The organism is Micromonospora sp. NPDC003241 (assembly GCF_053589795.1).
On record NZ_JBSFSO010000001.1, the window covers coordinates 226,862 to 340,103 of the forward strand.

Genomic DNA, 113,242 nt, shown 5'->3' on the forward strand with positions numbered 1-113,242 from the left:
CGTACAGCGGACAGCGGACAGCGGACAGCGGACAGCGGACAGCGGACAGCGGACAGCGGACAGCGGACAGCGGACAGCGGACAGCGGACAGCGGACAGCGGACAGCGGCATGCTGCCGCACGTTGACCGGTGGTTGGTGCCCCTGAGTGTCGGCGCTCGCTCGGGATCTCGATTCCCGCACCGGGGACCGGACGGAATCAGAAGATTGTCTGGTGCGCCGGTTCCTTCGTCACCCCGTACGGCTGGTGCCGGTCGGATTCCTGGTGACGATCCTGCTCAGCACCGGTCTGCTGATGCTGGAGCCGATGACCATCCAGCACCAGCATCCTCCGTTTCCGGTCGCCCTGTTCACCGCCACCTCGGCGGTCTCGGTCACCGGGCTGGCCATCACCGACACGCCGAACTACTGGTCCGAGACCGGGCTGGTGGTGATCACGGTGCTGACCCAGATCGGCGGCATCGGCATCCTGACGCTGGCCGCACTGGTCATCCTGACCGTGTCCCGGCGGCTCGGTCTGCACAACCGGATGCTGGTGCAGGCCGAGACCCTGGAGTACGGGCTCGGTGACGTACGCCGGCTGTTGATGCACATCGCCGCCACGGTGCTGGCGTGCGAGGCGGTGATGACGGTGCTGGTCGCCGCCCGGCTCTGGCTCGGTTACGAGTACCCCCTAGGGCGGGCGCTCTGGTCGGCGTCCTTCCACTCCATCCAGGCGTTCAACAACTCCGGCTTCTCGCTCTACTCCGACGGGCTGCTGGCCTTCGCCCGGGACCCCTGGGTGACCCTGCCACTGGCCCTCGGCTCGATCGTCGGCGGGATGGGCTTCCCGGCGTTGTTCGAGGCGGTCCGCGAGTGGCGGCGGCCGGTGCGCTGGGCGGTGGCCACCAAGTTGACCATCTGGGGCAGCGTCGTGCTGGTGACCCTCGGCTTCGTGATGTTGCTGGCCAGCGAGTGGTCCAACCCGTGGACCATCGGGCAGTACGACATGCCGGGCAAGGTGAACGCCGCGTTCACCCAGATCACCCTCTCCCGGACCGGCGGCTTCGAGGTGATGCCGATCGACCGGTTGCGGGAGGAGAGCTACCCGCTGCTGACCGCGTTGATGTTCATCGGCGGCGGCAGCGCCAGCACCGCCGGTGGCATCAAGGTGTCCACGTTCTTCCTGCTCGCCTTCATCATGTGGGCGGAGATCCGGGGCGAGCCGGACGTCACGGTCGGGCACCGGCGGATCGCCACGTCGAGCCAGCGGCAGGCGTTGACCGTCACCCTGCTCAGCGTCGCGATGGTGGCCGCCGGCACCTTCGTGTTGATCCTGCTCACCGACGGGGTGCCGCTCACCAACGCGCTGTTCGAGATCACCTCGGCGTTCAGCACCACCGGGCTCACGGTCGGGTTGGCGTCGTCGCTGCACGACGGGGGCGTGTTCCTGCTGACCGTCCTGATGTACATCGGCCGGGTGGGTCCGCTCACCCTCGGCTCGGCCATCGCCCTGAACACCCGCCGCCGGCTCTACCGCTATCCAGAGGAGCAACCCATTGTCGGCTAAGAGATCCGACGACGAGACCATCGCCGTGATCGGGCTGGGCCGTTTCGGCTGTCACCTGGCCGAGTCGCTCAGCGCCCTCGGGCACGACGTGCTGGCCATCGACCGCAACGCCCAGCAGGTGCAGAAGTGGTCGGCCCAGCTCGACGAGGTGGCCCAGGCCGACTCCACCGACGAGGACGCGCTGCGCCAGCTCGGTGTCGCCGACCTGCAACGCGTGGTGGTGGCCATCGGCGCATCGGTGCAGGCCAGCGTGTTGACCGTGCTGGCCCTGGTCGAGCTCGGCGTACCGCAGATCTGGGCGCGGGCCACCTCCGCGCAGCACGCGAAGATCCTGTCCTCGGTCGGCGCGCAGCACGTGATCTTCCCCGAGGCGGAGACCGGCGAGCGGCTGGCCCACCTGATCGTCAGCCGGATGCTCGACTTCCTGGAGCTCGACGACGCGTTCGCCATCGCCAAGCTGCGCGTACCCGAGTCGCTGGTGGGGCAGGCGCTCAGCGAGGTACGGCTGCTGGACCGCTACGGCGTACGGGTGATCGGGATCAGGCCGCCCGGCGAGAGCCGCTTCCGCTACGTCAACGACGGGCTGGACCTGGTCCGGGGCAGCACGCTCATCGTCGAGGGGACCATCGAGCACGTACAGCGGTTCTCCCTGGTCACCTGAGGTCAGTTCTTGCCCTTGCCGGGCTTGCCCTTCTTCGGCTTGTCCTTGCCGGGCTGCTGGTCCTTGCCGGACTTGCCCTTGCCCGGCTTGTCCTTGTCGGACTTGTCCTTGCCGGGCTTGGTCTTCGTCCCGGCCGGCTTCTTGTCCTGACCGCTCTTGGCCTTGGTGCCACCGGAGCCGCCCGAACCCTTCGACGTCGTGGTGGCCTTCACCGGCTTACCGGTGGCCGGTGTGCTGCCGGCGACCCCGGAGACCTGCACCCCGCACCGCGCGTCGCCGACCCGGAACTCCAGCGGCAGCGGGTTCGGCCCGGTGTACCGGCCGGTCAGAGTCATCTTCTCGGTGGCGCCCGGTGCCAGCGCCGGCTTCTCCGGCGCCGGCTGCACGGCGACCGACCGCCCCTGCTGACGCGCCTGCGCCGGGCTCGCCTTGGTCACCGTCTGCTTCCCGGGGAAGGTGAAGCTCATCGTCCAGTCGCGCAGCTCCCGCTCACCGGAGTTGGTCAGGCTCAGCTCGGCGGTGAACTCGGTGCCCGAGTCCGTCCGCAACGCATAGCTGACCTGGCAGGGGATCGTCTGCTCGGTGCCCATCCGGGCCTGGGTGGGCTGGTCGATGCCGCCGCTGGCCGGGCTGCGCGCGGTCAGCGTCCAGACCATCGCCGTCACGCCGATCAACGCGGTGGCGGCCACCGCCGCCTCGATCCGGCGGCGGCGGGTCGCGGCACGGCGGGTACGCAGGCCGGCGAAGGGCAGCGCGCCGGTCGCCGCCGACCAGGGCAGGATCGTGGTGCCGACGCTGGCCAGCAGCATCGGCGCGGCGGGCCGCTCGTCACCGGCCCGCGCGGTCACCTTGCCGACCGCCTCGGCGAGGCACCGGGCCAGCTCGGCGGTGCGCGGCCGGTCCTCCGGGGGCTTCGCCAGGCAGCGGTGCACGAGTTCGGCGACACCGTCGGGCAGCTCCGGCACGTCCGGCATCGGCGCGGGATCGCGGTACAGGTGCGCCCGCAGCATCTGCGTGGTGGTGTTCGCCTCCCAGGGCAGCCGCCCGGTGAGCATCCGGTAGAGCAGCAGCCCGACCGCGTACACGTCGGTGGCGGGGCTGACCTGGCCGTTGTCGAGCCGTTCCGGGGCGAGGTAGGCGGGCGTGCCGAGCAGGGTGCCGTCCGGTCCCTTCTCGCTCTCGCCGACCAGCGCCGAGATGCCGAAGTCGACGACCTTGACGCCGGTCGGGGTCAGCATCACGTTGCCGGGCGTGACGTCGCGGTGCACCACGCCCCGGGCGTGCGCGGTGGCCAGCGCGGAGGCCACCTCCGCCGCCACCGTCACCGCCTCCCGCCAGGGCAGCCGGGCGTCCCGGCGCAGCCGCGCGGTCAGCGGAGCGCCGTCGATGAGCTCCATCACCACGTACGGCACGGTCAGCCCGACCTGCTCGGACTCCCCGTAGTCGTACACGTTGGTGATGTTGGGGTGGCAGAGCCGGGCGGCGGCCTGCGCCTCGATCCGGATCCGATGCCGGAAGGCCCGGTCGCTGGCCAGCCGGGACGCGAGGACCTTGACCGCCACCTGGCGGCCCAGCACCTCGTCGTAGCCGCGCCAGACCACCGACATACCGCCCGTGCCGACCTGCTCGATCAGCCGGTACCGCTCACCGAGCAGTTGCGTGCCCCTGCGTTGGCCACCACCCATGGTCGGCGTTGTTGCCCGACGCGAACCCGCCTACACCTTTCTGGTCGGATTCGGTCACGATCTCACCCGATCAGGCGGTCGCGAGCAATTGGTCCACCGGCGCGTAGTCATCGGTCAACACCAGTGCGTCGCCGACGAAGTCGGTCAGGTCGCCGCCGGAGAGCAGGCTGACCGCCTCGTTGCGGTCGTCCAGGCGGGCCCGCACGGCGGCCAACGGCAGCGGCGCGTCCGAGGCGACGATGAGGAAGTTCGCGCCCCGCTCCCCCGCCAGCGCCTCCGGAGGGGCGATCAGCGCCACGTGCCGGAACTCGGCGGCGACGGTGGCGACCTCGCTCCGGATGAAGCGCAGCGGCGGATAGTCGATCACGTTCTGCACGTACACCCCGCCGGGCCGGGTGACCCGCCGCACCTCGGCGGCCATCTCCCGGGTCGCCAGGTGCCACGGCACCACCAGATGCCCGAACGCGTCGCCGACCACGAAGTCCCGCGTGTCGGTGCCCTGCGCGGCCACCAGCATCCGGGCGTCGCCCACCTCGGCCCGCAGGTCCGGTCCCTGGCGTACGCCGAGGTGGCGCTCCCCCAGCTCGACCAGCCCGCCGTCGATCTCGAAGACCAGGTTGTCGGTGCCGGGCCGGGTGGCGGTCAGGTAGCGCGGCACGGTGAACCCGCCACCGCCGAGGTGCAACGCGTCGAGCCGCTGCCCCTCCGGCGCCAGCACGTCCGCCACCGCCCCGATCCACCGGGTGTACGCGTACTCCAGGTGGGTCGGGTCGGCGAGGTCGACGTACGAGTGCTGGGCCGAGTTCAGCAGCAGCGTCCGCCCGGTGGACCGGCCGGGATCGGCCTCCACCCGGGCGCAGTGGTACGCCGTCTCCACGTCGCACGGATCCGGTGCCACCACGGTCAGCCCCACGCCGACCAGACCCAGCACCGCCAACGCGGCCTTGGTCCGGGCCGGACCGGGCAGGCTCGCCCGGTCCTGCCGGTGCAGGTACACCCCGAGCGCGATGCCGGTGATGCCGAGCGAGGCGGCCAGCCCGAACAGGATGACCGTGCTGGGCAGCGCGGCGACCAGCACGAAGCCGGTGACCAGGGTGGCCGTCACGGCGCCCAGCGTGCCGATGCCGGAGAGCCGACCGACCACCTGCCCGGTCCGGCGCAGGTCGGCGAGCTGAAGCTTGATCACCAGCGGGCTGACCGAGGAGAGCAACATCGCGGGCGCGAACACGGCGACCACCACGAGCAGCAGGATCGCGCTCTCCGCGCCGCCCCGCAGCACCTCACCGGCGTACCGCACCGCCGGCAGGGTGATCGCGGTGGCGATGCCGGAGAGCACCAGCGCGGGCGCCAGCAGCGTACGCGGGTTGCGCCGGTCGGCCAGCCAGCCGCCCGCCCACGCCCCGTACGCGATCGCGGCCAGCGCGATGCCGATGACCGAGCTGGTGACCTGGAGGGTGACCCCCACGTACGGCCCGACCAGGCGCAGCGCGGCGGTCTCCAGGACCAGGACGGCTCCGCTGGAGTAGAAGACCAGGAACGCGGCGAGCCCGTTGGGCAGTGCCCGGGGTGCCTCCGGTTCGGAGGGCACGGCGGGCACCGCCACCTCAGGCGATGGAGAGTTCATCGTGGCGATGGTACGCAGCAGGAGACGGGCAAGGGGTCAGTACATCGAGGTGTGAACATGGTTCGTGTGGTCCGCCGCCGGACTGCCGCTGCCGCCGTACGCCCGCCAGCCGGTCCCCGGGTGCCAGATCTGTCGATACCAGATCACGTAGAGGATGCCGAGCCGGTCCGCGTTGCGGACGTGCCAGGCGGCCAGGCTGTCCCCGTACGACTTGTCGCCGCCGGTGGCCGTGCGGTCCTCGAAGCCGTTCGTGGCGGCCGAGAAGTCGCAGGCCCGGCCCTTCGGGTGCTCGCCCGAGCCGCCGCTGCGGTAGCAGGAGACGTGCCGCTTGTAACCGGCGGCCTTGGTCTGGTTGAGCATGTGCAGCGTGCGTGCGGTGATGCAGCCGGAGGTGGTCGGGTCGTTCACCGAGCACGACTCACCGGGCCAGGAGCCGTCGGAGTTGCGCGGCGCCGGTCGCGCCGAGCTGGAGTTGCCGCCGCTGAACCCGCCGCTGCCGCCGGAGCTGACCGCGGCCAGGGCCGTCTCGGCCTCTTTCTTCTTCTTCGCCATCACGGCGAGCTGCTTGCGCTGCTCGCGCACCTCGGCGTTGATCGCGAGCTTGGCCTGCCGGGCCTCCTCGCGGGCCTCGGTCAGCTCGCGCACCCGACGACCGTCCCGCTGGGCCATCATGTCGAGGCTGGCGGCCCGCTGCACGAAGGCCTCCGGGGTGCCGCTGTCCAGCAGCGCGGCCGCCGCGCTCAGCCGACCGACCCGGTAGGACTGCGCGGCCACCTCGCCGACCAGGTCGGTCAGCTCGCCCAACCGGCCCTCCACGTCGGCCAACTGCGTGGCCATCTGCTTCTGCCGCTTCTCCGAGCCCTCAAGCTTCCGCTTGGCCTCGATGTGTGCCTTGGCGGTCGACTCCAGGGCGTCCCGCAGCTTCTTGCTGCCCCCCTCGTTGGGCTCGGCGTACGCCGGCACGGCACCGAGGCCGAACAGCAGCGCCACTGCGGCGAGCAGGGCGATCAGGGGCCGGAGAACCCGCCGCCCGATGGGCATGGACCTGCGCACGAAAGCATCCTTTCGTCGGCCGCCGGCCTCCGGGGAGGCGCTGCGCGGCGGCGGCCGCCGCCGGCGCCGGTCGGCGGCCTGCTGGCGAAGACCGCCGGTCAGGATACCGGACCGGACCCGCAGAACCACGCCCCCGAACCCCACACGGCCCGCACCGTCGACACACCGACACCACGACCTCACGCAGCGCATTCGCATTCACGTCGGTCATGCCGTACGCGGGACGGTGGATCTGGCGGTCAGGGCGCCAAAAGCGTGTTGTGCACCTCGGTCCAGACCTTGTCGCTGGCGGCCACCAGCAGACCCGGCTCGGTGTCGGCCGGGTGGTAGTCGGTGCCGTCGAGGCGACGGGCCACCCCACCGGCGGCCCGCACCAGCAGCGTGCCGGGGCCGTGGTCCCAGGGCAGGGTGCGCCAGAACAGCACGAACTGCTGCCGCCCGGTGAGCACGTCGAGATACTCGCGCCCGGCGCAGTGCTGGCCCGGCAGCAACTCGCCGATCCGGGAGCCACCGGCCACGACCGTACGCTGGGACGACGCCGGCAGGAACTTGGTCATCGCGGCCCCCCGCAGCTCGCCGACCGGTGGCGCGTCGGCGGGCAGACGCACCACCGCGCCGTCCAGGTACGCGCCCGCGCCCTCCCGGGCCGTGGCCAGCGTCCCGGCGATCGGGTCGAGGATCCACGCCGCCCTCGGTTGGCCTTCGCTGAGCAGGGAGACCATCAACGCGAACGGGGACTTGCCGGCCGCGAAGTTGGCGGTGCCGTCGATCGGGTCGACCAGCCACACCTCACCCGCGGAACTCAGGTGGCGCAGCAGGCCCGGGTCGTCGGCCACCGCCTCCTCGCCGACCACCACCGACCCGGGGCGCAGCCGACGCAGCCCGGCGCTGATCATCTCCTCGGAGCGGCGGTCGGCGACGGTGACCAGCTCACCGGGGGCCTTCTCGGTCACGTCGGCGTCGTCGAGGTGCCGGAACAGCGGCAGCACCACCCGGTCCGCGGTCTCCCGCAGCAACCCGGCGACGTCGTCGACCAACGTGTCAGCCACGCGGCGGCAGCTTCACCACGCTGACGAAGAACTCGTCGATCTGCCGGACCACCGCGATGAACCGTTCGAAGTCCACCGGCTTGGTCACGTACGCGTTGGCGTGCAGTTGGTAGCTGCGCAGTATGTCCTCGTCGGCCTGCGAGGTGGTGAGCACCACGACCGGGATCCGGCAGAGCTGCTCGTCCTTCTTGATCTCCTCCAGCACGTCCCGGCCGTCCCGACGCGGCAGGTTCAGGTCGAGCAGGATCAGGTCCGGCATCGGCGCGTCCGCGTACTCGCCCTCGCGGCGCAGGTAGGCCAGCGCCTCGGCACCGTCGGAGACCACGCTCAGCCGATTGCGCAGCTTGTGCTCCTCGAACGCCTCCCGGGTCATCAGCACGTCACCCGGGTCGTCCTCGACCAGCAGCACCTCGATCGGGCTGTTGCCGTCAGCCGGCGCGGTCATCTCACCGCCTCCTTCATGCCACCAGTTCCGTTGCCCGATGCCCCACCTGGGGCCTGCGGTCCGTCGTCGTCGGTCGACCCGCCGGTGCGCTGAGCGACACCGGACGAGGGCCGCCCCGCACCCACCTCTTCGCCGACCGTACCGCCGTCACCTGGGGTTTCCGAACCCGATCCGGCTGCGGCACCGCGCGACGACGCCGCGTCGGCGGCCGATTCGTCCGCGCCGGCGGCGTGCCTGGCGCGCTCGATGTCAGCGGGCAGCGCCGGCAGGGTGAAGCGGATCGCGGTGCCCTCGGGCACGTCGGTGTCCACCCAGACCCGGCCACCGTGGTACTCGACGATCTTCTTGACGATCGCCAGTCCGATGCCGGTGCCCGGGTACGCGTCCTTGGCGTGCAGCCGCTGGAAGATCACGAAGATCTTCTCGGCGAACTCCGGCTCGATCCCGATGCCGTTGTCCTGGCAGGTGATCTCCCACTCGTCGTCGACCAGCCGGGCCGAGACGTGCACCTTCGGTGTGACGTCCGGGCGGCGGAACTTCACCGAGTTGCTGACCAGGTTCACCAGCAGGTTGGTGAGCAGCGGCTCCTCGCCCCGGATCACCGGCAGGTCGCCCCAGGTCAACTCCGCGTCGGCGTACTGGCGGGCCGGTTCGGTCTGCGCGGACACCTCGCCCATCAGGCGGTTCAGGTCCACCTCGGTGAACCCGGCGGTGATCCGCCCGATCCGGGAGAACGCCAGCAGGTCGTTGATCAGTCGCTGCATCCGCTGCGCGCCGTCCACCGCGAAGGCGATGTACTGGTCGGCCCGCTCGTCGAGCCGGCCGGCGTACCGCCGCTGGAGCAGTTGGCAGAAGCTGGCCACCTTGCGCAGCGGCTCCTGCAGGTCGTGCGAGGCGACGTAGGCGAACTGCTCCAGGTCACGGTTGGACCGGGTCAGCTCCTCCGCCTGCTTCTGCAACTGGGTGTTGACCCACTCGATCCGCTCCCGCGCCTCGCGTACCTCGGTCAGGTCCGCGGCGATCTTCTGGCGCATCGCGTCCACGTCCTCGCCGAGACGCTGGAACTCCGGCGGGCCGGCACCGGAGATCCGGTGCGAGTAGTCGCCGGTCGCCACCTGGCGGACCTGCCCGGCCAACGCGGTCAGCGGGCGCAGCACCATCCGGTCCAGCGAGAGCAGCAGCGCGATACCGGCCAGCGCGACCACCAGCGCGGCGACGATGAGCAGGACGACGAGCATGTTGCCGGTCCGCTCGACGTCCCGGACGGTCGCCTCCCGGGCGGTGAAGATCTCGTCCTGCAACGCGGCGACCGAGGTGCGTAGCTGGTCGAACCGCTGGCGGCTCTCGTCGGTCAACAGGGCCTGCCCGGCCGCCGTGCCGCTGCTGTTCGTCGTGTCGATCACCGGCTGGGCGACCGTGCGCCGCCACTCCTGCGCCTGCTGCTCGACCACCGTGAGGTCCGCGACGATCTCCGGGTACTTGCCGGACAGCTCCCGGATCTCCTGCGCCGTCGCCCGTTCCCGGGCCAACCCCTGCTCGTACGGGGCCAGGTCCTCCAGGTCTCCGGTCACCGCGTACCCGCGTACCCCGGTCTCCTGGTCGAGCAGCGCGTTGAGCATCTCCTGGCCCTGCACACGCAGCGGCCCGACCTGCAACAGCAGCACGTCGGTGTACTCGCGGTTCTTGGTGGCCACGACGGCCTCCGCCCCCGCCACGCTGAGCAGGATCGCGCCGACCACACCGAGCATCACCAGCACCCGGCGACGCAGCGTCCACGTACTCGCCGCCAGGTTCACCGGCCACCGCCCCGGGAGACCAGCAGCATCGCCACGTCGTCGGCGAACGGGCCACCGTTGAGCTGCTCGGCCCGGCCCACCAGCCAGGCCGGCACGTCGGACAGCGGCAGTCGGCGGCTGTCCGGCTCGGCGAGCAGGCGGGTGAGGCCGGGCACGTCGAGGCGTTCGTCACCATCGCCCACCCGGCCCTCGATCAGACCGTCGGTGTACATCAACAGGGACCAGTCATCGGTGTCGAACTCCAGGTCGAAGGCGACCGGCCGGCGCGGCCGTACGCCGAGCAACAGACCACCCGGTGCCGGCACGGGAACCACCCGCCCGCCGGTGAGCAACACCGGCGGCGGATGACCGGCCAGGCGTACCGTCGCCCGGTTGGCCGCCAGGTCGAGGCGGACCGCCGCGACCGTGGCGAAGATCTCCTGGAGACGGCGCTCGCTCATCAGCACCTGCTCCAGCGCGGGCAGCACCTCGTCGTCGGGCACGCCGGCGAGGACCAACGCGCGCCAGGCCACCCGCAGTTCGACGCCGAGCGCCGCCTCGTCCACCCCGTGTCCGCAGACGTCCCCGACGATCAGGTCGACCCGGTCCGGGCGGGTCTGCACCACGTCGTAGAAGTCTCCGCCGATCAGTGCGGCGTGCCGGCCGGGGCGGTAGAACGTGTGCACCGCGATCTGGTCGGTCGACATCAGCGGCTGGGGCAACAGGCCACGCTCCAGACGCGCCGACTCGGCCTGACGCAGCTCCACCTCGCGCAGCCGGCGGGCGTTCTCGTCGGCCCGCTTGCGCTCCACCGCGTACCGCAGCGCCCGGGTCAGCAGCACCCCGTCCACCTGGCCCTTGACCAGGTAGTCCTGTGCTCCCTCGGCGACCGCCACGATGCCCAGGTGCTCGTCCGAGCGGCCGGTGAGTACGCACACCGCCGCGCTGCCGGACATCTCCAGCACCTGCCGCAGCCCGTCCAGCCCCTGCGCGTCGGGCAGCCCGAGGTCGAGCAGGACGCAGTCGACCCCGGCGACGCGGTTGCGGGCCTCGCGCAGGCTCGTCGCGACCAGCAGGTCGATTCCCGAGTTCGTCTCGGCGAGCAGCTCGCCCACGAGGAACGCGTCGGCCTCGTCGTCCTCGACCAGCAGCACCCGGAGTCGCTCGCCGGGCGGCAGGTTGGGATTGCCCCCGAGACCGCCCTGCGGATACGGCCACGACACGACGGAGGGACCGGTCATACCGGTCCCCCGGTGCGGCCGGGTCACCGCCGCCACGGGCGGGAGGTCGTTGGCGATGTCGGGCTCCTTCCGAGTGCCCTGCTGATCCTGTATTAGACAACGTTCGCACACAACACGAGGGGGCGGCCCGGCCCGGCATGGAGGATGATGTCCACCCCAGGACCCCCCCTTCGAGGAGCCACCCCGTGGGCGCACCCCCCAGCCCCGCCGCCGACCGTGCCCTCTCCCGACCGGCCCGGCGGCCCCTCGCCGCGCTCGCGGCACTCGTCGCGCTGGTCGCCGTCGGCACCACCGCGCTGCTCGACATCCGGCCCCCGGCACCCCGTCCGACGGACGCGGCGACGGACACGTTCAGCGCCGGACGGGCGTACGCGCACGTGCAGCAGGTGGCGAGTCGGCCGCACGTGGCGGGCAGCCCGGCCAACGACGAGGTCCGCGCCCACCTGGAGACGGTGCTGCGCGGTCTCGGTCTGCAGACCGAGGTGCAGGACACGGTCGCCGAGGAGGCCGGTCAGCTCAGCGGAGCGGCGGGCGGGGCCACCCTGGCCCGGGTCCGCAACGTGGTGGCCCGGCTGCCCGGCACCGCCTCCACCGGCACGGTGTTCCTGGTCGCCCACTACGACGCGGTGCAGACCGGCCCGGGCGGCAACGACGACGGCGCCGGTGTCGGCACCATCCTGGAGGTGGCCCGCGCCCTGACCGACGGTCCCGCCCCACGCAACGACATCGTGTTCGTGCTCACCGACGCCGAGGAGGCGTGCCTCTGCGGGGCGTCGGCCTTCGCCACCGAGCACCCGCTCGCGGCGGGCAAGGGCGTGGTGCTCAACCTGGAGGCGCGCGGACGCACCGGGCCAGTGATCATGTTCGAGACGTCGCCCCGGAACGCCGCGCTGGTCGACGTCTTCGGTCGGGCCGCACCGCATCCGGTGGGCACCTCGTTCGCCGTGGAGGTCTATCGGGCGCTGCCCAACGACACCGACTTCACCGCCTTCCTCGACGCCGATTTCGTCGGGCTGAACTCGGCGTACCTCGACGGCGGGGCGATCTATCACACCCCGCTGGACACCCCGGAGTCGATGGACCGGGCCAGCCTCCAGCACCACGGCGACAACACGCTGGGCCTCGCCCGCGAGTTCGGCACTATCGACCTCGGTGACCTGCGCGCCGGTCACGACGCCACCTACTTCCCGGTGCCGGGCGGGCTGGTCCGCTACCCCGGCACGCTGGTGCTGCCGCTGGCCCTGCTGGCGCTGGTGGCCGTCGTCGCCCTCGGCTGGCTGGCCCGCCGCCGGGGCCGGGTCACCACCGGTCGGCTGGCCGCCGGCTTCGCGCTGGGGCTGGTACCGATCGTGGTCGCGCCGGTCGGCGCACAACTGCTCTGGGTGGCGATCACCGCCCTGCGGCCCGGGTACGCCGAACTGCTCGACCCGTACCGGCCGACCCTCTATCGACTCGCCGTGCTGGCGCTCGCCGCCGCCGTCCTGTTCACCTGGTACGCGCTCACCCGTCGCCGGGTCGGCCCCGCCGCGCTGGCCGTCGGCGGCCTCGGCTGGCTGGCGCTGCTCGGCGTACTCCTCGCCGTGCTGGTGCCCGGCGGGGCGTACCTGGCGACGCTGCCCGCGCTGGCCGGTGCGCTCGCCGGCCTGGTCGCGGTCGCCACCCGGCGGGACGGTCCGGTGCCGGTGGTCGCGGTCACCCTCGGCGCGGCGGTGGCGGTGATCGTGCTGCTGCCGACCGTGGTGCTGCTCTTCCCGGCGCTCGGCATGGGCATGGGCGGCGTGGCCGCTCTCTTCGCCGTGCTGCTCGGCCTGGCCGCGCTGCCGGTCGTGGACCTGCTGCATCCGGAGGCCGGCGGACAGCGCGGCATGGTGGCGCTGCGGGCCCGCCGGCTCGGCGCCCTGCCGGCCGGTGCCGCCGCGCTGGCCACCGTGGTCCTCGCCGGCACCGCTTTCGCCGTCGACCGGTTCGACGCCGCGCACCCGGTGCCCACCCACCTGATGTACGCCCTGGACGCCGACACCGCGACGGCCCGCTGGCTCAGTCACGAGTCGACCCCGCAACCCTGGACCGGCGAGTACGTGGACGGGCCGGTCGGGATCGCCGACGAGTTCCCCGGCATCGGCGCCGAGGAACTGCTCGCCGGCCCGGCGGAGGCGGCGGCCCTGCCCGCGCCCCGGCTGGAGGTGCTCGCCGACACCGGCACCGCCGACGAGCGCACCCTGCGGCTACGACTCACCCCGCAACGCCCGGTACGCCTGACCACCCTGCACGTGGACACGTCCACCGCGACGGTCCGCAGCGCTGCGGTGGCGGGGCGGCCGGTGCCGGTCGAGGTGCGCGACGGCCGGTGGGGATTCGGGGTGGTCTTCCACGCCCCACCGCCGGAGGGCATCGAGATCACGCTGACCGTCGCGCCGAAGGCCCCGCAGGTCGCGTTCCGCGCGATGGACGCCAGCGACGGTCTCGACGCGGTACCCGGCTTCCGGCCCCGCCCGCCGGACGTCGGCGTCGCCGGCTCGCACAGCTCCGAGATGCTCGCCGTGGCCCGCACCTACCCGCTGTGAGCCGCGCCGGGCCGGGCCGTCACTGGTCCGGCCCGGCGCGGGGTAGGCCGTCGCGGGGTCGGCCGCCCTACTTCCAGCGGAAGTGCACGAAGAGGCGGCCGAAGTTCTTGGAGTCCTTCTCGACCCGGTGGTAGAGCTGCTTGACGTCCTTCTGGTCGAGGAAGCGCAGCACCCGCTTCTTGAGCTGGCCGGAGCCCTTGCCCGGGATGATCTCGACCAGGGTGGCCTTCTTGGCCACCGCCTCGTCCATGATCCCGCGCAGCGCCCGGTCGATGTCGTGGCCCTTGTTGAAGATGTCGTGCAGGTCCAGCTTCAGCTTCATGCCCCGTCCACCGTCCGGTCGGCTCCCATACGGCCATCGTAGGCAGGTCCCCGGCAGGGCCCGGAGACGACGAGAGGGCGGCCCGTGGGCCGCCCTCTCGTCGTCGTGTCGGGTACGCCGCCTCAGCGACCGCCGCCGACCCGGGTCTCGACCCGCCGCAGCGCGGTCGTGTAGTCGTCGTTGGCGGAGTGCATGGCCGCCGCGATGCGCAGGTGCCGCAGCGCGTCGGTGTAGCGGTTCAGCCGCTCCAGCGTCCGACCCAGCACGTGGTGGGCGTAGTGGTCGCTGGGGTTGCGGTCGATCAACTCCTGCAACTGCTCCTCGGCCCGCCGGAGCTGGGCCGACTGGAAGTACGCCCGGGCCAGCAACTGGCGGACGGCGGAGTTGTCGGGCTCGGCCTCGACGATCGGTTCGAGCAGTCGGGCCGCTCCGCTCGGGTCGCCCGACTCGAAGAACAGGGTCGCCCGCCGGTACTCAGCCAGAAGATCCATCTCGGCCCACCCCCTAGTTCGCACCACTGCCCTGACGCTCGCACAACACCGGCGGCCGCGCGAGTGTTCCCGGGCGCTTGCGGGCGGGCGCCGGGTGTTCCCGGGCGCTTGCGGGCGGCGCCGGGTGTTAGCAGGGGACCCCTGCTATACCGCTGGCGTTAGCAGGGGACCCCTGCTTGCACTCACATCCGTGCAATCACACGGCAGCCAGGTCCCAGGCGCGGACGCCGCCGACGATGCCGGCGCTGTTGGGCACCACCACCACGTCGTCGCCCATCCGGGCGAGCTGCTCGGGACGGATCAACCGGGAGTTGCCGCCGCCCAGATAGAGCCGGTCCCAGCGGAACACCGGACGCAACCCCTCCACCACCTGCCGGATCCGTCGGGACCAGAACGCGTCGCCCAACCGGCGGCGTTCCGGCTCGCCCACGTACGTGTCGTAGGTGGTGCCCCAGCGCACCGGGGCGTGCGACAGCTCCAGGTGCGGGGCGAGCACGCCACCGTCGAAGAGGGCGCTGCCCAGCCCGGTACCGAGGGTCAGCACCAGCTCGCAGCCGGTGCCCGCGACCACCCCGGCACCGTGCACCTCGGCGTCGTTGAGCACCAGCGTGGGCAGCCCGAACGCCGCGGCGAGGGCGCTTCGGGCGTCGTACCCGGACCACTGTGCGTGCAGCGCCGGGTCGACCCGGCTACGCGGACCGGAGCGGGTCACGTAGTGCGGGGTGGCGACCACCACGCCGTGCCGGATCATGCCCGGCATGCCGACCGTCACCCGGTCGGCGGTCGGGAGCCGGTCGCCGAGTTCCCGCAGGGTCCGCACGAACAGCTCCGGCGGCAGCGGGTACGGGGTGGGCACCCGCATCGGTTGGGCCCGCATCGTGCCGGCGGCGTCGAGCACGGACGCCTTGATCCCGCCACCGCCGCAGTCGATCGCCAGAGTGGTCTGCACGACCGTGAGTCTGCCTCGTGTGTCGCTCCTCAGCATGGCGGGCCACGCCAACCACGCCGGCGGGTAGGCTCGGCTGCTTGTGAGCGCCACGCTGATCGCCAAGGACCTGGCCGCCGGGCACGGGGAACGGACGCTGTTCACCGGGCTGGACCTGGTGGTCGCTCCCGGGGACGTGATCGGCCTGGTCGGGCCGAACGGGGCCGGCAAGTCGACGTTGCTGCGTACCCTCGCCGGGCTGTTGCCGGTGGAGGCCGGCAGCGTCGCGGTGAGTCCGCCCGGCGCGAGCGTCGGGCACCTGCCGCAGGAGCCGGATCGGCGTCCCGGCGAGACGATCCGGGCGTTCCTGGCCCGGCGGACCGGGGTGGCCCGGGCACAGGCCGCCCTCGACGCGGCCACCGAGGCGCTGACCACCGGCGCGCCGGGCGCGGACGACGCGTACGCCACCGCGTTGGAGAGCTGGCTCGGCCTGGGCGGGGCAGACCTGGACGAGCGGGCCGAGGAGGTCGCCGCCGGGCTGGGGCTCGCCGTCGGTCTCGACCACGAAATGACCGGGCTCTCCGGTGGCCAGGCGGCCCGTGCCGGGCTCGCGTCGCTGCTGCTCAGCCGGTACGACGTCTTCCTGCTCGACGAGCCCACCAACGACCTGGACCTGGCCGGGTTGGAGCGGCTGGAGCAGTTCGTCACCGGGCTGCGGGCCGGCACGGTGCTGGTCAGCCACGACCGGGAGTTCCTGGCCCGGACGGTGACCCGGGTGCTGGAGTTGGACCTGCACCAGCAGCAGGTCAACCACTTCGGGGGCGGCTACGCGGCGTACCTGGAGGAGCGGGAGGTGGCCCGCCGCCAGGCACGCGCCGAGTTCGAGGAGTACGCCGACAACAGGGCGGCGCTGGAGGCGCGGGCGCGCACGCAGCGAGCCTGGATGGAGAAGGGTGTCCGCAACGCCCGACGCAAGGCCACCGACAACGACAAGATCGGCCGCAAGTTCCGCTCCGAGGCGAGCGAGAAGCAGGCGGCGAAGGCCCGGCAGACCGAGCGGCTGATCGAGCGGCTGGACGTGGTCGAGGAGCCGCGCAAGGAGTGGGAGCTGCGGATGGAGATCGCCGCCGCGCCCCGCGCCGGCGCCGTCGTGGCCACCCTCCGCGACGCCGTGGTACGCCGTGGCGACTTCACCCTGGGCCCGGTGAACCTTCAGATCGACTGGACCGACCGGGTGGCGATCACCGGAGCGAACGGGTCCGGCAAGTCGACGCTGCTGGCCGCCCTGTTGGGCCGGTTGCCGCTGGACGCCGGTCAGGCCGCGTTGGGCCCGGGCGTGGTGGTCGGCGAGGTGGACCAGGCACGCGGGTCGTTCCTCGGGGACGCGCCACTGCTGGACGCCTTCCGGGTCGCCGTACCGGACCTGTCGCCGGCCGACGCGCGGACGCTGCTGGCCAAGTTCGGCCTACGCCCCCAGCACGTGCTGCGCCCGGCCGCGACGCTCTCCCCGGGCGAGCGGACCCGGGCCGCGCTGGCGCTGTTGCAGGGGCGCGGGGTCAACCTGCTGGTGCTCGACGAGCCGACCAACCACCTGGACCTCCCGGCGATCGAGCAGTTGGAGTCGGCGCTGGCCGGCTACCCGGGCACGTTGCTGCTTGTGACGCACGACCGGCGGATGTTGGACGCGGTACGCGTGGACCGCCGCCTGCGGGTCGACGCCGGACGGATCGCCGAGTCCTGATCCCGGCCTGCGGCCCCCGCCGGAGTGACAATCACTGCATGCTCAGGTGGGAGTACGCACTGTTGGTGCGGCGCCGCCAGGCGGCGAGCACCGACGCCGGCTGGGAGATCGTCTTCATCTGGTACGGCCCCGACGGTTCCATGATCGACGTCACGCCGTACGGCGACACCGCGCTGGCCCATCTCAACCGGGCCGGCGACCAGGGCTGGGAACTGGTCTCGATGAGCGAGGACCCGTCCCTGGCCGGCCACGCCGAGTTGCACCGCTACCACCTCAAGCGCCCCAAGGTGCCCGCACCCCGACAGCGGATCAGCGCTGCCGGCCGCCCCCGACGTACCGCCCCCGGCTGACCGACCTCCCTGCGGCAGTCCGGCCGACGGCCCACCCGAGCGCCACCCTCTGGGATAAGTTGCGCATAACGGGCAGCGATCGGGGTATCGCGCCGGCCGGAGGTGGGCGAATGGTCGCGTTGGCACACACCCCGCCCTCGGCCGAACGGCTGCGGGCGGTCGACGGGTTCCTCGCGGAGGCATGGGCGGACCAGGCCCGTCACGACGAGAGGCTGCGGTCGCTGGCCGTCGAGGTCCGCTTCGACCGGGGCGTCGCCCACCTGACCGGCGAGGTCGACGAATCGGCCCACCTCCGCCTGGTACGCGAGCAGGTCGGCCGGCTCGCCGGGGTCTTCGGCGTCTGGTGCCGGGTACGCGTCGGCGGACGCGACCCGGTGGTGGTGGACCTCGGCTGCGGCGGCACCAAGCAGTGGCCGGGCAACCTCGGGCTGGACATCTATCCGGCCCCCGGGGTGGACGCGGTGGCCGACCTCTCCGGCTCGCTGCCGCTGGCCGACGACTCGGTGGACGTCCTGTTCGCGGTGCACATCCTGGAGCACCTGATCGACTTCCTGCCCCTGCTCGACGAGTGCCACCGGGTACTGCGCCCCGGCGGCGTCCTGCACGTGATGAGCCCCTGGTGGGGGCATGTGAACGCGGTCGCCGACCCGACCCACGTCCGGCTGCTCGACGTGCAGACCATCAAGGGGGTCTGCGCGATGCGTCCACCGGGCACCCCACGCTGGCACCCACTGCACGCCGGCACGGACGGCGCGTCGATCTTCGCCGACCTCACCCCGCTGGGCGTCGACGACGACGGCCCCCACCCCACCCACATGGCCCGCTTCTTCGACTGACCACCCGCCGGACCACCCGGCACTGAGCTGCGCATCAGGCCGACCGGCCCGCGAACCGCCCCGGACGTCACGGACGTCCGGGGTATTCGTCTGTTTCAGCACCGGTCACCAATATTTCTCAATGGTTACACCCGAACGCCACGACCTTGATCGAGACTGGTCGAACTCCGGGTACTCGCCGGTAACCATCGCCCCCACCGCACACCCCCGCGGAGGTATCCCCCGTGCTCAGACGTCTCACCACCGTCCTCGCCTCCGGCGCGGTCGCGCTGGCCGCCACGCTCGCCGTGGCGTCCCCGGCGACCGCAGCCGTCACGCCCGCCCAGAAGCTGTCCGTGCTGTCGAGCTGGACCCAGACCAGCGCCAGCAGCTACAACGCCTGGAACTCGGCCCGGCAGAACCGCACACCGTGGGCCGGCTACAACTTCGACTGGTCCACCGACTTCTGCTCGTCCAGCCCGGACAACCCGCTCGGGTTCCGCTTCTCCCTCTCCTGCCACCGCCACGACTTCGGCTACCGCAACTACAAGGCGGTCGGCCAGTTCAGCGCCAACAAGTCCCGCCTGGACAGCGCCTTCTACGAGGATCTCAAGCGGGTCTGTGCCACGTACAACGCAGTCGTCCGTCCGGCCTGCCTCAGCCTGGCCTGGACCTACTACCAGGCGGTGAGTGTCTTCGGCTCGGCCGCCGCCGTCCAGCAGTCCGACATCGACCGGGCCGCCCGGATGAAGGCCGACGCGGAACGCCTCGCCCGCGCCTGATCTCCCGGCCGAGGGGTCCGCGTCCGACGCGGACCCCTCGGTCAGGCGTGTTCGGTGTGCCGGTCGGTGGCGGCGGTCGACTGCCGGGGCGTCGCCCGGCCCGCCCGCGCCGCGAACCGGGCCGAGTCGGCGGCCAGGTCAGGATGCTCGACGCCGAGCGCCAACGCCACGGCCTCGTCCAGGCCCAGCTCCGCGCCTTGCCCGTACGCCTCGTCGAAGGCGGCGTCGCCCAACGTCCGACGCAGCGCCACCTGCCGCTCGTTCCAGTAGCCGTCGTAGATGCCGGTGGTCGACCGCAGCCCCGCCCGGGTCGCCTGCGCCGCACCGAACAAGCGGGCTGCGGTCAGCGGCGTGTCCCCGGCGAGACAGCGCACGGCGATCGCGTTGAGCGTGTCGCAGGCCCGGCCGTGGAAACCGTGGTTCATCCGGGACCGCAACGCCGCCAGCAGGTGCTCGTGCGCGGCCACCAGATCACCCCGGGCCAACGCCACCATGCCGAGCAGCATGTCCACCGAACGCCGCCCCCGGTCGACCGGGCGGGCCGCCTCCACCGGTCGTGCCGCCGCGAGCAGGTCGGCCGCCTCGTCCAGAGCGCCCCGCCGCCAGAGCAGCTCGGCCAGCCGGAACACCGCGAACAGCGCCTCGGACTCCACCCCCTGCTCACGCGCCCAGTCGATGACCTCCCGGCAGATCCGTTCGGCCTCGGCGAACTGTCCCATGTCCACCAGCGGCGCCGCCCGGCCGGCGAGCACCCGGGCCAGCAGCCCGGCGTCCCCGGCCTGCCGGGCCGCCGCCTCGGCCCGCTGCGAGTAGCGCAGCTCCTCGGCGTACTCGCCGTCGCCACCGGCGTGCAGCGAATGCATGTGGTACGCCGCCGCCAGCTCGGCCTCGGGGATCGCCTCCCCGGTCTCGGCGATCCGGCCGTAGAGCCGGAACAGCCACAGCCGCCCCTCCCGGGCCAGCCCGCGTTCCCGCCACCACTGGTCGAGGCCACTGGCCAGCCGCAGGCCCGCCCGGGCACTGCCGCCGGTGGCGCACCAGCGCAGGGCGGCGCGCAGCTCACCGGCGAGCGGATCGAGCGCGTACAGCGACAGCGTCACCGGCTGGCCGTCCGGGCCCAGATGTGCCCGTTCCAGCGCGTGCGCCGACCATTTCACGTGCCGGTTGCGCGCGTCCTGCTCCTCACCGGCCTCGGCCAGTCGACGGGCCGCGTACGCCCTTATCGGGTCGAGCATCCGGTACGTGCAGCCGCCGGCCTGCGGCTCGGCCAGCACCATGGACTTGTCCACGAGCACCGAGAGCGGGTCGAGCGGGTCGTCGTCGAGCAGCCACTCCACGGTCGGCAGGTCGACCGGGCCGGCGAACACCGCCAGCCAGCGCAGCAGCCGCGCCGCCCTGGGCCCGAGCGTGCGGTACGACCAGGTGACCGTCGCCTGCATGGTCAGGTGACGTTCGATCGCCGACCGCGCCACCGCCCGCGTCGCCGGGGACTGGGGACTGGCCCCGGTCGCCGCCGCCACCAGGTCCACGGTGTCCCGCTGGTTGCCCGTGTTGCCGTGGTCGGTCGGTGGAGGCTCCGGATCGTCCCGACCGGCGTCCAGCGTGCCCAGCACGTCGTCGAGGCGTTCGGCGAGCTGCCCGACGGAGAGCACCCGCAGCCGCGCCGCGGCCAGCTCGATCGCCAACGGCAGCCCGTCCAGTCGGCGTACCACCCGGCGCAGGTCCGCCGACTCGACCGCGTCCGGACGTCGCCCGCCCCGGGCGGCGGCCGTCCGGTCCAGCAGCAACGCGACCGCGTCGCTCTCGGTGCCGTCCGGTGACGGGTCGACCGAGAGCGGCGGGATGCGCCACACCACCTCGCCCGGCAACGCCAGCGGCTCCCGGGTGGTCGCCAGCACCTTCACCCCGCTGCCGCCGGAGAGCAGCCGGGACACCGCCTCGGCGCAGGCGGTCGGCTGCACGTCGCAGGTGTCGAGGACGATCAGCATCCGGCGACCGGCCGCGTACTCGACCAGGGTGTCCACCATGGGACGGCCCGGTTCGGGACGCAGCCCGAGCACCGCGGCGATCGCGAACGCCACCAGACCCGGATCGGTCACCGAGGCGATGTCGACGAACCAGACCCCGTCGGGGTACTCGTCGACCAGGTCGATGGAGAGTTCCACGGCCAACCGCGTCTTGCCGCCGCCACCGGCACCCAGCACGGTGACCAACCGGTGCCCGGCCACCAGCTCCCGCAACTCGATCCGTTCGGCCTGCCGACCGACGAACGAGGTGACCGGGATCGGCAGGTTGTGCGCCACCGCGTCGGCGGTACGCGGACGCGGGAACTGCCGCTCCAGGCCCGGTGCAACGAGCTGGAAGAGACGTTCCCGGTCGTCGAAACCCCGCAACCGGTGCAGCCCGAGGTCGATCAGGGACGCCCCGAACGGCAGCGGGTCGGCGTGCCGCGCGGTCGCGGCGGAGCAGAGCACCTGCCCGCCGTGCGCGGCGGCGGCGACCCGGGCGGCCCGGTGCACCTCCGGGCTCGCGTACTCGCCGTCACGTGGCTCGGCCCAGCCGGTGTGCAGGCCCATCCGCACCCGGGGCGCGGCCTCCGGGGTCGGCCACTCGTGCTCGCCGAGCGCGCGTTGCGCGGTCAGGCAGGCGGTCAGCGCGGCACCGGCGTCCCCGAAGACCAGGAAGAACGAGTCCCCCTCGGTCAGCAGCTCGGCGCCCTCGGTCGCGGCGATCGTCCGGCGCAGCAGACGGCGGTGTTCCCGCAGCACCGGGCGATACCCGGAGCCGAGCATCTGCGCCAGTCGCGTGGAGCCCTCGATGTCGGTGAAGACGAACGTCACCCAGCCACTCGGGAGGTGGATCCGTGGCGGCATGCGTGGAACCTCCCCCCTGGCCTCGGCTTCATACTTCCCGAAACCAGATCATCACGCATCGTGAGAACGGTCGGCCGAGGCTCCGCCCCAAGGTGCCATCGCACCCGGCGTCCGGGCAAGACCGACATCAACCGTCCCACCACGTACGACGGCCCTCCGGCCGGTCCGACCACGTCCGACCGGCCACCGTCGCCAGCGGCGTTCAACAGCCGCAACCGCCACCACAGCAGCCGCCCCCGGAGGGTGCGGGCGGACCACCGGAGGCACCGGCACCCCGTCCCGTGACCGCGACCGTCGACAACAACTTCACCGTGTCGGAGTGCCCCTTCGGGCAGGATGCGGGCTCGCCCGCCTGGGCCATCGGCCGGTTGACCTCGAAGGTGTCACCACAGGCGCGGCAGCGGAACTCGTACCGGGGCATGGCATCAGGGTACGACCGGACCTGACGCTCGCGGCGACATGGGTGATACTCGACGGGTGGCAGACGGCGAAGAGCGTTCGACCCTTCGACCCCTGCGACCGGCCACGCCGGGCGCCCAAACCGGCGCCACTACGGACAGACCGGTCAGCGCGATCCCCCGGCCGCGCCGACCCTGGTGGAGATCCGGCGAACCGGCCGGCGGGTCGCCCAGCACCGGGGCCGACACGGCTGCCAGTGCGCCGACGATCAGGGCGGCCACACCCGCGCCCGAGCTGCCGGCCACGCCTGCGCCCGACAAGCCCGCGCCCGACAAGCCCGCGCCCGACAAGCCTGCGCCCGAACTGTCGGCCGAGCCCGGCCCGAAGCCCGAGTCCACGGCCGACGTCACCACCAAGGCCGATGCGACCGTCGCGTCCGGCGTCAGCGCCAAGGCTGGAGCAGCCGCCATGGCCGACACCGAGCAGTCGGCCAAGCCCAGCGACCGGCCCACGGCCGACTCCGACGCGACCACGAAGACCGGCGACCAGCAGGCGAGCACGACCGCGACCGACGACGCCGCGGCGACCGCGACCGACGGCGAGCAGCTCGCCGAGACCGGTGGCAAGGCAGCCGACAAGGCCGACACCACCGCCAGGACCGACGGGGAGGTGGCGGGCGGGACGGGTGACCGGCCTCGGCGAGCCCGGCGACGCCGGGTGCGCTTCGCGCATGCCGTACGCGTGCCGGGTCCACGGGCCGCCGCCCGCGCGACCCGGGACTGGTCGCGGCGGCCCGGCGGGCGACTGACCCTGCCCGGGGTGTTCCTGCTCGCGCTGGTCATCGCGACCGCGACGGCCGGTGCGCTGCTGGTGCCGGCGACCGTCGGCGCGCCGCGTCCGGTCGCGGCCGACGCGACCGCCGGGCCGGAGGCGACCGACGGCACGCTGCCGCTGACCGAGGCTCCACCGATCGGCGCGGTGCCGCCGACCACCGAGACGCTGCCGCCGGGAGCGACGCCGTTCCCGGGCACGACGGGGGGGACCGCGCCGGTGGCGGGACGCCCCTCCGACGCCCTCGCCGGCTGGGCCCGCGAGGTCGGCGCCAAGACCGGCATCGACCCGATCGCTGTCCAGGCGTACGGCTACGCCGAACTGGTGCTCGCCGAGACCAACCGGGCCTGCGGCCTGAGCTGGACCACGCTGGCCGCGATCGGCTTCGTCGAATCTCGGCACGGGCAGGCCAACAACGCGCGGCTCGGGCCGGACGGCAGGGCCACTCCGGAGATCATCGGACTGCCGCTGGACGGGCAGGGCGGTCGGATGCGGATCGCCGACACCGACCGGGGCGAGCTGGACCGGGACACCACCTACGACCGGGCGGTCGGACCGATGCAGTTCATCCCGACGACCTGGCAGGAGAACGGCGCGGACGCGGACGGCGACGGGGTCAAGGACCCGCACAACATCCACGACGCCGCGCTGGCCGCCGGAATGTACCTCTGCAAGGGGGGCCGCAACCTCACCGTTCCGGGTGACTGGTGGAACGCCATTCTGTCGTACAACAACGTCGGTCGGTACGCCCAGGCCGTCTTCGAAACGGCCAACCGGTACGGACAGGCGAGTCGCACGTGAAGTGATCGTCCCCGCACATTGGAGGACTGGACACTTCCCCCCGGCAGCGGTTAACGGCAAGCTAGACGCGTGATGGTGCGCGAGTGGGACCCCAGGACCGCGTCGTCCGCCGAGATCGCGTCGCTGTTGGACACGCTGAACGCGGTCCTGGCGGTCGATCTTCCGCAGGATCCGCCATGGCGGGAGAGTTCCGTGCGGGAGTACCTCACCGAGGTGATGCCCGGCGAACGACGGATCGCCTGGGTGGCCCAGGCCGAGCCGGCCGCCGACGGGACGCCCGGCCCGATCCTGGGTCAGGTGCACGTGCTGCTGCTCGGCAGCATCGGTGTGCTGGAGGTGCTGGTGCACCCCGACCACCGGCGACGGGGCCTCGGCCGTGATCTCGTCCTGCGCGCCTCCCGCCGGGTCTACCAGGAGGGCTTCGAGTCGATCGGCGTCGAGGTGGTGGGTGACACCCCGGCGGTCGCCTTCTACGAGTCGCTGGGCTTCAGCCGGGAGTACGTCGAGACCCGCAGCGTGCTCGACCTCGCCGGGGTCGACTGGACCGAGCTGGCCGAGATGTCGACCGGTGTCGGCGCCGGCTACCACGTGCAGTTCCACCCGGGCGGCCCACCGGACGAGCTGATCGAGGCATACGCGCGGGCCAAGGCCGAGATCCGCGACGTCGAGGACGGCGAGCTACGGCCCAGCTCGTACGACCCGCAGCGGCTACGCGACAGTCTCGACTGCCTGCACCGGCGGGGGATGAAGCCGTACATCGTGCTCGCCCTGCACGAGAAGACCGGCGAGGTGGCCGGTCTGACCGAGGTGGTCGTGCCGGCGCAGCACCCGACCCGCGCGGACCAGTACGACACGATCGTGGTGCAGGAGCACCGCGGCTACGGGATCGACCGCGCCATCAAGGCCCGCATGCTGATGGAGTTGCGCTCGGCCGAGCCGCATCTGACCGAGGTCCAGACGTGGAACGCCCAGGCCAACGAGGCGATGCTCAAGGTCAACGCGGAGCTGGGCTACCGTCCCGACCGGGAGTGGTGCGAGTACAGCGTCGACGTGGCCGAGTTGGTGCACCGCCTCGACGCCGCTCGCTGAGGCCACGCCGATCTGCCGGCTGGCGGCAGGTCTGCTCGGCCGGCGGCAGGTCTCCTGACCGGCGGCAGGTCTGCTGGGCCGGCGTCGCGGTCAGTAGTACCAGGATCGAGGGTCCGGGGGCGGCGGATCGTTGCGGTACTTCGCCACCCGTACCTCCCATTGGCTGCGCCGCCGACGGGCCTCTCGCTCGACCCGGCACCGCTTGAACGTCTCCGGCGGGCGGGCGAGTCCGTAGATGTCCGCCCACCACTCGCCCGGCCGAGGGTCGAGAATCGTGTCGAGATGTGCCGGGTAGCGGCGCCCGGCCCCGTCCAGGGTGTCGTCCCACACCTCCATCGGCAGGATCACGTGCCCGTCCTGGTCGACCACGACGAGGTAGAGCCCGGCGGCGCCGATCAGGCGTTCCAGCACCACGAGACTCGGAGTCAAGGTGCCGGACTCGACCCGGGCGACGGTGGAGGGCGCCACCCTCGCGAACCGGGCCATCCGCGTCTGACTGAGCCCGACGATCCGCCGGACACGCCGCACCAGACCGGCAATGGGAAACGCGCCGAGGGTAGGGCCGCGGTCTGTGGGCTCGAAGATGGAAGACATACCGGCGACCCTCGCCGACCCCCGGAACCCGCCGCAACCCCTGTGGATAACCCTGTGGACAACTTACGGTAGCCCGGCCGGATCCGCACCTCCCGGACTACCTCATCGGCCTCTTTGCTCTGCTTCAACCCACGCAACGGATTCGGCGCGGAACTGATGCGTGGGTTGAAGCAGAGCAAAGGGCGCCAAGGGGTTACCCGGAGCCGACGGGAACACCGCTACATGCACGACATCCGCGACACAACTGGTCGATCTTGATGCCCGCGTCGATCATGATCGCGCAACCGACGACGCCGCCGGCCCCTGCCAGGCCACCAGGACCACCCGGACATCAGCGCGACCAAGACCGCCCGGACACCAGCGCGCCCAGGGCCGCCGGGGCACCAGGCGCCGAGCCGACCACACACCGGAGCGCGACGAGCTCTGCCCGGGACGGACCGGTCAGCAGTGCCGACCAGCGCGACCAGAGGCGCTCCGTACGGCCGGGCCGGGTGCGGGGGTGGGTCAGTAGCGGTCGCGGAGCAGGCCGGCGGCCTCCACGGCCCAGTAGGTGAGGATGATCTGCGCGCCGGCGCGGCGGATCGAGGTGAGCGTCTCCAGCATCACCTTCTCGCGGTCGATCCAGCCGTTGGCGGCGGCGGCCTCGACAGTCGCGTACTCGCCGGAGACCTGGTAGGCGGCGACCGGGACGTCGACCGCGGCCCGGACCGCGGCGACCACGTCGAGGTAGGGCAGGGCCGGCTTGACCATCACGATGTCGGCGCCCTCGGCCACGTCCAGCTCGACCTCGCGCAGGGACTCGCGCAGGTTCGCCGGGTCCTGCTGGTACGTCCGGCGGTCGCCGTCGAGCGCCGACTCGACCGCGTCGCGGAACGGACCGTAGAACGCCGAGGCGTACTTGGCGGTGTAGGCCAGCACGGCGACGTCGGCGTGACCGGCCGCGTCGAGCGCCCGGCGTACCACTCCGACCTGGCCGTCCATCATCCCGGACGGGCCGACCATGCCGACCCCGGCGTCGGCCTGGGCCACCGCCATCTCGGCGTACGCGGCCAGCGTGGCGTCGTTGTCCACCGAACCGTCGGGCCGGAGCAGGCCGCAGTGCCCGTGCGAGGTGAACTCGTCCAGGCAGAGGTCGCTCATCACGACGGTGGAGTCACCCACCTCGGAGACCACGTCCCGGATGGCGACGTTGAGGATCCCGTTCGGGTCGAGGCCACCGGAGCCGCGCTCGTCGCGCGACGCCGGCACCCCGAACAGCATGATCCCGCCGACACCGGCGCGGACCGCCTCGACGGCCGCCTTGCGCAGCGAGTCGCGGGAGTGCTGGAGCACACCGGGCAGCGAGCCGATGGCCCGGGGCTCGGTCAGCCCCTCCTTGACGAACATCGGCACGATCAGTTCGGCCGGGTCGAGACGGGTCTCGGAAACCAGCCGCCGCACGGCTGCGGTACGCCGCAGCCGGCGGGGACGGTTCTCGGGGTACGGCACGGTGCCCTCCCTGACGACTACCGGAACCTGAGCGCGGTCGGCCCCTGGACCTTCGAGCCACGGCGCTGCTTCGCCGGCATGGCGGCGAGCTTCTCCCGCAGCTCGACGGCGTAGCCGGCGAGCGCCTCCACCAGGTCCGGCACGGAGGCGTGCGGCGGCTGGACGTCGACCCGCAGGCCGAACTCCGTCGCGGTCTCCGCGGTCTTGGGCCCGATGACGGCTACCACGGTACGCGCGTGTGGCTTGCCGGCGATGCCGACCAGGTTCCGGACCGTGGACGACGAGGTGAACAGCACCGCGTCGAACCCGCCCGACTTGATCGCGTCGCGGATCTCGGCGGGCGGCGGGGCCGCGCGGACCGTCCGGTACGCGGTCACGTCGTCGACCTCCCAGCCGCGCTCGGTGAGCCCGGCGGCGAGCGTCTCGGTGGCGATGTCGGCGCGCGGCAGCAGCACCCGGCCCACCGGGTCGAGCACCTCGTCGTGCGGCGAGAACTCGGCCAGCAGCCCCTCGGACGACTGCTCCCCGGAGGGGATCAGCTCCGGCTGGATACCGAAGGCGCGGACCGCGTCGGCGGTGGCCTCGCCGATACAGGCGATCTTGACGCCACCGAAGTGCCGGGCGTCCAGGCCGTGCTCGGCGAACTTCTCCCAGACCGCGCGCACCGCGTTGACCGAGGTGAAGATCACCCAGGCGTACCGGCCGTCGACCAGGCCCTTGACCGCCCGCTCCATCTGGGCCGGGGTACGCGGCGGCTCCACCGCGATCGTCGGCACCTCGCACGGGATGGCCCCGTACGCGCGCAGCCGGGCACTCATCGCGCCGGCCTGCTCCTTGGTGCGGGGCACCAGCACCTTCCAGCCGTACAGCGGGCGGTTCTCCCACCAGCTCAGCTTGTCGCGCTGGCCCACGCCCTCGCCGACGGTCAGCACGACCCGGCCGGTGAAGCCGAGTGCCGCCGCGACGAAGGAGTCCACCGTCGACGTGGTGGTGTACTGCGTCTCGCCGGTGCCGTCACCGGTCACCCCGACGTCGGTGGTGCCGTCGACCCCGGCGGCGAGCAGCCCGTCGCGGATCGCGGCCAGGTCACCGGCGTCCACGGCGAGCGCCAGCGAGCCGCGCTGCACCGCTCCGGCCAGCGCCTCGAAGTCCAGCGTGCCGACGTCCTCGACGTCGGCGGCGGTGCGTACGCCGGGCAGCGGCACACCCGCGTACGCGGCGACGCCCTCGGCCTGGCCGACGCCGGGCACCACCTCGAAGTGCGCGGCGGTACGTGCCACCGCCTGCACCTCCTTGACCACCGAGTCGTGGCCGAACGGGTCGCCGGCCACCAGGTGCACCGCGTTCTGCCCGGAGCGGGCAGCCGAGATCAGTACCTTCGCCACGTCCCCCGGCGCGCCCTCGGCCGGGGTGAACTGGGCGTCTTCCCTGGCCTCGGCCCGGACGACGTCGAGCAACGACTCGGGGACTCCCCGGTCGTACACGACCTGGTCGGCGTCGACCAGGGCGTCGTGCGCCCGGCGGGTCAGCAGGCCCGGGTCGCCGGGACCGGCCCCGACGAATGCGATCCGGCCTACGGGCTTACGGGTGCGGGTCATTCTGTGCTCCCAAATTGCTGGGTCCCCGGGCCGTCGTGTCCTTGCGGGCCGAGGATCGAGTCGGCGCCGAGGTCGAGGAGTTCGGCGGCGAGTGCCTTGCCGATCTCCGCCGCATCGGCGGGCGTTCCGGTGCGGGACAGCCGGATGTCACGGGTGCCGTCCGGGCTGATCACCGCCCCGCGCAGGTAAATCTCGTCACCGGCGTCGCCTTCGGCGAGTTCGGCGTAGGCGGCGACCGGAGCGGAGCATCCGGCCTCCAGGGTGGCCAGCATCGCCCGCTCCGCGGTGACCGCAGCGCGCGACGGTGCGTCGTCAAGCGTGGCGAGCAGTTCGACCAGGTCCGGGTCGTCGGCCCGGCACTCCACCGCCAGCGCACCCTGGGCGGGCGCGGGCAGCATCAGCATCGGGTCGAGCGTCTCGGTGATGACGTCGGCCCGGCCGATGCGGGCCAACCCCGCCCGGGCCAGGACGACGGCGTCCAGGTCGGCCTCCGGGCCGAGCACCCGGGTGAGCCGGGTGTCGATGTTGCCCCGGATCGGAGTCACCGACAGTTGCAGGCCCAGCGCGTGCAGCTGGGCGATCCGGCGCAACGCGCCGGTGCCGATGTTCGCCCCGGGGGCGAGCTCGGCCAACGTCTTGCCGTCCCGGGCGACGAGCGCGTCACGCGGGTCCTGCCGTGGCGGCACCGCGGCGATGTGCAGCCCGGGTGCGGTGGCGGTGGGCAGGTCCTTGTACGAGTGGACGGCGAAGTCGATCGTGCCGGCGACCAGCGCGTCCCGCAGCGCGGAGACGAACACGCCGACGCCGAGTCGGTGCACCGGCGCGCTGGACCGGTCGCCGGCGGTGACCACCTCGACCAGTTCGACGGGGCGTCCGGTGCGGGCGGTCAGGGCGTCGGCGACGTGCCCGGACTGGGCCATCGCCAACCTGCTGCCCCGGGTGCCGAGGCGCAGTACATCGGCGCTCATTGCTCACCTCCGGGTGGGGTGATGTCGGGGACGGTGTCCACCGGCGAGGTCTGCGGGACCTGGAGGTCGAACAGCTCGCGCAGCAGGGCGGCGTACTGGTCGCCGCCGGGTTCGGCGGCGAGCTGCCGGACCCGTACCGTCGGCTGGTGCAGCAGTCGCTGGACCACCCGGTGCACGGTGCGGGCCACCTCGGCACGCTGGTCGTCGGTGAGGTCGGGGCGGCGCTGCGCGAGTCGGCGCAGCTCGGCGGTGACCACGTCGTCGGCCCGGCCGCGCAGGGCGGCCACGGTCGGTGCCACGTCGGCACCGCGCAGCCAGGTGAGGAAGGACTCGACCTCGGCGGCCACGATCCGTTCGACGGCGGCGGCGTCGGCGGCGACCGGCCCGTCGGCGAGCAACGCCGCCATCCGGTCGATGTCGATCACCTCGACGCCGGGCAGCTCGGCCACACCGGGCCCGACGTCGCGAGGTACGGCCAGGTCCAGCAGGACCAACGGGCCTCGCTCCGGCTCGCGGGCGGCCACCGCCTCGGCGACGACCGGACGGGTGAGGACCGGCTCGGTGGACGCGGTGGCGGCCACTACGATGTCCACCGTGGACAGCGTGTCGGCCAGCTCGGTCATCTCCCGCGCGGCGGCACCGTACGACTCGGCCAGCCGGACGGCCCGGTCGGTGCTGCGGTTGGTCACGGTCACCGGCCCGGCACCGAGCCGGGACAGCGTCGCCACGCCCAGCGAGCCCATCGCCCCCGCACCGACCACCAACGCGGGACGGCCGACGAGGTCGTTGCCGAGATGACCGGCGGCCAGCCCCAGCGCGGCGGTGACCACGCTCTGCCCGGCCCGGTCGATGCCGGTCTCGGAGTGGGCCCGCTTGCCCACCCGCAGCGCCTGCTGCATCAGCTCGTGCAGCAGCCGGCCGGCGGCGTCGGTCTCGCCGGCCCAGTGGTAGGCGTCCCGGAGCTGCCCGAGGATCTGCGCCTCGCCGATCACCATGGAGTCCAGCCCGGCGGCGACCCGGAAGACGTGCTCGACCGCGGCGGAGTCGAAGTGCACGTAGAGGTTGTTGGCCAGCGCGGTGGGCGGGCAGCCGGCCTGCTCGGCGAGGACGGCGCAGATGTCACCGAGGCCGCCGTGGAAGCCGGAGACGGCCGCGTACACCTCCACCCGGTTGCAGGTGGAGACGAGGACGACCTCGCTGACGTACGGCTGCGCCATCAGCCGGTCCAGGGTGGCGCCCAGATCGGCCGGCGGCACCGCGAGCCGTTCCAGGGTGGCGACCGGCGCGGTGCGGTAGGAGGCGCCGACGACGATGAGTTTCACGTGCCGATCGCCTCCTGGCTCTCGGCGACCGCGAACCCGCCCGGCAGGGCGGTGAGAGCGGACCCACCGGCGGCGGGGAGCGCGGTCAGTGCTGCCTTACGGTGCTCGTGGAACGACAGGATCTGCAGTTCGATGGCGAGGTCGACCTTGCGGACGTCGACCCCCTCCGGAACCGAGAGTACGCACGGCGCGAAGTTCAGGATGCTCGTCACGCCCACGGCGACCAACTGGTCGGCGACCCGCTGGGCGGCGGGGGCCGGGGTGGCGATGACGCCGATGGCGACGGCCTCGGCGGCGGCGACCTCGGGCAACTCGTCGATGTGCCGCACGACGAGCCCGTTGATCTCCTCGCCGATGCGGCGGGGGTCGGCGTCGAAGAGGGCGGCGATCCGGAACCCGCGACCGGCGAACCCGTCGTAACCGGCCAGCGCGTGACCGAGGTTACCGACGCCGACCAGGGCGACCGCCCGACGCTGGGTGAGCCCGAGGACGTACTCGATCTGCTCGACCAGCAGCGCCACGTCGTAGCCGACACCCCGGGTGCCGTACGAGCCGAGGTGGGACAGGTCCTTGCGGAGTTTCGCGGAGTTCACCCCGGCGGCGTTGGCCAGGCCCTCGCTGGAAATCGTCTCGTGGCCGGTTTCGGCGAGGTTGTGCAGGGCACGGAGGTACTCGGGGAGCCGGGCGACCGTCGCCTCGGGCAGGTCCGGGAGCGCCGGTACGGCACCGGCGCGGCCGGGCGCGCCTGGGTGACGATGCTGACTCATGAGACTCCGTGCGGTGCGATCCTCGACCAACTCCACCGGCCGGTCGTTTCGGGACTCCCGCTGGCGACCGAAATTGCCGGCTGTGCTAGCAGGGCGCGTCGGAATTACAGAGTAGGCGCTTGTGAAGACGTGCACAAATCGCGATCTTGTCGGCACGCGCCGCGCCCCCACCAGCCCCTCCGTCCCGCAAGATCGACCGGAGACCCCTTCACCACGACTACCGGCGCGATTATTGCTCAATCCCGACTTCTCTGACCAATCACACACGCCAATCATTGATCGAATGCGGAGATCGGGAGAGCGCGACCACGCACGGTGACACCCGTTTCGGCTCAGCTGGGCGATTCCACCGTCGGGACATCGGCCAGCGCGGTGGCGAGCGTCACGGCCTCCACCAGGGTGTCGGCGACCGGGTGGCCGGAGACCTCCAGCCGGGACCGGTCGGTGAAACCGCCGCTGTAGAGGACGGCCCGCCCACCGACGGCGTACGCCGCGTCGGCGTCGTCGATCGAGTCGCCGATCAGCACCACCGACCGGCCGTCCACGCCGATCTCGGTCAGGTGGCGGGCCAGTGACTCCGCCTTGCGGTCGCCGCCGACCCGGTCCCGCCATCCGTCGACCCGGACGAACCGGCCGTCCAGCCCATACGTCCGGACCGCCGGGACCAGCTCGTCGTGGAACCACATGGACAACAGCGACTGGCTGCCCGGCCAGGCGGCCATCGCGTCGACCGCGTCGTGGGCCAGCTCACAGCCGGTCAACCCCAGCCGGTACGCGTCGTGGAAGATCTTGTCGAGGCGGCCGAAGTCCTGCTCGTCCACGGCCCGGCCGAGTACGTCCGCGTAGTAGTCGGCGATCGGCCGGCGGAACCGCACCCGGTGCTCGGCCACCGTCACCGACGGCCCGCCCGCGCTGCTGAAGGCGGCGTTGGTGCAGGCCACCACCAGATCGAGATCGTTGAGCAGGGTGCCGTTCCAGTCCCACACCAGATGGGTGCGCGCAGGGGTCATCACCGCACCCTACCGGCGGCCTCAGAGCTGCGGAGTGGTCAGATCCTTCAGCAGCCGCTGCTCCTCGACGCGCCAGTAGCCGTGCTCCTTGCCGTCGAGCAGCACCACCGGCAGCCGGTCGCCGTACTCGCGTTCCATCTCGGCGTCGCCGCTCACGTCCTGCTCGATCCACCGGTCGCCGGTGACCGCGACGACCCGGTCGAGGGCCGCCTTGGCGTCCTCGCAGAGGTGGCAGCCGGGTCGGGTGATCAGGGTCAGGCGGGGCTCACGCATCGGTCTCCTCCGTCGTGCCGGTGGGTCGGAGCAGGGTCTTGCGTACCTTCCCGATCACCGAGCGCGGTAGCAGGTCGACGAACTCGACGTCGGTCGGGCACTTGAATCTGGCCAGATTACGCGCGCAGTGCGCGATCAGCTCGGCACCGGTCGCCCGATGCCCCGCCGCCGGCACCACGTACGCCCGGACAGTCTCCCCGGTCCGGGGGTGCGGCACCCCCACTACCGCCGACTCCGCCACCGCCGGATGGGCGCAGAGCACCGACTCGACCTCGTGCGGGTACACGTTGAAGCCGTTGACCAGGATCAGCTCGCCGAGCCGGTCGACCAGGAAGAGATCACCGTCGGCGTCCGCGTACGCGACGTCGCCGGTGGCCCACCAGCCGTCCGGGTCGGGCCCACCCGTGCCGTCCGGCCAGTACCCGGAGAAGAGGTTGGCCCCGCGCACCACGATCTGACCGGGATCGGTGCCGGCCACCGGGTCGGACAGGTCCCACTCCTCCGCGTCGTCGTCGGGGGCGGCCAGGCCGTCGCGCCACAGCTCGGTCCCGTCCGCCCCGACCAGCCGCAGCTCGACGCCGGGCAGCGGACGGCCGATCGAGCCCGGCTTCGGCTCCCCGCCGACCAGGGACGAGGTGAGCACCGGCGCGGTCTCGGTCAGGCCGTAGCCGATCTGCACCGGCCGACCGGTGGCCTCGGTGAAGCGGGCCGCGTCCGCCGGATCCAGCGGCGCCGCGCCGCAGACCACCACCCGCACCGCGGCCATCGCCCCGGCCAGCACGTCGGCGTCCGCCCGTGCCCAGGACCGCACCATCGACGGGACGCCGATCAACACGGTCGCCCGGTGTCGGGCGATCTCGGCCAGCGCCGCGTCGACACCCGGGTCGTCGACGAGTACGCCGGTCGCCCCGTGGTGCAGCACCGCACCCAGTCCGGCGTTCAGCCCGTACGCGTGGAACAGCGGCAACGCCAGCAGCACCACGTCGTCCGGTCCGACCACCGGTGGTGCGATCCGGCCGACCTGCTCGTGGTTGGCGGCCAGGGCACCGTGCGAGAGCATGGCGCCCTTCGGCTGCCCCTCGGTGCCCGAGGTATAGAGCAGTACCGCCAGGTCGTCGGCGGCCCGCACCGGGAAGGTCGGCGTACCGCTGTCGGCGACGGGCGGTGTGGTGTGCACGGCGCGCAGTGCGGGCAACCCGGCGTCGGCCACCAGGTCCCGGACGCGTTCGGTGCCGATCAGCACCGACGCGGCCGAGTCGGCCAACACCTGTCGCAGCTCGCGGGCCGTCAGCGCGGGGTTGACCGGCACCGCCGTCAGTCCGGCCCGCAGCGCACCGAGCAGACCGACCACGAAGTCCGGTGAGTTGGGCAGTGCCACGGCGACCCGCGCCGGTCGGCCGTCCGCGCCGGGGACGACCTGGGTCAGCGCCCGGGCCACTCCGGTCACCGTGTCGTCCAGTTCGGACCAGGTGATCGTCCGGTCGGAGAAGTACAGCGCCGGCTGGTCCGGACTGCTCCGGGCCGCCCGGGTCAGGTGGTCGGCCAGACTGGGCCCGGTGCCGTCGGCCGCCTGCGGGCGGCCGGCAGTGCCTGCGTCCTCGTCGGGGGCGGGGCGCGGCCCCGGCCCGACGGCTGCGTCTCGGTCCTGCACGGTCGCTGAGTCTGGCACAGCCGGAGCCGCCCGGCCATGGCCCTGCGGACGACGATCGACGCCGATCCGAGGGCACCGACCTGTCGGCCCCGCCGATCGATCCCGGTGCGGTCCCGGCCGGACCACGTCGCACCGACCACCGAGGACGCGCCCCGGTCCCGTGCACGGAACTCCGGCGGGGTCACCGTCGGTGTGCGACAGCCCCGACGCGTCCCCGCCGTCGCCGGCCGAGTCGGGTGCTGCCGGAGGCGCACAGGCCGCCGGACGCACCGTCCCACCACGACGCTGACCTGGGGATACACCCTGGAACAACCCGTCGGCGAGTTGTCAACAACCCCCGACGGACAACCGGTCCGCCAGGGGTGCGACCCGCCGAGAAATACTTTGGCCCTGTGTAACGGACTTGCCACGCGCGGGTGACGTTGGCCCTATCATCACTCGGGTCGGCTCACCCCATTTTGCCGTGAGTCGACACCCCTCAGCCCGAGGAGGCCCCCGTGCCCGTGAGCGCATTGGACCAGCACCTCAAGGGGAACTGCCGCCCGTCGGCACACCCCGGAGCCGCCCTGCCCGCCGGAGGCCCGATCGATCGACCGGGCACCGTCGGCGCGACGGCCGGTGCAACGGAGGCGGCCCGATGACCGCCTTCGGCTTCGCATCCCGCCCGGTCGGCCTGCCCGGCCCACTGGCACGTACGCCGGTCAACGAGCGCGGCAACGCTCACGGCCAGCAGGACACCACGGGCAACCTGCCCGCACGCGGCGAAGGCGTCGCCAACCGGGTGGGCAGCAGACCACATCAGAACGATCCGCCGCACCGACCACCGACGCCCGGCGGGAACGCGAAACCCTCCGGTGGTCGGGTCGCCTCACCGAGCCGACCGACCATGCCGGCCCAGGCCCGCCGCAGCGGGGACGCCCCGGTGACCGAGGTGTCCACCTCGGAGACGGCGGTGCTGCCGGCGGTCTCGTCGGCGGGCACCTCCACCGGGTTCCCGAGCCGCCCCGACCCCTCCGACCCGGCCACCGAGGTCTGGGCCCTGGTCGAGCGCGCCCAGGCCGGCGAGGCCGAGGCGTTCGGGCTGATCTACGACCGTTACGTCGACACCGTCTTCCGCTTCGTCTACTTCCGGGTCGGCAACCGGCAACTCGCCGAGGACCTCACCTCGGACACGTTCCTGCGGGCGCTCAAACGGATCGGCAGCTTCACCTGGCAGGGACGCGATCTCGGCGCCTGGCTGGTGACGATCGCCCGCAACCTGGTCGCCGACCACTTCAAGTCCGGCCGGTACCGGCTGGAGGTCACCACCGGCGACGTGCTCGACGCGGACCGGGAGGACCGTGGCCCGGAGGGCAGCCCGGAGGCGGCGGTGGTGGAGCACATCACGAACGTCGCCTTGTTGACAGCCGTCAAACGGCTCAACCCGGAGCAGCAGGAGTGCATCGTGCTGCGGTTCCTCCAGGGTTTCTCGGTGGCCGAGACCGCCCGGGCGATGGGCAAGAACGAGGGCGCGATCAAGGCGTTGCAGTACCGCGCGGTGCGGGCGCTGGCTCGACTTCTGCCCGACGGTTTCCAGCCGTAGCCGATCACTTTGCGTGATTTCGCCGCCGGCCGGCCCGTAACCCGGCCCCGGCACGGCGCGTTTCTCCGGGTGCGACCGATGACCGGCCGGAAACCTCCGAGGTGGACCGGCGGCGGTGCCGACGAGGGCTTCCGCACCCGGTGTCACGCGGTGGTCGGTCGCTGGTGGTGAACGCGGCCGACCGGCCGCGACCAGCGAGAGGAGGTGCCGCGGTGGACAACGCCCTCTTCTCCCGTCGGCGCACCGAGCGCTTCGCGCAGCTTCTCGACGAAGCCAACGGTGGCCTACGTCATCACGTCCGGTCCCGCGCCGACGATCAGCTCGCACCGCTCGTCGCGCTCGGCCGGCAACTCGGCGCCAACCCGCCGAACACCGAGGTCGACCCGGAGTTCCGGACCGGCCTGCGGGCGATGCTGCTGGCCACCGCCGACCGGGAGGGCATCGGGACCACCGTCGCCGCGCCGGTCGAGAAGGCCGCCACCGGTCGCGGATCGCTGTTCCCGGCCGTCACCGCCCGCCGGGCCCGCGCCCGGGGCGCGATCCTGGTCGGCATCGCGGCCGGCGCGATCGCCGTCTCCGGCATCTCCGCCGCCAGCGAGAACGCGGTACCCGGTGACGCGCTGTACGGCATGAAGCGCAGCACCGAGCGGGCCCAGTTGGCGCTCGCCAGCTCCGAGATCAGCCGTGGGCAGCTCTTCCTCGACTTCGCCCGGACCCGGCTGGCCGAGGCGTCCTCGCTCAGCGGCAACCGGGCCGGCTACCGCGCCGTGCTGGACGACATGGACGCGGACATCCGCCAGGGCGTACGCCAGCTCACCGGCGCCGCCGTCCGGCGCGCGGACCCGACCGCGTTGAACACGGTCGACGCCTTCCTCACCGGGCAGCGCCGCACACTCGACGCGCTGGCCGAACGGGGCTCCCGTGCCGACCAGGAGCGGACCGCCAAGTCACTGGAGCTGCTGGACCTGGTCGCCGAGCGCACCGAGGCGCTGCGTACCGCCATCGCCTGCGGCCAGTCGACCGGCACCGCCAGCGACGACCTCGGCCCTACCCCCGGCGCCTGCGCCTGACCCGGCGGGCGCACGTCGTCCCCGCGTCCGGCGGCGGAAACCGCTGCTCCGGATACCCTCGCTGCGGGCAGCAGGGCCGGGTGAGCGACGTGAGGGGGAGCAGGTGGCGTGCAGCCGAAAGGTGACCGTCAGCACCGACGTGCACGGGCACACCACCGGTTGGGCGCAGACCGAGCCCGCTCCCCCGGCCGCGCCCGACCCCCGCGCTGCGGCCTTCTTCGACGTGGACAACACGATGATGCAGGGCGCGTCGATCTATTGGTTCGCCCGTGGACTCGCCGCCCGCAACTACTTCACCACCGGCGACCTGGCCCGGTTCGCCTGGCAGCAGTTGCGGTTCCGGCTGCTCGCCCGCGAGCACGCCGGGGACATGTCCCAGGCCAAGGAGGCCGCACTCGCCTTCGTCGAGGGTTGGCGGGTCCAGGACGTCGAACGGCTGGCCGAGGAGATCTTCGACGAGCTGATGGCCCCGAGGATCTGGGCCGGGACCCGCCGGCTGGCGCAGGACCACCTGGACGCCGGTGAGCGGGTGTGGCTGGTCAGCGCCGCCCCGGTGGAGATCGGCCGGGTGATCGCCACCCGGCTCGGGTTGACCGGCGCGATCGGTACGGTCGCCGAGATCGTCGACGGGGCGTACACCGGTCGGCTGGTCGGCGACCTGATGCACGGCCCGCTCAAGGCCGAGGCGGTCACCCAGCTCGCCACCGTGGAGGGTCTCGACCTGAGCCGGTGCGCCGCCTACAGCGACTCCGCCAACGACCTGCCGATGTTGTCGCTGGTGGGGCGCGCGGTGGCGGTCAACCCGGACGGCACGTTGCTGCGCCAGGCCCGGCAGCGCGGCTGGGAGGTACGCGACTTCCGCACCGGCCGACGGGCGGTCAAGATCGCTCTCCCGTCCACCGCCGCGGCGGGACTGGTGGCCGGAGCGGTCACCGCCGGGGTCGCCTTGCAGCGCCGCCGCCGCACGGCCGACGCCACGTCGGGACGCACCCGACGCAACGCCGAGCCGTAGACGAGGTCGCCGCGTGGACCGGGTCGACGTCACGCCGTCGGGTCACGGACCCCGGCCGACGCCACCGGGCCGGCGACGGCTACGGGCCGAACGGGTCCGGACGGCGTTCGAGCAGTTGGTGCACGGTCTGCTGGATGGTCTCCCGGACCTGGTCGGCGAGGTTGAACACGACCAGCGGGTCGTCCGCCGAGTCGACCAGGTGGGCCGTCGGGATCGGCGGGCAGAACTCGATCAGCCACTTGCTCGGCAGCGGCACCATGCCCAACGGCCCGAGCCAGGGGAAGGTCGGCGTCACCGGGAAATACGGAAGCTTGAGCAGTCGGGCGAGCGGCTTGAGGTCGGCGAGCATCGGATAGATCTCCTCGCCGCCGACGATGGCCACCGGGATGATCGGGGTGCCGGTGCGCAGTGCCGCCGACACGAAACCGCCCCGCCCGAAGCGTTGCAGCTTGTAGCGGTCCGCGTACAGCTTGCCGATGCCCTTGAAGCCCTCCGGGAAGACACCCACCAGCTCGCCGCCGCGCAGCAGTCGTTCGGCGTCCGGGTTGCAGGCCACCGTGCCACCGGTCTTGCGGGCGATCTCGGAGACCACCGGCATCCGGAAGACCAGGTCGGCGCCGAGCAGGCGGAGATACCGGTTGGCCGGGTGCTCGTGGTGCAGCGCCGTGGAGAGGATCAACGCGTCCAGCGCCACGGTGCCGGAGTGGTTGCCGACCACCAGCCCCGCCCCGTCGGCGGGTACGTTCTCCAGACCGGTGACCTCGGTCCGGAACCAGTCGCGATAGAGGCGACGCAGCAGCGGGTGGAAGACCGCCTCGGTCAGCTCCGGGTCGAAGCCGAACTCGTCCACCTCGTAGTCGCCGGACAGCCGCCGACGCAGGAACGCCAGCCCGCCCGCGACCCGTCGGTCCCAGACGTCACCGGTCCGGTCCGGCACCGCCGGCTCGGCGGGACGGTGCCCGTTGCGCCGGACGGGGTCGAGGTCCGCCGACACCGGGGGCGGCACGGCGTACCGGTCGTCCAGGTGCGCCTCGTCGCGCTGCTCCTCCGGCCCGGTCACGAGCGCTCCCGTACGGCGGCCCGGGCCTGGCGGATGCTGTCGAGCACCATCTGCTCGGCGGCGGCCAACTGCTCCCGGGTCACCACGGCCCGGCCGTGGTGGGCGTCGATGAAGTCGTCGAAGGCGGCGGCGGTCGAGCGGGGGGTGAACCCGTACTCGCGCTCCAGGCGGGAGGTGTCCACCACCCGGCCGTGCACGAAGAGGTCGACCTGGTCGAGCCCGTACCGCCCGAAGCCCATCGTCCGGGCCAGCGCGATGGCACCGGCGACACCGGGCTCCAGCACCGGCACCGAGATCCGACCGGCCCGCCGGATCGCCTGCGACAGCGACAGCACACCGCGGCCGGCGACGTTGTAGGTGCCCGGATGGTCCTCGACGACCGACCGGTGCACCACCTCCAGGGCGTCGTCGAAGTGCAGGAACTGCAACCGGGCGTCGCGGCCGAAGATGGTCGGCACCACCGGCTGGGAGAAGTACCTGGTCAGCGTGGTGTCGGCCGTCGAGCCGATGAAGGGGGCGAAGCGCAGCACCGTGGCGGTGACGTCGGAGCGGCGGCGACGGAAACCGCGCACGTACCCCTCGATGTCGAGGATGTCGCGGCCGAAACCGCCGCGCGGCACCTCGCGGGGTTCGGTCTCCTCGGTGAAGACGGCCGGGTCCCGGAACGACGCGCCGTACGCGGCGGTGGACGACCGGACGACGATCTTGCGCAGGTGCGGCGCCCGCTGACAGGCGGCGAGGAGCTGCATGGTGCCGATGACGTTCTGTTCCTTCATCGCCGCGCGACCGCCGTGCTGCGAATCCGGGGCGCTGACCAGGGCCAGGTGCACCACGGTGTCGACGTCGAGGTCGGCGAGCAGGCCACCGATCGACCCGGCGTCCACCCGGACCCGTTCCACCTGCGCCAGCAGCTCGGCCACTTCGGGGCCGGGCTCGGCCAGGTCGACGCCGATGACCCGGGCGATCCGGGGATCGGCGGCGAGTCGGGCGGCGACGTGCGCGCCGAGATAACGACTGACCCCGGTCACGACGACAACCCCCGGAGGGCTCGATGAGCCACCGGGGGTCATGTCTCGCACCTACCCCGGCCGCCGGGACCGAGCCGGGACAGCCACGGCCTGATCACCTGAGCCTCCGAGGGTCGACAGTTGGCAAGCGACGAATGCCGGGCCACGGCCCGGCACACGGTCACTTGCCGAGACGGCGACGCTGGACGCGGGTCTTGCGCAGCAGCTTGCGGTGCTTCTTCTTAGCCATACGCTTGCGGCGCTTCTTGACCACCGAGCCCATACGAAAGCCTTTCGATGCAATGTGCGGCGCGACCGGTAAGACACCACGAATCCGTGGCGTCGGCGACCGCTTGCGGACAACGGACCGGACCGGCGGAGTGGGCGGCAGAGCGCACCAGCGGTCACGATCGCCAGTCCAGCGTAGCGGGGATGCGTCAGCAGGACCAACGCGCCCCCGGTCGATGCCCGTTCACCGGGCCCGCCGCGACCGGGTTTGGCTCGCGGGTCAGGCGGTCTCCTGGAAGGCGCCACGGAGATATTCGTGCACCGCGTGCTCGGGCACCCGGAACGACCTGCCGACGCGTACGGCGGTCAGCTCACCGCTGTGCACGAGACGGTAGACCGTCATCTTGGAGACCCGCATGACCGTTGCCACCTCGGCGACGGTCAGGAACTTGACATCCGAGAGTCGACCATCGGATTGCGACCCGGCCATGGCTCACCGACCCATCCCATGCCCGGCGCGTGCCGCCACACGGGTCCTCCCGCGCGGCCGGCGACGCGCGTGTTACCAGTACGGTAGCGGGACGGCTGTGACCGGCGCGATCCCTTCCTGCAACTGATCATGGTTCGATCGGGGCGGCGGGGCGAAAAACCCCTGGTCGAGTGGATGCGAGCCAATCCGGCAACCGATCATCCTCGGCCACCTGACGGGAACCGTCACTCGGCGCGCAGCGCGACCACCGGGTCGAGTCGACCGGCCCGCTGCGCGGGCAGCACCCCGAAGACGATCCCGACCGCGGCCGAGACGCCGAAGGCCAGCGCCAGCGACCACCAGGTCACCGCCGCCGGGATCGGCGACACCGCGGCCACCAGCAGCGCCCCGCCGACCCCGAGGGCCATCCCGGTGATCCCGCCGACCGAGGTCAGCAGCACCGCCTCCAGCAGGAACTGCACGCCGATGTCGCGCGGACGGGCCCCGACCGCCTTGCGCAGCCCGATCTCCCGGGTCCGCTCGCGTACCGAGACGAGCATGATGTTGGAGACGCCGACGCCGCCGACCAGCAGCGAGATCCCGGCGATGGCAGCGAGTACGCCGGTCAGGATGCCGAGGATGTCGCCCAGCACGCCGAGGATCTGCTCCTGGGTGACCGCGCTGAACTCGGTGCCCGGATGCCGGCCGTTCAACTCGGCCACGATTCGCTCGCCCAGTTCGTCGATACGCTCCCGGTCCGGTGCCTTGACCGCGATCGCGTCGACCCGCTGGGTGCCGTACAACCGTTGGGCCGCCGTCACCGGGATGTGCACCTCGTCGTCCCGGTCGACGCCGAGGCTCTGCCCCAGCGGGGTGAAGACGCCGATCACCCGGAACCGTACGCCGGCCACGGTGACCTGCTGGCCGACCGCCTCCCGGTCCGGGAACAGCGCCCGGGCCACCGAGTCGCCGAGCACCGCGACGCGGCGACCGGTGTCCACGTCGGAGCGGGTCAGGTAGCGGCCCCGACCCAGCTCCCGGGCGAAGACCTCCGGGGTGGTCTCCAGCACCCCCTGCACGGTGGTGAAGTCCTGCCGGGTGCCGGCCCGTACGGTGGCGCCGGAGGCGACCGTCACGGCCACCCGACTCGGATCCCCGACCACCCGGCCGACCGCGTCCACGTCCTTGAGGGTCAGCGGGGAGACCGCCGGGGCGGACCCGACGTCGAGCCGCCCCGGCACGACCAGCAGCAGGTTGGAGCCGAGCCCCTCGACCTGCTGTTCCACCGTCTGCTTCGTACCGGTGCCGATCGCCACCAGCAGCACCACCGACGCGACCCCGATGATCACCCCGAGCATGGTCAACGCGCTGCGCATCCGGTTCGCGCGCAGCGCGTCCCAGGCCACCCGCCACGCCTCGGCCAGCCTCACCGGCGTACCTCGTCGTCCGGACCGGCCGCGCTGTCCGCGACCATCACCCCGTCGCGCATCGTGATCCGGCGTCGGGCCCGGGCCGCCACCTCCGCGTCGTGGGTGACCATCACCAGCGCCACGCCGGACTCCGCGTTGAGCCGTTCCAGCAGTTCCAGGACGGCCGCGCCGGTGCTGCTGTCCAGGTTGCCGGTCGGCTCGTCGGCGAGCAGCACCGTCGGGTCGGTGACCAGCGCCCGCGCGATCGCGACCCGCTGCTGTTCGCCGCCGGAGAGCTGGTTGGGCCGGTGGTCCAACCGGTGTCCCAGACCGACCCGCCCGAGCATCGCGGCGGCCCGGGTACGGCGTTCGCGGGCCCCCACCCCCCGATAGACCAGGGGCAACGCCACGTTGTCCACCGCCGAGGTACGCGCCAGCAGGTGGAACGCCTGGAAGACGAAGCCGATGGTCTCGTTGCGCAGCCGCGCCAACTCGGGTGGGGAGAGCGAGCCGACCTGCCGCCCGCCGATCGCCAGCCGGCCACCGGTCGGCCGGTCGAGCCCGCCGAGCAGGTGCATCAGGGTGGACTTGCCCGAGCCGGACGGCCCGATCAGCGCCACGTAGTCACCGGCCGCCACGGTCAGCGTGACCCCGCGCAGGGCGGGTACGGAGATCCCGTCGAGCTGGTACGTCCGGGAGACGTCGACCGCCTCGATCGCCGGAGCCCGGCTCACCCGACCTCCTGGCCGTCCCGGACCTGGTCGGTGCCGCGCACCACGATCCGGTCGCCGGGCTGCACCCCGTCGACGATCTGCACCAGGTCCTGGCCCTGCACGCCGACGGTGACCGCCGCCTGACCGGCCCGACCGTCGCGGATCAGCCAGACCGTGTCCCGCCCGTCGACGGAGAAGACCGCCGAGGCGGGTACGGTCACCGCGTCCGCCGCCTCCCGGACCCGCAGCCGCACCACCGCGTTCATGCCGGGGCGCGGCGCCGGAGCCGGTTCCGCCTCGCCGAACCGCCCCGGGCCGAGGGAGAGCCGGACGCGATAGCTGACCCCGCCCCGGGCCGAGGTGCTGGGCAGCACGTCGATCGACTTCACGGTGGCGTCGTACACGGCACCGGTCACCGCGTCCAGCTCCACCGTGCCGGTCAGCCCGGTCCGGACCAGCAGCACGTCGGTCTCGTCGACCTCGGCCAGCAGACCCAGCTCGCCGGTGTCCACCACGGTCAACACCGGAGTGCCGGCGGTGACCCGGCCGCCGACCGGGACGGCGGTGTCCACGCCGGGTGGAGGTCCCGCCGGGGCGCCACCGAGCGCGGCCGGGTCGAGCCCGGGCGGCAGCCCGCCCGATTCGAGCAGACCGGCGAGCGCACCGGACGGATCGCCTCCGGCAGCCACACCGCCCGGCTGCACCACTCCGGCGATCGGCGCGCGCAACGTCAACGCGTCGACGGTCGCCTTGGCCAGGTCGTACGCCTGCTGGGCCTGGAGGCGCTGGGCGGTGGCGAGCGCGCCGACGGCGGAGTTCAGGTTGCGGACGCCGCGCTGCACCTCGCGTACCGCCTGGTCGGCGGTGCGGGCGGCGGAGTCGTACCGCTTCTGCGCGGCCTTGACCTGGGCCAGCAGTGCCTTGCGCAGCTCCGGGTCGCTGATCTTGCGGGCGGCGGCGCGGGCTGCCTCGTGTGCCTCGTCGGCCGCGCGGTCGGTGCCGCGCAGGCTGCCGGCCAGGTCGCCGCCACCACCGCCGGGCCCAGCCCGTTTGGCGGCGTTGAGCGCGGCGCGCGCCTGCCGGAGACGCTCCCGCGCGGCGGGCGACTCGACCACGGCGAGCACCTGACCGCGCCGGACGCGCTCGCCCGGCTCGACGCGGAGGCTGGCCAGCGTGCCGTCGGCCGGGGCGGTCAGGGTGGCCGCCGCGCGGGCGGTGACGGTGGCCGGGGCGTCGATCTCCTCGGCCACCGGGGCGAGCGTGGCCGAGGCGAGTGAGATCGCCGGCGGGTCACCGCCGCACGAGGCGGCGCCGGTGAGGGTCAGGACGGCGACGGCGGTCAGGGCGGTGAGCAGGCGGGGCCGCGTGACTGCGGGCAGCCGCGGCGAGTCGGTGCGGCGCACCCGCCCATGCTACGAGTCGCCCTCGCCGGAGCTGCGCAGCGCCGCCGTGGTCAGCGCACCGTGGCGCGGATGTACGCGACGCACTCCTTGTGCAGGGTGCTCCACTCCTCGTCGAAGATCTCCTCGCTGACCTGTGCCGGCACGCGCAGGTCGTGCAGCACGGCCTTCACGAAGGCGCGCACCCGTTCCTCACCGAACCGGTCGACGAAGTAGCGGACCGCCAGGAACGCGGCGCCGTAGCTGCCGTTCACCTGCTCCTGCGGGGTGTCGGCGTCCGGGATCAGGGACTCCAGCTTCCCGTCCCAGTCCCCCTCGACCAGTTGGCGGACCGAGTCCAGCCCCTCGTACCGGCCGACCGGCTGGCCGTCGACGCCCGCCTGCTCGGCCAGCCCCTCGCTCAGCCACCACGTCGACTCGTCCGCGTAGTCCTTCTCCGGCAGCGAGGCGGCGTGGGCCAGCTCGTGCCGCAGCAACTCGTCCAGGTAGGGGCCGTACTCGAAGCTCTCCGGGCCGAGCACGATCTCGTAGTGGCCGCCGCCGACGTTGATCGCGTACCCGGCGCCCCACTCCGGCTGCTCACCGCCGTACCAGCGTTTCCACTCCTTCGGCCCGGCGTAGAAGATCCGGTACCGGTCGGGCGGGTTACCCGTCACCACGTACCCGTCGGCCACCGTCGCCGCCGCCTCGGCCCGCCGCAGCAGGCCGGGCAGCCGCGTGCGGTACGCCGGCGTGGTGGCCACGACCGTACGCTCGCCCACCGCCACCACCAGGTCGCTGACCTCCCAGGGCAGGCTGCCGGGCTGCCCGTTGGACCGGCCGTTCACCGGGAACGACGATCTCGACCTGGAGAACGCGAGCAGTCGGGGCTCCGCGCCGTCGCGCCACCGGGTCTCGATCACCACCGGGCTGGTCGTACACTCCGGCAGCACGAAGCAGTACCGGAACTCGACCGGCAACCGCCATTCGCCCGCCCGCCCGGCCGAGGTGGGCAGCCCGCCCGGGCGCGCCTCCCAGCGGGTGACCTTGAGCGCGGTCAGCGCGGCGTACCGGCGGCGCAGGTCCTTCTGCGCGGCGGGTGCGGCGATCGCCAGGAAGCCGGCCCGGTCGCGACCGAGCAACGCGGCCGACTGCTTCTCCAACTGCGCCGTGATCCGCTCGGCCGCCTGCCGGGCGGCGATCGTGGTCGGGTTCTCGGTCGGCGAGGCGGCGGTGGCGGGCTTCCCGAGGTCGGTGTCGGGCAGCCCGCCGGCCAGCAGCACCGCCGGCACGCCGCAGGCCAGCACCAGCACCCCCGCGACCAGTGCCGTCCACAGTGGCCATCGGCGGCGCGGGCTCCGGCCCGGCACGGGCGGCACGAACCCCGACGGCCCCGGCCAGACCGGCGTCAGCTGCGCCGGCGTCACGTCACCCGGCGCTGGCGTCAGCTGCACCGGTGTCGTCGGCGCCGTCTCGGGCGGCCTCGTGTCGGCCGGCGTCGTCTGCGCCGGTGTCGCGTCGACCGGCGCTACTCGGAGCGGCACTGTGTCGGCCGGCGCGGTCCCAAGCGGCGTCGTCACGGCCAGCGTCGGCTGCGCCGGGCTTGTGTCGGCCGCCCCGGTCGCAGGCGGTGTCGTGTCGGCCGGCGTCGGATGGTCGCCGGCCGTGGTTCCCCCGTCGGTCACCGGCGCAGAGTACGGGTCGACCTGCCCGCGCGGAAGTGGCGCGTCGGCCGACGGACGGACGACCGTCAGCCGGGGCCGGTCCCGGCGGCCCCGGGCCAACTCCGGTAGGCGACGCCGAGGGCGGTCACCATCTGGTCGAACGAGCGGTCGACCTCGCGCGGCAGGCCGAAGTCGCCGGCCGCCTCCAGCGACACGAATCCGTGCACGGCGGCGCGGAACATCCGGACCCCGTCCACCGCCGCCTCGCCCTCGATCCCGTACCCACGCAGGATGGCGTAGACCACCTCCACCGCGCGTCGGCCGGCGACCACGTGCGCGGGGTCGTCCGGGTCCGGCACCCGCTGCGTCGCCGGGTAGCGGCCGGGATGGCGGCGGGCGTACGACCGGTAGGCGGCGGCGACGGCCCGCAACGCGTCCTCGCCACTGCGACCGGCGGCTGCCGTGGTCATCTCGTCGGCGATCTCGGCGGTGGCCAGTGCGGAGAGCTGCTGCGCGAGCGCGTCGGCGCCCTTGACGTGCTTGTAGAGGCTGGGCAGCGCGACGCCGAGCCGGCCGGCCAGCGCGGCGAGGGTGAGCTTCTGATAGCCGACCTCGTCGGCCAGCCGGGCCGCCTCGCGGACCACCACCTGGGGGTTGAGCCCGGCCCTAGGCACGGTCGATCACCGCGAGGAACTCGGTCAGCTCACCGGCCATCGCCTCGGGCCGGTCGGCGTGCGGGTAGTGCCCGGCCTCGCTGACCATGCGCGCCTCGGCGACCGGGAAGAGTCGTCGGGCGGCACGCGCCTCGGCGGCCGGGTCGGCGAAGTCCGGGTCCTTCGTGCCCATCAGCACCAGCACCGGCTGCCGCACCCGGGGCGCGACGGCGGTCCAGTACGGCTCGACCGGAACGATCAGGCCGCGTACCGCCGCCATCCGGCCGGGCCGGCGCAGCGCGGCCACCATCGCCTTGCGGTACGCCGCGTCGTCGGCGGGCCGGTGGACCGGGAAGAGAGTCCGGTGGAACAGCCCGAACAGGCGGGCACTACGCAGCACCGCGCTGATGGCCAGCCGCATGAACGGGTTGAGCTTGCGCTGCTCGACGAACGCGCCGACCAGCACGATGCCCTCGACCAGGTCCGGTGCCTCGGTCGCGGCGAAGACGACGGCCGCCCCGCTGGACGAGTTGCCGACCAGCGTGGCCGGGCCACCACCGATGTCCCGGACCACCGCCAGCAGGTCGGCGCCGACCTCCGCCGGGGCGTACGACGGCCAGCCGACACTGGAGTCCCCGTGCCCCCGGACGTCGACCGACGCCACCCGGTAGCCCGCCGACACCAGCAGCGGGACCAGGTGGCGGTAGGAGTGGCGGTTCTCCCCCATGCCGTGCGACAGGACGACCAGCGGCCCCTGCCCGTGCACCTCGTAGGCGACGCGTCCACCGTCACGCTCGACATAGCTAACAGTCATAGCCAAAAGGCTAACCCTATTAGCTGGATTCGTCAAGGTGACGGCCCCGGATCGCCGGTCGACGGTCCGGGGCCGATGGACGGTTGCCTGCTCGGCGGCCGGGCTGCATGCCGGGCGGCCGGGCTGGTTCTGGGCGGCCGGGCTGACTCCGGGCGGCCGGGTTACTTCCGGGAGGCCACGGCGCGGGCGAAGAAGGCCAGGTTGGCGGGGCGCTCGGCGAGCCGGCGCATCAGGTAGCCGTACCAGTCGTCGCCGTAGGGCACGTAGGTGCGGACCGTGTAGCCCTCGCCGACCAGGCGGGCCTGCTCCTCCGGCCGGATGCCGTAGAGCATCTGGAACTCGAAGCCGTCGGGCCCCCGGTCGAACCAGCGCGCCCGGTCCTCGCCGATGGCGATCAGACGCGGGTCATGGGTGGCCAGCATCGGGTAGCCGTCGCCGGACATCAGGATGTTCATGCACCGGACGTACGACTTGTCCACCTCGCGGGACGACTGGTACGCCACCGATTCCGGCTCCTTGTAGGCGCCCTTGCACAGCCGTACCCGCGACCCGGCCGAGGCCAGCTCACGGCAGTCCGACTCGGTCCGCCGCAGGTACGCCTGGAGCACCGCCCCGGTCGACGGGAAGTCCTTGCGCAGGTTGGCCAGGACGTCCAGCGTCGAGTCGGTGGTGGTGTGATCCTCCATGTCCAGCGTGACGGTGGTGCCGGCATCGGCGGCGGCGGTGCAGATCGCGCGTGCGTTGTCGTACGCGAGGTGCTCGTCGAAGGTCTGGCCGAGCGCGGACAGTTTGACGCTCACCTCGGCGGCCGGGGTGAGGCCCGCCTCGGCGAGACTCCGCAGCAGGGCGAGGTATTCGTCCCGGGTGGCGTTGGCCTGCTCGGGGGTGACGGTGTCCTCACCGAGGTTGTCGAGGGTGACCGCGAGACCGTCGCCGACGAGTGCGCGGGTCACGCGCAGCGCGTCGTCGGTCCCGGCGCCGGCGACGAACCGGCGCACGACGTCCCGGGAGAACGGGGCCGTCGCGACGAGCCGCTCGACCCGGGTTGACCGGGAGGCGGCGAGGATGACGGAACGGAGCATGAGCCGAGCGTAACGCCCGAGCCACCCCCCAGCGCGCCCCGCCCGAGGTGAAGGAAGGGCCCCTTATTAACACTCAGGAGTGAGAGGGGAACCCTTCTATACCTGAGGCGTTAACAGGGGGCCCTTCCTTACACCCAGCCCGCACACCCAGCCCGCACACCCAGCCCGCGCGCACGATCCGCGCACCGGACCCCGGGCGACGGGCGTGGCGTGCATCGGTTACAACGATGAACGTGGAAAACCGCCCCCGCCGCCGGCTCCGGTCGGCCTCCGTGCAGCTCGGCGCACTCACCGCCCTCGCGCTCGCCCTCTCCGGCTGCAACATGTCCTCCGACGACGACGATGACGACTGCGCCATGGGCCCGTCCGGAGGCGGTGAGACAGTCGCCCTGGCCCTGCACACCCCGACACCGTCGGCCGCCACGGCCACGACGCAGGGCGCCCCGGAGCAGGTCGCCGCGTCCGTACCCGATCGTGGCGGCTTCGGCACCCATCTCGCCTCCTGCGGCGGCTGAGCGTGCGCCGGGAGCAGGTCACCCCGCGGCCCGACTGGGACGCGACCATCCGCGCGCAGGGGCTGGTGTACGTCGACACCGAGCTGCCCGACGGCGGGGTGATGTCGTACTGGGACGAGACCGCCGCGTACGCCTTCGGGCTGGACGAGGTGCTGCGGCTGGAGGAGGCCACCGAGGAGCTGCACCGGATGTCGGTCGCCGCCGCCGAACACGTGGTGGCCCGCAACCGGTACGCCGAGTTCGGCATCCCGCAGTGGGCGGTCGAGGCGGTGGCCCGGTCGCTGCGGGAGACACCGCCGACCCTCTACGGCCGGTTCGACCTCTGGTACGACGGCAGTTGGCCGCCGAAGCTGCTGGAGTACAACGCGGACACCCCGACCGCGCTGGTCGAGGCGAGCATCATCCAGTGGTACTGGCTGGAGCACACCCGCCCGGAGCTGGACCAGTGGAACAGCCTGCACGAGCGGCTGGTGGGCGCCTGGGCGAAGATCGGCACCGGCCTGCACGACCGCCGGGTGCACGTGGTCTGGTCGAACGAGGAGGAGAGCGGCGAGGACCACATGACCGCCGGCTACCTGGCCGAGACGGCCCGCCAGGCCGGGCTGGACGTGGAGCTGCTGCCGATCCAGGAGATCGGCTGGGACGGCCGCCGCTTCGTCGACACCGCCGGGCAGCCGGTCACCACCTGTTTCAAGCTCTATCCGTGGGAGTGGATGCTGGCCGAGCCGTACGGGCCGCTGGCGCTGGACCCGGGTACGCCGACCACCTGGATCGAGCCGGCCTGGAAGCTGCTGCTGTCCAACAAGGCGCTGCTGGCCGTGCTCTGGGAGCTGTACCCGGGGCACGAACTGCTACTGCCGGCATACCTGGACTCGCCGCGCGGTATGACCGAGTACGTCGCCAAGCCGCTGCTCGGCCGGGAGGGCGCAGCCGTACGGATCGTCACGGAAAGTGAGGAGATCACGAATCCGGGCGACTACGGCAGTGAGGGATTCTGCTATCAGGAGTTCCGCGCACTGCCCGAATTCAACGGAAGTCACCTGGTCCTGGGCGCGTGGGTGGTGGACGGCGAATCGGCCGGGGCGGGGCTACGGGAGAGCGCCAGTCTGATCACCGACGGTTACGCCAGATTTCTCCCGCACTACATCGACGCGCCACGTCCGGGATGAGTCGTCTACCGTTGGAGTGTGAACTTCGACGCGTACGCCCGGACCGGAGTTGACCTCGTCAACGCCCGCCTGGACGACCTCGACGACCTGCGGGCCATCTTCTGCGACGACCACGAGTGGATGCGCGACGAGGTCGCGGAGCGGGATCTGGCCACCTTCCGGCGCGCACAGAAGCGGTTGCGGGACGTCTTCGAGTACGGCACCACCGGGCGGGACGGCGAGGCGGTCGCCGAGCTGAACTCGCTGCTGGAGGTCCACCCGGTGCAGCCGCGCATCTCGGGGCACGACTCCAGCGACTGGCACATGCACGCGACCGGCCGAGGAGCCTCGGTCAGCTCGGAGTACCTGGCCGGCGCGGTCTGGGGGCTGTCGGTCTGGCTCTGCGAGTACGGCAGCGCCCGGTTCGGGGTCTGCGCCGACGACCGCTGCGGCAACGTCTACCTGGACACCTCGTCGAACTGCTGCCGCCGGTTCTGCTCGGAACGCTGCGCCACCCGCTCGCACGTGGCCGCCCACCGCGCCCGCAAGCGGGCTGCCGTGCCGGCCCAGAGCGACCCGTTGACCTCGGTGTCCTGACCGACCCTGCGGCCGACCGGCCGAGGCCAGACCGCCGCGCCGGCCGACCGGCCGCAGTCAGACCGCCGCGTCAGCCGAGCTGCTGAGGTCAGGCTGCCGCGCCGGACGCGACCGAGGTCAGGCCGCCTCGACCGGGGACGGCGTGTTCAGGTGCTGGCGGGCGAAGGCCAGCGCCTCCCGCAGGTCCGCCTCGCGCACCTGACGACTCTTCGCGCCCCGGGTGGTCACCTCGACCGCCACCGAGCCGGTGAAACCCCGCCCGGCCAGCGAACGCAGCAGTTCGGCGCAGGGCTGCGTGCCGCGCCCGGGCACCAGGTGCTCGTCGCGTCCCTCACCGGTGCCGTCACCGAGGTGCACGTGCGCCAGCCCGGCGCCCATCCGGTCGGCCATCTCCAGCGCGTCGGTGTGCGAGGCGGCGCAGTGCGACAGGTCGAGCGTGTACGACCGGTAGCCCGTCTCGGTCGGGTCCCAGCCCGGCGCGTACGGCACGAACTGCCGCCCGGCCATCCGCACCGGGTACATGTTCTCCACCGCGAAGCGCAGCCCGCCGAACTCGTCGGCCACCGTGTCCAGCCCTTCGGCGAAGGTGCGGGCGTAGTCCCGCTGCCAGGTGAACGGCGGGTGCACCACCACGGTCGGCGCGTGGAGCGTCTCGGCCAGCACCGCCGCCCGCCGCAGCCGCTCCCACGGGTCGGTGCTCCACACCCGCTGGGTCACCAGCAGGCAGGGGGCGTGCACGCTGAGGACCGGTACGCCGTAGTGGTCGGCCAGCCCGCGCAGCGCGCCGGCGTCCTGGCTGACGGCGTCGGTCCAGACCATCACCTCGATCCCGTCGTAGCCGAGCTCCGCGGCGAGCTGGAACGCCGCCGCGGTCCGCTCAGGGAAGACCGAGGAACTGGACAGGAGCACCGGGACGCGGGAAGTCACACCACCGAGGGTAGCCCCCAGCCCATTGCACTAATCCGATGTTAATCCGTGAATCGGATTCTACGGACACCTGGTGTCACATCGGGTCGCAGTCCGGTCTCACACCGGCGTGAGCCGATCCAGCCGGTCCAGGATCACACCCTCCCGCAGCGCCCAGGGGCAGATGTCCAGCGAGTCGACCCCGAGCCGGCGCATGACCGCCTCGGCCACCACGGCACCGGCCAGGAGCTGGTGCGACCGGCCGGCGCTCACCCCCTCCAACTCGACGAGCTGGGCCGGTGGGATGTGCCGGATGAAGCCGAGCACCTGCCGCAGCCCGGACCGGGTCAGCCGACGCTTCGCCCAGAGCCCGGCGCCGCTGGGCGCGGCACCGGCGAGCCGGGCCAGGGTGCGGAACGTCTTGGAGGTGGCCACCGAACGGTCCCAGCCCACCCCGGTCATCCGCTCGGCCACCGGCTCCAGCAGACCGTCGACGTACTCGCGCAGCTCGTCCACGGTCTCCGGCGCGGGCGGGCGGTCACTGCACGGGTCCACGCCGAGCCGGTCCCGGGTCAGCCGGCCGGCACCCAGCGGCAGCGAGACCGCCAGATCCGGGTCCTCGTCGATACCGGCCGCGATCTCCAGGGAGCCGCCGCCGATGTCCAGCACCAGCAGCCGACCGGCGGACCAGCCGAACCACCGCCGCACCGCGAGGAACGTCATCCGCGCCTCGTCCGCGCCGGGCAGGACCTCCAGGCGTACGCCGGTGGCGTCCCGGACCCGGGCCAGCACCTCGGCGGCGTTGGTGGCCTCGCGTACCGCCGAGGTGGCGAAGGCGAGCAACTCGTCCACGCCCAGCGCGGCGGCCGAGGCGCGGGCCGCCCCGACGGCCTCGACCAGGGCGTCCGCACCCGTGTCCCGGAGCGCGCCGTCCGGGCCGATCTGCTCGGCGAGCCGCAGCACCGCCTTCTCCGAGTGCGCCGGCCACGGGTGCGCGCCGCGATGGGCGTCCACCACCAGCAGATGCACCGTGTTCGAACCGACATCGAGGACACCCAGTCGCATGGGGAAACACTAGGGGAGATCGGATCGCGTCACTCACCGGCCATCCCCGTACACCACGCGTACGCTGGGCCGAGTGACTGGGCAGATCGAACTCCGCGTGCTGGTGGACGACCCGACGGACCCCCGCAGCCGTGAGGTCCCGCTGGACTTCCCTCGGGAGTGGATCGAGTTCGTCGACCCGGCCGACGAGCGGCACCTGATCCGGGCCGACCTCACCTGGCTGCTGTCCCGGTGGGCCTGCGTCTTCGGCCAGGGCTGCCACGGCATCATCGCCGGCCGCTCCGCCGACGGCTGCTGCTCGCACGGCGCGTTCTTCACCGACACCGACGACGAGAAGCGGGTACGCGGCGCGGTGAAGCGGCTGACCCCGCAGACCTGGCAGCACTACCGGCGCGGCACCAAGAACTGGACCGAGAACGACACCGTGGACGGCAAGAACCCGGCGCGGCGTACCGCCACCCAGGGGCCGGACGCGCCGTGCGTCTTCCTCAACGACGCCGACTTCCCCGGCGGCGGCGGATGCGCGCTGCACGCCCAGGCGCTGCGCGACGGGGTGCACCCGCTGGAGTACAAGCCGGACGTCTGCTGGCAGTTGCCGGTCCGCCGGGACCAGGAGTGGGTGAAGCGGCCGGACAACACCAAGGTGCTGGTCTCCACGCTGGCCGAGTTCGACCGGCGGGGCTGGGGCGCGGGCGGGCACGACCTCGACTGGTGGTGCACGTCCTCCACCGACGCCCACGTCGGCAGCGAGCCGATGTACCTCTCCTACGGGCCGGAGCTGACCGCCCTGGTCGGCGCCGCCGCGTACGCCCGGTTGGCCGAGCTGTGCGCGGCGCGGATCCGGCAGGGCCTGGTCGCACCGCACCCGGCCGACCCGGCCTGACGGCCGGTCGCCGGCCGGCGGATCACGGCTCGAACTTGTAGCCCAGGCCGCGCACCGTCACGATGTGGCGCGGGGTGGACGGCTCCGGCTCGATCTTGGAGCGCAGGCGCTTCACGTGTACGTCGAGCGTCTTGGTGTCGCCCACGTAGTCGGCGCCCCAGACGCGGTCGATCAACTGTCCCCGGGTGAGCACCCGGCCGGCGTTGCGCAGCAGCAGTTCGAGCAGCTCGAACTCCTTGAGCGGCAACTGCACCGCGCCGCCGTCGACGGTCACCACGTGCCGTTCGATGTCCATCCGGACCGGGCCGGCGGCCAGCGTCGGCAGGCCCGACTCGGTCGTCTCGGGGGTCTGTCGGCGCAGCACGGCCCGGATCCGGGCGACCAGCTCACGGGGCGAGTACGGCTTGGTGACGTAGTCGTCGGCACCGATCTCCAGGCCGACCACCTTGTCGATCTCGCTGTCCCGCGCGGTGACCATGATGATCGGCACGTGCGACCGCTGCCGGAGTTGCCGGCAGACCTCGGTCCCGGACATCTCCGGCAGCATCAGGTCGAGCAGGACGATGTCGGCCCCGGTCCGGTCGAACTCGGTCAGCGCCGACGTGCCCGTGGCGGCCACGGAGACCTCGAACCCCTCCTTGCGGAGCATGTACGACAGGGCGTCGGAGAAGGACTCCTCGTCCTCGACCACCAGTACGCGGCTCAACGGTGTTTCCTTTCGATCCGGGTCGGGCCGGGCGGGGAGCCCGGCCTGATCCATGTGTGGTCAGACCTGCCGGAGGTCGGCCGGACCGGCCTCGATCCCAGCAACCGGCAGTGACGCCAGCAGATCGTCCGGCGGTCGGGCCGGCAGCCGGAGGGTGAACGTCGACCCACCACCAAGAGTGCTCGTCACGTCCACCCGGCCGCCATGGTTGCTCGCGATGTGTTTGACGATGGCCAGCCCCAGGCCGGTGCCGCCGGTGGAGCGGGACCGGGCCTGGTCGGCCCGGTAGAACCGCTCGAAGATCCGGTCCACGTCGGTGGGCGCGATCCCGATGCCCTGGTCCGCCACGGCGATCTCCACGTGGTCGTCGGTGGCCCGCGTGGAGATCCGTACCGTGGTGTCCTCGCCCGAGTAGTTCACGGCGTTCTCCACCAGGTTCGCCACCGCCGTGGCCAGTTGGCTGTCGCTGCCGTACACGGTCAGTCCCCGGCCGGAGTCGGCCGTCACCTGGATCCGGCGGGCGGCGGCCGTGGTCCGGGTCCGGTCCACCACCTCGGAGATGACCCAGTCGAGCGCGACCGGCTCCGGCGCCGGCTGCGGCTCGGCGCCCTGGAGCCGGGTCAGCTCCAGCAGTTCCTGCACCAGCCGCCCCAACCGGGTCGACTCGTGCTGGATCCGCTCGGCGAACCGCCGGGCCGCCACCATGTCCTCGGAGAGGTCCGGCCGGTCCCCGTCGGGTGGTTCGGTGGCGTCGAGCAGCGCCTCGGCGAGCAGTTGCAGCGCGCCGATCGGGGTCTTCAGCTCGTGGCTGACGTTGGCCACGAAGTCGCGCCGCACCCGGGCCAGCCGGTGCGACTCGGTCACGTCGGTCGCCTCCACGGCGATGTAGCCGCCGCCCAGGCCCATCGCCCGCAGGTGCACGCCGAGCGGGTTGTCCCCGACGTTGTCGCGGCCCCGGGGCAGGTCCAGCTCGATCTCGCGGCGGACGCCGGTGCGGCGTACCTGCCCGGCCAGCGTACGGACCAGCGGGTGGGCGATGATCGAGCCCGGGCGGCCACCGGTACGCAGCAGGCCCAGCGCCCGGGCCGCCGGATTGACGAGTACGGGTACGTCCTCGGGGTCGAGCACCACCACTCCGGCGCGCAGCGAGTCGATCGCGCGGCGGCCGAGCCCGACCTGCACCTCGTCGGCGATCGTGTGCCTCCCCCTACCGAGCCGGAGACCGGCCCACCCACGTCCGGCGGAGCCCGCCGACCGGCGCGCCGCCGGGACGAACCGGGACAGCGACAGCCCGGCGACCACGCCGACCACCAGGGCCGAGGCCACTCCCACCGTCACCGCCCACGTCACCCGGCGATCGTAGGGTCATTGTTAACCCGGCTACCGTACGGAACGGGACGAAGCACTCTCACTTCCGGGAAAGTTCACCTGCGCGTCCGGCTCAGTTCATCGGCGTTCACCTGGGGTCCTCCCGGTGCTCCTAGCTTGGGCGGCGTACCTGCACGAACCCTCGCCGGCACGTGCCGGCGCCGACCGACAGGACGTGAGTATGCGCGACGAGTTCCGGGCCGATCTCGACACGGTCAGCCAGATGCTGGTGGAGATGGCCGAGGGGGTACGGGCGGCGCTGCGCCAGGCGACCCGGGCCCTGCTCACCGCCGACCGGCAGGCGGCCGAATCGGTGATCGCGGGCGACGCCGGGATCGACGCGCTCTACCGGCAGGTGGAGGAGCGGGTCTGTGACCTGCTGGCCCGCCAGGCACCGGTCGCCTCCGACCTGCGCGCCATGATCACCGCGCTGCACGTCGCCGCCGACCTGGAACGGATGGGCGACCTGGCCGACCACGTCGCCAAGACCGCGCTGCGCCGGCACCCGTCGCCGGCCGTGCCGGCGGAGCTGCGGCCGGTCTTCACCGACATGGCCGGCATCGCCGACCGGATGGCCGAGAAGATCGCCTCCGTGCTGGCGCGTCCGGACGCCACCGTCGCCGCCGAGCTGGACGGCGACGACGACGCGATGGACGAGCTGCACAAGGGGCTGTTCGGGGTGCTGCTCGGCGAGGACTGGCCGTACGGCGTGGAGACGGCCATCGACGCCACCCTGCTCGGGCGCTTCTACGAGCGGTTCGCCGACCACGCGGTGAACAGCGGCGAGCACGTCGTCTACCTGATCACCGGCGAGCCCGTCACCCCCGCCTGAGACCGAAGGAAGGGTCCCCTGCTAACGCCTCGTGCATAGCAGGGGACCCTTCCTAACGTTCGGGCCCGACGGGCAGGGTGCGATCAGCGACCCTGGTTGGCCACCGCGGCGGCGGCGGCCTTGGCGGCCTCCGGGTCGAGGTAGGTGCCGCCCAGCGTCTGCGGACGCAACTGCGGGTCCAGGTCGTAGCGCAGCGGGATCCCGGTCGGGATGTTCAGCTTGGCGATCGCCTCGTCGCTGATCTGGTCCAGGTGCTTCACCAGCGCCCGCAGCGAGTTGCCGTGCGCCGCCACCAGCACGGTACGGCCGGCCAGGATGTCCGGCACGATCGAGTCGTACCAGTACGGCAGCATCCGCTCGACGACGTCCTTGAGGCACTCGGTGCGCGGCATCAGCTCGGTCGGCAGCAGCGCGTACCGGGGGTCGCCGACCTGCGACCACTCGTCGTCGTCCGCGATCGGCGGCGGCGGGGTGTCGTACGAGCGGCGCCAGAGCATGAACTGCTCCTCGCCGTACTCGTTCAGGGTCTGCTTCTTGTCCTTGCCCTGCAGGGCGCCGTAGTGCCGCTCGTTGAGCCGCCACGACCGGCGCACCGCGATCCAGTGCCGGTCGGCGGCGTTCAACGCCAGTTCGGCGGTGCGGATGGCGCGGCGCATCACGCTCGTGTGCACCACGTCGGGGAGCAGGTCGTGCTCGCGCAGCAGCTCGCCGCCGCGGCGCGCCTCGTTCTCCCCCTTCTCGGTCAGGTCCACGTCGACCCAGCCGGTGAAGAGGTTCTTGGCGTTCCAGTCGCTTTCGCCGTGCCGCAGCAGGACCAGCGTCCCGACGGTGGGTCCCTCGCTAGCTGTCATGCGGATCATCCTGCCGCAACCCGCGAGTGGACGCGCGGGAAGGGGGGTGACGACCACCACGTGGAAAACGGGGTGACCGGGCTTCCGGCCGACATCTAAGTTGTAAGGGATCATCTCGATTATTGGTCATTACCGAAACGGGGGTGCGCCGAGGTGCGCGCGATACGGGGCTGGTTCCGGGACACCACAGGCGGGCTACCGAAGACGTTCTGGTATCTCTGGACCGGGACGCTGATCAATCGCCTCGGCTCGTTCGTCCTCGTCTTCCTCGCCATCTACCTCACCCAGGAACGCGGCTTCTCGGCCTCCCAGGCGGGCCTGGTGATCGGCGCGTGGGGCGTCGGCGGCGCGGTCGGCACCACCGCCGGCGGTACGCTCACCGACCGCTGGGGACGGCGACCCACCCTGCTCACCGCCCACCTCGGGGCGGCGACCATGATGCTCGCCCTCGGCTTCGCGCGGGACCTGTGGACCATCGCGGCGGGCGCGCTGCTGCTCGGCCTCTTCGCCGAGGCGGCCCGGCCGGCGTTCGGCGCGATGATGATCGACGTGGTGCCGGAACGGGACCGGCTGCGCGCGTTCTCGCTCAACTACTGGGCGATCAACCTCGGCTTCGCCTGCGCGGCGGTGCTGGCCGGCTTCGCCGCCCAGGCCGGTTACCTGCTGCTGTTCGTGGTCAACGCGTCGACCACGCTGGTCACCGCACTGATCATCTTCATTCGGGTACGGGAGACCCGTACCGTCACCGTGGGCATGCCCCGCGACGGCAAGCGCACCGGCGCACTGCGCACCATCCTCACCGACCGGGTGTACCTGGGCTTCGTGGCCCTGAACCTGCTCGGTGCGCTGGTCTTCCTCCAACACATCTCGATGCTGCCGATCGCGATGGCCGACTCCGGCCTGAGCCCGGCCACGTACGGCTCGGTGATCGCGCTCAACGGGGTCCTCATCGTCGCCGGCCAGCTCTTCGTACCCAGGCTCATCCGGGGCCGCAACCGCTCGCACGTGCTCGCCCTGGCGGCGGTGGTGATGGGCGTCGGCTTCGGACTGACCGCCTTCGCCGACGTGGCCTGGTTCTTCGGGCTCACCGTGCTGATCTGGACGCTGGGCGAGATGCTCAACTCCCCCTCCAACGCCACCCTCATCGCCGAACTCTCCCCCGGCGAACTGCGCGGTCGCTACCAGGGCGTCTTCTCGCTCTCCTGGCAGCTCGCCGGAGCGGCCGCGCCGATCCTCGGCGGCCTGGTGCGGGAGCAGGCCGGCAACGCCACGCTCTGGCTGGGCTGTGCCGCCATCGGCGCCGTGATGGCCGTCGGTCACCTGGTCTCCGGGCCGGCCCGGGAGCGGCGTGCGCTGGCGCTGCGTACCGCCGGTGCCGCCCCCGTGGTGACCCTCCAGTCGACCGCACCGCAGCCGGCGGCACCCCAGGCGGCCGAGCCGGTGGCGACCGGCAAGAGCTGAGTCCGCCCCTCGCGCCGCCCCGCCGACCCGCTCGGGCAAGATCTGTTAGGTGTCCGAACAGATCGAGGAGGTCGGGGTGCGGGCCGCAGACCAGCACGACGGCGGTACGCCCACCGGGTCGCGCCGCTGGCTCGCCGACACCGCCGGGGGACTGCCCGCCACCTTCTGGTACCTCTGGGCCGGGCTGCTGATCAACCGGGCCGGCGCGTTCGCGATGCTGTTCCTGTCGCTCTACCTGACCGCCGCCCGAGGGGCCAGCGAGTCGCTGGCCGGGGTGGTCGTCGGGGCGTACGGCGCCGGCGGGGCGGCCGGGGTGCTGCTCGGCGGGGTGCTGGCCGACCGCTGGGGACGACGGTCGACCCTGGTGTTCGCGCACCTGGTCACCGCCGGGCTGATGGTCGCCCTGGCCCTGAGCCAGCACCTCGCGATGATCGCGGCACTCGCCCTGCTGGTCGGCGTCACGCACTCGATGCCCAGCCCGGCGTTCGTCGCGGCGATCGTCGACGTGGTGCCGGAACACCGCCGCTCGCGCGCCTTCAACCTCCAGTTCTGGGCGTTCAACCTGGGCATGGCGGTGGCCTCGCTGCTCGCCGGACTGCTGGCCGAGGCGAGCTACGTCGCGCTCTTCCTGGTGGACGCCGCCGCCACGCTGGCCACCGCGTTGCTGATCGCGTGGAAGGTCCCGGAGACGTTGCCCGCCAGGTCGACAACCGCAGCGGGTACGCCACCACAGCCGCTGACATCCGTCCGGCGCCGACAGCGTCGCCCCGGCCTGCACACCGCGCTCACCGACCGGCACTTCCTGGTCTTCGTCGGGCTGACCTTCGTGCTGGCCGTACTGACCATGCAGGCGTCGACGATCATGCCGCTGGCGATGCGCGCGGACGGGCTCGGCCCGTCGGCGTACGGCACGGTGGTGGCCCTCGGCGGGGTGCTGATCGTGTTGGGGCAGCTCTTCGTACCCCGGCTCATCGACCGACACCGCAAGGGCACCGTCCTGGCCGTCTCCACGGCACTGCTGGCGGTCGGCTTCGGTGCGCTGGCGCTCGCCGACGACCTCGCCTTCTACCTGGGTGCGTGCGTGGTCTGGACGATCGGCTCCATGCTGGCCGCACCGCCGAACGCGCAGATCAACGCCGATCTGGCGCCGCCGGCCCTGCGAGCCCGCTACCAGTCGGTGTTCTACCTGGCCTTCCCGGCGGCGTCGTTCGTGGCGCCGACGCTCGGCGGGTTCAGCCTCCAGCAGTGGGGCGACGGGCACTGGCTGATCGTCGGCGCGCTCGGGCTGGCGGCGGCCGGTGGCCACCTGCTCGCCGGGCCGCCTCGGGAACGCCGGGTGGCCGCGCTGCGGCAGGCTCCGGCGGAACCCGTCGGCACCTCGGTCGCCGCCGCATCCTGAACGCGCCCACCGGCGGGAACTGGTCGTCGACGCCTGCGCGGTATCCGTCACACGCGTGGTGCCCGGTACGCGGGGCGTACCGGGCACTCGCGTCGTACGACCGGCGGCGGCGGGCGGCACTCACCCCCGTAAGCGACGCCCGCTCGCGCCGCCGGTCCAAACAGGTGGGGCACCGTCCCCCAACGGTGTTGATCCACCCGTCCCCCGACACCCCACTCGGTGCACGGACCTGATCGATCCGCCGCTCCCCCGAACGGTTCCGAGCGTGGCGCGGTGCAATAAAGTTAGTTCGGCCGGCAGGGGCTATTCAACTCGAACGGCTGTCTCGCCCGTCACAACGCGCAGTTCCGGCCCCCGGACCAGCACGTTTGCCCCTACTTGGCGCCAACAGCGGGTACCCGACCGCGATTCCCGCAAACCTCAGCCGTCCTCCCGATCGGGTGACTCGGTGCGGAAGAAGTTGCTCTGCCGACCGTCCCGCATCTGCTCCTGGAAGATCAGGTTCAACCGCCGCAGATCGAAGGTGTGGAACCACTCCTCCCAGGTGATCTCGCGGATCCGGCTGCTCTCCCGGTACCCCGGGATGTTGAACGTCAGCACCCCGGCCCGCCCCTCCCGCTCGGTGCCGCTGATGGTCGCCGGCTTCGCGCCGCGCGCCCGAGCCCACCGCTGGATCACCTCGTGGTTGGTGGTGACCAGGCTGCGACCGGGACGCTCCGGCTGATCCTGAAGCGAGGCGATGACCTGCGACGACCGGGTCGACCGCGCGGTCGACTTACCGGTACGCACCGCACCGCCCCGCGACGGCGCAGCCTTCGCGACCCCGGCCCGCCCCGACGTGCTCTTACTGGCCGTGGTGCTCTTGCGGGCCGTGGCGCTCGTACGGGCCGTGGACGTGCTCTTGCGGGCCGTGGTGCTCTTGCGGGCGGCGCTGGTCGTCTTCCGGGCCGTACCCGTCGTCGCCTTCCGGGCCGTCGTCGCCTGGCGGGCCGGAGTCGTCTTGCGGGCGGTGGTCGTCTTCCGGGCGGCGGTTGTCTTGCGGGCCGGACCCGAGGTGGTCCTGCTGGCCGTCGTTGCCTTCCGGGTGGTGGTCGCCTTCCGGGCCGGACCCGACGTGGTCTTGCGGGCCGCCGTCGCCCTGCGGGCCGGGGCCGCCTTGCGGGCGGTGGTCGCGCGGGCTGTGGTCGCCTTCCGGGCCACGGTGGTGGTCTTCCGGGCCGGGGTGGCGCTCCGGGCCGCAGCGGTGCTCTTGCGGGCGGTGGTGGTGCTCTTGCGGGCGGTGGTCGCCTTGCGGGCCGTGGCGGTCGTCGCCTTCCGGGCCGACGTGGCCCGCTTCGCGGGTGCCGCCTTCGCCCGGCCCGGCGCGGTACGGGCCGACGTGGTCTGCCGGGCCCCGGCCGCCTTCGTGGCCTTGGCCCGACCGGCCGGGCCGCTGCTGCGGCGGGCGGCACCACCCGACCGCATGGTCTTCGCCAGCGTCTTCACCAGTTCGGGCTTGCGCAACGCGGAGATCCCCGAGACGCCGTACCGCCGCAACTGGCCCCGGATGTCCTCCGCCCGCATCTGCGAGATCTCCGACTCCGACATCCGGGCGGTGCTGCTGTTCCGTCGTGTGGTGCTGGTCGCGGTCCCGCCGCGACCCGAGCTGCTTCGCTGAGCCATGGACGCTCACGCTCCTCGACACTCGGTCTCGGCGCGGCGGGTCCCAACGCCGCACCGCGCGGTGCGGCGGCTTACCCGTCAGGAGCGCTCCGAATCCCCGAACGTGCCGAACGGCTCGTCCCGCTGCGGAAACGTCTCGCCCCGCGACGCCGACGGCTCGTCGCGCAGAGCAGGCTCGGCGCGTAGAACAGGCTCGGCGCGTAGAACAGGCTCGGCGCGTAGAACGGGCTCGTCGTGCGGACCAGGCTCGGCGTGCGGACCAGGCTCGGCGTGCGGAGATCACTCGGCCTACGAAGAGTCTCACCCTGCGGAGACAGCTCGGCCTGCAAAAGCGGTCGCCCGGCTACGGCGACGGCTCGGCCTGCGGAGACGGCTCGAAGAGGTGCGCGAAGGCGGCGAGGTTCGCGGTGGATTCGCCCCGCTTGACCCGCCACTCCCACTCCCGCCGGATCGAACTGCCGAAGCCGATCTCCAGCATCGTGTCGAAGGACTCGTCGGCGTAGGTGAGTACCGCGCCGAGCAGTCGGTCGAGTTCGTCGGCGTCGACACCGGCGGGGTTGACCCGCCCGGTCAGGTAGACGTCGCCGACCGCGTCGACGGAGAACGACACCGCGTACATCCGGGCGTTGCGCTGCAACAGCCAGGCCCACAGTTCCTCGCGCCGCTCGTCCGGCTGGCGCATCACGAACGCCTCGATCCGCAGCGCGTGCTCGCCGACGATCAGGTTGCAGATCGTCTTGAGCTTGTGCGTACCGGGCAGGGTCACCGCGTACGACCCCGGGCCGGTGGACTCCCAGTCCAACTCCCGCTCGGCGCAGACCGACTCGATCAGGGCCCCAAGGTCACTCATCGGATCAACTCTACGGCCGGCACGGTCCGTACGCCGTGCTGCCGAGGTGTTAGGAGGGGACCCCTGCTATGCACGAGGCGTTAGTAGGGGGCCCTTCCTTACACGCAGCCGTTACGCGCAGCCGTTACACGGAACCGCTACGCGCAGCCGTTCCGCGCAGCGCTACCAGGAACGGGATGCGGTGAGTTCGGCGGTGAGGCGGGCACGGTGGGCGGCGATCGCCTCGCCGTAGACCGTCAGCAGGCTGGCGGCGGTGCGGTGCCAGGAGAAGTCGCGAGCGTGTCGGGCCGCCGCCACGGACAGCTCGGCCCGGCGGGCCCGGTCCGGCAGCAGACGGCCGAGCGTGCGCGCCCAGTCGACGGGATCGTGCCCACGGACCAGTACGCCGCTGACCTGATCGCGTACGGCGGTGACCAGACCGCCGACGGCGGCGGCCACCACCGGCGTACCGCAGGCCTGGGCCTCCAGCGCTACCAGCCCGAAGCTCTCGTTGTGCGACGGCACCGCGACCAGATCGGCCGCCTGATAGAGCAGGGGCAGGTCGGTGCCGGTGCGTGGCGGCAGGAAGTGCACCCGGTCGGCGACACCGAGCGTGGCGGCCAGCTCGATCAACGCGGTGGGTCGGTCCAGTCCGGTGCCGCTGGGACCGCCGCAGATCACCACCGCCACCTCCTCGGCCAGGGCCGGGTCCCGGTCGCGCAGGGCCGCGATCGCGCGGATCAGCACGTCCGGGGCCTTCAGTGGCTGGATCCGACCGACGAAGGCGACCAGGTGCCCCCGGACGGGCAGGCCGAGCCGGGTGCGGGCGGCGACGGTGGCGGCCGCCCGGTCGCCGGAGAGCGGCCGGAACCGGTCGAGGTCCACGCCGGGTTCGACGACCGCGACCCGGGTCGGGTCGGCGTCGTACCGGTCGATCAGGTCCCGGGCCTCGACCTCGGTGTTTGCCACCAGCCGGTCGGACTCGGCGACCACCTGTTCCTCGCCGATGACCCGGGCCTTGGGTTCCGGCCGGTCCCCGGCGGCGAGCCGCGCGTTCTTCACCTTGGCCAGGGTGTGCGCGGTGTGCACCAGCGGTACGCCCCAACGCTCCTTGGCCAGCCATCCCACCTGGCCGGAGAGCCAGTAGTGGGAGTGGATCAGGTCGTAGTGACCCGGTGGGCGGGCCGCCTCGGCGCGCAGCACTCCGGCGGTGAAGGCGCAGAGTTGGCCGGGCAGTTCCTCCTTGGTCAGTCCTTCGAGCGGACCGGCCATCACGTGCCGTACCTGCACACCGGGGGCGACCTCCACCACCGGGGGCAGGTCACCGGAGGTGGCGCGGGTGAAGATCTCCACCGCCACGTCCGCCTCGGCGAGCCGCCGGGCGACCTCCAGGATGTAGACGTTCATGCCGCCCGCGTCGCCGGTGCCCGGCTGGTGCAGGGGTGAGGTGTGCACCGAGAGCGTCGCGATCCGCCGGGGGCGGGGCCACGGCAGGGCACCTCGCTGACGTCCGACACCGGTGTGCATTTCTGCCACGTCCGCTCCCTTTGCCACGGTTGATGCCGACGCGCGCGACCGGCGCTCCTGCGTCAACCTCCACGCCGGATGTCATCTTCCCGATCGGCGGCCGGAAATACGCCGTCCAGGCACCTCGGCGTGACCGACCTCATCACCAGGGTGCCGCTCCCGGCGGCGGCAGCAGGGGCGAGAATGGCCGGATGAGTCGTGTCGCCGGGTCCGCGCGATGGCGACACTGAGGTCCCGGCCGCTCGGTGTGGTCACCCGGGGCACCACCAATCCCAACCGGCTGCGCCGGGTGGACAACTGGATGGTGGAGAACTGCGCGGACGTGCTGCGCGACGCGCCGGACCCGCTGGTGGTCGACCTTGGTTACGGTGCCACGCCGGTGACGGCGGTGGAGCTGCGCGCCCGGCTGGCCGCGCGGGTCCGCGCCGACGTGCGGGTGGTCGGGCTGGAGATCGATCCGGTACGCGTCGACGCCGCCCAACCGGCCGCCGACCCACCCGGTCTCACCTTCGCCCGGGGCGGCTTCGAGCTGGCCGGGCTCCGGCCGACCGTGGTCCGCGCGTTCAACGTCCTGCGGCAGTACGACGAGAGCGAGGTGGCCGCCGCCTGGGCCACCGTGCTCGCCGGGCTGGCTCCGGGCGGGCTACTGGTGGAGGGCACCTGCGACGAGCCGGGTCGACTCGGCAGTTGGATCCTGCTCGACGCCACCGGTCCCCTGACGCTGACCCTGGCCGCCCGGCTGACCACGCTGGAGAACCCGGCCGAGCTGGCCGAACGGCTGCCCAAGGCGTTGATCCACCGGAACGTGCCGGGCGAGCCGATCCACGACCTGATCCGCGCTCTGGACGACGCCTGGCGGGCTGCCGCCGGCTACGCCCCGTTCGGCCCTCGCCAACGCTGGCTGCGCGCGGTGTCCACGGTGCGCGCCCAGGGCTGGCCCGTGCTGCGCCGTCCCCGCGAGTGGCGTCAGGGCCAGCTCACGATCCCCTGGCCCGCCGTCGCCCCGCGGGGACGCGTGTAAGGAGGGGTCCCCTACTAACGCCTCGTGTATAGGAAGGGTCCCTTCCTAACATGCAGGCCGGCGGGGGCGGCGGGCGCGGCGGGGGCGGCGGGGGCGGCGGGCGCGGCGGGGGCGGTGGGCGCGGTGAGCGGTCAGATGGTGCAGTTGACGAGGACGGGTTCGGGGTGGAGGGTCACGGCGAACCGGGCCTCGACGGTGTCACGGATCTCGCGGGCCAGCGTGATCAGATCCTCGGTGCTGGCGGTGCCGGACTGGTTCGTCAGCGCCAGGGTGTGCTTGCTGGAGATGGCGACACCCTCGGGGCCGGGATGGCCCTTGCCGAAGCCCGCCTTGTCGATCAGCCAGGCCGCGCTGATCTTGACCCGGTCCCCGGCGCCCGGCCAGGCCGGCGGCTCCCCGATGTCGGCGGCCCGCTGCCGCAGCAGTTCGTAGCCGCCGGTGTCGAGCACCGGGTTGGTGAAGAACGAGCCGACCGAGCGGGTGTCCGGGTCGGTCGGGTCCAGCACCATGCCCTTGCCGGCGCGCAGCCGCAGCACGGTGGCACGCGCCTGGGTCGCCGGCACCCGGTCACCGACCGAGACACCGAGCGTACGGGCCAGTTCCGCGTAGCGCACCGGGCCGGACAGCGGCGAGCGGGCCAGCCGGAAGTCGACCGAGAGCACCACCAGCCGTTGGCTGTACTTGAAGACGCTGGCCCGGTACGCGAAGCCACAGTCCACGGTGGGGACCGTCGTCACCTCACCGGTGACGCGGTCGTAGACCTGCACGCCGACGATGGTCTCCGCGACCTCCTGCCCGTACGCACCGACGTTCTGGATCGGGGTCGCCCCGGTCGAGCCGGGGATGCCGGACAGGCACTCCAACCCGGACCAGCCGTTGGCCACGGTGGCGGCGACGAGGTCGTCCCACGGCTCGCCGGCCTCGACCCGTACGGTGACGTTCGCCTCGTTCTCGGCGAGCACGCGCAGACCCCGGGACCGGACGAGGACCACGGTGCCGGGGAAGCCGGCGTCGCCGATCACCACGTTGCTACCGCCCGCGAGCAGCAGAACGTCGTCCTGGGCCTCGCGTACCCGGGTGACGATCTCGTCGGCGGTGGTGGCGGTGACAATCCGGCGAGCCGGGCCACCCAAGCGTAATGTGGTGTATTGCGCCAGATCGCCGGTGCTGGCGGGTTCAGCGGCGACTGTCGGCTGGGCGTAGGCGTCGAACACGCCTTTCACCCTAGGCTGGTGGGTAGCCGCGGCACCCATTGGTGGCCGGGTCACCCCCGGGAGGATGGCGATGAGCAGATTGCAGGGCAGCAAGGACTTCTGGATCGGCGCGCTTCGGACGGAGGGTCCGGCGTTCGCCGCTGCGGTGGCCGAAGCCCCGCCCGAGACACCCGTGCTCTCCTGCCCCGGCTGGACGGTCGCCGACCTGGCCCTGCACCTCGCCGGCGTCTACCGCTGGGCGCACGCGATCGTGGGCTCGGGCGGGACGACGGCCCCGGAGCGCCGGGCACAGCCGGTCGAGCCGGTGCCGGGTGTGACCGCTTCGGCGCAGTGGCAGCAGGCGTACGACGAGCTGATGGCCCTCTTCGACACCCTCGACCCGGAGGCTCCGGCGTGGAACTGGGCGCCGCAGCCGAAGAAGGCGGGTTTCTGGCCGCGTCGGATGGCCCACGAGACCGCGGTGCACCGCTGGGACGCCCAGCTCGCCATCGCGGCCGGTGAACCGATCGAGGCCAAGCTCGCGGCCGACGGGGTGAGCGAGGTGCTGGACACCTGGCTGCCGGCGGGTCGGCGGGCGGCGACCGGGCAGTGGCGCGGCGTGGTGCGGTTGAGCGCGAGCGACGCCGCCCAGGAGTGGTATCTGCGGCTGCGCGGCGAGGGGGTGGCCCTGCTCGACACCGGCACCATCCTCGACCACGACGACCACCACGCCCGGGTGCACGTCAACGCCACCGCGAGCGACCTGCTGCTGGCGCTCTGGGGACGGGTCAGCTTCGACACCCTGACCGTGGCCGGCGACCGCGCCCTGCTGGACGGGGTCCGCGCCGCCTGAGTCCGTGTCGGCGGCCGGCCACGCCCCGACCGTCGACACGGCCGCTTGGCCGGCACGTCGGCCAAGCCGACATGGCCGGCACGACGGCCGGTAGAGCCAGCACAGCCGGCGTAGCCGAACGCGGCCGACACGACAGCCGGCGTAGCCGACTCAGCACGGACATGCCACGGGCGGTCCTCCCGATCGGGAGGACCGCCCGTGGCCATTCTGTGACCTCGTCGAGAGAGCGCTCTCTTGACATCGATCGACGGCGGACCGCAAGCTTCGTGAGAGCGCTCTCTGGGCCTTATCCACCACCACCCCCGACCTGAGAGGGGTCACCAGACCATGGGCACCTTCCCGCGCCACCGCCTCGCTGCGGTCGCCCTGGCCGCCGTCGGCGCGTTGCTCGTCACCAGCGGCTGCGGTGGCGGCGACGACGCCGAGGACGGCACGATAACCCTCACCGTCGACGTCTTCGGACAGTTCGGCTACGAGGAGCTGTACAAGCAGTACATGGACGCCAACCCCGGCGTGAAGATCGTCGAGCGGGGCACCGGCGGCAACCTCGACGAGTACTCGCCGAAGCTGACCCAGTGGCTCGCGGCGGGCAAGGGCGCCGGTGACGTGGTCGCCATCGAAGAGGGTCTGATGGTCGAGTACAAGGCCAACCCGGACAACTTCGTCAACCTGCTCGACCACGGCGCCGCCGACCTCAAGGGCAACTTCCTGGAGTGGAAGTGGAACCAGGGGCTCACCGCCGACGGCCAGAAGCTGATCGGCCTCGGCACCGACGTCGGCGGCATGGCGATGTGCTACCGCACCGACCTGTTCGACAAGGCCGGGCTGCCGACCGACCGCGAAGAGGTCTCCAAGCTCTGGCCGACCTGGCAGGAGTACATCGCCACCGGTGAGAAGTTCAAGGCGGCGAACACCGGCGCCGCGTTCCTGGACGCCGCGACCAACACGTTCAACACGATCGTGCTCCAGACCGCCGGCAACGCGCAGGGCTACCACTACTACGACACCAGCGACAACCTGGTGGTCGACAGCAACCCGGCGGTGAAGCAGGCCTGGGACACCACCATGGCCATCATCAACGCGGGCCTCTCCGGCAAGTACGGCTCCTGGTCCGACGAGTGGGTCTCCGCCTTCAAGCAGTCCAAGTTCGCCACCATCGCCTGCCCCGCGTGGATGACCGGGGTGATCGAGGGCAACGCCGGGCCGGAGGCCAACGGCAAGTGGGACATCGCCCGGGTGCCCGGTGACGGCGGCAACTGGGGCGGCTCGCACCTGGCCGTGCCGCGCCAGAGCAAGAACCAGGACGAGGCGATCAAGCTGGTCAAGTTCCTGACCAGCGCCGAGGGCCACATCGGAGCCTTCAAGGCCAAGGGCCCGCTGCCGTCGTCGCCGCAGGCACTGGACGACGCGGCCATCACCGAGGCCACCAACGCGTACTTCTCCGGCGCGCCGGTCGGCCGGATCTTCGGTGAGGGCGCCAAGACCCTCAAGCCGGTCTACATGGGCCCGAAGAACCAGGCCGTACGCACCGAGGTCGAGAACGCGGTCCGCACCGTCGAGCTGGGACAGCGCAACCCCGAGCAGGGGTGGCAGGACGCGATCGCCAACGCCAAGAAGGCCGCCGCCAAGTAGCCGGCCCGACGGTCCCCACCCCGTCGCCGATCCACCGGACCCGACGCGTCCACCTCGACGCGACGGCGACCTTGGATCGGCGCGGGGCGGGGGCGTGGAAAGGAGTCACGGGTCATGGCGTTGCAGCTCGACGCGCACCCGCCGGCCGCCCCGGCACCGCGGAACACCCGCCCGCCACGGTCCGGCCGACTGAGCCGGATCGACGCGAAGTACTCGCCCTACCTCTACATCGCCCCGTTCTTCGTGATCTTCGCGATCTTCGGGGCGTGGCCGCTGGCGTACACCTTCTGGGTCTCGCTGCACGACTGGGACCTGCTCGGCAGCAATCCCACCTTCATCGGCGCGGACAACTACACCCAGCTGCTGGTCGACAGCGACTTCTGGCACTCGGTGGTGAACACGCTCGGCATCTTCGTGATCAGCACCGTGCCGCAGTTGCTCCTGGCGCTCTGGCTGGCCAACCTGCTCAACCGGCACCTGCGTTTCCGTACCGGCTGGCGGATGGCGGTGCTGGTCCCCAACGTCACCTCCACGGCCGCCGTGGCGATCGTCTTCGGGGTGCTGTTCGGCCGCGAGTTCGGCATGGTCAACTGGATGCTCGACCTGGTGGGCCTCGACCCGATCGGGTGGAAGTCCGACCGGTTCGCCTCCTGGGTGGCCATCTCCGCCATGGTCGACTGGCGCTGGACCGGGTACAACGCGCTGATCTTCCTGGCCGCCATGCAGGCCATCCCCCGCGACCTGTACGAAGCGGCGGCGATCGACGGCGCGAACCGGGCCCGGCAGTTCTGGGCCGTCACCGTGCCGCTGCTCAAGCCCACGATCATCTTCTGCGTCATCATCTCCACCATCGGCGGGCTCCAGCTCTTCACCGAGCCCCGGCTGTTCCACTCCGGCACCAACGCGATCCGGGGCGGCCCGATGCGCGAGTCGCAGACGCTGACCATGTACATGTTCGAGAACGCCTTCGCGCCCTACTACAACTTCGGCTACGGCTCGGCGGTGGCGTGGCTGCTCTTCGCCCTGATCGCCATCGTCGCGGCGATCAACGTACTGATCATCCGCCGGCTCGGGGCCGGCGCCCGACCGAACATCGGCGGGCGGAAGGGAGGCCCGCGATGAGCGAGCGCAGCGAGCGAATCCTTCAGTTCAGCGCGTTGGGGCCTCGTCGCGACGCCGAGCGAAGCGAGGTGGCGCGATGAGCGAGCGCAGCGAGCGAGTCCTCAGGTTCAGCGCGTTGGGGCCTCGTCGCGACGCCGAGCGAAGCGAGGTGGCGCGATGAGCCGGCTCTGGCGGGCCAGCCCGCTCACGTACTGCGCGCTGATCGCGGCCACCGTGATGTCGCTCTTCCCGATCTACTGGATGTTCGTGGTGGCCAGCCGTAGCAGCGACGCGATGGGGCAGTTGCCGCCACCGATGACGCCCGGCGGCAACCTGGGCGCCAACATCGCCCGGCTGTTCGACAACACCGACGCCTACTTCCTGACCGGTCTGATCAACTCGGCGATCGTGGCGACCACGGTCACCGTCTCGGTGGTGTTCTTCTGCAGCCTGGCCGGGTTCGCCTTCGCCAAGCTGCGGTTCCGGGGCCGCAACGCGATGCTGATGGTGATCATCGCCACCATGATGGTGCCCACCCAGCTCGGCGTCATCCCGCTCTACATGCTGATGACGAAGCTGAACCTGAACGACCGGCTGCCCGCCGTGATCCTGCCCGCGCTGGTCACCGGCTTCGGCGTGTTCATGATGCGCCAGTACGCCGGTCAGGCGGTCAGCACCGAGCTGATCGAGGCGGCCCGGGTGGACGGATGCGGTACCGCCCGGATCTACTGGAACGTGGTGGTACCGGCACTGCGGCCGGCCGCCGCCGTGCTCGGCCTGCTCACCTTCATGACCACGTGGAACGATTTCCTCTGGCCGTACGCGGTGCTCAACGACCCGGAGAATCCTACCGTGCAGTTGTCGCTGCGGGCTCTGTCCGACGGCTACTACCAGGACATGTCCCAGGTGTTTACCGGTACGGCCATCGCCACGCTGCCGTTGCTGCTGGTGTTCGTCCTGTTCGGCCGCCAGATCATCGGCGGGATCATGGAAGGTGCGGTGAAGGCGTGAGCGAGCGTCAGCGAGCGAACCATCGACACAGGGCCGTGCCTCGTGGCGGCACGCAGCGAAGCGGAGTGCCGGCATGAGCGAGTTGAGTTTCCCGGAGAACTTCCTGTGGGGTGCGGCCACGGCGGCGTACCAGATCGAGGGCGCGGCCCGCGACGACGGGCGCGGCGACTCGATCTGGGACACCTTCAGCCGTACGCCGGGCAAGGTCCACGCCGGGCACACCGGCGATGTCGCCTGCGACCACTACCACCGGTACGCCGACGACGTGGCGATGATGGCGGAGCTGGGCCTCCAGGCGTACCGCTTCTCGGTGTCCTGGCCGCGCATCCAGCCCGACGGCAGCGGGCCGGTCAACCCGCGCGGCCTGGACTTCTACGACCGGCTGACGGACGCGCTGCTCGGTCGGGGCATCGACCCGATCGTCACCCTATACCACTGGGACCTGCCGCAGACGTTGCAGGACCGGGGCGGCTGGACCGACCGGGACACGGCAGAGCACTTCGCCACCTACGCCACTGCCGTGCACACCCGGCTCGGCGACCGGATCGACACCTGGACGACGCTCAACGAGCCGTGGTGCTCCGCCTACCTCGGGTACGGCAACGGCGTACACGCTCCCGGGGTCCAGGACGCGGGGGCGGCCTTCTCCGCCGTACACCATCTGCTGCTCGCGCACGGCCTGGCCACCCAGGCCCTGCGCAGCCGCGGTGCGGCCCGGGTCGGCATCACGCTCAACCCCGCCGACGTGCAGCCCGCCGACGCGGACAGCGCGGCCGACGCCGCCGCCGTACGCCTGGTCGACGGCCTGCACAACCGGATCTTCCTCGACCCGCTGCTGGTCGGCGGGTACCCGGACGACGTCCGCGAGCACGTGGCGCGGCTGGTCGAGCCGACCTTCGTCCGGGACGGCGACGAGAAGATCATCGCGGCACCGATCGACCTGCTCGGCATCAACTACTACTCCCCCACGTACGTCGCGGGCCGTCCGGACGGCGGCGGGGGCGGTGGCGCGTACCCGGGCACCGAGGGCGCGGTGGAGTTCCTGCCGGCGGTCGGTCCGCTGACCGACATGGGGTGGATGATCGAGCCGGCCGGGCTGACCCGGCTGCTGGAGCGGATCGCCGCCGACTACCCCGGCGTGCCGTTGCTGATCACCGAGAACGGTGCGGCTTTTCCGGACAAGACCGCCGACCCGTCCAGCCCGCTCCAGGACTCGGACCGGATCGCCTACCTCGACGGCCACCTGCGCGCCGCGCACGAGGCCATCGCCCGGGGCGTCGACCTGCGGGGCTATCTCGTATGGTCATTGCTGGACAACTTCGAGTGGGCCGAGGGGTACCGGAAGCGGTTCGGCATCGTGCACGTCGACTACCTCACCCAGCGGCGTACACCGAAGTCGAGTGCCCGGTGGTACCAGGAGGTGATCTCCCGGAACGGGCTGTGACGAGATGGTGGTTTCTCCTATGACGGGGGCGCAGCGGCCCACTCTGGAAGCGGTGGCGCGACGGGCCGGGGTGTCCCGTGCCACCGTCTCCCGGGTGGTCAACGGCTCGACCACGGTCGCCGAGCCGATCCAGGAGGCGGTCCGCCAGGCGGTGGCCGAGTTGGGGTACGTGCCGAACCTGGCCGCCCGCACCCTCGTCACCCAACGCACCGACTCGATCGCCCTGGTCATGCCCGAGGAGGCCACCCGGGTCTTCTCCGACGACCAGGTGTTCCCGGGCATCATCCGGGGCGCCGCGCAGGAGTTGGAGGCCGCCGACAAACAGCTCGTGCTGATGCTGGCCGGCTCACCGGCCGGTCACGAGCGGGTGGAGCGGTACACCACCGGCCGGCACGTCGACGGAGTGCTCTTCGCCTCGCTGCACGGCGCCGACCCGCTCCCCGCCAAGCTGGCCGCGCTCGGCATCCCGGTGGTGTGCAGCGGCCGTCCCCTCGACGGGGCGGACATCCCGTACGTCGACGTCGACCAGGTGGCCGGGGTGACCCGCGCGGTCCGGCACCTGATCGACGGGGGCCGCCGTCGGATCGCCACCATCGCCGGCCCGCAGGACATGGTGGCCGGGATCGAGCGGTTGACCGGCTACCGGGAGACGGTGGCCGCCGCCGGGCTACCGGAGATGGTGGCCGTCGGTGACTTCACCCGCGAATCCGGGGCGGCGGCCATGCGGGAACTGCTCGCCGCCCACCCCGACCTGGACGCCGTCTTCGCCGCGTCGGACCTGATGGCGCACGCCGCCATGCGTACGCTCCGCGAGACCGGACGGCGGGTGCCGGACGACGTGGCGGTGATCGGCTTCGACGACATCGAGACCGCCGCCTACACCGATCCGCCGCTGACCACCGTGCGGCAGCCGATAGTCGAGCTGGGCCGGCAGGGCACCCGTCTGCTGCTGCGTCTGGCCGCCGGGGAGGACGTCGAGCCGGCGCTGATCCTCCCCACCGAGCTGATCATCCGCGAGTCCGCCTGAGTGCTGCGGGCTGCGTGCTGCGTGCTGCGTGCTGCGTGTAAGGAAGGGCACCTTATTAACGCCTCGTGTATAGAAGGGGTCCCTTCCTAACACCGAAACCAGGTGGCACCCGGCTCGCCGGGCTGGTTAGCATGCCGCGCATGTCCAGTTCCGTCCGATTGCTGCCCGTGCCCGCCCTCAGCGCCGCCGCGCCGTACGCCTATCTAGCCACCGTGGAACCCTCCACCCGCCTCGTCTACACCGCAGGCGCCTGCCCGCTGGACGCCGACGGGAACACCGTCGCCCCCGGTGACTACACGGCTCAGGCCCGGCAGGTCATGGCCAACCTGGAGACCGCCCTGCGCGCCGCCGGTGCCACGCTCGCCGACGTGGTCAAGAGCACCGTGTACGTAGCGTCGTCCGAGCAGGCCGACCTGGTCGCGACGTGGGAGGTGGTACGCGACGCCTTCGGCGACCACGACGCCCCGAGCACGCTGCTCGGCGTGGCGGTGCTCGGCTACGACGACCAACTCGTCGAGGTCGAGGCCGTCGCCGCCGTCCCGGCCGGCTGACGGGCTGACGGGCTGACGGGCTGACGGGCTGACGGGCTGACGGGGCTACGTTCCGCCGCCTCCGCGGTGCCATCCGTGACAGCGCCGCCGACCGCCACTCTTGAAGACGTCACCAGCGGCGCTCCGCGCGAGCGGCACCGGACGCGTTCCCGACGACGACGCCAGCCGTGATCTTGACGACGCCGCAGCCGTCGGCCGGGGAAGCGATCGGTGCGAGCGCCGCCGGTTGCCGCACCTCGGCTTGCCAGTCACGTAAAGGCGGCGGCGACCACGAAGGTGGGTAGATTTATTGTCGTTCCAGCGACAACAGATCTACCCACCTCACGGTTCAATCGATTCGTGCGGATTCCCCGAGACGACGCCGACCCGTTGCAGTGGCTGCTGTTCGAGCAGTCGGGAATCCTCACCTGGGCGCAGGCCACCGCCGCGCTGAGCCCGTCCACAGTGCGCCACCTGCTGACCTCCGGGCGATGGAGCCGGGTGTGCCGGGGCGTGCTGCGGGCCGAGCCGCCCGGCAGGCCGTACTCGCCCGCGCAGGCATGGTGGGCGGCTGTACTCGCGGCCGGGGAGGGCGCGATCCTCGCCGGGCTGGCGGCGGCGACGGCTGGCGGGCTGCGCGGCACCTATCGCTACGACACCGTCGACGTGCTGATCCCGCACCATCGCCACCGCGCCGACCTGCTGCGCCGGCTACCACTCGGCCTGCCTGCGGTGCGGGTACGCCGGGCTCGACACCTGCCCGACGCCGACCGCCAGCGGGCGCGCCCCGACCGTACGTCGATGGCCCGATCCCTGGTCGACGCGGCGCAGTGGGTGCGTACCGACGACGAGGCGCAGCAGATCCTCGCGGCCGGCTGCCAACAGCGGCGGGTGACCCCGGCGGAGGTCGGGGCGGTGTTGGACCGGATGCCCCAGGCCCGCCGGGGCGCGCTGATCCGGGAGACGCTGCACGACATCGCGGGCGGCGCGGAGGCGCTCTCCGAGATCGACCTGGCCCGGCTGTGCCGCCGCCACGGGTTGCCGCCGCCGCAGGGACAACATCGGCGGCGGGACACCGACGGTCGGAATCGCTACCTGGACGCCTACTGGCCTCGGTGGTCGCTGCACGTGGAGATCGACGGCGGGCACCACATGGACGCCCGGCACTGGGCCGCTGACCTGCGGCGACAGAACAAGATCTGGATCGAGGGCGACCGTATCCTCCGCTTCACCGCCTTCGACGTCCGACACCGCCCGGCCGAGGTGGCGGCCCAGATCCGCGCGGCCCTGGAGGCCGCCGGCTGGCAGGGCTGATGGTGGGTACGGCTGAAGTCGTCCTTTCCGCCACGATGCAGCTGGGACAAGGCGTCGGACCCGGCTCGCCTCTGATGCCCGGCCCGCTGCCTCTCAGCGGTCACCGTGCGACCGGCATCGCGCCCACCTCGTCCGCGCCCACCGCCTCTCTTCCGGCGCCATACCCCCCGATGGCGCTCCACAGGCGGACCGCAGTTGTGCGGCCTCCGATCGGCGAAGCCAACGGTGTTAGGAAGGGACCCTTCCTAACGCCTGAGAGGGCCCGGGGGCAGTGCGGATGGGGACGGGCAGCACGCTCGGGCCGTCGGGTCGCAGCACCGCCGGCCTCAGCTCGGCGGGTCCCGCCGATTGGCAGGGCCGACGTCGCGGCACCGCCCGGTCGCACCCCTGCAAACCGCCCGTCGGCAAGGCCGATGTCGGGCCGCAGCCCCGCACACCGCCCGTCGGCAAGGCCCGACGCAGCGGCAGTGCCGCCCGCAGACCCGCAACCCCCGGATGGCAAGGCTCGATGTCGCGGCACCACCCGGCCGCAGCCCTGCCACCCTGCCAACCGCCGACCGTCACGAGGTTCGCGGGGAGGTGGGTAGATCTGTTGTCGCTGGGACGACAACAACTCTCCCCACCTCCCTGCGATAAACCCGAGGCGGCACCGGCGGTGGACCGGCTAGCCTCCGCCGGATGCCTGGACCACAGTTCCTCCTCCGCCTGGCCCGCCCCGACGACGCCCCGGCGGTGGTGGCGCTGCGGAGACTCGTGTTCCCCTTCCTGCTGCGAGGAGTCGCGTCCACGCGGCAGTTGATCGCCACACCGCCGCCGGGTCTGCACTGGGCCGGCTTCGTCGCCGAGGTCGACGGGCAGATCGTGGGCTGGGTGTGCGCGTCCCGGAACGAGCACACCGCCGAGGCGGTCGGCGAGGTGTCGTTGCTGCACGTACACCCCGACCAGCGGCGACGCGGGATCGGCAGCGCGCTGCTGGCCGAGGCGATCACGCACCTCGCTCCGCTCGACCTGACCCGGCTGCACGGGCGTGCGCTGCCGGAGGCGCTGCCGTTCGCCCGCCGGCACGGCTTCACGCCGAGCCGCAAGGAGCAGTTCTCGGCCCTGGATCTGCACACGCTGCCACCGTTGCCGACACCTCCCGACGGCGTACGGCTGGTCCCGCTGGCGGACGTCGACCCGCGCCACGTACACAAGGTGGACGTGCTGGCCAGTGCCGACGAGCCGGGCGACGTCGTGTCCGGCGCGATCAGCTACGCCGACTGGATCGCCACCACCTGGGACAACGTGGGACTGGACCGGGCGGTCAGCACCTGCGTCGAGGTCGACGGCGAGTTGGCCGCGATCAGCCTGGTGAAGCGGGACGGTACGCGGATATGGTCCGATTACACCGGCACGGTGCCGCAGCACCGGGGACGTGGACTGGCCCGGCTGGTCAAGCTGGCCGTCCTGCACCGCGCGGCGCAGGACGGGGTCACCACCGCGTACACCGGGAACGACGCGGCGAACGCGCCGATGCTGGCGGTCAACACCCGGCTCGGTTATCGGCAGGTCGCCGTTCAGTGGTCCTGCGTCCGAGAGCGGTGAACAGCGGCCCAGTCCGTGAAGCGGGCCGCCAGGTGGGCGCGACGCGCGTCCGAGTCAGGCTCGGCGAGCTGGTCGGCGGCATCCTCGCGCAGCGCCTTCAGGTAGGCCACCAACTCGACCCGGCGCGTGCGGTACTCCGCCAGCAGGCGCAACTTGGCCGGAGAACACGGCCACGCCGCGCCACACGCCCGGCAGCGCCAGGTGGGGCGCGCGGGCTCGTGCGCGGCGAGGTCACCGCTGCACCGGTCCCGTGCCCGCCGCCGGAGCGCGGCGGGGAGCGACGCGCGGGCGGCGGCGCCGCCACGCGCTTCATCCCCGCGACCTGCACGAACAGCGTCCGCCGGGCGGTCGCATTCCCCGCCGCGTTGAGCTGATACACCTCGATCCAGACCCATCCGTCGTACGTCGTCAGATCGAGCTTCCGAATCAGGCGCACCACGATCGGCTTGCTGAACTGTGGGGACGCTGCCCTGCTCAGGAGGTACACGCCGGGGCAGATCGTCGGACTCTCGTCCTCCCGGCGCACGCTCACCAGCCACGCGCCGGGCGGACATCGGCGAGATCCGGGCGGACCTGCGCATAGCGGCGACGGACCCGCAGCGTCCCGTCTTCCTGCACCTCATGGCCGTACACCTCGATCCACACGCTGCCGTCGCGCTCGATCCGGTCCCCCACCTCGGCCACGTACAACGTCAACTCCCCCGCGCCGGGCTGGTAGGCGCCCTCGGGCACGCGGACCACGTCCCCTACGGCGAGGCCGGTACGCGCAACGGGCTCACCCCACCGCGAGGCAGGTACGGCGTTCACAGGCTCGGGCACGGTGCCTCCTCCGTCGACGTTCGAGGGGGTCGCCCTGAGTGCTCGCCCACGGGCGACCCCCGGCGGCACGACCAGCGGGCCATCCCGGACCTCCACTCGCCACACCGCCCTGACTCAACTTGCCATCTGTGACGAGACAGCAACACCGCGTGTCTATATGGTGTCCAGATATCTACTGTGTCGGAAGGTGTCTCCATGAACGACGCGCTCCGAATGGCGCTCCAAAGGTCGGGCCACACAACGGATTCCCTGGCTGAGCGCATCGGTGTTGACCCCAAGACGACCGACCGGTGGCTGCGCGAGGGACGCATACCGCACCAGGTCCATCGGGACGCGGCAGCCGGGACACTTGGGTGCGTCGTGTCAGACATATGGCCGGACACAAAACGGAGATCTCGCGAACTCGTATGGTTCCGCCCGTGGGAGGTAATCGAACGTGAGGCACACTCGCTTCGCTCCTATCAGCCGCTGGTCCTGCCCGGACTACTTCAGACAGAGAGGTATGCACGAGGGATCTTCGGTTCGGCCGGGCAGCACACGTCGGATGAGGTCGAGCGTTTGGTAGCTGCTCGCATGGCCCGTCAGTCGGTGCTAGCCGGAGACGGCCCTCCGTGGCTGACAGCGGTCATAGACGAGGGTGTCATTCGACGCACGGTGGGAGGCCCTGAAGTGATGCGGGAGCAGCTGGGATCGCTCGCCGAGACTGCACTCTTGCCGCACGTCCGCGTGCATGTGGTGCCGTTGTCTGCCGGGGCTTACGCCGGGCTGTCAGGTCCATTCGTCATTGCCAGCAGCGTCGACAACCGGACCGCCGGCTACCTGGACAATCAGCTTCACGGACAGGTGGTCTCCGAGCCCGGAGAGCTGGTTGCCCTCACAGCAGCGTGGGAGAATGTGCGCGGTGAGGCGCTGTCCCACCGGCAGTCGATCGAACTCATTAGGGAAGTGGCAGAGACATGGAGCTGACCGGCGCCATCTGGCGCAAGAGCAGCCGCAGCAGCGCCAACGGCGGTGACTGCGTCGAGGTCGCGGACAACCTTCCCGGCGTCGTCGGCGTGCGGGACTCCAAGGACCCCACCGGCCCAGCCCTGACTTTCGGACCGACGGCGTGGCGGACGTTCATCGCCCAGCTCGGCGATTGAATGAAAGTTGAGAGCCATCATGGACCTCAGTAACGCCCGGTGGCGCAAGAGCACTCGCAGCGGTGCGAGCGGCGGCAACTGCGTCGAGGTCGCGGACAACCTTCCCGGGGTCATCGGTGTCCGGGACTCCAAGGACCCCACCGGCCCGGCCCTGACCTTCGGACCGACGGCGTGGCGAACGTTCATCAACCAGCTCGCCGAGCGAGCCTGACCCAGACCTACGACGAAGCGCCCGCCCAATCGTGGCGGGCGCTTCTCGTCGTCGGCCAGGCGAGCAGGTCGGTTCAAATCGGTGGAAGCGTCGGGACAGCCCGCCTACGCTGGCCGGACTCAGGTTCGTACGTGGTGAGTGAGGTGCATTGATGACGGTCCGAGCAGCGGCGACCGGCTCCGGTCGACCGCCCTTCGCAGGCACCCTGACCTCATCGAATCCAAGGAGCATCTCCCGTGGATCTTCCACGTATCTTCACCATTCGCGAGAGTAACCACCGCATTCACAACCCGTTCACGCCCGGCAAGCTCGCCGCCCTGGGCCAGGCGCTGCGTCTGGCCCCCGGCACCCGTGTGCTCGACCTGGCCAGCGGGTCGGGCGAGATGCTGTGCACCTGGGCCCGGGACCATCAGGTCACCGGCACCGGGGTGGACATCAGCACGGTTTTCACCGCGCAGGCGCGTGCCCGCGCCGCTGAACTCGGCGTCGCCGACCGGGTCACCTTCGTGCACGACGACGCCTCCGGGTACGTCGCGGACGAGCCGGTCGATCTCGTCGCCTGCATTGGTGCCACCTGGATCGGTGGTGGCCTTCCCGGCACCGTCGAGCTCCTGAGCAGCAGTCTCCGTCCCGGCGGTCTGATGCTCGTCGGCGAGCCGTACTGGCGGCGGGAGGTGCCGGACCAGCAGACCGCCAGAGCCTGTCTCGCACAGAGCGTGGAGGACTTCCTGCTGTTGCCGGAGCTGGTCGAACGGTTCGGCGACCTCGGGTACGACGTCGTGGAGATGGTGCTGGCCGATCAGGACAGTTGGGACCGGTACCAGGCGGCACAGTGGCTGAACCTTCGCCGCTGGCTCGACGACAACCCCGATGACGAACTGGCCGGCACGGTACGGGCGGAGCTCACCACCGAGCCTGTTCGGTACACGCGGTACCAGCGCGAGTACCTCGGCTGGGGGGTTTTCGCACTGTTGGCCCGCTGAGGCGGGTCCACACGCGGTCGAGAAGGGGCGGGGCGGCATGGCCGCCCCGCCCCTGCAAGCAGCAGGCAGGCGTCAGCCGATCGCCTGGACGCGCTCGGCGACGGCCAACGTGTCCGCACCGAACAGGACCAGTCGGGCCTCGGTGACCGTCGTCGGGCTGGCCGCGCGCAGAACCGACAGCGCCTGGCGGACCGCGTCGTCGATCGGCCAGCCGTAGATCCCGGCGGAGATCAGCGGGAAGGCCACGGTGCTCGCGCCGAGGTCGTCGGCGACGGCCAGGCTGTTGGCGTAGCAGGCGCGCAGCAGCGGTGAGCGGTCCTCGGTGTCCGTCCAGACCGGGCCGACGGTGTGCACCACCCAGCGGGCCGGCAGGTCACCGGCGGTGGTCGCGACGGCCTCGCCGGTCGGCAGGCCCCGACCGTACCGGGAGGCGCGCAGCGCGCGGCACTCGGCGAGGATGGCCGGTCCGCCCCGGCGGTGGATCGCGCCGTCGACTCCCCCGCCGCCGAGCAGCGACGAGTTGGCGGCGTTGACGATCGCGTCCACCCGCTCGGCGGTGATGTCCCCCTCGACCAGCGTGACGTCCATGCTCACGCCTCCGTGATGGGTTGGCCGAGCGTACGACGGGCCAGCAGGGCGGCACCGGCCACCGCCGCCGGCATCAGCAGGACGGCACCGAGCGGGATCAGGAAGCAGACGAAGACGGCCACGCCGAAGCCGAGCGCGGTAGGGCGGTCCGCCTTCAACACGGCCCGACGGTCCCGCAGGCCCTTGCCCCGACGGTAGAAGGGCGCGCCGACCAACTCCACGGCGAGCAGCCAGCCGCCCACCATCGCGCCGATGACGGGTACCACGGTCTGGCCGAGCAGCGGGATGAAACCGGCGGCGAACAGCGGAATGCCGACCAGGACGGCCAGCGCCACCAGGCGGAGCGAGTCGGCGATGCTGCGCCGCAGCGACGGCCAGAACGGCACCTCGACCGCGTCGGGGGTGCCGCCGTACCGCTGCTCCACCCGCTCGGAGATCTTCTCGTAGAACGGGTCGCCGATGACCAGCGTGACCGCCGTGAAGGTGAGCACGGTGAGCAGACCGCCGAGGCCGAGGATCGCCAGGCCGGCGATCACCCGGACCACGTTGCGCGCGGTCGTCGCCCAGTCGTCGGCGAACGGGGTCACGAACCGGGCCAGGTCGCCGACGAAGTAGACCAGGGTGGCGTACACGGCGAGGAAGATCGTCCCGGAGATCAGCGCGGGCACGATGCCGAGCAGCATCAGGCCGGGACTGCGGACGTACAGGGCGATGCCGCGCAGCAGCAGCGCGGCGCCGCCGACGAACCGGCGGGCGCTGCCCACGGCGGCGCCGGGGATCGCGGATGCGTTCACGTCGCAGAGCCTAGTCACCGCCGCCACATCAACCGGTTGACGGATCGCCGGGATCAACCGGGGCCGCCGCCGGGCGTCGCCCGTCGGTCGATCCGCTGCCGGACCGCAGCCGCGACGCTTGAGGGGTACGGGAACGCGGCGGCGGGAGGCGGCATGTCGGTCATCGAGGTGACCAGTCTGCACAAGCGGTACGGCGAGACGGTGGCGGTGGCGGACGTGTCCTTCACCGTGGCGGACGGGGAGATCTTCGGCGTGCTCGGCCCGAACGGCGCCGGCAAGAGCACCACGGTGGAGTGCGTCGCCGGGCTGCGCGTCCCTGACGGGGGCGGGGTGTCGGTCCTCGGGCTCGACCCCCGCCGGGACGGTGCCCGGCTGCGCCAGCAGGTCGGGGTGCAACTCCAGGAGAGCCAGTTGCCCGACAAGCTGCGGGTCGCGGAGGCGCTGGAACTCTACGCGTCGTTCTACCGCAGACCGGCCGATCCGGAGCAGCTGATCGAGGAGCTGGGCCTCGGCGCGAAGCGGAACGCGCCGTACGGCAAGCTCTCCGGCGGCCAGAAGCAGCGACTGTCGATCGCGCTGGCCCTGGTCGGCAACCCGAGGATCGCGATTCTGGACGAGCTGACCACGGGGCTGGACCCGCAGGCTCGACGTGACACCTGGGGACTGATCGAACGGGTTCGGGACCGAGGCGTGACGATCGTCTTGGTCACCCACTTCATGGAGGAGGCCGAGCGGCTCTGTGACCGGATCGCCGTGATCGATCAGGGGCGGGTGGCGGCCCTGGACAGCCCGGCCGGTCTGGTCGCGGCGGTGGCACCGGAGCAGCGGATCCGGTTCCGGCCGTCCGCTCCGCTGGACGATCGACTACTCACCGATCTGCCGCAGGTGACCACCGTGACCCGTAGCGGCAGCCAGGTGGTGGTGGCCGGCACCGGCGAGCTGCTGCACGCGGTCACCTCGGTGCTCGCCCGCCACCGGATCACCGCCGCCGACCTGCGGGTGGAGCAGGCGAGCCTCGACGACGCGTTCGTCGAGCTGACCGGGCACCGGCTCACCGACTGAAGGGAACGACGATGCACGCCTTCGGCCAGATCCTCCGGACCGAGACCAAGCTCTATCTGCGGGACCTCCCGACGCTGCTGCTCACCATCCTGTTGCCCGCCGGGATCCTGACGGTGCTCGGGCTGGTCCCGTCGTTCCGCGAACCGGACCCGAACTTCGGTGGGCAGTCCTTCCTCACGTACTTCACGCCGTCGCTGCTGGTCGCCTCGGTGGCGATGGTCGGGGTGAACGTACTCCCGTCGGTGCTGGCCACCTATCGCGAGCGCGGCATCCTGCGACGGCTGGCGACCACTCCGGCGAGCCCGGCGGCGCTGCTGGTCGCCCAGCTCGTCCTCGCTCTCGCCGGGATCCTGACCAGCGCGGTGCTGCTCGCCCTGGTCGCCCGGTTCGCGTTCGGCTCGCCGTTGCCGCAGCATCCCTGGGGGTTCGCCGCCGCCTTGGTCCTGGGTACGGCGGCGTTGCTGGCGCTGGGTCTGGTGATCGCGGCGGTGGCAGGCACCGGCCGGTCGGCGCAGGCGATGTCGGTACCGCTGTTCATGGTGGTGATGTTCTTCGGCGGGGTCTACCTGCCCCGGTTCCTGCTGCCCGACGTGCTGGCCGACCTCGGCGCGTACCTCCCGCCCGGGGTGCAGGCGCTGCTGGACGCCTGGACGGGCACCGCACCGGAGCCGCTGCACCTGGGGATAATGGCGGCGATCGCCCTGACGGCCGGCACCGTCGCGGCGAAACTGTTCCGCTGGCAGTGAACGGGGGGCCAGGTGACCAGCAGCGGCGAGACCGGCGACCGGCCGCAGATCTGGCAGGAGCGGCTCTACCGGGTGCTGCCCTTCGGCGGGCTGGCCGTGGGCACCCTGTTGGCCACCGTCGCGCCGACCCCGCGCAGTCTCCCGCTCACGGTGATCCTGCCCGTCGTCGGAGCCGCCGCCTGCTGGGTCGCCTGGTTCGTCACCCTGCATCCGGACTGGCACGACCGGCGGGCTCCGATGGCGTTCTTCTACGTGGGGCTGTTGGGCTTCGCCGCCACGCTGGTCATCGCCAGCCCGTGGTACGGCTTCTTCGCCTGGGTCGGCTTCGTCTACGCGTTCTTCCTGCCGGGCCGGTGGCCGATGGCCGGGGTGACCGTCACCGCCGCGTTGCTCGGCACCTCGCAGAGCGGCGGGCTGCCGTCGATCTCCGCACACTGGCTGGTCTGGCTGGTGATGGTGCTGTTCAACCTGGTGGTCGCCGGGGGCGTGAGCTGGTTCGCCTTCGTGGCCGAACGGGAGGGCGAGAAGCGCAAGCGGCTGGTGGCGGAGCTGACCGACGCCAACGAACGGCTCGCCGAGACCGTGCGGGAGAACGAGGGGCTGCACGCCCAGCTCATCACGCAGGCCCGGGAGGCCGGTGTGCTCGACGAACGCCAGCGGATGGCCCGGGAGATCCACGACACCCTGGCCCAGGGGCTGACCGGCATCATCACCCAGTTGGAGGCGGCCGAGCAGTCCCGAAACCGCTCGGCCGACTGGCAGCGGCACGTGGACAACGCGCTGGACCTGGCGCGGGAGAGCCTCACCGAGGCCCGCCGGTCGGTCCGGGCGGTGCGCCCGGAGCCGCTGGAGACCGCCCGGTTGCCCGACGCGCTCGCCGAGCTGGGTGGCCGCTGGTCGGCCCGGCACGGGGTGGCGGCCAGCGTCAGCACCACCGGTACGCCCCGTCCGCTGCACCCGGAGATCGAGGTGACGCTGCTCCGGGCCGCACAGGAGGCGTTGGCCAACGTCGCCCGACACGCCGCCGCGTCCCGGGTCGGGCTCACCCTGTCGTACATGTCGGACGTGGTGACGTTGGACGTCCGCGACGACGGGTCGGGGTTCGACATCGGCGGTGGCGGCGAACCGGACCGGGACGGCGGCTTCGGTCTCACCGCGATGCGGCAACGGGTCACCAGGGTCGGTGGTCGGCTGGCCGTCGAGTCCGAACCGGGTACCGGCACCGCCGTCTCCGCGTCCGTGCCGGCGCTGCCCGGAGCGGCCGCATGACCGGCCCGGTACGCCTGCTCATCGTCGACGACCATCCGGTGGTCCGGGACGGTCTGCGGGGCATGTTCACCGGCGACCCCGGGTTCGAGGTGCTCGGCGAGGCGGCGGACGGTGCCGAGGCGCTGGCGCTGGCCGAGGCGCTGCGGCCGGACGTGGTGCTGATGGACCTGCGGATGCCGGGCATGGACGGGGTGACCGCGATCGGGCGGCTGGCCGCCTCCGGCAGCCCGGCGAAGGTGCTGGTGCTGACCACCTACGACACCGACGCCGACGTGCTGCCGGCGATCGAGGCGGGCGCCACCGGCTACCTGCTCAAGGACGCACCCCGCGAGGAACTGGTCCGGGCGGTACGCGCCGCCGCCCGGGGCGAGTCGGTGCTCTCTCCCAGCGTCGCCGGGCGGTTGATGGGGCGGCTGCGGACCCCGCGTACGCCGGCCGAGGAGCCGCTGAGTCAGCGGGAACTCGAAGTGCTCACGCTCGTCGCCCGAGGCTCGTCGAACCGCGAGGCCGCGGCCCGGCTGTTCATCAGCGAGGCCACCGTCAAGACACACCTGCTGCACGTGTACGCCAAGCTCGGCGTCAACGACCGGGCGGCGGCGGTCGCCGTCGCGTACGACCGGGGCCTGCTCACCCCAGGCGGGCGGTGACCGGTGCGCGCCGCCCGACTGATCTCGTTGCTGCTGTTGTTGCAGTCCCGGGAGGTGATGACGGCAGCGGAGCTGGCCCGCGAGCTGGAGGTCTCCGAACGCACCGTCTATCGGGACGTGGTGGCGCTCTCCGCCGCCGGGGTGCCGGTCTACGCCGACCGGGGGCCGGCGGGCGGCTACCGGCTGCTCGGCGGCTACCGGACCCGGTTGACCGGGATGACCCGGGACGAGGCGGAGGCCCTCTTCCTGGCCGGACTGCCCGGCCCGGCCGGTGAGATGGGGCTCGCCGACGCGGTGGCGGCGGCCGAACTCAAGGTGCTCGCCGCGCTGCCGCCGAGCCTGCGCGACGCCCCGGCCCGCACCGGGCAGCGGTTCCACCTGGACGTGCCGGGCTGGTACCACCACCGGACCGCCCCGCCGACGTGGCTGACCGAGCTGGCCGGCGCGGTCTGGCGGGACCGGGTGGTGACGCTGCGCTACCAGCGCGGGGAGCGCGAGGTGACCCGCCGGATCTGTCCGTACGGTCTCGTGCTCAAGAACGGGACCTGGTATCTCGTCGGCCGCGTCGGCGAGGACGTCCGCACCTATCGGGTGGACCGGGTCACCGCCGTCGAGCCGCACGAGGAGACCTTCGACCGGGAACCGGACTTCGACCTGGCGGCGCACTGGCAGCGCGAGGCCGCGTCGTTCCTGCGGAGCATGCTGCGGGCCGAGGTGACGCTCCGGCTGAGCCCGGTCGGCCTGCGCGTGCTCCGGCACCTGGTCGACGCCCCGTTCGGGTACGACGAGGCGGTCGCCGCCGCGAGCGGACCCGACGAACAGGGCTGGTCGACGATCCGGCTGCCCGTCGAGTCCGTCGACGTGGCGTACGCCCAACTGCTCGGGCTCGGGCCGGAGGTGGAGGTCTGCGACCCGCCCGAGTTACGGGCCCGGCTGGCCGAGGCGGCGGCCCGGACGGTCGCCCTCTACGCCACCGACCGTTAGCCGCCGACCGGCGTGCACCGCCGGTCGGCGGTCGGGGGTCAGCGGTAGCCGGTGACGTCGGCGGGGCGACCGGCGTCGACCACCTCGCTGATGTAGCGGAAGGCGTCCGGCTGACTACCGTCGACGTCGGTGAAGCCGTACACCTGGGACAGCTCACCGGCGGAGACGGACCGGCCGTTCCAGCGGTGCCGGTCGGAGTCGGTGGCGAGTGCGGCGACCGCCCGGCCGACGAAGGCCGGCGTCTCGGAGATCAGGAAGTGCGGATCGGTGGCTACGCCGTCCCGCCAGTTCTCCTCGGTGACACCGAAGTGCTCCAGCATCGCCTCCGACCGCAGCCATCCGGGGCTGAGCGCGACGGCCGTGCCGCCGTACTCCTTCAGCTCGTGCGCCCAGATGAAGGCGAGCCGGTTGACCGAGGTCTTGGCCAGGTCGTAGAAGACCGACAACCGGTAGTTCTCGTCGTTGTACGCCTTCGTGCCGTCGCCGACCTCCACCACCAGCCCGCCGGGACGGCGGGTCAGCAGCGGCAACGCGAAGTGGCTGGTGATCACGTGGGTCTCCACCGCCAGCCGCAGCGTCCGGAAACCGGCGTCGAGCGGCTGTTCCCAGACCGGCTTCTCCCAGGTGATCAGCGGGTCGGCACCCCACACGTCGTTGACCAGCACGTCAAGTCGGCCCTGCTCGGCGTCGATCCGCTCGACCAGGGCCCGCACCTCGTCCGGCACCAGATGGTCGGTCCGGACCGCGATCCCGGTGCCTCCGGCGGCGGTCACCAGCTCGGCGGTCTCCTCGATGGTCTCCGGCCGGTTCAGCTCGGAGCGCGCCGCCCGGCTGCTGCGACCGGTGGCGTACACGGTGGCACCGGCCGCGCCGAGTTGCACCGCGATCTGCCGACCGGCTCCCCGGGTGGCGCCGGCGACCAGCGCCACCTTTCCCGTCAACGATGTCGTCATGACGGTCACGGTGCCAGGGATACCTGACAACCGACGTCAGCTTTGGCGACGACGTCCCGCCGGCTCTGGCGACGAGTCGGACCCGGCGGTGCCGACGTCAGCCCTGCCGGCGGCGTCCGCTCGGCCGGGCGCGAGCGGAGAAGGCCGCCGCTCCGGACCGCGTCCCGCCGGCCGGTGCCGCGCCGGAGCGGGCCGCCTGCGACCGCGCGCCCTGGGACCGACCGGAACCGGCCTGCGCCCCCTGGGCACGCTGGCCCCGACCCGAACCGGTCTGCGCCTCCTGGGATCGAGCTGCGCCGCCCTGATTACCCCGGGACCGGCCGGTGCCGCCCTGACCGCCGTGGGACCGGCCGGTGCCGGCCTGTGCCGTCTGGGGTCGCGCCGCACCGTTCTGGGTGGCGCCGGTCGGTGCCGACGTACCGCCGCGACGGCCGCCCCGGTTCGAGCGCGGCTCGCGTACCGGCTCGGCGGACTCCACCGGCCGGGCGACGAGCGTCCGCTCCCCCGGGGCGATCTCGCGCAGCAACGCGTCACCCGGACGCAGCCGGGTGGTGGTCGCCCGGATACCCGCCTTACGGGTCAGCTCCCGCACCTCGGACGCCTGCTGGTCGGTCATCAACGTGACGACCGTGCCGGCCGCGCCCGCCCGGGCGGTACGACCCGACCGGTGCAGGTACGCCTTGTGCTCGGCGGGCGGATCGGCGTGCACCACCAGGGCCACGTCGTCGATGTGGATGCCCCGGGCGGCGATGTCGGTCGCGACGAGCGTCTGCACCTCGCCGTCGGAGAACGCCTGGAGGTTGCGGGCCCGCGCCCCCTGGGCCAGGTTGCCGTGCAGCTCCACGGACTTCACCCCGGCGGCGACCAGGCGACGGGTGAGCGTCTTGGCCCCCCGCTTGGTGCGGGTGAACACCACGCTGCGACCCGGCGTGGCGACCAGGTCGACCAGCACGGCGAACCGCTCGTCGGCGAGCACGTGCAACACGTGATGCGTCATCGCGGTGACCGGGGACTGCGCCGAGTCGACACTGTGCGTGACCGGGTCGGTGAGGAACCGACGGACGAGCACGTCGACACCGGCGTCCAGGGTGGCGGAGAAGAGCAGGCGCTGGCCGCCGCGCGGGGTCTGGTCCATCAACCGCCGTACGGTGGGCAGGAAGCCCAGGTCGGCCATGTGGTCGGCCTCGTCGAGCACGGTGATCTCGACCGCGTCCAGGTGCGCGTGGCCCGCGTCGACGTGGTCGGCGAGCCGGCCCGGGCAGGCCACCACGACGTCGACCCCGGCCCGCAGCCCCTTGATCTGCGGATTGGCGGCCACACCGCCGAAGACGGTCATGGTGCGCAGCGACAGGGCCTGCGCCAGCGGGGCCATCACGGCGTCGATCTGGGAGGCCAGCTCACGGGTGGGCGCGAGGATCAGCGCCCGGGGACGCCCGGCCCGTCGAGGCGCCGGGGTGGCCGCCAGGCGGGTGAGCACCGCCAGTACGAAGGCGTACGTCTTGCCCGAACCGGTGCGGCCACGGCCGAGCACGTCGCGTCCGGCGATCGCGTCGGGCAGCGTGGCCGCCTGGATCGGGAACGGCCGGTCCACCCCGGCCGTGGCGAGGACGCGGGTGAGCGCCTCGGGCACGCCGAGATCGGCGAAGGTGGGAGTGGTCGAGGAGGTGTTCTGCTGCTGTGGGCGGCGTGCCGCCATGAATGCTCCGAACGTCGAAGAGAGATCCCGCCCGGCGCTGACCGCTTACCGGCCGCGGCGCGTGGCCTGGGAACATCGAGCCGGCCCGCCAGGACAGGGCCGCAAGGTCAGTCTACCCCCTGCCGCCCACCGACGTGCGGGAGCACGATCTGCTCAGGTGGTGGCGACGTCCTGCCACTTACGCTGGCCGTCCATCCACGCTCCGGCCAGGATCTCCGCCGACCGCAGGCCCGGACACGGAATGATCTTCGACCCGCCGGCGCCGCCGCCGGCCCGGGCCTCGACCTCCCACGACTCGCCGTCGGTGCGGATGAACACATCGCGACGTCCACGCACGGTGCGGTCGCCGTTCCACCAGTGACGCTCGGTTCTCACCCACAGACCGTACAGCAGAAATCGCCACCAAAGATGAGATGATCTTGTAATCTGTCGCGACGATCGGGTAAAGGATGCCGAGGCCGGACCGGCTCGGCGGGCCCGAACAGGCCGTCCGTACGCACTCCGGCCGGCGGCTAGTCGGCGAGGCGGATGCGTACCCGACGGTTCGCCCGGCCCTTGCTCTCGACCTTGACCACCCGGACCTGGCCGATCTGCGCGGTGGACGCCACGTGGGTGCCCCCGTCGGCCTGCACGTCCAGACCGACGATGTCGACGATGCGCACCTCCGCCTCGTCCGGCGGGATCAGGTTCGACTGGGTACGGATGATGTCCGGCAGGGCCAGCGCCTCCGTACGCGGCAACACCCGGGTCGCCACCGATCGGTCGGCCACCACCTCGGCGTTGACCAGTTCCTCGATCCGGGTCTTGAAGTCCGGCGGCACCTCGGGCAGGTTGAAGTCCATCCGTGCCTCGCCGGGTTCCATGTTGCCGCCGGTGACCAGCGCGCCGAAGTCGCGGAAGACCACCCCGCAGAGCACGTGCAACCCCGAGTGGGTACGCATCAGCCGGCTGCGCCGCTCGTCCTCCACCGCTCCGGTGACCGTGCTGCCGACCGGCGGCAACGGATCACCCTCGGCGGGGATCAGCCAGAGGTCGTCGCCCTTTCGGGTGCCCGCGATCCGGGTCTGCACCCCCTGCCACAGCAGGACACCGTGATCCGGCGGCTGGCCGCCACCGCCCGGATAGAAGGCCGAGCGGTCCAGCACGATGCCCTGCTCGGGGTCGCTGTGCAGGACCGTGCACTCCCACTCGCGCAGGTTCGGGTCGGCCAGGTCGAGGCGGTGGGTGCGGCCATGGTGTGTGACGCCCATGACAGCGCAGGCTACCCGTTCAGGAACTCGGAGATCCGGCCGCGCAGATCGGCGCGTTCCGTCCACAGCACGCCGGGGCGGGCGTACCGGTGCAGGGTGGCGCCCGGCAGCACGGCGGCGAGTTCCTCGGCCACCTCCACCGGGTGCAGGTCGTCCCCCTCGGCGGCGATCACCAGGGCCGGCACGGTCACCGCCGCCAGCGCCCCGGCGTCCGGCACCGGCACCTGCCCCGGCAGGTCGGCCAGTCCGGCGGCGAGTCCGTCGCGGAGCAGATGGTCCAGCCGCTGCCGCAGGTACGCCCAACCGGCCGGAGTGTTGCGCACGGCCGGCGGCATCTCGGCCGAGACCACCTCGGCCACCGCCGAGGCGTCCCCGACCTCCACCGCCGCGAGCAGCTCGGTCAGCCGAGCGTGGGCCAGCGGTCCCCGTGGCCGGTCGAGCGCGGCGGGCAGGAAGAAGACCAGCCGGTCGAAGCGGTCCGGGCTCTCCACCAGCAGTCGGCACAGTGCGCCCGCACCGAGACTCACTCCGAAGGCGCGGGTCGCACCGCTGAGATCGGCGACGGCGCGCAGGTCCCGGGCGAGGTCGAGGTAGCTCCACGGGCCGTCCGGCGCGTCCGAGCGACCGTGGCCACGGAACTGGAAGAAGACCTTGCGCCCGTTCACCCCGCTGCCGAACGGGCGGGTGGTGGCGATGCCGTTGCCGAAGCCGTGCGCGAACACGGTGACCGGGTCACCGACGCCGGTGACCAGCCGCTCCAGGCGTACGCCGTGCGGGGTGTCGACCAGCTCGGTGTCCGGGTCGGGCAGCGGCGGGCGACCGGTACGCGGTGCGCCCGGCCCCGGCCCGCAGGTGCGAGGTCCGCCGTCCGGTGGTGGTGGCCAGCGGAACGCCCTCACCAGGATCCTCTACCGTCGCCCAGTTCACGCAGGCCGACGCGCACGTCGAGCAGGTAGATGAGGGCGGCGGCGACACCGATCAGCCCGAAGATGCTCAGCGTGCTGCGGGTCAGCAGGGTCAGCAGGGTCGTGACCGCCAGGATCGCGATCCACCCACCCTTGGGCAGGGTGCCGATGGCGGGGAAGGCGTCGGAGCGCTGGGTGACGGCGTGCACGAGTGCCACCCCCTGCACGACCAGTGCGAACACGAAAAGGATCAGTTCGATCACGTAGCGGACGTCGAAGACGAAGATCGGCGCGGCGTTGGCCATGACGGCAAGCTTATGCTGGCGACCCCGGATCCGTCCGACAGGACGGGACCGGGGTCGCCGTGGTCGATGTGTCTGTCGTGGTCACTCGGCCGTCGGGCGGGTCCGCTTCGTGGCCCGGGGCAGCTTCGCCGACGGCGTGGCCTTCTTGGCGGCGGCCGACTGCCCGGTGCTCGCCTTCGCCGCGGTGGTCTTCTTGGCCGCGGCCTTCTTGGCGGCCGGCTTGGCCTCCACGATCTCGGCGACCTCGGCCGGGCTGGGCGCCTCGGCCTTCTTGCGCTGCGTCACCGGCGCGGCGGCCGGCGCGATCGCGGTGGGCTCCACCGTGGCCTCGGTGGCGTCGATGTCGGCGTTCACCGTCTCGGCGGCCTCCACCACGCCCGCACCGACGACCCGCTCACCGTGCGCGACCAGCGCGCCGTACGCGGCCAGTGCCCGCTCCTGGGCGGCGTGGGCACCGGCGACGACCACGGCGGCGTTGCGGGTCGCCAGCTCACGCAGCCGATCCAGGTCGGCGGCCTCGCGCAGCTTCTGCACGTCGGCGGCCTCGCGCAGCTTCGCCGGGTCGGCGACCTCACGCAACCGGTTGAGGTCGGCGGCCTCACGCAGCCGGTTGAGGTCGGCCGGCGTGGCCTTCTGCCGCAGCGACTCGGCGGTCTGGTTGGCGTTGCGCAGCGCGTCGTTGGCCTTCTGACGCAGCTCGAATCCGGCGACGACGGCCTTGCCACCGAGGTCGCTCACGACCCGCCCGCCGTCGGCGGTGACCCGGTCGCGCAGCTCGCCGACCACGGTCGGCAGTCGCCGCAACTGCTTCAGGGCGAGGTCGCCGGCACCGGCGGCAGCGTAGAGCGGAGCGGGAATGCGGTCGGTCTTCGGCTGGGTCATGACTTCTCCTCCTGGGCCTCGGCGGAGGCCTTGCGGACCACCGTGCGGGCGGCCTTCTTGGCTGGGGTACGGGTCGGCGCGGGGGCCGGACCGGCCTCCGTCACGGCGACCGATTCGAGAACGGCCTCGGTCGGCGATCCCTCGGCGGTGGTGGGACCGGTGGCGGCCAGGTTCGCCACGTCGGGCGAGGTGAGGTCGGGAACGTCGTTCGCGACGTTCGTCCCGCCGGCCACGTCGGTGTCGGCGGCGTCCTCCCGAGCGGCGTCCGCGGCGGCGGTCGCGTCGGCGAGCCGGGCGTTCTCCCGACGGAACGTCTCGTAGATCTGGGTCAGGGACTGCTTCTGGGCCATGGTCAGGTCCGGGTCGACCGCGATGGCCGCCAGCACGCCCTGACCCTCCTTGTCGTCGAGGAGCCCGGCGCGCAGGTACATCGCCGGGGTGGAGACCCGCAGCGCACTGGCGAGCTGCTGGAGCACCTCGGCACTGGGACGGCGCAGGCCCCGCTCTATCTGGCTCAGGTAGGGGTTGCTCACCCCGGCCTGCTCGGCGAGCTGCCGCAGCGAGATCTTCGCGTTCCGCCGCAGGTCACGAATGAACCCGCCGACGTCGGGAAGGTCCTTGGAAGTGGCCATGACTCCACGCTAACCGGCACTGCTAGCTCCTGCAAGCAAAACGCTAGCCCGAGTTAGCAAGGTCTCATCGGGCTGGATTCGCGCCCGCGTCCGGCTGGTCGTACCGTCCTCGCCGCCTCCGGTTCGCGGGCCCCGCGCACGGCGGCACGCCGTCCCGCCGCGTGCGGGTTTGCGCCCGCGCGCGCCCGGTCGTACCGTCTCGCCGTGACCAAGATCGAAGTGAATGGCGCACAGTTGGCGTACGACGAGACGGGCTCGGGATCGCCGGTCGTCCTCCTGCACGCCGGCATCGCGGACCGCCGGATGTGGCACGCGCAGCTCGACGCGCTCGCCGTCCGGCACCGGGTGATCGCCGTCGACCTGCGTGGTTACGGCGAATCCGAGCTGCCGTCCACCGCCTTCGCCCACCACGACGACGTGGCCGGGCTGCTCGACGCGCTCGACCTGCCCCGGGCCGCCCTGGTCGGCTGCTCGTTCGGCGGCGCGGTGGCGATCGACACCGCCCTTGCTTACCCGGCACGGGTCAGCGCACTCGCCCTGCTCGGCACCGCCGTCTCCGGCCACGAGTGGTCCGAGCAGACAAACGACCTGTGGGAGAGCCTGGTCGGCGAGGTGGACCCGGAGGACTTCGCGGCCACCGCCGCCGGGGAGGTGCGGTTCTGGGTGGTGGGCCCGGAACGGGACCCCGCAGACGTCGACCCGCACCTGGTGGCGTTCGCCACCGCGATGGACGAACACGCGCTCGCCGCCGAACTGGCGCTCAGCGCGGTGGACATCGCCGAACTGGATCCGCCGGCCAGTGGGCGGCTCGGCGAGCTGACCATGCCCGTACTGGTCATGGCCGGTGCGGCGGACGTACCCGACATCCGGCACCTGGCCGACCGCATCGCGGCCGAGGCTCCGCAGGCGGTACGCCTGCCCGACGTGCCGGACGCGGCTCACCTGCTCCCCCTGGAGCGCCCGGCAACGGTGAACGCCGCGCTGCTCGACTTCCTGCCTGCGGCATAGGGATGAAAGGAGGGGTCCCCTGCTAACGCCTGCGGTATAGCAGGGGACCCCTGCTAACCACTCCGCCGCCCGCGAACGACGGCGCACTCAGCCGCCCGCGAACGACGGCGCACTCAGCCGGCGGCGAACGACGGCTGCCGCCGAGGCGTCACCAGAGCGGACGGACGGCGCCGACCGGCAGGCCACCGCCGAAGAGCGGCACCTCGGCGAACTCCGCCAGCACCGGCGCGTCGACACCGAGCCGACGCAACGCGGAGACCAGCACCGGCATCCGGGGGCGACCGGCGCCGTCGTCGATCTTCAACGCCACCGCGCCGACGCCGGGCAGCGCGGTCGCGATCACGCCCTCCGCGCCCACCTTCGCCAGCAGCCCCGGTACGCCGCGCATCAGCCGGGTGTCGTCGGCCTCCGTGCCACCGACGATCTCCGGGTGCCCGCGCATGGCGTCGGCCACCGTACGCGGAGCCGTGCCCTCCTCCGCCGTCACCAGCCGCAGGTACGCCCCGGCCAGCCCGGTCAGCGACGCCGACAGCACCGGCGCGCCGCAGCCGTCCACACCGACCGCCACCGCCGACTCCCCGGTCAGCTCCTCGACCGCGTCCCGCAGTCGCTGCTGGAGCGGGTGCTCCGGCCGCCAGTACCCGTCCAGCGGCCAACCGGCGGCACGGCAGGTCAGCACCATCCCGGCGTGCTTGCCGGAACAGTTCATCTGGAGTCGGGTGGGACCGCCCCCGGCCCGCAGCACCGCCTCGCGGGCCTGCTCACCGACCGGCAGGTCCGGCGGGCAGTGCAGCGCGTCCTCGTGCAGACCGGCGGCGGCGAGCAGCCCGGCCACCCGGGCCAGGTGGAACTCCTCCCCCGCGTGGCTGGCCGACACCAGGGCCAGGTCGGCCGACCCGGTCAGCGGCAGCCCGGCGCCGATCATGCCGACCGTCTGCATCGGTTTGCTCGCGGAGCGCGGGAAGATCGGCGAGGTCACGTCACCCGCGGTGGCGACCACCGCGCCGTCGGCGTCGAGCACCACCACCGACCCCCGGTGTACGCCCTCCACGAAGCCGGACCGGACCACCTCGGCGAGGGCCGCGCCGCCCTCGTACGTCTCTCCCACAACGTGGACGGTACCGACGATGCGGTGTGGGCCGGCACCGGGGTGAGCAGGGACGCCACCTCCGGGTGTACAGCGACGGTGGGGAAGTCTCCCCTTACATTCCGAGCATCTCGCGCGCCTCGGCGGTGGTCATCGGCGGACGCTGCGCGAGCTGGGCGAAGCCGACCGCGCGGGCGACGAGCTGCATGTTGGACTCCACCGGCCGCCCCTTGGCGTACGTGATCGTGTCCTCCATGCCGACCCGCAGGTGGCCTCCGGCCGACAGACTCGCGAGCAGCACCGGAATGCTGGTGCGGCCGACGCCGGTCGCCGAGAACGTGGTCCCCTCCGGCAGGTCCCGCAGCATCTGCTGGGCCGCGACCAGGGTCGCCGTGGTGCCCGGCATCCCACCCGGCACCCCCATCACGAAGTCGACGTGCACGTGACCGCCGTGCGGCAGCCCGTACCGGCCGAGCAGCCGCTGCAACGCGGTCAGGTGGCCGAGGTCGAAGATCTCGTATTCGGGCACGACGCCCCGCTCCTGCATCCGGGTGTGCAGGTCGACGATGAACTCCCAGCGGTTGAGGAACACGTCGTCGCCGAAGTTGACCGTGCCCATGGTGCACGAGGCCATGTCCGGTCCCGCCTCCAGCACGGCCAGCCGGTGCGACTCCGGGTCGGTGACCGCCCCACCGGTGGAGAGCTGCACGATCAGGTCGGTGCTCTCCCGCAGCGCCGCCACGGTCTCCCGCAACCGTCCCTGGTCCAGCGTCGGGCGCGCCTGGCCGTCGCGGATGTGGACGTGGATCACGGAGGCGCCCAGCGCCTCGCACTCCTTCGCCGTGAGCAGCAGCTCGTCCAGGGTCACCGGCAGCGCCGGCACCTCCGTCTTGGCCGACTCCGCGCCGGTGGGGGCAACCGTGATCAACGTCGCTGTTGTCATGCCGGCGATCCTAGAACCCCCTTCCCGGTCCCCGGCGCAGGCAGGTGCCGTCGGTGCGAGCAGGGAGCGGGAGCCGTCGGTGTTAGCAGGGGACCCCTGCTATACCGCAGGCGTTAATAAGGTGCCCTTCCTTACATCACGTCGATGGCGGCGGTGCTCTCGCCGACCCGGAGCGTCGCGTCGTCCGAGACCGAGCGCTTCACCACGGCCAGCGCGATCTGGCCCTGCTCGTGGTGGAGCACGGCGGTGCCGACGAAGCCGACCGTCCGGTCGTCCAGCGTGATCGGGGTGCCGGCGGCCGGGAGCTGGTCGGTCATCACCCCGTCCAGGTGCAGCAGGACCAGCCGACGCGGCGGACGGCCCATGTTGTGCACCCGGGCGACCGTCTCCTGCCCCCGGTAACAGCCCTTGTCCAAGTGCACGGCGGGGGCGATCAGGTCCACCTCGGCCGGGATCGTGCGGTGGTCGGTGTCGACACCGACCCGAGCCCGGTGGGCGGCGACCCGCACCGCCTCGTACGCCCACAGCCCGGCGGGCCGCACACCGCCGTCGCGCAGCCGGTTCACCACCTGCTCCATGGCGGCCCGGGGCACCAGCAGGTCCACGCCGAGCGGCACCCGGCGAGCCCAGCCGCCATCGGGCAGCGGCGTGACGTCGTACCGGGCGGTCGGGCGGGCGGGCAGCTCACCGGAGCGGAACTTGGCCCCCGGTACGCCGAGCACCTCGGGCTCGGCGAGCGGCGGCACGTCCAGCAGGGCCACCGCGTCGGGCGCCTTCGGCCCGACCAGCGACAGCAGCGCGTACTCGGCGGTGGCGTCGCGGGGCTCCACCCGGCTGAAGAAGCGCATCTTCTCCAGGTAGCCCAACAGGCCCCCGGTGGCGCCGGGCTCGGTGTCCAGCCAGAGGGTGTCGCCGTCCTCGGTCACCATCGCGTGCTGCTCGACGTGCCCGTGCGGCGAGAGCACCAGCAGCTCGGTGCCCTGCCAGGCCCCCAGGTCGGCCAGGTGCTGGGTGGTGAGGGTGTGCAGCCAGGAGATCCGCTCCGCGCCCGGCACCGCGACCACGCCCCGGTGCGAGCGGTCCACCAGGCCGACCTCGGTGTCGAGCAGCCGCTGCTCACGCATCGGGTCGCCGTAGTGCGCGGCCACCGACCGTACGCCGGCCGCCGCGTGTGCCGGCTCCGGCTGGTCCCGGCTGGCCTCGTCGATGCTCTCCACGGTCACCGCACCCGCGATGTCGATCATTTCTGCTCCCCGTCCCCGTCTCCGCACCGCTCGCACACGCCGAAGAAGGAGACGTGGCCGATGTCGACCCGGAAGCCCCGCTCGGTCGCCAACTGGTCGGCCAGCGGGCGCAGCAGCTCGGGTTCCATCTCGTCGATCGCGCCGCACTCCCGGCAGACCAGGTGGACATGCTGGTCCTCCCCGGCGGCGTGGTAGGTCGGCGATCCGTGCGACAGATGGGTGTGGGTGACCAGGCCGAGCCGCTCCAGCAGCTCCAGCGTGCGATAGATGGTGGTGATGTTGACACCGGCGGCGACCTCGCGGACCGCCGTGTGCACCTGCTCCGGGGTGGCGTGCCCCAGGTCCAGCACCGCTTGCAGGATCAGCTGCCGCTGCGCCGTCAGCCGCAGCCCACGGGCGCGGAGCAGTTCCGCCAGGGAGGATTCGGACACCCTCCGATCATAGTTCGGAGATGCGCGTACCTCCGGATGCGGGCGTCGGCACTAGGCTCGGCCGCATGGTGGCGTCCCGGATCGGCGTACTGGGCCGGGGCCTGCGACCGCCCGGCGAGCCGCTGCTGCGCGGCGACGACCTCGGCGTCCTGCACGGCGACGGGCTGTTCGAGACCATGCACCTGCGCGGCGGTCGGCCGTGGCTGCGGCAGGAGCACCTGGCCCGGATGCGGGCCGGCGCAGCCGCCGTCGAGCTGCCCCTGCCCCCCGACGCCGACCTGGTCGCGCTGCTGGACGACGTCACCGCCGGCTGGCCGACCGAGGTCGAGGGCGCGCTCCGGCTGGTCTGCACGCGCGGCCCCGAGGGCGGCGGAGGACCCACCGTGTACGCCACCCTCGCCGAGGTGCCGACCACGGCTCGGCAGGCCCGCCGGGACGGGGTACGGGTGGCCACGCTTCCGCTGGGCGTACCCGCGCAGGCCCGACCGGACCTCGACTGGCTCCCCGCCGGCCTCAAGTCGACCTCGTACCGGGCGAGCACCGCCGCCCGCCGCTGGGCGGCCCGGGTCGGCGTCGACGACGTGCTCTGGGTCTCCTCCGACGGGTACGTGCTGGAGGGGCCGACCGCCAACGTGGTCTGGCTGGACGGGGACACCCTGTGCACGGTGCCGGCCCGGGACACCGGCATCCTGCCCGGCACCACCGTCGCGTGGCTGCTGGCGCACGCCGCCGAGCTGGGCTGCACGGCCGACGAACGGATGGTCACCCCGGCCGGTCTGCACACCACCGACGGCGTCTGGCTCACCTCGTCGGTACGCGGCGCGGTGGCGGTGCGCAGTCTCGACGGCACGCCGCTGCCGCCCGGTACGCGTACCGGGGCGGTGCAGGAACTGCTCGGTTTCCCGCTGCCCTGACGGCTGGCCGGAGGGCCGCCGTCACGGCCGACGCCGGAAGCCGAACGCCAGACGCCCGTCGACTCAGCCGGCCACCCGGATCAGGCGTGCCGACAGGTGCGGCGTGAGCGGCTGGCCGACCGCGGCCATGTCCTGCGCGTACAGCAGCGCTCCCTCGACGATGCCGAAGAGCCGGTGCCCGGCGGTCACCTCCTTGGCGGTGGAGGTCCGCACCACCGCGTCGGTGACGAACTCGATCTGCGTGCCCTTGCGCCGCCCGACGTGCAGCTCCATCACGCCGGTGGGGACGGTCAGCAGCGCCTCCAGCTCGTCGGTGACCCGGTCACCGTCGAACACCGGACGCCACCAGCCGACCTCCCGACCGGCCGGACGCACCGGCTGGCTCTGCTCGTCGAGGATCCACGCCCGCGACTCGTAGTGCAGGAAGGGACGGCCGTCGTGGCTGATCCGGATCTCCTGGGCGAAGTCGAAGTCCTCGATGGTGGGGAAACCACCCCGGCCGCGTCCCCGCCAGACGCCGACGTACGGCAGCAGCCCGTCCAGGCTCGGATGCAGCTTCGGCCCGACCCGCAGGTCGTGGCTCTCCTCGAAGGGGTACGGCTCGACCGGCGGCGCGTTCAGCCACGGCGGCGGTGCCAGCGGATTGTCGTCCGACGCGCTCACTGTGCCTCTTTCGTTCGCGACTGCGGGGCTCGCAACACCGGCTCACTCCTCGCGCTCACTGTCTGCCTCTCGCTAGGAGGACCGCCACATATACCAAGCCACCGGCGAGCGCGCCCAGGCCGGCGACCAGCAGGCTGACGAACCCGATCTCGGTGACCATCCGGGCCATCTTATGCTGGGCGGCATGGCCCGCACTCTCGTCGTCAAGGCCACCGCCGGCGCCGACGCGCCGGAGCGATGCGCCCAGGCGTTCACCGTCGCCGCCACTGCGGCGGCAGCCGGAGTACACGTCTCGCTCTGGCTCACCGGTGAGTCGACCTGGTTCGCGTTGCCCGGTCGCGCCCAGAATTTCGAGCTGCCGCACTCCGCGCCACTGGCCGAGCTGCTGCACGTGATCCTGGCGACCGGCACGGTGACCGCCTGCACCCAGTGCGCCGCCCGCCGGGACATCGGCACCGGCGACGTGATCCCCGGCGTGCGGATCGCCGGTGCCGCCGTCTTCGTGGAGGAGACGATGGCCGAGGGCGCACAGGCACTCGTGTACTGAGGGCAGCGCGCCGGAACCGGCCCGACAACTCGGGCTAATGCCTACGATTCGGGTGTGACCGAGGCGACCGAGCAGTTCTTCGCGGCGCTGCCGGCCCGGGCCCCGGAGGTACTCCGCGCCCCCGTGGCGGGCAAGCTCCGGATCGACCTCTCCGACGGCCACCACACCGAGCACTGGCTGGTCCGGATGCGACCGGGCGCGGCCGAGGTGGGCCAGGGCCCGGAGTCCGCCGACGCCGTCTGGTACTGCGGCGTCAACCTGTTCGACCGGCTGGTCACCGGCCAGGCGCAGAGCATCTCCGCGGTGTTCCGCAACGAGAGCACGTACACCGGGGACGTGGTCCTGTTCCTCGCCTTCCGGCGCTTCTTCCCACCACCGCCCGGCACCCGGGACCCCCGTGAGGTGGCCCGCGAGCACGTCAGGCGGACCCGGTGAAGGAACTCGTCAGCATCCTGGACGGCAACACCTTCTTGGTCAGCGACAGACGCGGCGACATCGAGCCGGCGATCGACTTCCCCACCGGACTCTTCTCCTTCGACACCCGGTTCCTCTCCACCTGGCTGCTGCTGCTCGACGGCGAGCGGCTGCACGCGCTGTCGATGGACGACTCGGAGTCGCATCGGACCCGGTACTTCCTGGTGCCGGGCGAGCCCACCCATTTCCTGGACGCGAAGGTCTCGGTGATCCGCAGCCGGGCCATCAGCGGCAGCTTCGAGGAGGAGCTGACCGTGCTCAACCACTCCGGGCAGCCGATGACGTTCACCGTCCGGATGGAGATGGGCGCCGACTTCGCCGACCTCTTCGAGATCAAGGACACCCAGCGCAAGCGCGGGGAGCACACCTCCGCCCCCGGCGAGAACGCGCTGCGCCTGGACTACCGCCGGGAGGCGTTCCACCGGGAGACGGTGATCAGCAGCAGCGCACCGGCGGAGGTCGACCTGACCGGGATGACCTTTCCGATCGAGATCGGGCCGCACGGCGAGTGGACCACCCGGCTCACCGTCGCCACCACGATCTACGGTGCCCGTGGCGAGGACGTCCGCAGCAAACTCCCCTTCTCCGGCAGCCGGACGACCGCCGTCATCCAGGCCGAGCACGCCGAGTTCATCGCCAAGGCGCCGAAGCTGAGCTGCGACTACCAGCCGCTGACCGAGGCGTACCGGCGCAGCCTCGACGACCTGGCCGCGCTCCGGTACGAGTCGATCGCGCTCGGCGTCCGCCTGTTGGCCACCGGGCTGCCCTGGTTCATGACCCTGTTCGGCCGGGACAGCATCATCACCTCGCTCCAGGTGCTGCCGTTCCAGCCGGAGCTGATCCCGCCGACGTTGACGATGCTGGCCGGTCTCCAGGGCCACCGACTGGACGACTTCCGCGACGAGGACCCCGGCAAGATCCTGCACGAGCTGCGCTACGGCGAGACCGCCGGCTTCGAGGAGCAGCCGCACTCGCCCTACTACGGCGCCGCCGACTCCACGCCGCTGTTCGTGATCCTGCTCGACGAGTACGAGCGGTGGACCGGCGACGTGGCCCTGGTCAAACGGCTGGAGTTGGCCGCCCGGGGCGCGCTGGCCTGGATCGACACGTACGGCGACCTGCTCGGCACCGGCTATCTCTGGTACCAGACCCGCAACCCGAAGACCGGCCTGGAGAACCAGTGCTGGAAGGACTCGTGGGACGCGATCTCCTACGCCGACGGCCGGCTGCCGAGCTTCCCCCGGGCCACCTGCGAACAGCAGGGCTACGCGTACGACGCCAAGCTGCGCGGCGCCCGGATGGCCCGGCTGTTCTGGAACGACCCGGAGTACGCCGACCGGCTGGAACGGGAGGCCGCCGAGTTGAAGGAACGGTTCAACCGGGACTTCTGGCTGCCCGAGAAGGAGTACTACGCGCTGGCCCTGGACGCCGACGGCACGCCGGTGGACGCGCTCAGTTCCAACATCGGGCACCTGCTCTGGAGCGGCATCGTCGAGGAGTCGAGGGCCCGGCGGATCGCCGACCACCTGGTCGGGCCGCGCCTCTTCTCCGGCTGGGGCGTCCGTACCCTCGCCGACGACCAGGGGCGGTACAACCCGATCGGCTACCACGTCGGCACGGTCTGGCCGTTCGACAACTCGCTCATCGCCTGGGGACTGTGGAAGTACGGCTTCCGCGCCCAGGCCGGGCAGATCTGCGAGTCGATCCTGGCGGCGGCGCGCTACTTCGACGGTCGGCTGCCGGAGGCGTTCGCCGGGTACGAGCGCGACCTCACCGAGTACCCGGTGCAGTACCCGACCGCGTGCAGCCCGCAGGCCTGGTCGGCGGGGACGCCGCTGATGCTGCTGCGGGTGATGCTCGGGCTCGAACCGCAGGGCGAGCACCTGATCGTCGACCCGTACGTGCCGCAGGGCATCGGGCGGGTCGAGCTGCTGGACATCCCCGGCCGCTGGGGACGCGCGGACGCGCTGGGTCGCAGCCGCAGTCGCAGCCGGGACGACGCGCTCGGCTGAGCGGGTCAGCAGTCGCAGCCGGTGGTGCCGATCAGCCGGCGCAGCCGGTGGTGGCGGCGAGCACCACCTCGCCCGCGCCCAGGTCTGCGAGGACCGCGACGCCGTCGCGCCGGAAGGCGTACACCTCGCTGGTGTCGACCACCGGCGTGCCGCCCGCCAGCGGTGCGAGCGTGGCCTGCGGCGACGTGGGCAGCGCGCCGGCGGCGGACCGGACGGTACGCGCCGACCCGCCACCCGGGCACGGCGCGGCCACCACCTCGTCGGGTTCGGTCGCCGTGCCGCCGAGCGTGCGCAGCGCCTCGGTCAGGGCGCCGACCTCGGCTCCGGCGGCGCCCGTCCCCGGCGCGGAGTAGTCGTCGCCGACCATCCGGCACCCGGTGTCCGCGGTCAACCGGATCCGGCCGTCGGAAACCGGTCGTCCCAGCACGGTGACGAACTCGCCCGCGTCGGCGCGCAGCCGGGGCCCCTCGGAGGTGACCCGGACGCCGGACCGCCACGCCGTGGGCAGCCGGTCGGAGATCTCCTGGAGCGCGGCCCGTTCCTCGCCTACCGGCACCGCCAGGTCGACGGCCCGGACCAGCTCCGCTCCCTCGGCGAAGGGGGTGATCCGGCAGCCCCGGTCCACCTCGGGGGCGACCAGCGCGGGCACCGCACCCCAGCTCGCCGCCACCAGCTCGCCGATGGCGGCATCCACCACCGGGCCGGCCTCGGCCAGCGTGCGCTGCTCGCGGACGGTCGGCGGGTCCTGCCGGGCGGAGCGCCAGGTGAGACCGGCGAGCAGCACCGCCCAGGCCACGGTCGCCACGATCAGCCAGCGCGGCCACCGGGGTTCGGGGGCCGGGGGCCGGGGACCTGCGGGCGGGGGAAACCCCGTCTGGACAGCGCCACTCACCGGGTCATGGTGTCACGCGTGGTGTACCGCCTCGCCGGGACGCCCGTCGGCGGCCTCCGGCGGGGTGCTCAGGCGGTAGCCCACCCCCCGGACCGTCTGCACCTGCGGGCCCCCGGGCAGCGCCCGCAGCTTGCGCCGCAACCGCTTCACCGCCGAGTGCAGGATGGCGGTGTCACCGAGGTACGCGCCGCCCCAGACGGAGGCGAACAGCCGCTCGTAGCTCCAGAGCGCGAGCGGCGGGTTCATCAGCCGGGCCAGCAGCTCCCGCTCGGTACGCGTCAGGCCCAGCGGCGCACCCCGCCAGGTGACCAGGTGCCCGGCCCGGTCCACCACGAGATCGCCCCAGCTCGCCGGGCGGCTGGTCGGCTCGTCGGTCGACCCGGCGGGCTCGGCCAGCGGGGCCGGGAACATCGCGCGCAACTGCGCGAGATCGCTACAGATCACCACCGGCCCCACCCCGTCCAGCCGCTGCATGACCCGGTGCCGGACCGAGGCGTCGGAGCTGACGCAGACCAGGATCGGTATCTCCTCAACGGACACGTTGCCTCCCCCGAGAGCACCGTGCTGACCTGCGACTTTCCATCAATCGCCAACGACAGTCACCGATGGAGCCCCCGAATCAGACTAACGGTCAGGATCCCGCCACGTCACTGACCGAGTACTGACCGACGCCGTCCATTGATCACTGACTGTCGGAGCAAGAGCATGACTCTCAGCGGGCGGGCGCTCACCATCAGCCACCCACATCGTCCGGTCCGCTCCGCGACGTCGCATCCCGGCGCGCGGGTCTCCGGCCCCGAACGGATCGGGGCCGACGACGTGGGGGAGGAACCTTGTTCACACGACCATCCGCACGGTCATCACGGTGGCGGGCGGTGACGCTGCTGGCCGCCGCCGTACTCGCCGTCACCGCCCAGCCCGCCGTCGCCGCACCGGCCCCCCAGCCGACGGCACACCGGGCCGCCGTCGACCAGGGGCTGCTCGACCGGTTCGACACCGCGTCGACCACGACGTTCCTGGTGTACCTGCGGGAGACCGCCCCGCTGGCCGACGCCGCCCGACTGCGCGACGCCGACCGTCGGGCGGACGAGGTGCACCGACTGTTGACCGGCACCGCCAGCCGTACCCAACATGACCTGCGGGCGCTGCTCGACGAGCGCAAGGTGCCGCACACCGCGTACTGGATCGCCAACGCGATCCGGGTCGAGGGTGACAAGGCGCTGCTGGACGAGATCGCCCGGCGGCCCGAGGTGGCCCGGATCTCCCCCAGCCGCAGCTACCCGCTGGTCCGGCCGACCGCCACCGACACCGCCCGGGCCCGCACCGCGGCCGTCGAGTGGGGCCTGACCAACATCGGCGCACCGCAGGTGTGGGACGAGTTCGGCGACCGTGGCGAGGGCGTCGTGGTCGCCAACATCGACAGCGGCGTGCGGTACGACCACCCCGCGCTGGTCGCCTCCTACCGGGGCAACCTCGGCGAGGGCTTCGACCACGCGTACAACTGGTTCGACCCGACCGGCGTCTGCGCCGGCACCGCACCCTGCGACAACAACGACCACGGCACGCACACCATGGGCACCATGGTCGGCGACGACGGCGCCGGCAACCAGATCGGCGTGGCCCCGGGCGCCCGGTGGATCGCCGCCAAGGGCTGCGGCTCGAACACCTGCGCGGACGCCTCGTTGCTCGCCGCCGGCCAGTGGGTGCTCGCGCCGACCGACGCGGCCGGCCAGAACCCCCGACCGGACCTGCGCCCCGACATCGTCAACAACTCCTGGGGCGGCGACGGAGGCGACCCGTGGTACCAGCAGACCGTCGCCGCCTGGCGGGCCGCCGGCATGTTCCCGGTCTTCTCCTCCGGCAACGACGGACCGGCCTGCGGCAGCGCCGGCTCGCCCGGTGACAACGCCAACGCGTACGCGGTCGGCGCGTACGACGTGAACAACGCCATCGCCAGCTTCTCCGGCAGAGGCTCCGGCACCGACCAGATCAAGCCCAACATCGCCGCGCCCGGCAGCAACGTCCGCTCCAGCGTCCGCAACGGCGGGTACGCCTCGTTCAGCGGCACCTCGATGGCCGCCCCGCACGTGGCCGGCACCGTCGCGCTGGTCTGGGCGGCCGCGCCGAGCCTGCGCGGGGACGTGGCCGGCACCGAGGCGCTGCTCGACCGCACCGCCCGCGACGTCGACGCCACCACCTGCGGGGGCACCCCGGCCGACAACAACGTCTTCGGCGAGGGACGCCTGGACGCGTACGCGGCGGTGCGGGACGCCCCACGCGGCCCGGTGGGCCGGGTCACCGGCGTGGTCACCGACGCAGCCGACGACGACCCGGTCGCCGGTGCCACCGTGACCGACGGCACCCGCACCTCCACCACCGGCGCCGACGGCCGGTACGCGCTCAACGTGCCGGCCGGCGAGACCAGCCTGACCGTCAGCGCCTACGGCTATGCCGGTCAGTCGGCGACCGTCACGGTGGCCGAGGGCGAGGCCGTCACCCGGAACTTCGCGCTGACGGCGACCCCGACGGTCACGGTCAGCGGAAAGGTCACCGACGGTTCCGGACACGGCTGGCCGTTGTACGCGAAGGTCGAGGTGGCCGGGCGGCCCGGTGGGCCGGTCTTCACCGACCCGGTCACCGGTCGCTACTCGTTCACCGCGCCGGGCGGCAGCACGTACCGGCTCACCGTGAACGCCCGCTACCCGGGCTACCGCACGGTGACCCGGGAGGTGCCGGTCGGCAGCGCGGCCACCACGGCCGACGTGGCCGTCCCGGTCGAGGCCGGGTGCACCGCCGCCGGCTACACCGGACGGTTCGGGGCCCCGCTGCTGACCCAGAGCTTCGACGGCACCGGCACCCCGGCCGGTTGGCGGGTCGACAACCGCACCGCCTCCGGTGGCTGGACCTTCACCGACGCCCGGTCGCGCGGCAACCTGACCGGTGGTGCCGGCGGGTTCGCCATCGTCGACAGTGACGCCCTGGGCAGCGGCAACACCCAGGACACCGACCTGATCGCCCCGCCGCTGGACCTCTCCGGCACCGCCGCGCCGGTGCTGCGCTTCCGCAGCGACTGGCGGGCCGTCGGGATCACCGACACCGCCGACGTCGACGTCTCCGTCGACTCCGGCGTCACCTGGACCAACGTCTGGCACCAGACCACCAGCCGGCGTGGCCCGCGCGTCGAGGAGGTGGCGCTGACCTCGGCGGCGAACGCCGCCTCGGCCCTGGTCCGCTTCCGGTTCAAGGGCACCTTCGCCTGGTGGTGGCAGGTGGACGACGTGGAGGTGGTCAACCGCGAGTGCACCCCGGTGCCCGGTGGGCTGGTGGTCGGCACCACCACCGACCGCAACACCGGTGCGCCCGTGGACGGCGTGACCGTGGTCAGCGACGATCGGCCGCAGGACCGCGCGGTGTCGACGGCGACCCCGGAGGACACCGCCGAGCCGGACGGCTTCTACTGGCTCTTCTCCGGCCTGACCGGCGCCCACCCGTTCACCGCCAGCCGTCCCCCGTACCAGCCGGCCACCAAGCAGGTCACGGTCGACGCCGACCGGGTCAAGCGGGCCGACTTCGCCCTCGGCGCCGGGCGGCTCACGGTCAGCCCCGCGTCGGTCGTGTCGCACCAGCCCTACAACAGCACCCGGACCACCAAGCTGACCGTGCGCAACACCGGCAGCGCACCGGCCGCCGTCGAGCTGCTGGAACGCACCGGCACGTTCGAGCTGCTGAACCAGTCCGGCGCACCGCTGCGGGAACAGAAGATGAAGGGGATCAGCAAGGCCCGCACCGGTGTCGCGTACGGCGGGGCGGCACCCGAGGTGCGTACCACGGCCGACGACGCGTGGAGCCCGATCGCCAAGCTGCCGGCCGCGATCTATGACAACGCCGCCGCGTGGCTGGACGGGAAGATCTATTCGGTCGGTGGTGGCGGTGGCACCGGCACCGAGCGGCGGGCCTGGGCGTACGACCCGGGTACCGACGCCTGGACGGCCCTGCCGGACCTGCCGGTGGTGCGTTCCAAGCCGGTCGCGGCAGCGGTCAACGGCAAGCTGTACGTGATCGGCGGCTGGGGCGCGGACGACCGTACGGTGGCCACCGTCGACGTCTTCGATCCGGTCGTCGGCACCTGGAGCACCGTGCCGGGGGCGACCAACCCGGCACCGGCTGCGGCGGCCGGCGGGGCGGTGGTCGACGGGAAGGTGTACCTGGTCGGCGGCTGCGCCGACGCCACCTGCACGGACTCCGACCGGCTGGTGGTCTTCGACCCGGCGACCGGCACGTTCGGCACCCGGGCCGCCTACCCGCACCCGGTGTCCTGGCTGGCCTGCGGCGGGCTCGGCGAGACGGTGCACTGTGCCGGTGGCACCGGCAGCACCGAGTACACCGACGCCTACCGGTACGACCCGACGGCCGACACGTGGAGCGCGCTGCCGAGCATGCCCACCGAGCTGTGGGGCTCCCAGTACGCGGCGGCCGGCGGGATGCTCGTGCTGGCCGGTGGCGTGACGGCCGGTTCGACGGCGGTCAGCAACCGCACCATCGCCTACGACCCGGCCACCGGGGCCTGGCGTGACCTGCCCAACGCCCAGTTCGGCCGGTACCGGGGCGCGGCGGCCTGCGGCGCGTACAAGATCGGTGGTTCGCCCAGCTCCTTCGTGGGCTCGGCGGACAGCGAGCGGCTCGGTGGTCTGGAGCAGTGTGCCGCCGAGGCGGACGTACCCTGGCTCTCCAGCTCCCCGGCCACCTTCACGCTGGCGCCGGGCGCCTCCCGGACGGTGACGGTGACGCTCACCGCCACCGCGGCGGCCGGGTTGCAGCAGCCGGGGCGGTACGACGCCGAACTGGCGGTCGCCTCGGACACCCCGTACCCGGTGACCCCGGTGTCGGTGGAGATGAACGTCTCGCCGCCGTCGAGCTGGGGCAAGATCCAGGGCACCATCACCGGCACCACCTGCGGTGGGGTCACGGTGCCGGTGGCGGCGACCGTCCGGGTGAACCTGATCTCGGCCGGCACCGGCACGACCCTGACCTCCGGCACCAACGGCAGGTACGCCTGGTGGTTGCCGAAGGGCCGGTACGAGGTGATCGTGGCCAAGGACGGCTGGGTGCCGCAGGTCAAGCGGCACCAGATCGAGGCGGGCATCGTCGGCTCGCTCGACTTCGCCCTTGATCCCGCGTCGACCTGCACCAGAGCGACCGGTATCTGACGCACCACCAGTGGTGGCCGCCGGTCCGTTCACGGACCGGCGGCCATCGCCGCTCTATCCGCCCAGAATCCTGGCTGTAGCCCGTGGCCCGTAGCCGTGGCCCTGACGCCTGATCCGTGGCCGTGGGCCGTGGCCGTGGGCCGTGGCCGTGGACCGTGGGCCGTGGCCGTGGACCGTGGGCCGTGGACCGTGGGCCGTGGCCGTGGACCGTGGGCCGTGGCCGTGGACCGTGGCCGTGGCCATTGGCTGTGGCCGCAAGTCGAGAATGCGGGTGGGGACGCTGACGATGAGGTCGTTGCTGGGTCGCCTGCTGCGGCCCGACCACGACGGCGGCTGCTCCCGCTACCCCCGCTGCCGACCTGACCGAGGCGGCTCGCGAGCGAGAGTCACCGCCAATCTTGGAGCGTTTCCGTTAGTTGCTAACGGAAACGCTCCAAGATTGAGATCTCGGCGGGCCCCCTCGCGCCTTCGGACACACCGACGCGCTGCGGCATGACGCCTGATCCGTTCTCGCCGTCAGCTCGACAGGGCGCGCACTCGACATGGTGCGCACTCGACATGGTGCGCGCCCGCCGGTTCCTGTCGCGCGTCCGTCCACCCGACTGTTTCTCCTGGTCATCGGCGTTTCCGACCGGCCGGAGGGTCATCCGGTCGTCGGCCGAACGGACGAAAGCGATCATCGCTCTTGGCGACCAGCGGTACATCACTTAGCGTTAGCAGCACGCCTCAACGCGAGCGGCGTTCACAACCCCTCCCGCCTGCGGATTGGCTGTCATGCTGGAAGTCCTCCTGGCCTCGACCATCACTGTGAGTGCCGTCGCGCTGCTGCTGGTCGTCGGATCGTTCGGGTACGGCTTCGTCCGCCCCGAGGTGGCCTACCGGCCGCGTCACGGGATTCGGCCACCGCGCTACGGCCCGGTGCGCGCCGACCAGGTGGCGGTCCTGATCGCCTGCCGCAACGGCGCCGCGACCGTCGCCGAGACGGTACGCGCGGCCCGCGCCACCGGCAGCGACGTGTACCTGGTCTCCGACGCCTCGACCGACGACACGGCGCACCTCGCCGAGGCCGCCGGCGCCCGGGTGCTGGCCCTGACCCGCAACGTCGGCAAGCCGGCCGCCCTGCACGCCGGATACGTCGAATTCGGTCTCGGTACGCACTACCGGGCGGTCGCCATCCTCGACGACGACGTGGTGGTCGCGCCGGACTTCGTCACCGCCGCCCTGGCCGAGCTGACCGAGGAGGTCGGCATCGCGGTGGGCCACAATGTCACGTGGTGGCCGCCGGAGCGGCGGTGGAACCCGTGGCTGGCCAAGCGCGCCTACAGCTATTGGATGTACCAGGCGGTGATCCGCCGGATCCAGAGCCACTTCAACGTCATGAACTGCATCTCCGGCTCGAACTCGGTGTACCGCACCGAACTGCTGGACACCGTGCTGCCGCAGCAGCCGCCCTACATCGTCGACGACACGTACTGGGTGCTGGAGACGCACCGGCGCAACCTCGGCCGGGTCGTGTACGCGCCGCGCGCCCTGGCACACCTCCAGGACCCGACCACGCTGCCCGACTGGTACCGGCAGAACCTGCGCTGGATGTGGGGCACCTTCCAGGGCGTCATCGGGCACCGGGTGGGTCGGCACACCAGCCGCTTCGACTTCGCGTACCTGCTGTTGATGCTGCACTGGGTGCTCTATGTGGCGGGCGCCCCGATGACCCTCTGGCTGCTCGCCACCGCCGGCCCCGGGCTGCTGGCCGGGCTGGGGCTCATGCTGGCCGGGCAGAGCCTCTGGGTCGGCCTCGCCGCGTGGCGGCTCCGACGCCCCCGCCTACCGCTGTTCCTCCCCGTGATCGTCTTCGCCGACCTGTTGTACCGGGTGATCCTGGTGCACGCCCTGGTGAAGGCGATCCGACAGCCGACGGTCGACCGGTGCGTCTGGGACTCCCCGGCGCGCATGGCGGTCGGCGTGAAGGGCTGAGGGAGGTGACAACATGTCCGCGAACCAGGACCTCCCGCTGACCGGCGCCTCCACCGCCACCGTCGGCCTGCTCGGCAGCATCCTGCTGGGGCTCGGTGCCCTGCTGGTGACCGCCGCCAAGTGGGGTGCCAAGGCCCGCCGCAAGGTCGGCTGACGTACCGCCGGCACGACCCGACGTGGAAACGGCCGCCGGCATCACGCCCGGCGGCCGTTCCCATGTTCACCGCGCGGTCCCGGTCGAGGAGGGGCGGAGACGGCTCGTGGCCCGGATCCCCCGGCGGTGCGGGGGACGCGGGCCACGAGGCCGATCAGAGCGTGGGTCAGTCGGTGACCGTGACGGTCACCTCGGTGACGCCCCGGCCTGCGGTCACGGCGGTGTCGCCGTTGCCGTGCCGGGACAGGGCCCGCAGGGTCCAGTTGCCGGGAGCGGCGAAGAACCGGAACTGACCGGCCGGAGAGGTCACCACCTCGGCGGTGAACTCGCCGGTCGAGTCGAGCAGCCGGACGTAGGCACCCGGCACGGGGTCACCCTCGGCGGCGCGGACGACGCCGGTGATGACGGTTTCCTTCTCCAGGTCGATGCCGGCCGGCAACGGCGCGGCCTGATCCGGTGCGGCGCAACCGGCGGCGGTCGGAGCGGTCATCTCAGGCCTCCCCGGGCTCGTCGCCGAGTGCCACCGGCACACCGACCAGCGAGCCGTACTCGGTCCAGGATCCGTCGTAGTTCTTCACGTTGCGGTGGCCGAGCAGCTCCTGGAGGACGAACCAGGTGTGCGAGGAGCGCTCGCCGATCCGGCAGTACGCGATGGTCTCCTTGCCGTCGTCCAGCCCGGCCTCGCCGTAGATCTTGCGCAGCTCGTCGTCGGACTTGAAGGTGCCGTCCTCGTTGGCCGCCTTCGACCACGGCACGCTGATCGCGGTGGGGATGTGGCCACCCCGCTGGGCCTGCTCCTGCGGCAGGTGGGCGGGGGCGAGCAGGCGGCCGGCGAACTCGTCGGGGCTGCGCACGTCGACCAGGTTCTTGGTGCCGATCGCGGCGACGACCTCGTCGCGGAAGGCCCGGATGCTGGTGTCCGGCTCCTGCGCGACGTACTGCGTCGCCGAGCGGGTCACCTCGTCGCGGACCAGCGGACGGCCGTCCAGCTCCCACTTCTTGCGACCGCCGTCGAGCAGCTTGACGTCGCCGTGGCCGTAGAGCTTGAAGTACCAGTACGCGTACGCGGCGAACCAGTTGTTGTTGCCGCCGTACAGGACGACGACATCGTCGTTGCCGATGCCGCGCTCGGAGAGCAGCGCCTCGAACTGGGCCTTGTTGACGAAGTCCCGGCGGACCGGGTCCTGCAGGTCGGTCTTCCAGTCGAGCTTGATCGCACCGGCGATGTGACCGGTGGCGTAGGCCGAGGTGTCCTCGTCGACCTCGACGAAGACGACGCCCGGAGCGTCGAGGTTCTTCTCGGCCCACTCGGCCGAGACGAGTGCGGTGTCGCGACTCATCAGATCACTCCCTGGTGAGGATGGATGGTGAGCCAGCGCGCGGAGATCGCTGTGACGAAGGAGTCGCACCACGCGCGGGACCCATAGCTAGGAACGGATCACGGGATTCGTGCGACGGCGCCGCTGCCGGGCGTCCGGTGGGGTGCACCGGGATCAGGTACGCGTACCCCGAGTGCCTTAGGCCGCTAGGCGGCCCGAAACAGCCCCGCCGTCAGATGACGGGGCGACACAGGCAGGTGGCCACGCGGCACAGGTCGACCGCGCGCCGTTTGGTGAGGAGCGTCCCCATGACCAGGGAGCCTACCAGCGATCTCATGAATCTCCACCGGGCCGACCAGCATCCGGGACGTCGGCGCCGGGATCAGCCGACCGAGTTGATCGGTACGTCCCGTGCATCCGCGGTCACCGTCAGCCCCTCCGGCCTCGGCACGACCTCCCGGACGGTGAGCTGGAACGGCAGCTCCGGCAGGGGTACGTCGACCGAGATGCTGCGGGCGAAATTGTTCAGCAGAGTGCGGGCGATAGCGACGTTGGGCAGCCCCTCGGCGTCCAGGTCCTCGAAACGGAGCGCGATCTGCCCCTGCTCACCGACGACGATCTCGGCGATGCCGGTGACGGTGAGCCGCTGGCCGAGGACGTCCAGCGGGGCGGTCACGGCGAGCTTCCCGTCCTGCTCACCGAGGGTCAGGCCCTCGCGGTCGAGCAGCGCGGCCAGACTCTGGTAGCTGATCGTGCCGGTCCCGTTGACCGTCTCGGCCACCACCTCGCCCTGGCCGGTGCGCAACGTGTCCAGCGAGGCGCGCACGTTGCGGGCGTCCACGTCCAGGCTGGGCAGCGCGACCGCGTCACCCTGCACCGAGCCCTGTACGTCGCGCAGCCGGATGGTGATCCGCTCGTACCGGCCGTCGAGCACCTGGGTGAGGAAGGGGAACCCGCCCAGCTCGACCTCGGGCGGGGAGGACTGCGCACCCTGCTGGGCCACCTGCTGGCGGACCTCGTCGGCGATGGTGCGCTCGGCCACGTTCGCCGCGACCCGGTCGGCGATCGCGATCAGCCCGACGAGTACGAGCAGCAGGACGACGAAGCCGATCAGTACCTTGCGCCCCCGTCGCCGCGGTCGCCGTCCATAGGTCTGCTCGCGCTCCACGC

110 protein-coding genes are annotated in these 113,242 nt (G+C 72.4%); 46 read left to right on the top strand and 64 right to left on the bottom strand.

The window, feature by feature from the left end; translation table 11 throughout:
• Positions 1-212: 212 nt before the first annotated feature.
• Both ACWDVW_RS01110 and ACWDVW_RS01115 read left to right on the top strand, forming a co-directional pair.
• Entirely contained in the window at positions 213-1,547 is a 1,335-nt protein-coding gene (locus ACWDVW_RS01110; protein ID WP_396741807.1) for a TrkH family potassium uptake protein, read from the top strand.
• A complete protein-coding gene (locus ACWDVW_RS01115) occupies positions 1,537-2,208 on the top strand; it encodes a potassium channel family protein (protein WP_449943216.1) in 672 nt (223 codons plus the stop codon). The genes ACWDVW_RS01110 and ACWDVW_RS01115 overlap by 11 nt, the downstream gene beginning before the upstream one ends.
• 2 nt (positions 2,209-2,210) lie before the next feature.
• On the opposite strand, the gene ACWDVW_RS01120 is transcribed toward ACWDVW_RS01115, so the two are convergent.
• The 7 genes from ACWDVW_RS01120 to ACWDVW_RS01150 all read right to left on the bottom strand — a co-directional run bounded on the left by ACWDVW_RS01120 (position 2,211) and on the right by ACWDVW_RS01150 (position 11,107).
• Entirely contained in the window at positions 2,211-3,893 is a 1,683-nt protein-coding gene (locus ACWDVW_RS01120; protein WP_449943218.1) for a serine/threonine-protein kinase, read from the bottom strand.
• A gap of 70 nt (positions 3,894-3,963) precedes the next feature.
• Positions 3,964-5,517 (bottom strand): fused MFS/spermidine synthase, encoded by a 1,554-nt coding sequence (locus ACWDVW_RS01125; RefSeq protein ID WP_350692982.1) that lies wholly within the window; start codon positions 5,515-5,517, stop codon positions 3,964-3,966.
• Positions 5,518-5,553: 36 nt separating this feature from the next.
• Positions 5,554-6,570 (bottom strand): coiled-coil domain-containing protein, encoded by a 1,017-nt coding sequence (locus ACWDVW_RS01130; protein WP_396741814.1) that lies wholly within the window; start codon positions 6,568-6,570, stop codon positions 5,554-5,556.
• A gap of 239 nt (positions 6,571-6,809) precedes the next feature.
• A complete protein-coding gene (locus ACWDVW_RS01135; protein WP_449943222.1) occupies positions 6,810-7,619 on the bottom strand; it encodes an inositol monophosphatase family protein in 810 nt (269 codons plus the stop codon).
• Positions 7,612-8,064, bottom strand: coding sequence for a response regulator (locus tag ACWDVW_RS01140; RefSeq protein WP_396741818.1), 453 nt, complete (start codon positions 8,062-8,064; stop codon positions 7,612-7,614). The genes ACWDVW_RS01135 and ACWDVW_RS01140 overlap by 8 nt, the downstream gene beginning before the upstream one ends.
• A complete protein-coding gene (locus tag ACWDVW_RS01145) occupies positions 8,061-9,812 on the bottom strand; it encodes a sensor histidine kinase (protein WP_449943512.1) in 1,752 nt (583 codons plus the stop codon). The genes ACWDVW_RS01140 and ACWDVW_RS01145 overlap by 4 nt, the downstream gene beginning before the upstream one ends.
• A gap of 44 nt (positions 9,813-9,856) precedes the next feature.
• On the bottom strand, positions 9,857-11,107 hold the full coding sequence (locus ACWDVW_RS01150; RefSeq protein ID WP_449943225.1) for a PP2C family protein-serine/threonine phosphatase: 1,251 nt from the start codon (positions 11,105-11,107) through the stop codon (positions 9,857-9,859).
• 158 nt (positions 11,108-11,265) lie between these two features.
• Here ACWDVW_RS01150 and ACWDVW_RS01155 point away from each other — a divergent pair, with 158 nt between their 5' ends.
• Positions 11,266-13,644 carry a M28 family peptidase gene (locus ACWDVW_RS01155; protein WP_449943228.1) on the top strand — a complete coding sequence of 793 codons (2,379 nt, stop codon included), beginning with the start codon at positions 11,266-11,268 and terminating at the stop codon, positions 13,642-13,644.
• 67 nt (positions 13,645-13,711) lie between these two features.
• Here the strand turns inward: ACWDVW_RS01155 and ACWDVW_RS01160 are convergent, their stop codons facing one another.
• From ACWDVW_RS01160 to ACWDVW_RS01170, 3 genes are all read right to left on the bottom strand, one after another.
• Positions 13,712-13,966 carry a Smr/MutS family protein gene (locus ACWDVW_RS01160; protein WP_013736060.1) on the bottom strand — a complete coding sequence of 85 codons (255 nt, stop codon included), beginning with the start codon at positions 13,964-13,966 and terminating at the stop codon, positions 13,712-13,714.
• A 122-nt stretch (positions 13,967-14,088) separates the two neighbouring features.
• Positions 14,089-14,457, bottom strand: a complete 369-nt coding sequence (locus tag ACWDVW_RS01165) for a tetratricopeptide repeat protein (protein ID WP_350692992.1) — start codon at positions 14,455-14,457, stop codon at positions 14,089-14,091.
• Positions 14,458-14,653: 196 nt separating this feature from the next.
• Positions 14,654-15,406, bottom strand: a complete 753-nt coding sequence (locus ACWDVW_RS01170; protein ID WP_350692994.1) for an ROK family protein — start codon at positions 15,404-15,406, stop codon at positions 14,654-14,656.
• A 79-nt stretch (positions 15,407-15,485) separates the two neighbouring features.
• Here ACWDVW_RS01170 and ACWDVW_RS01175 point away from each other — a divergent pair, with 79 nt between their 5' ends.
• From ACWDVW_RS01175 to ACWDVW_RS01190, 4 genes are all read left to right on the top strand, one after another.
• The gene (locus tag ACWDVW_RS01175; RefSeq protein ID WP_449943232.1) at positions 15,486-17,123 is read left to right on the top strand and encodes an ABC-F family ATP-binding cassette domain-containing protein; all 1,638 of its coding nucleotides are present in this window, start codon (positions 15,486-15,488) and stop codon (positions 17,121-17,123) included.
• Positions 17,124-17,161: 38 nt separating this feature from the next.
• Positions 17,162-17,473, top strand: a complete 312-nt coding sequence (locus ACWDVW_RS01180; RefSeq protein WP_449943234.1) for a hypothetical protein — start codon at positions 17,162-17,164, stop codon at positions 17,471-17,473.
• A gap of 110 nt (positions 17,474-17,583) precedes the next feature.
• On the top strand, positions 17,584-18,309 hold the full coding sequence (locus tag ACWDVW_RS01185) for a methyltransferase domain-containing protein (protein ID WP_449943237.1): 726 nt from the start codon (positions 17,584-17,586) through the stop codon (positions 18,307-18,309).
• A 224-nt stretch (positions 18,310-18,533) separates the two neighbouring features.
• Positions 18,534-19,070 carry a phospholipase gene (locus tag ACWDVW_RS01190; RefSeq protein WP_350693000.1) on the top strand — a complete coding sequence of 179 codons (537 nt, stop codon included), beginning with the start codon at positions 18,534-18,536 and terminating at the stop codon, positions 19,068-19,070.
• Positions 19,071-19,111: 41 nt separating this feature from the next.
• Here the strand turns inward: ACWDVW_RS01190 and ACWDVW_RS01195 are convergent, their stop codons facing one another.
• On the bottom strand, positions 19,112-21,943 hold the full coding sequence (locus ACWDVW_RS01195; RefSeq protein WP_449943240.1) for an ATP-binding protein: 2,832 nt from the start codon (positions 21,941-21,943) through the stop codon (positions 19,112-19,114).
• Between the two features lie 202 nt (positions 21,944-22,145).
• Positions 22,146-22,364 (bottom strand): FmdB family zinc ribbon protein, encoded by a 219-nt coding sequence (locus ACWDVW_RS01200; RefSeq protein WP_350693004.1) that lies wholly within the window; start codon positions 22,362-22,364, stop codon positions 22,146-22,148.
• 446 nt (positions 22,365-22,810) lie between these two features.
• Here ACWDVW_RS01200 and ACWDVW_RS01205 point away from each other — a divergent pair, with 446 nt between their 5' ends.
• Entirely contained in the window at positions 22,811-23,974 is a 1,164-nt protein-coding gene (locus tag ACWDVW_RS01205) for a lytic murein transglycosylase (protein WP_449943243.1), read from the top strand.
• Between the two features lie 72 nt (positions 23,975-24,046).
• Positions 24,047-25,063: a GNAT family N-acetyltransferase gene (locus tag ACWDVW_RS01210; protein ID WP_449943514.1), complete on the top strand. Its 1,017-nt coding sequence runs from the start codon at positions 24,047-24,049 to the stop codon at positions 25,061-25,063.
• Positions 25,064-25,153: 90 nt separating this feature from the next.
• On the opposite strand, the gene ACWDVW_RS01215 is transcribed toward ACWDVW_RS01210, so the two are convergent.
• From ACWDVW_RS01215 to ACWDVW_RS01255, 9 genes are all read right to left on the bottom strand, one after another.
• On the bottom strand, positions 25,154-25,591 hold the full coding sequence (locus ACWDVW_RS01215; RefSeq protein WP_449943245.1) for a helix-turn-helix domain-containing protein: 438 nt from the start codon (positions 25,589-25,591) through the stop codon (positions 25,154-25,156).
• A gap of 570 nt (positions 25,592-26,161) precedes the next feature.
• Positions 26,162-27,145, bottom strand: a complete 984-nt coding sequence (gene hemB / locus ACWDVW_RS01220) for a porphobilinogen synthase (protein WP_449943248.1) — start codon at positions 27,143-27,145, stop codon at positions 26,162-26,164.
• Between the two features lie 17 nt (positions 27,146-27,162).
• Positions 27,163-28,743 carry a bifunctional uroporphyrinogen-III C-methyltransferase/uroporphyrinogen-III synthase gene (locus ACWDVW_RS01225; protein WP_396741837.1) on the bottom strand — a complete coding sequence of 527 codons (1,581 nt, stop codon included), beginning with the start codon at positions 28,741-28,743 and terminating at the stop codon, positions 27,163-27,165.
• A complete protein-coding gene (gene hemC / locus ACWDVW_RS01230) occupies positions 28,740-29,711 on the bottom strand; it encodes a hydroxymethylbilane synthase (protein WP_449943251.1) in 972 nt (323 codons plus the stop codon). Before hemC ends, ACWDVW_RS01225 begins: the two co-directional genes overlap by 4 nt.
• Complete coding sequence (locus ACWDVW_RS01235; protein WP_350693013.1) at positions 29,708-31,033, bottom strand: glutamyl-tRNA reductase; 1,326 nt, start codon at positions 31,031-31,033, stop codon at positions 29,708-29,710. Before ACWDVW_RS01235 ends, hemC begins: the two co-directional genes overlap by 4 nt.
• On the bottom strand, positions 31,030-31,800 hold the full coding sequence (locus ACWDVW_RS01240) for a redox-sensing transcriptional repressor Rex (protein ID WP_449943254.1): 771 nt from the start codon (positions 31,798-31,800) through the stop codon (positions 31,030-31,032). Before ACWDVW_RS01240 ends, ACWDVW_RS01235 begins: the two co-directional genes overlap by 4 nt.
• A gap of 332 nt (positions 31,801-32,132) precedes the next feature.
• Complete coding sequence (locus tag ACWDVW_RS01245) at positions 32,133-32,810, bottom strand: HAD family hydrolase (protein WP_449943256.1); 678 nt, start codon at positions 32,808-32,810, stop codon at positions 32,133-32,135.
• Positions 32,811-32,831: 21 nt separating this feature from the next.
• On the bottom strand, positions 32,832-33,083 hold the full coding sequence (locus ACWDVW_RS01250; protein ID WP_131051867.1) for a glutaredoxin family protein: 252 nt from the start codon (positions 33,081-33,083) through the stop codon (positions 32,832-32,834).
• Entirely contained in the window at positions 33,076-34,734 is a 1,659-nt protein-coding gene (locus tag ACWDVW_RS01255; RefSeq protein ID WP_449943259.1) for an AMP-binding protein, read from the bottom strand. The genes ACWDVW_RS01250 and ACWDVW_RS01255 overlap by 8 nt, the downstream gene beginning before the upstream one ends.
• A 637-nt stretch (positions 34,735-35,371) precedes the next feature.
• Between ACWDVW_RS01255 and ACWDVW_RS01260 the strand changes: the two genes are divergently transcribed.
• From ACWDVW_RS01260 to ACWDVW_RS01270, 3 genes are all read left to right on the top strand, one after another.
• Positions 35,372-36,316 (top strand): ECF subfamily RNA polymerase sigma factor, BldN family, encoded by a 945-nt coding sequence (locus ACWDVW_RS01260; protein ID WP_449943261.1) that lies wholly within the window; start codon positions 35,372-35,374, stop codon positions 36,314-36,316.
• Positions 36,317-36,528: 212 nt separating this feature from the next.
• Positions 36,529-37,386, top strand: coding sequence for a DUF5667 domain-containing protein (locus tag ACWDVW_RS01265; protein WP_449943263.1), 858 nt, complete (start codon positions 36,529-36,531; stop codon positions 37,384-37,386).
• 103 nt (positions 37,387-37,489) lie between these two features.
• A complete protein-coding gene (locus ACWDVW_RS01270) occupies positions 37,490-38,398 on the top strand; it encodes an HAD family hydrolase (RefSeq protein ID WP_449943266.1) in 909 nt (302 codons plus the stop codon).
• Between the two features lie 79 nt (positions 38,399-38,477).
• Here the strand turns inward: ACWDVW_RS01270 and ACWDVW_RS01275 are convergent, their stop codons facing one another.
• The 11 genes from ACWDVW_RS01275 to ACWDVW_RS01325 all read right to left on the bottom strand — a co-directional run bounded on the left by ACWDVW_RS01275 (position 38,478) and on the right by ACWDVW_RS01325 (position 48,876).
• Complete coding sequence (locus ACWDVW_RS01275) at positions 38,478-39,335, bottom strand: lysophospholipid acyltransferase family protein (RefSeq protein ID WP_449943517.1); 858 nt, start codon at positions 39,333-39,335, stop codon at positions 38,478-38,480.
• A gap of 119 nt (positions 39,336-39,454) precedes the next feature.
• Positions 39,455-40,528 (bottom strand): NAD-dependent epimerase/dehydratase family protein, encoded by a 1,074-nt coding sequence (locus tag ACWDVW_RS01280; RefSeq protein WP_396741852.1) that lies wholly within the window; start codon positions 40,526-40,528, stop codon positions 39,455-39,457.
• A gap of 118 nt (positions 40,529-40,646) precedes the next feature.
• Positions 40,647-40,748: a 30S ribosomal protein bS22 gene (locus ACWDVW_RS01285; RefSeq protein ID WP_007465623.1), complete on the bottom strand. Its 102-nt coding sequence runs from the start codon at positions 40,746-40,748 to the stop codon at positions 40,647-40,649.
• Between the two features lie 225 nt (positions 40,749-40,973).
• The gene (locus tag ACWDVW_RS01290; RefSeq protein ID WP_091079691.1) at positions 40,974-41,183 is read right to left on the bottom strand and encodes a helix-turn-helix domain-containing protein; all 210 of its coding nucleotides are present in this window, start codon (positions 41,181-41,183) and stop codon (positions 40,974-40,976) included.
• Between the two features lie 224 nt (positions 41,184-41,407).
• Positions 41,408-42,592 carry an ABC transporter permease gene (locus tag ACWDVW_RS01295; RefSeq protein ID WP_449943269.1) on the bottom strand — a complete coding sequence of 395 codons (1,185 nt, stop codon included), beginning with the start codon at positions 42,590-42,592 and terminating at the stop codon, positions 41,408-41,410.
• On the bottom strand, positions 42,589-43,305 hold the full coding sequence (locus ACWDVW_RS01300; protein WP_449943271.1) for an ABC transporter ATP-binding protein: 717 nt from the start codon (positions 43,303-43,305) through the stop codon (positions 42,589-42,591). The genes ACWDVW_RS01295 and ACWDVW_RS01300 overlap by 4 nt, the downstream gene beginning before the upstream one ends.
• Positions 43,302-44,687, bottom strand: a complete 1,386-nt coding sequence (locus tag ACWDVW_RS01305; RefSeq protein ID WP_449943274.1) for an efflux RND transporter periplasmic adaptor subunit — start codon at positions 44,685-44,687, stop codon at positions 43,302-43,304. Before ACWDVW_RS01305 ends, ACWDVW_RS01300 begins: the two co-directional genes overlap by 4 nt.
• A 50-nt stretch (positions 44,688-44,737) precedes the next feature.
• On the bottom strand, positions 44,738-46,117 hold the full coding sequence (locus ACWDVW_RS01310) for a hypothetical protein (RefSeq protein ID WP_449943277.1): 1,380 nt from the start codon (positions 46,115-46,117) through the stop codon (positions 44,738-44,740).
• Between the two features lie 296 nt (positions 46,118-46,413).
• Positions 46,414-47,001, bottom strand: a complete 588-nt coding sequence (locus ACWDVW_RS01315; RefSeq protein ID WP_449943279.1) for a TetR/AcrR family transcriptional regulator — start codon at positions 46,999-47,001, stop codon at positions 46,414-46,416.
• Positions 46,994-47,794: an alpha/beta fold hydrolase gene (locus ACWDVW_RS01320; RefSeq protein ID WP_449943282.1), complete on the bottom strand. Its 801-nt coding sequence runs from the start codon at positions 47,792-47,794 to the stop codon at positions 46,994-46,996. Before ACWDVW_RS01320 ends, ACWDVW_RS01315 begins: the two co-directional genes overlap by 8 nt.
• Positions 47,795-47,955: 161 nt before the next feature.
• On the bottom strand, positions 47,956-48,876 hold the full coding sequence (locus ACWDVW_RS01325) for a proline dehydrogenase family protein (RefSeq protein WP_449943284.1): 921 nt from the start codon (positions 48,874-48,876) through the stop codon (positions 47,956-47,958).
• A gap of 227 nt (positions 48,877-49,103) precedes the next feature.
• Between ACWDVW_RS01325 and ACWDVW_RS01330 the strand changes: the two genes are divergently transcribed.
• The 3 genes from ACWDVW_RS01330 to ACWDVW_RS01340 are packed head-to-tail and all read left to right on the top strand — an operon-like array spanning position 49,104 to position 51,136.
• Positions 49,104-49,391 (top strand): hypothetical protein, encoded by a 288-nt coding sequence (locus ACWDVW_RS01330; protein WP_449943287.1) that lies wholly within the window; start codon positions 49,104-49,106, stop codon positions 49,389-49,391.
• 2 nt (positions 49,392-49,393) lie between these two features.
• Positions 49,394-50,560 (top strand): glutathionylspermidine synthase family protein, encoded by a 1,167-nt coding sequence (locus ACWDVW_RS01335; protein ID WP_449943289.1) that lies wholly within the window; start codon positions 49,394-49,396, stop codon positions 50,558-50,560.
• A gap of 18 nt (positions 50,561-50,578) precedes the next feature.
• A complete protein-coding gene (locus ACWDVW_RS01340) occupies positions 50,579-51,136 on the top strand; it encodes a CGNR zinc finger domain-containing protein (RefSeq protein WP_350693045.1) in 558 nt (185 codons plus the stop codon).
• 117 nt (positions 51,137-51,253) lie between these two features.
• Here the strand turns inward: ACWDVW_RS01340 and ACWDVW_RS01345 are convergent, their stop codons facing one another.
• Complete coding sequence (locus ACWDVW_RS01345; RefSeq protein WP_350693046.1) at positions 51,254-52,063, bottom strand: sugar phosphate isomerase/epimerase family protein; 810 nt, start codon at positions 52,061-52,063, stop codon at positions 51,254-51,256.
• Between the two features lie 99 nt (positions 52,064-52,162).
• Positions 52,163-53,107 carry a Ppx/GppA phosphatase family protein gene (locus ACWDVW_RS01350; RefSeq protein ID WP_449943293.1) on the bottom strand — a complete coding sequence of 315 codons (945 nt, stop codon included), beginning with the start codon at positions 53,105-53,107 and terminating at the stop codon, positions 52,163-52,165.
• Positions 53,108-53,180: 73 nt separating this feature from the next.
• On the opposite strand from ACWDVW_RS01350, the gene ACWDVW_RS01355 reads away from it, so the two are divergent.
• Positions 53,181-53,990, top strand: a complete 810-nt coding sequence (locus tag ACWDVW_RS01355; protein WP_449943296.1) for a hypothetical protein — start codon at positions 53,181-53,183, stop codon at positions 53,988-53,990.
• 22 nt (positions 53,991-54,012) lie between these two features.
• Here ACWDVW_RS01355 and ACWDVW_RS01360 read toward each other — a convergent pair whose 3' ends face one another.
• Both ACWDVW_RS01360 and ACWDVW_RS01365 read right to left on the bottom strand, forming a co-directional pair.
• On the bottom strand, positions 54,013-54,696 hold the full coding sequence (locus ACWDVW_RS01360) for a response regulator (RefSeq protein ID WP_396741878.1): 684 nt from the start codon (positions 54,694-54,696) through the stop codon (positions 54,013-54,015).
• A gap of 60 nt (positions 54,697-54,756) precedes the next feature.
• The gene (locus ACWDVW_RS01365) at positions 54,757-56,046 is read right to left on the bottom strand and encodes an ATP-binding protein (RefSeq protein ID WP_449943299.1); all 1,290 of its coding nucleotides are present in this window, start codon (positions 56,044-56,046) and stop codon (positions 54,757-54,759) included.
• A gap of 199 nt (positions 56,047-56,245) precedes the next feature.
• Between ACWDVW_RS01365 and phoU the strand changes: the two genes are divergently transcribed.
• Entirely contained in the window at positions 56,246-56,896 is a 651-nt protein-coding gene (gene phoU, locus ACWDVW_RS01370; protein WP_350693054.1) for a phosphate signaling complex protein PhoU, read from the top strand.
• Positions 56,897-56,979: 83 nt separating this feature from the next.
• On the opposite strand, the gene ACWDVW_RS01375 is transcribed toward phoU, so the two are convergent.
• The gene (locus ACWDVW_RS01375; RefSeq protein ID WP_350693055.1) at positions 56,980-57,747 is read right to left on the bottom strand and encodes a phosphoglyceromutase; all 768 of its coding nucleotides are present in this window, start codon (positions 57,745-57,747) and stop codon (positions 56,980-56,982) included.
• A 153-nt stretch (positions 57,748-57,900) separates the two neighbouring features.
• On the opposite strand from ACWDVW_RS01375, the gene ACWDVW_RS01380 reads away from it, so the two are divergent.
• Both ACWDVW_RS01380 and ACWDVW_RS01385 read left to right on the top strand, forming a co-directional pair.
• A complete protein-coding gene (locus ACWDVW_RS01380; protein ID WP_449943303.1) occupies positions 57,901-59,208 on the top strand; it encodes an MDR family MFS transporter in 1,308 nt (435 codons plus the stop codon).
• 49 nt (positions 59,209-59,257) lie between these two features.
• A complete protein-coding gene (locus ACWDVW_RS01385; RefSeq protein WP_449943306.1) occupies positions 59,258-60,607 on the top strand; it encodes an MFS transporter in 1,350 nt (449 codons plus the stop codon).
• Positions 60,608-61,027: 420 nt separating this feature from the next.
• Here ACWDVW_RS01385 and ACWDVW_RS01390 read toward each other — a convergent pair whose 3' ends face one another.
• The 3 genes from ACWDVW_RS01390 to mshA all read right to left on the bottom strand — a co-directional run bounded on the left by ACWDVW_RS01390 (position 61,028) and on the right by mshA (position 64,634).
• Positions 61,028-61,807, bottom strand: a complete 780-nt coding sequence (locus ACWDVW_RS01390) for a hypothetical protein (protein ID WP_449943519.1) — start codon at positions 61,805-61,807, stop codon at positions 61,028-61,030.
• Positions 61,808-62,612: 805 nt separating this feature from the next.
• Positions 62,613-63,119, bottom strand: a complete 507-nt coding sequence (locus ACWDVW_RS01395; protein WP_350693060.1) for a type III secretion system chaperone family protein — start codon at positions 63,117-63,119, stop codon at positions 62,613-62,615.
• 162 nt (positions 63,120-63,281) lie between these two features.
• Entirely contained in the window at positions 63,282-64,634 is a 1,353-nt protein-coding gene (mshA, locus tag ACWDVW_RS01400) for a D-inositol-3-phosphate glycosyltransferase (protein ID WP_449943310.1), read from the bottom strand.
• Between the two features lie 208 nt (positions 64,635-64,842).
• On the opposite strand from mshA, the gene ACWDVW_RS01405 reads away from it, so the two are divergent.
• Positions 64,843-65,646, top strand: a complete 804-nt coding sequence (locus tag ACWDVW_RS01405) for a class I SAM-dependent methyltransferase (RefSeq protein ID WP_449943312.1) — start codon at positions 64,843-64,845, stop codon at positions 65,644-65,646.
• Positions 65,647-65,777: 131 nt separating this feature from the next.
• Here ACWDVW_RS01405 and ACWDVW_RS01410 read toward each other — a convergent pair whose 3' ends face one another.
• The gene (locus tag ACWDVW_RS01410) at positions 65,778-66,860 is read right to left on the bottom strand and encodes a UDP-N-acetylmuramate dehydrogenase (RefSeq protein WP_449943315.1); all 1,083 of its coding nucleotides are present in this window, start codon (positions 66,858-66,860) and stop codon (positions 65,778-65,780) included.
• A gap of 70 nt (positions 66,861-66,930) precedes the next feature.
• On the opposite strand from ACWDVW_RS01410, the gene ACWDVW_RS01415 reads away from it, so the two are divergent.
• The 9 genes from ACWDVW_RS01415 (at position 66,931) to ACWDVW_RS01455 (ending at position 77,335) form a co-directional block, all read left to right on the top strand.
• The gene (locus ACWDVW_RS01415) at positions 66,931-67,692 is read left to right on the top strand and encodes a maleylpyruvate isomerase family mycothiol-dependent enzyme (RefSeq protein WP_396741892.1); all 762 of its coding nucleotides are present in this window, start codon (positions 66,931-66,933) and stop codon (positions 67,690-67,692) included.
• A 327-nt stretch (positions 67,693-68,019) separates the two neighbouring features.
• Positions 68,020-69,324 carry an ABC transporter substrate-binding protein gene (locus ACWDVW_RS01420; protein WP_449943318.1) on the top strand — a complete coding sequence of 435 codons (1,305 nt, stop codon included), beginning with the start codon at positions 68,020-68,022 and terminating at the stop codon, positions 69,322-69,324.
• A gap of 114 nt (positions 69,325-69,438) precedes the next feature.
• Positions 69,439-70,446, top strand: coding sequence for a carbohydrate ABC transporter permease (locus ACWDVW_RS01425; RefSeq protein ID WP_449943321.1), 1,008 nt, complete (start codon positions 69,439-69,441; stop codon positions 70,444-70,446).
• 156 nt (positions 70,447-70,602) lie between these two features.
• Positions 70,603-71,436, top strand: a complete 834-nt coding sequence (locus ACWDVW_RS01430) for a carbohydrate ABC transporter permease (RefSeq protein WP_350693069.1) — start codon at positions 70,603-70,605, stop codon at positions 71,434-71,436.
• Positions 71,437-71,509: 73 nt separating this feature from the next.
• A complete protein-coding gene (locus ACWDVW_RS01435) occupies positions 71,510-72,880 on the top strand; it encodes a GH1 family beta-glucosidase (RefSeq protein ID WP_449943324.1) in 1,371 nt (456 codons plus the stop codon).
• A gap of 19 nt (positions 72,881-72,899) precedes the next feature.
• The gene (locus ACWDVW_RS01440; RefSeq protein ID WP_350693073.1) at positions 72,900-73,907 is read left to right on the top strand and encodes a LacI family DNA-binding transcriptional regulator; all 1,008 of its coding nucleotides are present in this window, start codon (positions 72,900-72,902) and stop codon (positions 73,905-73,907) included.
• Between the two features lie 140 nt (positions 73,908-74,047).
• A complete protein-coding gene (locus ACWDVW_RS01445) occupies positions 74,048-74,458 on the top strand; it encodes a RidA family protein (RefSeq protein ID WP_449943327.1) in 411 nt (136 codons plus the stop codon).
• 339 nt (positions 74,459-74,797) lie between these two features.
• Entirely contained in the window at positions 74,798-75,751 is a 954-nt protein-coding gene (locus tag ACWDVW_RS01450) for a hypothetical protein (RefSeq protein ID WP_449943329.1), read from the top strand.
• 678 nt (positions 75,752-76,429) lie between these two features.
• The gene (locus ACWDVW_RS01455) at positions 76,430-77,335 is read left to right on the top strand and encodes a GNAT family N-acetyltransferase (protein WP_449943332.1); all 906 of its coding nucleotides are present in this window, start codon (positions 76,430-76,432) and stop codon (positions 77,333-77,335) included.
• A 528-nt stretch (positions 77,336-77,863) separates the two neighbouring features.
• Here ACWDVW_RS01455 and ACWDVW_RS01460 read toward each other — a convergent pair.
• Entirely contained in the window at positions 77,864-78,154 is a 291-nt protein-coding gene (locus tag ACWDVW_RS01460) for a hypothetical protein (protein ID WP_449943334.1), read from the bottom strand.
• Between the two features lie 195 nt (positions 78,155-78,349).
• On the opposite strand from ACWDVW_RS01460, the gene ACWDVW_RS01465 reads away from it, so the two are divergent.
• From ACWDVW_RS01465 to ACWDVW_RS01480, 4 genes are all read left to right on the top strand, one after another.
• Positions 78,350-79,120, top strand: coding sequence for a DUF5753 domain-containing protein (locus ACWDVW_RS01465; protein ID WP_449943337.1), 771 nt, complete (start codon positions 78,350-78,352; stop codon positions 79,118-79,120).
• The gene (locus ACWDVW_RS01470; protein ID WP_449943340.1) at positions 79,111-79,296 is read left to right on the top strand and encodes a DUF397 domain-containing protein; all 186 of its coding nucleotides are present in this window, start codon (positions 79,111-79,113) and stop codon (positions 79,294-79,296) included. The genes ACWDVW_RS01465 and ACWDVW_RS01470 overlap by 10 nt, the downstream gene beginning before the upstream one ends.
• Positions 79,297-79,315: 19 nt before the next feature.
• On the top strand, positions 79,316-79,507 hold the full coding sequence (locus tag ACWDVW_RS01475) for a DUF397 domain-containing protein (RefSeq protein WP_449943342.1): 192 nt from the start codon (positions 79,316-79,318) through the stop codon (positions 79,505-79,507).
• Positions 79,508-79,743: 236 nt separating this feature from the next.
• Positions 79,744-80,490 (top strand): SAM-dependent methyltransferase, encoded by a 747-nt coding sequence (locus ACWDVW_RS01480; RefSeq protein WP_449943345.1) that lies wholly within the window; start codon positions 79,744-79,746, stop codon positions 80,488-80,490.
• A gap of 72 nt (positions 80,491-80,562) precedes the next feature.
• Here the strand turns inward: ACWDVW_RS01480 and ACWDVW_RS01485 are convergent, their stop codons facing one another.
• Both ACWDVW_RS01485 and ACWDVW_RS01490 read right to left on the bottom strand, forming a co-directional pair.
• The gene (locus ACWDVW_RS01485) at positions 80,563-81,078 is read right to left on the bottom strand and encodes an O-acetyl-ADP-ribose deacetylase (RefSeq protein ID WP_449943348.1); all 516 of its coding nucleotides are present in this window, start codon (positions 81,076-81,078) and stop codon (positions 80,563-80,565) included.
• Between the two features lie 2 nt (positions 81,079-81,080).
• Positions 81,081-81,872 carry an EI24 domain-containing protein gene (locus ACWDVW_RS01490; RefSeq protein WP_449943350.1) on the bottom strand — a complete coding sequence of 264 codons (792 nt, stop codon included), beginning with the start codon at positions 81,870-81,872 and terminating at the stop codon, positions 81,081-81,083.
• 153 nt (positions 81,873-82,025) lie between these two features.
• Between ACWDVW_RS01490 and ACWDVW_RS01495 the strand changes: the two genes are divergently transcribed.
• Genes ACWDVW_RS01495 through ACWDVW_RS01515 form a run of 5 tightly spaced genes read left to right on the top strand, consistent with a single transcriptional unit; the run spans position 82,026 to position 86,580 of the window.
• On the top strand, positions 82,026-82,934 hold the full coding sequence (locus tag ACWDVW_RS01495) for an ABC transporter ATP-binding protein (RefSeq protein WP_449943353.1): 909 nt from the start codon (positions 82,026-82,028) through the stop codon (positions 82,932-82,934).
• Between the two features lie 11 nt (positions 82,935-82,945).
• Positions 82,946-83,680 (top strand): ABC transporter permease, encoded by a 735-nt coding sequence (locus ACWDVW_RS01500; protein ID WP_449943355.1) that lies wholly within the window; start codon positions 82,946-82,948, stop codon positions 83,678-83,680.
• A 12-nt stretch (positions 83,681-83,692) separates the two neighbouring features.
• Positions 83,693-84,949 carry a sensor histidine kinase gene (locus ACWDVW_RS01505; protein WP_449943357.1) on the top strand — a complete coding sequence of 419 codons (1,257 nt, stop codon included), beginning with the start codon at positions 83,693-83,695 and terminating at the stop codon, positions 84,947-84,949.
• On the top strand, positions 84,946-85,596 hold the full coding sequence (locus ACWDVW_RS01510; RefSeq protein WP_350693092.1) for a response regulator transcription factor: 651 nt from the start codon (positions 84,946-84,948) through the stop codon (positions 85,594-85,596). Before ACWDVW_RS01505 ends, ACWDVW_RS01510 begins: the two co-directional genes overlap by 4 nt.
• Positions 85,597-85,599: 3 nt before the next feature.
• Positions 85,600-86,580: a helix-turn-helix transcriptional regulator gene (locus ACWDVW_RS01515; protein ID WP_449943361.1), complete on the top strand. Its 981-nt coding sequence runs from the start codon at positions 85,600-85,602 to the stop codon at positions 86,578-86,580.
• A 38-nt stretch (positions 86,581-86,618) separates the two neighbouring features.
• Here ACWDVW_RS01515 and ACWDVW_RS01520 read toward each other — a convergent pair whose 3' ends face one another.
• The 8 genes from ACWDVW_RS01520 to ACWDVW_RS01555 all read right to left on the bottom strand — a co-directional run bounded on the left by ACWDVW_RS01520 (position 86,619) and on the right by ACWDVW_RS01555 (position 93,203).
• Positions 86,619-87,533, bottom strand: a complete 915-nt coding sequence (locus ACWDVW_RS01520) for an SDR family oxidoreductase (protein WP_449943364.1) — start codon at positions 87,531-87,533, stop codon at positions 86,619-86,621.
• 97 nt (positions 87,534-87,630) lie between these two features.
• Positions 87,631-89,229 carry a DEAD/DEAH box helicase gene (locus ACWDVW_RS01525; protein ID WP_449943367.1) on the bottom strand — a complete coding sequence of 533 codons (1,599 nt, stop codon included), beginning with the start codon at positions 89,227-89,229 and terminating at the stop codon, positions 87,631-87,633.
• A 153-nt stretch (positions 89,230-89,382) separates the two neighbouring features.
• Positions 89,383-89,604, bottom strand: a complete 222-nt coding sequence (locus ACWDVW_RS01530) for a hypothetical protein (protein WP_350693098.1) — start codon at positions 89,602-89,604, stop codon at positions 89,383-89,385.
• 137 nt (positions 89,605-89,741) lie between these two features.
• Positions 89,742-90,479 (bottom strand): alanyl-tRNA editing protein, encoded by a 738-nt coding sequence (locus ACWDVW_RS01535; RefSeq protein ID WP_449943370.1) that lies wholly within the window; start codon positions 90,477-90,479, stop codon positions 89,742-89,744.
• 11 nt (positions 90,480-90,490) lie between these two features.
• A complete protein-coding gene (locus ACWDVW_RS01540; RefSeq protein WP_449943373.1) occupies positions 90,491-91,378 on the bottom strand; it encodes an alpha/beta fold hydrolase in 888 nt (295 codons plus the stop codon).
• The gene (locus ACWDVW_RS01545; protein WP_350693103.1) at positions 91,375-91,689 is read right to left on the bottom strand and encodes a DUF2516 family protein; all 315 of its coding nucleotides are present in this window, start codon (positions 91,687-91,689) and stop codon (positions 91,375-91,377) included. The genes ACWDVW_RS01540 and ACWDVW_RS01545 overlap by 4 nt, the downstream gene beginning before the upstream one ends.
• An 81-nt stretch (positions 91,690-91,770) precedes the next feature.
• Positions 91,771-92,571 carry a hypothetical protein gene (locus ACWDVW_RS01550; RefSeq protein ID WP_449943377.1) on the bottom strand — a complete coding sequence of 267 codons (801 nt, stop codon included), beginning with the start codon at positions 92,569-92,571 and terminating at the stop codon, positions 91,771-91,773.
• The gene (locus tag ACWDVW_RS01555) at positions 92,568-93,203 is read right to left on the bottom strand and encodes a helix-turn-helix domain-containing protein (protein WP_449943380.1); all 636 of its coding nucleotides are present in this window, start codon (positions 93,201-93,203) and stop codon (positions 92,568-92,570) included. Before ACWDVW_RS01555 ends, ACWDVW_RS01550 begins: the two co-directional genes overlap by 4 nt.
• Before the next feature lie 204 nt (positions 93,204-93,407).
• Here ACWDVW_RS01555 and ACWDVW_RS01560 point away from each other — a divergent pair, with 204 nt between their 5' ends.
• Entirely contained in the window at positions 93,408-94,211 is an 804-nt protein-coding gene (locus ACWDVW_RS01560) for an alpha/beta fold hydrolase (RefSeq protein WP_449943383.1), read from the top strand.
• A gap of 148 nt (positions 94,212-94,359) precedes the next feature.
• On the opposite strand, the gene ACWDVW_RS01565 is transcribed toward ACWDVW_RS01560, so the two are convergent.
• From ACWDVW_RS01565 to ACWDVW_RS01580, 4 genes are all read right to left on the bottom strand, one after another.
• Positions 94,360-95,340, bottom strand: coding sequence for an asparaginase (locus ACWDVW_RS01565; protein WP_449943521.1), 981 nt, complete (start codon positions 95,338-95,340; stop codon positions 94,360-94,362).
• A gap of 73 nt (positions 95,341-95,413) precedes the next feature.
• On the bottom strand, positions 95,414-96,241 hold the full coding sequence (locus ACWDVW_RS01570; protein WP_449943386.1) for a 3-keto-5-aminohexanoate cleavage protein: 828 nt from the start codon (positions 96,239-96,241) through the stop codon (positions 95,414-95,416).
• A 131-nt stretch (positions 96,242-96,372) separates the two neighbouring features.
• A complete protein-coding gene (gene ygfZ, locus ACWDVW_RS01575; protein WP_449943389.1) occupies positions 96,373-97,485 on the bottom strand; it encodes a CAF17-like 4Fe-4S cluster assembly/insertion protein YgfZ in 1,113 nt (370 codons plus the stop codon).
• The gene (locus tag ACWDVW_RS01580; RefSeq protein WP_350693115.1) at positions 97,482-97,916 is read right to left on the bottom strand and encodes a Fur family transcriptional regulator; all 435 of its coding nucleotides are present in this window, start codon (positions 97,914-97,916) and stop codon (positions 97,482-97,484) included. Before ACWDVW_RS01580 ends, ygfZ begins: the two co-directional genes overlap by 4 nt.
• A 65-nt stretch (positions 97,917-97,981) precedes the next feature.
• On the opposite strand from ACWDVW_RS01580, the gene ACWDVW_RS01585 reads away from it, so the two are divergent.
• Positions 97,982-98,830 carry an aminotransferase class IV gene (locus ACWDVW_RS01585; protein WP_449943392.1) on the top strand — a complete coding sequence of 283 codons (849 nt, stop codon included), beginning with the start codon at positions 97,982-97,984 and terminating at the stop codon, positions 98,828-98,830.
• 63 nt (positions 98,831-98,893) lie between these two features.
• Here ACWDVW_RS01585 and ACWDVW_RS01590 read toward each other — a convergent pair whose 3' ends face one another.
• On the bottom strand, positions 98,894-99,493 hold the full coding sequence (locus tag ACWDVW_RS01590; RefSeq protein WP_449943395.1) for an FABP family protein: 600 nt from the start codon (positions 99,491-99,493) through the stop codon (positions 98,894-98,896).
• Positions 99,494-99,548: 55 nt separating this feature from the next.
• Positions 99,549-99,653, bottom strand: coding sequence for a small membrane protein MtfM (gene mtfM / locus ACWDVW_RS01595; protein WP_449943398.1), 105 nt, complete (start codon positions 99,651-99,653; stop codon positions 99,549-99,551).
• Positions 99,654-99,665: 12 nt separating this feature from the next.
• On the opposite strand from mtfM, the gene ACWDVW_RS01600 reads away from it, so the two are divergent.
• Genes ACWDVW_RS01600 through ACWDVW_RS01610 form a run of 3 tightly spaced genes read left to right on the top strand, consistent with a single transcriptional unit; the run spans position 99,666 to position 102,526 of the window.
• A complete protein-coding gene (locus tag ACWDVW_RS01600) occupies positions 99,666-100,040 on the top strand; it encodes a DsrE family protein (RefSeq protein WP_396741948.1) in 375 nt (124 codons plus the stop codon).
• 54 nt (positions 100,041-100,094) lie between these two features.
• Positions 100,095-100,475, top strand: a complete 381-nt coding sequence (locus ACWDVW_RS01605; protein WP_449943402.1) for an SCP2 sterol-binding domain-containing protein — start codon at positions 100,095-100,097, stop codon at positions 100,473-100,475.
• Positions 100,472-102,526, top strand: a complete 2,055-nt coding sequence (locus ACWDVW_RS01610) for an amylo-alpha-1,6-glucosidase (RefSeq protein WP_449943405.1) — start codon at positions 100,472-100,474, stop codon at positions 102,524-102,526. The genes ACWDVW_RS01605 and ACWDVW_RS01610 overlap by 4 nt, the downstream gene beginning before the upstream one ends.
• 31 nt (positions 102,527-102,557) lie before the next feature.
• Here the strand turns inward: ACWDVW_RS01610 and ACWDVW_RS01615 are convergent, their stop codons facing one another.
• Complete coding sequence (locus ACWDVW_RS01615; protein ID WP_449943408.1) at positions 102,558-103,418, bottom strand: hypothetical protein; 861 nt, start codon at positions 103,416-103,418, stop codon at positions 102,558-102,560.
• 12 nt (positions 103,419-103,430) lie between these two features.
• A complete protein-coding gene (locus tag ACWDVW_RS01620) occupies positions 103,431-103,958 on the bottom strand; it encodes a winged helix-turn-helix domain-containing protein (protein ID WP_449943411.1) in 528 nt (175 codons plus the stop codon).
• 293 nt (positions 103,959-104,251) lie between these two features.
• Between ACWDVW_RS01620 and ACWDVW_RS01625 the strand changes: the two genes are divergently transcribed.
• From ACWDVW_RS01625 to ACWDVW_RS01635, 3 genes are all read left to right on the top strand, one after another.
• A complete protein-coding gene (locus ACWDVW_RS01625; RefSeq protein ID WP_449943414.1) occupies positions 104,252-108,625 on the top strand; it encodes a S8 family serine peptidase in 4,374 nt (1,457 codons plus the stop codon).
• A 774-nt stretch (positions 108,626-109,399) separates the two neighbouring features.
• Positions 109,400-110,599: a glycosyltransferase family 2 protein gene (locus tag ACWDVW_RS01630; RefSeq protein ID WP_449943416.1), complete on the top strand. Its 1,200-nt coding sequence runs from the start codon at positions 109,400-109,402 to the stop codon at positions 110,597-110,599.
• Positions 110,600-110,612: 13 nt separating this feature from the next.
• Positions 110,613-110,753 (top strand): hypothetical protein, encoded by a 141-nt coding sequence (locus ACWDVW_RS01635; protein ID WP_162854347.1) that lies wholly within the window; start codon positions 110,613-110,615, stop codon positions 110,751-110,753.
• Positions 110,754-110,919: 166 nt separating this feature from the next.
• On the opposite strand, the gene ACWDVW_RS01640 is transcribed toward ACWDVW_RS01635, so the two are convergent.
• The 4 genes from ACWDVW_RS01640 to ACWDVW_RS01655 form a co-directional block, all read right to left on the bottom strand.
• On the bottom strand, positions 110,920-111,243 hold the full coding sequence (locus tag ACWDVW_RS01640; protein WP_350699336.1) for a DUF1416 domain-containing protein: 324 nt from the start codon (positions 111,241-111,243) through the stop codon (positions 110,920-110,922).
• A 1-nt stretch (position 111,244) separates the two neighbouring features.
• A complete protein-coding gene (locus tag ACWDVW_RS01645; protein ID WP_449943421.1) occupies positions 111,245-112,093 on the bottom strand; it encodes a sulfurtransferase in 849 nt (282 codons plus the stop codon).
• A 211-nt stretch (positions 112,094-112,304) separates the two neighbouring features.
• A complete protein-coding gene (locus ACWDVW_RS01650; RefSeq protein WP_396741961.1) occupies positions 112,305-112,409 on the bottom strand; it encodes an Ms5788A family Cys-rich leader peptide in 105 nt (34 codons plus the stop codon).
• Between the two features lie 45 nt (positions 112,410-112,454).
• Positions 112,455-113,240 (bottom strand): LmeA family phospholipid-binding protein, encoded by a 786-nt coding sequence (locus tag ACWDVW_RS01655; protein WP_449943425.1) that lies wholly within the window; start codon positions 113,238-113,240, stop codon positions 112,455-112,457.
• Between the last annotated feature and the right edge of the window lie 2 nt (positions 113,241-113,242).

Coding starts and splice junctions, on each gene's coding strand:
- ACWDVW_RS01120 (WP_449943218.1), bottom strand. CDS start 3,893: ATGGGTGGTGGCCAACGCAGGGGCACGCAACTGCTCGGTGAGCGGTAC.
- ACWDVW_RS01125 (WP_350692982.1), bottom strand. CDS start 5,517: ATGAACTCTCCATCGCCTGAGGTGGCGGTGCCCGCCGTGCCCTCCGAA.
- ACWDVW_RS01140 (WP_396741818.1), bottom strand. CDS start 8,064: ATGACCGCGCCGGCTGACGGCAACAGCCCGATCGAGGTGCTGCTGGTC.
- ACWDVW_RS01145 (WP_449943512.1), bottom strand. CDS start 9,812: ATGCTCGGTGTGGTCGGCGCGATCCTGCTCAGCGTGGCGGGGGCGGAG.
- ACWDVW_RS01160 (WP_013736060.1), bottom strand. CDS start 13,966: ATGAAGCTGAAGCTGGACCTGCACGACATCTTCAACAAGGGCCACGAC.
- ACWDVW_RS01165 (WP_350692992.1), bottom strand. CDS start 14,457: ATGGATCTTCTGGCTGAGTACCGGCGGGCGACCCTGTTCTTCGAGTCG.
- ACWDVW_RS01180 (WP_449943234.1), top strand. CDS start 17,162: ATGCTCAGGTGGGAGTACGCACTGTTGGTGCGGCGCCGCCAGGCGGCG.
- ACWDVW_RS01185 (WP_449943237.1), top strand. CDS start 17,584: ATGGTCGCGTTGGCACACACCCCGCCCTCGGCCGAACGGCTGCGGGCG.
- ACWDVW_RS01195 (WP_449943240.1), bottom strand. CDS start 21,943: ATGCCGCCACGGATCCACCTCCCGAGTGGCTGGGTGACGTTCGTCTTC.
- ACWDVW_RS01200 (WP_350693004.1), bottom strand. CDS start 22,364: ATGCCCCGGTACGAGTTCCGCTGCCGCGCCTGTGGTGACACCTTCGAG.
- ACWDVW_RS01205 (WP_449943243.1), top strand. CDS start 22,811: ATGGCCGACACCGAGCAGTCGGCCAAGCCCAGCGACCGGCCCACGGCC.
- ACWDVW_RS01210 (WP_449943514.1), top strand. CDS start 24,047: ATGGTGCGCGAGTGGGACCCCAGGACCGCGTCGTCCGCCGAGATCGCG.
- ACWDVW_RS01225 (WP_396741837.1), bottom strand. CDS start 28,743: ATGACCCGCACCCGTAAGCCCGTAGGCCGGATCGCATTCGTCGGGGCC.
- hemC (WP_449943251.1), bottom strand. CDS start 29,711: ATGAGCGCCGATGTACTGCGCCTCGGCACCCGGGGCAGCAGGTTGGCG.
- ACWDVW_RS01240 (WP_449943254.1), bottom strand. CDS start 31,800: ATGAGTCAGCATCGTCACCCAGGCGCGCCCGGCCGCGCCGGTGCCGTA.
- ACWDVW_RS01245 (WP_449943256.1), bottom strand. CDS start 32,810: ATGACCCCTGCGCGCACCCATCTGGTGTGGGACTGGAACGGCACCCTG.
- ACWDVW_RS01250 (WP_131051867.1), bottom strand. CDS start 33,083: ATGCGTGAGCCCCGCCTGACCCTGATCACCCGACCCGGCTGCCACCTC.
- ACWDVW_RS01260 (WP_449943261.1), top strand. CDS start 35,372: ATGACCGCCTTCGGCTTCGCATCCCGCCCGGTCGGCCTGCCCGGCCCA.
- ACWDVW_RS01280 (WP_396741852.1), bottom strand. CDS start 40,528: ATGACCCCCGGTGGCTCATCGAGCCCTCCGGGGGTTGTCGTCGTGACC.
- ACWDVW_RS01285 (WP_007465623.1), bottom strand. CDS start 40,748: ATGGGCTCGGTGGTCAAGAAGCGCCGCAAGCGTATGGCTAAGAAGAAG.
- ACWDVW_RS01290 (WP_091079691.1), bottom strand. CDS start 41,183: ATGGCCGGGTCGCAATCCGATGGTCGACTCTCGGATGTCAAGTTCCTG.
- ACWDVW_RS01320 (WP_449943282.1), bottom strand. CDS start 47,794: ATGACTGTTAGCTATGTCGAGCGTGACGGTGGACGCGTCGCCTACGAG.
- ACWDVW_RS01325 (WP_449943284.1), bottom strand. CDS start 48,876: ATGCTCCGTTCCGTCATCCTCGCCGCCTCCCGGTCAACCCGGGTCGAG.
- ACWDVW_RS01330 (WP_449943287.1), top strand. CDS start 49,104: ATGAACGTGGAAAACCGCCCCCGCCGCCGGCTCCGGTCGGCCTCCGTG.
- ACWDVW_RS01350 (WP_449943293.1), bottom strand. CDS start 53,107: ATGCGACTGGGTGTCCTCGATGTCGGTTCGAACACGGTGCATCTGCTG.
- phoU (WP_350693054.1), top strand. CDS start 56,246: ATGCGCGACGAGTTCCGGGCCGATCTCGACACGGTCAGCCAGATGCTG.
- ACWDVW_RS01375 (WP_350693055.1), bottom strand. CDS start 57,747: ATGACAGCTAGCGAGGGACCCACCGTCGGGACGCTGGTCCTGCTGCGG.
- ACWDVW_RS01395 (WP_350693060.1), bottom strand. CDS start 63,119: ATGAGTGACCTTGGGGCCCTGATCGAGTCGGTCTGCGCCGAGCGGGAG.
- ACWDVW_RS01405 (WP_449943312.1), top strand. CDS start 64,843: ATGGCGACACTGAGGTCCCGGCCGCTCGGTGTGGTCACCCGGGGCACC.
- ACWDVW_RS01415 (WP_396741892.1), top strand. CDS start 66,931: ATGAGCAGATTGCAGGGCAGCAAGGACTTCTGGATCGGCGCGCTTCGG.
- ACWDVW_RS01420 (WP_449943318.1), top strand. CDS start 68,020: ATGGGCACCTTCCCGCGCCACCGCCTCGCTGCGGTCGCCCTGGCCGCC.
- ACWDVW_RS01425 (WP_449943321.1), top strand. CDS start 69,439: ATGGCGTTGCAGCTCGACGCGCACCCGCCGGCCGCCCCGGCACCGCGG.
- ACWDVW_RS01430 (WP_350693069.1), top strand. CDS start 70,603: ATGAGCCGGCTCTGGCGGGCCAGCCCGCTCACGTACTGCGCGCTGATC.
- ACWDVW_RS01435 (WP_449943324.1), top strand. CDS start 71,510: ATGAGCGAGTTGAGTTTCCCGGAGAACTTCCTGTGGGGTGCGGCCACG.
- ACWDVW_RS01440 (WP_350693073.1), top strand. CDS start 72,900: ATGACGGGGGCGCAGCGGCCCACTCTGGAAGCGGTGGCGCGACGGGCC.
- ACWDVW_RS01445 (WP_449943327.1), top strand. CDS start 74,048: ATGTCCAGTTCCGTCCGATTGCTGCCCGTGCCCGCCCTCAGCGCCGCC.
- ACWDVW_RS01455 (WP_449943332.1), top strand. CDS start 76,430: ATGCCTGGACCACAGTTCCTCCTCCGCCTGGCCCGCCCCGACGACGCC.
- ACWDVW_RS01465 (WP_449943337.1), top strand. CDS start 78,350: ATGAACGACGCGCTCCGAATGGCGCTCCAAAGGTCGGGCCACACAACG.
- ACWDVW_RS01470 (WP_449943340.1), top strand. CDS start 79,111: ATGGAGCTGACCGGCGCCATCTGGCGCAAGAGCAGCCGCAGCAGCGCC.
- ACWDVW_RS01475 (WP_449943342.1), top strand. CDS start 79,316: ATGGACCTCAGTAACGCCCGGTGGCGCAAGAGCACTCGCAGCGGTGCG.
- ACWDVW_RS01485 (WP_449943348.1), bottom strand. CDS start 81,078: ATGGACGTCACGCTGGTCGAGGGGGACATCACCGCCGAGCGGGTGGAC.
- ACWDVW_RS01495 (WP_449943353.1), top strand. CDS start 82,026: ATGTCGGTCATCGAGGTGACCAGTCTGCACAAGCGGTACGGCGAGACG.
- ACWDVW_RS01500 (WP_449943355.1), top strand. CDS start 82,946: ATGCACGCCTTCGGCCAGATCCTCCGGACCGAGACCAAGCTCTATCTG.
- ACWDVW_RS01510 (WP_350693092.1), top strand. CDS start 84,946: ATGACCGGCCCGGTACGCCTGCTCATCGTCGACGACCATCCGGTGGTC.
- ACWDVW_RS01520 (WP_449943364.1), bottom strand. CDS start 87,533: ATGACGACATCGTTGACGGGAAAGGTGGCGCTGGTCGCCGGCGCCACC.
- ACWDVW_RS01525 (WP_449943367.1), bottom strand. CDS start 89,229: ATGGCGGCACGCCGCCCACAGCAGCAGAACACCTCCTCGACCACTCCC.
- ACWDVW_RS01535 (WP_449943370.1), bottom strand. CDS start 90,479: ATGGGCGTCACACACCATGGCCGCACCCACCGCCTCGACCTGGCCGAC.
- ACWDVW_RS01545 (WP_350693103.1), bottom strand. CDS start 91,689: ATGGCCAACGCCGCGCCGATCTTCGTCTTCGACGTCCGCTACGTGATC.
- ACWDVW_RS01550 (WP_449943377.1), bottom strand. CDS start 92,571: ATGACCCAGCCGAAGACCGACCGCATTCCCGCTCCGCTCTACGCTGCC.
- ACWDVW_RS01555 (WP_449943380.1), bottom strand. CDS start 93,203: ATGGCCACTTCCAAGGACCTTCCCGACGTCGGCGGGTTCATTCGTGAC.
- ACWDVW_RS01570 (WP_449943386.1), bottom strand. CDS start 96,241: ATGACAACAGCGACGTTGATCACGGTTGCCCCCACCGGCGCGGAGTCG.
- ygfZ (WP_449943389.1), bottom strand. CDS start 97,485: ATGATCGACATCGCGGGTGCGGTGACCGTGGAGAGCATCGACGAGGCC.
- ACWDVW_RS01585 (WP_449943392.1), top strand. CDS start 97,982: ATGGTGGCGTCCCGGATCGGCGTACTGGGCCGGGGCCTGCGACCGCCC.
- mtfM (WP_449943398.1), bottom strand. CDS start 99,653: ATGGTCACCGAGATCGGGTTCGTCAGCCTGCTGGTCGCCGGCCTGGGC.
- ACWDVW_RS01600 (WP_396741948.1), top strand. CDS start 99,666: ATGCTGGGCGGCATGGCCCGCACTCTCGTCGTCAAGGCCACCGCCGGC.
- ACWDVW_RS01630 (WP_449943416.1), top strand. CDS start 109,400: ATGCTGGAAGTCCTCCTGGCCTCGACCATCACTGTGAGTGCCGTCGCG.
- ACWDVW_RS01635 (WP_162854347.1), top strand. CDS start 110,613: ATGTCCGCGAACCAGGACCTCCCGCTGACCGGCGCCTCCACCGCCACC.
- ACWDVW_RS01640 (WP_350699336.1), bottom strand. CDS start 111,243: ATGACCGCTCCGACCGCCGCCGGTTGCGCCGCACCGGATCAGGCCGCG.
- ACWDVW_RS01645 (WP_449943421.1), bottom strand. CDS start 112,093: ATGAGTCGCGACACCGCACTCGTCTCGGCCGAGTGGGCCGAGAAGAAC.
- ACWDVW_RS01650 (WP_396741961.1), bottom strand. CDS start 112,409: ATGAGATCGCTGGTAGGCTCCCTGGTCATGGGGACGCTCCTCACCAAA.